Genomic DNA, 115,343 nt, shown 5'->3' on the forward strand with positions numbered 1-115,343 from the left:
CTGCCGCAGGCTGCGATCTTTTGATCTTGTTGTTAAAAAATCAAAGTCAAAAGATCGCAGCCTTCGGCAGCTCCTACAGGGGACGTATTCATCCTCCGTCAGAACTGCCAGTTCAGGCTCAACCCCACGCCGTGGCTCTTCTCGCGGTTGGCCAGTTGTCCGTTGTAATCGAGGTTGACCCGCACGTCCTTGCTCAACGCCAGACTGGCTTGCACGCCCACCAGCGCCGCATCACGCACCAGCGCCGAACTTTCGACCGAATACGGCGTGCTGCCGCTGGCGAAACGCAGAGGCTGTTCGGCGTCGATGTCACTCAAGCTGTGTTGCCAGCCGAGATGGCCACTGACGTCCAGCGCCTGTTGCGTCGACAGATTGAAGCGCTTGACCGCCCGTACACCGAGAGTGCTGAGCACTGCGTCGCGCTGATCGCCCGAGCTTTTCAGCGCCGCCGCGTCGCCCTTTTCGGTAAAGCCTTCAGTGTTCAGATGCACGTAAGCGAGGTTGGCGAACGGCTCGAGCGCGACCGGTTGCAAGTTCAGGCGATAAGCCGCTTCACCGAAGACCTGGGTGGTGGCCGCATCGACCTTGGTTTTCTGTTTGGCGCTGACGTCGCCGTATTGCAGATCGCGTTTCACATCGGCGCGATGCCAGCTGTAGGCCGCGCCGGTGCTCAGGCGCCAGGCGCCGATGTCGTGACCGGCGTAAGCGCCGAGGTGATAGCTGTCGACCTTGGCCGACGAGTGCGTGTCCGAGCCCATGTTCAGCGAGCTGTCGCTGTAACCGGTGACCAGACCGATGCGCGTCTGCTCATCCAGCGCGCCGTCGACACCGGCGAGCAAGCCGCCGATCGAGGTGCTGTAGCGCGAAGTGTCGTTACCGGCGTCGGTCGAACCCCAGGCGCCAAGGGCCTTGATCCAGCCATTGCCTGGCGTGGCGTTGGCATCGTGCAGACGTTCGCCGACCGCGTCGCGCAACTGGCGGCTGTCATTGATCAGCATCGAGCCCAGTGCCGGGTAGATTTCCCCGCTGAGTTGCTGGAACGCCTGTTGCGCCGAAGCTGCAGACGCTGACAGCAGCAAGCTTTCGTACACCGAGTTGCCGGCGCCCAAACCTTCGACTGCAGTCGCCACCGCACGCTGATTCGGGGTCCGCCCGACGCTGGCGAACGAGGTCGCATTGCGCTGGATGTCGAGCTGAATGGCGTTGGCCGCGTAGTCGAGGTTGCCGCCGATAAACAGGTAATCCGGCAGCACCGCGCCGAACTGGCCCTGAATACCACCGGCCGCTTGCAAAATGTCGTACGAATGGCCGAGCAGGCTGCGGGTTTCAGTGGTGCTGAGCAGGGTCGGGCTGTTTTCCAGCGACAGGCTGACCGTGGCACCGCTGACGCTCGCGCTGCCGCCGGCAACGATGCGGTCGCTGCTGGTCGGCGACAGCTCTACCGCGTAGGTCGAGCCTGGCGCGAAGGTCACGTCACCGGCCACGTTCAACGTGCCGATGGAGTTACCCGGAGCCACGCGGCCGCCGCTGTTGGCGTTCAACGAGGCGATCCGACCCGAACCGCCGAGGGTGCCGCTGTCGTTGACGGTCACCGCCGAGGCCAGCGAACCGTTGACGCTGAGCAAGCCGCCATTGACCGTGGTCGGGCCACGGAAGGTGTTGTCACCGGTCAGCAACAAGCGCCCTGCCCCGGACTTGATCAGGCTGCCCTGATAGACCCGCGTCGCCGCTGCGGCATCACGCGCCATACCGACCGCGTAGTCGGTCTGATCCTGCTGACTGGCGCCGGCCGGAATACCGTTTTGCCAGCCTTTGTCCTGCAGGGTCTGCTGCCAGGCGCGGTGTTCGGCGAGGTCTTCGCGCTGGCGCTGAATCAATGCCTTGTCGGAGATGTCATTGCTCCACACATCGCTCTGCCCGGCGGCCAGATTGGCATCAAACGCGCCGAGCAATTGTCCCGGCCCGTGCATCGCCCGATTGAGGTTGGCCACGCCCCAGCCGACCCGCTCGGTCGGCGCATCGGTGACCGAACCGTCGAGTTGCGTGGCGGTGGTCAGCAGCACGTCGAGCGCCTGCTGGTTGTTCATGTACGGATAACGTTCCATCACCAGCGCCAGCGCCCCGGTGGCGTGCGGCGCGGCCATCGAAGTGCCGGACTTGATCGCATAACCGCCGCCCGGAATGGTGCTGTCGATCTTCGCCCCCGGCGTGGTGATGCACCAGTATTTGGCGATGCCGCACTGGTTGTACTTCTGCTGATTGCTTTGGTCCAGCCCGGAGACTGCCAGCCAGTGGCCTTCCAGATCCGGCTGAAAGTACGGCAACGCCGAGCGCACACTGGCGTTCGGGTAGCCGCTGTTGCCGGCACTGAACACGTTGATCACGCCACGGCGCGAGACATCCGCCGCCGCGTCGAGCCAAGTGCCCTGATTCCAGTGCTGAGCGTATGCGGCGTGCAGATCGGCCAAAGTGCGGTAGCTGACATCCGGCGGCTGGCTGCCCCAACTGTTGTTGATCGCACGTACGCCGGCGGCGGCCAGCGCGTCATACGCGGCTTTGAAATAGCGCGGGTCGGGTTTGGGGCCGAAGAGAAAACTGTCGTTGTTGTTGGTATTGCCGACATAGATCTGCGCGTTGTACGCCACGCCGTGCATGCCGGTGCCGTCACGGCTGGCGCCCATGGTGCCGACCACGTGGGTGCCGTGGGAGTCGTTGTTGGGGTTGAGGGTGCCATTGACGCTGAACAGCGAACCGTCGACGTAACTGCCGGACGCCAGCACCGGGTGGTAGCGGTCGCTGGCGAACTCAGGGTGGGTGGCATCGAAGCCGGAGTCGAGGGCGCCGATCTTCACGCCTTTGCCGGTGATACCGGCGGCGTAAGCCTGATCGGCCTGCATCCGCGCCAGGCCCCAGTCGCGCTGGAATTCGGCGCTGCGCCAACTGGCGGGATCGCCGGGCTTGCCGGATTCAAGGTACTGCGCATGGGCTTGCGCGATGGAAACTGCGAGCAACAGGGTGCCGACCGCTGCCGGCTTGATGCGTACGTCCATGTTCACCACTCACTTTTCTTATTGTTTTGCAGGCACTGACAGCCAGATCAAAAGATCGCAGCCTTCGGCAGCTCCTACAGGGATTACTGTTCAGCCAGTTCTTGCTCAATGTAGGAGCTGCCGCAGACTGCGATCTTTTGCTCTGCTTCAAGCGCCTACAGGATTTTCAGTGTTACTGGGTTTTCGGGCCTTGTCCGAACGCCTCATCCACCCGCGCCAGATCCTGTTCGTTCAAGGTCCCCGCGTAGTAATGCAGCTTGGTCCAGGCCATCAAATAGTCATAGCGCGCCTGAGCCAGATCGCGGCGGGTAGTAAACAGTTGCTGTTCTGCGTTCAGCGCATCGAGGTTCGTCCGTTCACCGCCAAGAATGCTTTGCTTGGTCGACACCACCAGCGCTTCAGCCGACGCCAGGGCCTTCTGGTAGGCACGCAACTTGTTGACGCCCGACAGGCAGGCGCTGAACTGGCGGCGCAGTTCGATCAAGGTTTCGCGGGTCTTGCCGTCGAGTTCGTATTCCGCCTGCTCCATGGTACGGCTGGCCTGACGGGTCGAGGCCGACACCCCGCCACCGGCATACAGTGGAACGTTGACTTCAAAGCCGATGGTGTTGGTGTCATAGCGCTGGTTATAGGTGTTGCCGCTGTCCGATTCAGTCTTGCGGATCGACGCATAGGCACTGACTTTCGGCAGGTGCCCGGCGCGGTTTCGCTCGACTTCGTACTTGGCCACTTCTACCGCTTGCCGTTGCGACGCCAGGTTGGGGTTGTTGCTGATCGCCAGCTCATGCCAGGTGTCGTAGTTGGCCGGCATCAACGCAAAGGTCTGGAAGTTCTGATCCAGTGGTGCCAGCTCGCTGATATCCACCGTCTGCACGCCGACCAGCGCGCCCAGTTCACGCAGCGCGGCGTCCTGCTCGTTGCGCGCCTCGATCTCTTCGGCGGTCGCCAGTTCGTAGCGCGACTCGGCTTCCAGAATGTCGGTGCGCGTGCCCTCGCCCTGTTTGAACATGTGTTCGTTCTGCTGGAACTGCTGCTCGTAAGCCTTCTTCTTGGCCTGGGCGATATCGATCTGATCCTGGGCGAACAAGGCCTTGGTGTAGTTGTCCAGCACCCGTACCAGCAGCTCCTGACTCTTGCCGCGAAACGCTTCGTCGGCGAACAGCGACTGCGCCACGCCTTTGCGATACGCCGCGTAGGCTTCGTAGTCGAGCAACGGTTGCTGCAAGGTCAGGGTCGAGCCGTAGCTGTTGTAGTTGCGGTCTTCGGTCAGATTGCCGCGAGCGGTCAGTTGCGTGGCCTTCGAGGTGTTGTGGCCCCGGTTGTAGTTGTAACCCAGTCTCGGCAACAGCCCGGCGCGGCCGATGATGCGGTTTTCCAGGCCCGCGTCGCGCTCCTTGATCGCGCCGAGGAACACCGGATCGTTGCGCAATGCCTGTTCGTAGACCTCGAATGGCCCCATGGCCGCCAGTGCGCTGTTTCCTGCGAGCAGCGCGAACGCCGCCCCCAACATCGAAAGCTTATTCATACAGCCGAACATCCTTATTCTTCGGTCAACGCGGAGCCGGCCCGATCGAGCAGCGGTTTGAACAGGTAGTTGAGCAGTGAACGTTCGCCCGTGCGCACGAACATTTCCGCCGGCATACCGGGCTTGATCACCAGACCGTGGAGTTTTTCCATCGCCTGATCACTGACGCTGCTGCGCAACACGTAGTACGGCACGCCGGTTTTCTCGTCGACCATCTGGTCGGCGGAAATCAGGCTGACCTCACCCGGCACGCGCGGGGTCTTGCTCTGGTTGAACGCGGTGAACAGGATATCGACCGGCAGATGCGTGCCGACCTTGTCGATCAAGTTGATCGGCAAGTGCCCTTCGACTTCCAGGGTGGTGCCTTGCGGGACGATCTCCAGCAGGGTTTCGCCCTGACGCACCACGGCGCCTTCGGTGTGCACGCCAAGGTTGACCGCCACGCCGTCGGCGGTGGCGAGGATCTCGCTGTGCTGCAAGTCGAAACCGGCCGAAGTCAGTTGCTCGGACAGGGTCACGCTTTTGAGCTGCGCGTCGGCCAGTTGCGTGCGCACTTCCTTCTGATATTCCTCGCCATGCTGTTGCAGCTTCAGGCGCGATTCGAGGATGCCCTGCTCTACCCGGCCGCTTTCACCGGTGTTTTCCGCCAGTTGCTGCTGCACTTGCGACAGCTGCCGCTGGTACTCCATCAAGCGGTTGCGCGGGATGTAGCCGTTGTCCGCCAGCGGCTGCAGGTTGCTCAGTTGTTGCTGCAGCGAATCGGCCTGGGCGTTGAGGTCGGTGCGGGCGCGACGCATGCCCGCCAGCTGCGCGGTGGCACCTTCGATGCTGGCGCGCAGACCGGCCTGCTCGCGGTAAAACGCTTCACGGCGGCTGCTGAACAATTGACGCTGGCCTTCAAGGACCAGCGCCAGACGCGGATCCGGATCATTGCTCAACTCTGCCGGAAAGGTCACCTGCTTGAGGTTATCGCGCTCGGCCTGCCAGCGCGCGAGGCTGGCCCACGCCATGCGGTACTGGGCTTGCAGCGACTGCACGTCGGCCGCGACCTGGGTCTGGTCGAGGCGGAACAGTGGCTGGCCCTGTTTCACGCTCTCGCCTTCGCGCACCAGAATCCGGCTGACCACGCCGGCACTCATCGACTGCACGGCTTTGCGCTTGCCCGACACCACCACGGTGCCCTGCACCGGAATGCCTTGATCCAGCGGCGCCAGTGCGGCCCAGGTGAAGAAACTGCCGGCGCCGACGATGGCCAGAATCCAGCCCATGCGCGCGAAGAATTTCGCATCGCGCTCCGGGCGCTCGGTGACGTATGCGTGTTCCATGGAGGCTTCGTTTTCAGTGTTCATGCTGGCGCTGCTCATACACCCGAATTCCTTGTCGTGGGCTGGTACTGCCGGCTCATGCTGAGCCCGCCCGGTGCCTGCGCAGATTTTTCCCGTGATTGTTCCTGAGCGCCGGACAGCGCCTTGAGTACGTCCTGACTGTTGCCGAATGCCTGCAGACGACCGTCGTTGAGCACCAGCAACTTGTCGGCCTGGGCCAGTACCGAAGAGCGGTGTGTGACCAGCACCACGGTCGTGCCCTTGGCTTTGAGCTGGGCGATGGCGCTGGCCAGCGCGGCCTCACCGACGGTGTCGAGATTGGAGTTCGGCTCATCGAGCACCACCAGGCTCGGGTCGCCATACAGGGCGCGCGCCAATGCGACACGCTGCTTCTGTCCGCCGGACAGACCGCTGCCGTCCTCGCCCAACTGTGTGTCATAACCTTGCGGCATCCGCAGAATCATCTCGTGCACGCCAGCCTGTTGCGCGGCAGCCACGACCTTTTCCGGGTTGGCTTCACTGAACCGGGCAATGTTTTCGGCGATGCTGCCGCTGAACAGTTCGATGTCTTGTGGCAGGTAGCCGATATAGGGGCCGAGCTCGTCGCGGTTCCAGCGATGGATGTCGGCACCGTCCAGGCGCACGGTGCCACCCAGGGTCGGCCACACGCCGACCAGCACTCGGGCCAGGGTCGACTTGCCGGACCCGGAAGCACCGAGCACGCCCAGCACTTCGCCCGCGCCAATCGCGAAGTTGACCATGTGCAGGGTCGCCGCGCGCTGCCCCGGAGGGCCGGCACTGACTTGCTCAAAGGCAATCTGGCCTTTTGGCGCGGGCAACGCCATGGCCGCGTCGCTCGGCGGGAACGCCTGCAGCAAGGCATCCAGACGGCGGTAGGCGAGCTTCGCCCCGCTCCACTGTTTCCAGACGGCGATCAACTGATCGATCGGGCTCAGCACCCGGCCCATCAGGATCGAACCGGCGATCATCATCCCGGCCGTCATGTCGCCCTTGATCACCAGCAACGCGCCGAGACCCAGCACCAGCGATTGCAGGCACAGGCGCAGGGTTTTACTGATCGAGCTGATCACCGCACCGGTGTCGCTGGCCTGATTCTGCAGACCGAGGAAGCGTGAATGCACGCCGAACCAGCGCTTGCGCAACGCACCAAGCATACCCATGGCCTGAATGGTTTCTGCGTTGTGCAGGTGACTGGTCGCCAGTTGGCTGGACTTCTGCGAGTAACCGGCAGCTTCGCCCAGCGGCTTCTTGGTCATGTATTCGTTGAGGCACGCCAGCGCGATCAGCAGCAGCGCACCCGCCGTGGCGAGGACTCCGAGCCAGACGTTGAACAGGTAAATCACGAACAGGTAGACCGGGAACCACGGCGCGTCGAAAAACGCGAACAGGGCTGGCCCGGTGACAAATTGGCGAATGTGGGTCAGGTCGCCCAGCGATTGCCCGGCGTTACCCTCGCCCTTGAACAGGTTGCGTTCGAACGCCGCCTGATACACCCGCAGGTTGAAGCGGCGCTCCAGTTGGCTGCCGATGCGGATTACGATGAAACTGCGCACCACTTCCAGCATGCCGATGAAGGCGAAAAAGCCGACCACCATCAAGGACAGCATCGCCAGGGTGGTTTCGTTCTGCGAAGACAGCACGCGGTCGTAGACCTGCAGCATATAAATGGAGGGCACCAGCATCAGCACGTTAATCAGTGCGGTAAAGCACCCGACGCTGATCAGAATGCTTTTATAGTCACCCAAAGCCTTGAATAAGGGAGCGGTGGCTGGGGCCTTCGCCATCTTCATTGATTATTCCTGAATGTAATCCCCGCCATTCTTTGGCGAGACGCGTCTATTAATTATCCGTGCACAGACCGGACGGGTTCTTGCAACTTGCACTTACACTTCAATAACAACTTTCAACAGTTCAACGCCACTCGTTGCATTGAGCTGTTGCTTATAACTGCAACATCAAACCTTATAGTCAACGGTTCAGTCGGTGCCGTTGTTCACGGCTGCGGTGTATGGCGCGTCAGCGTAATCACCAGTCCCGACTTCAAAGTGCTCAGATAAAGCCCATCACGTTGTCGGCTGAAGAACTGGATTCTTGAACCTTCCTTGCCGGTAATCGACAAGCCGTCCGGATCAGGAAACCAGCCGACTGGCGCTTGCTCGAGCCATGCCCCCAGGCATTCGGCGCCCTTGCCCAGTGTCTGGTTGGGTTCCAGATCGATCAGACAGGTGTTCGAGGGTTTATCCTGCAATGCCTGCGCCTCTGGGGCGTCATCGGGTGCAGTCAGAATCGCCTGCCACTGCCCGGCGAACACGGAGGGGTCTTCCAGTCTGAGGCTGCTTGCCATGGTTGCTTCTCCAGAAATCATGATCAGCGCCGCCGAAAGCCACGCCATTCCCTTGTAGGTAAAAACTTTACGGATCATCAGAAAATTCGCTCCGGCACCTAGCCTTGCCCAGCAATCAACACGATGCAAGCAAAGAAAGCGACGCATCAAGCGCCGCTTTCCCGTTTACATCACGCCACGATGTCGCTGGTTGCTGCCTGGCCAACGGTGCTGACCTGGAAGTCCGCCACGCCGTGCCCGGAGAAGTCCACCGACAACAGGCTGTTGCCGCCCGACGAGGTCAGGATCGCGTCGCCGGCCGAACCGGTGAAGCTGCTGACAAAGTGCAGGCCGGACCCGTTGGTGATGGCGCTCAGGTCGATTTTGTCCAGACCGCTGACAAAATCGAGGATCTGATCGATTGCACCTGGCTTGGAGTCGGAGCTGGAGGCAAACACGAAAGTGTCCGAACCCGAACCGCCCCACAGTTTGTCCGCACCACCGGCGCCGTAGATGATGTCGTTGCCGGCACCGCCCTTCAGCTCGTTGGACGCACTGTTACCGATCAGCAGGTCGTTGCCCGAACCGCCAATGGCGTTCTCGATGGTCACGCCCTTGGCGATGGATACGTTACCGATCATGCCGCCCACGTCAGAGAACGAGGCTTCATTGAGGTTGATCTTCTGGTTCTGGGTGAAACCCGAGAAGTCGAAGGTGTCCTTGCCGCCCGCATCCCACACCGAGAACACCAGCTTGTCGCTCGACGACGAGGCGCTGAGGAAATCGCGACCGGCGTTGGAGTTGAAGCCGTAGGTGGTGTCACCGGTACGGGTGGTCAGGTTGGCGCCGTACAGTTTCTGGATTGCTGCAATGTCGTCCATCAGCGGGCCGGAGGCATAGGCTTCCACACCGCCCTTGCTGAAGTTCTGGGCGGTGTTGCTTTCACTCCAGTAACTCATGAGGCTATAACCGCGGGTGTCTTGCCCGTAGGAAGCATCCTTGTAAGTCGGATTGCCTTCGCCGGCGTTGTAGTCGCCAGGGTGAGACAGGCCCAGGGTATGGCCGATTTCGTGCGTCAGGGTCTGACGCCCGTAATTGTTCAGACCCGGGGTTTTGTTGACGTCGTAGCCACTGCCGGTCAGATACCAGGACTGACCGTCATAACCTGGCTCGGTGCCTGGCAGAAACGCAAACGCCGCCGCGCCTTCCTGGCCGCCGCTGTAGTTGCCGAAGGTCATGTGACCGTCGCCACCACGGGAAGCTTCGGTGAACGTCACGTTGGCGACATCCGCCCAGGATTGCATGGCGAGCACGGCCTGGGCCTTCTGCAGGGAGCTGAACTGACTGAAACCGGTGACGCCCAGACCGCTGAAGTTAGCGGTTTTGGCGGTCAGAAAGGTGTAGGTCAGTTCGATCTTGCCGCTGTTGTCGAGGTCGTGCCAGGAAGCACCGTCTCGCAGCAATTGGGTGGCGGCTTGATCCACCGAGAAGGAGGGTTTGCCATTGACCGTGAGGTTGCCGCCACGATCGTATTGATGGCTGAAGCTATTGATCTGATTCCAGGCGGAACTGGTTGCCGCCAGAGACTGCACTGCACCCACAGGCACGAATGTGTCTGCGGTGATATCAATAGCGTTAGCTTTTACTTTCGACATAAACACACTTCCTTGTTTAGCAATGGAACAGTTTTTGTCAGATAGCGACGATCCCTGGCGAGATCGTCCTATCACTCGCCCAATGAAGGCGTAACGAACCTGACACAATTTGAAATCATACGTCTAGCCTTTTTTTGAGATCAAATTGCACTGTTGCGCAAAACTACCGTAAACAAAGCCTGCGGGGTCGAAAGATTGTTTTACCCGGTTTCACCGCCCCCAATTGTCTGACGATTTTCTATTTAAATATTAAATATTGGTAAGTTGTTTTTTGTTAGACGCGTCTCACTTTCCTGCACTCTATTAGTGCAATGCCAGTGTATTGATATCAACTAAATTAACGCGATTTTCTGTAGGAGCTGCCGCAGNGCCTGCGGCAGCTCCTACAGGGTTTGGGGTTGGCTCAGCTACCGGTACGGATTTTGTTCCAGACACGGGTGCGGATCCGGTCGATGTTCAGCGGCATGGCTTCCAGCGCAAACAGCTTGCCCATCATCTCCGGGCTCGGATAGACCTTGGTGTCACTTTTGATGGCCGGGTCGATAAGCCCGTCGGCCTGCTGGTTGCCATTGGCGTAGTGCACGTAATTGCTGATGCCGGCCATCACGTCCGGGCGCAGCAGGTAGTTCATGAACGCGTACCCCGCCTTTTCGTCCGGCGCATCGGCGGGCATGGCGACCATGTCGAACCAGATTGCCGCGCCCTCCTTGGGAATCGCGTAACCAATGTCGATGCCGTTCTTCGCTTCTTTGGCGCGATTTTCCGCTTGCAGGATGTCGCCGGAAAAGCCGACCGCCACGCAGATATCGCCATTGGCCAGGTCGCTGGTGTATTTCGAGGAATGGAAGTAGCTGACATACGGCCGCACTTTCATCAGCAGTGCTTCGGCTTTCTTGTAATCCTCGGGGTTCTTGCTGTGGGGCGGCAAGCCCAGGTAGTTGAGGGCTGCCGGCAGCAATTCCGGGCCGTTATCGAGGATCGCCACGCCGCACTTCTGCAGTTTTTCCATGTATTCGGGCTTGAAGATCAGATCCCAGGAATCCACTGGCGCGTTATCACCCAGCACCGCCTTGACCTTGGCGACGTTGTAGCCGATGCCTGTGCTGCCCCACAGATACGGAAAGCCGTGCTCGTTATCCGGGTCGTTGACCTGCAAGGCCTTGAGCAACACCGGGTTGAGGTTCTTCCAGTTCGGCAACTGACTCTTGTCGAGCTTCTTCAGCGCCCCGCCCTGGATCTGCCGCGCCATGAAGTGGTTAGACGGGAACACCACGTCATACCCGGATTTACCGGTCATCAACTTGCCGTCGAGGGTTTCGTTGCTGTCGTAGACGTCGTAGGTGACGCCAATGCCGGTGTCTTTCTGAAAGTTTTTCGTGGTGTCCGGCGCGATGTAATCGGACCAGTTGTAAATCTTCACCGTTTCGGCGGCATGGCTAATGGAGGCAGCCAGCAGCAGCGGCGCCAGAGCGAGGGTTTTCTGGATCATGAGGTGATTCCTGTGGTGGCTATTTTTGTTGGCAGGCAATCAAAGGATCAAACAATCAGAAAATAAGGACGTAGGTCTTGCGCACCGTCTCCTGGATATCCCAGATACCGAGCGTGTTGGCCGGCAACATCAGTGCGTCGCCACCTTGTATGTGCAGGGTTTCACCGCCGTTGTCCGGGGTGAACGTGCAACGCCCGGAGATGAAATGGCAGAACTCTTGCGCGGTGATCTGCCGGCGCCAGCGCCCCGGGGTGCATTCCCAGACGCCGGTTTCGACGCCGTCGTCGCGCTCGACGCTGGTGGTTGAGGCCATCGCGACCGGCTCGCCGATCGGCACGGCGACCGGGTTGGATTCGTCCAGTTGCAGGCTGGCGGTGTTCTTGAACTGCGTAATGCTCATGGGTGTGACCTGTCTTGTGAAGAAAACGGCGGTTAGTGCATGAAACCTTCCATGAAGCCCGCGACTTGACTGGCGAGCTTGCGCCGCCACGGTGCGGTGGCCGGATTGGCCAGGGTCTGGTCTTCGTGGACAAAACTTTTGATGATCGCGTTGTAACCGAGCCAGCGGCACGGTTCCGGCTCCCAGGCGCGCAGCGCATGGATCCCGCCGTCCGGCAGCACCCACGGCTGATGCGCCAGTTCGGTGTCGCGCTCCAGAATCAGATCGGCCAGGGTGCGGCCGCCGAGATTGCTGGCACCCACGCCCTCCCCGCCATAACCGCCGGACAGCGCGATGCCATTGGCGCGATCGCAGAGCATGTGCGGCTTGAAGTGCCGTGACATGCCGAGGTTGCCGCCCCAGGCGTGGGTGATTTGCACGTTTTTCAGTTGCGGGAACAGCTCGCCGAACAGATAGCGCCGCAGTTCGACTTCATCGCGGGTCAGATCGAAGTTGTGGCGCAACTTGCCGGCGAACTGGTAGCCGCCGCGAGCGCCGAAGATCAGGCGGTTATCGGCACTGCGCTGGCCATAAGTGACCTGACGGCTGAACTCGCTGAAGGCCTGGCCGCGGTTGAGGCCGATTTCATCCCAGGTCGCAGCCGACAGCGGTTCGGTGGCGACAATCAGACTTTGCACCGGCAACTGATAGCGGCCCAGCGGCGGCAGCGTCACCGAATAGCCTTCAACGGCCGGCACGATCCAGCGGCTGCGCACACGGGCCCTGGCCGTGCGCAAACTACCGGACTGCCAGTGCGTGACCGGGCTGTTTTCGTAGATCTTCACACCCATGTTCTGCACGGTACGCGCCAGAACGCGCACCAGCTTCGCCGGGTGAATCGTCGCCACGTGCGGCGCATAGATGCCGCCGTAGGGTTTTGCCACGCGAATCTGTTGCGCCAGTTGTTCGGGGCTCAGCCAGCGGTAATCGTTGTCGGTCAGGCCTTGGGCGTGCAGTTTGTCGAGGTATTCGCGCAGGCTGGCTTCCTGTTCCGGGTAGCGAGCGGCGCAGTACAGCACCCCGCCCTTGCGATAATCGCAGTCGATACCCTCACGTTCGAGGACAATTTCCACTTCATCGGGGATGCTGTGCAGCAGATCAAAAGAGGCGCGACGTTGCTGTGGCGAGAGGCCGGCGAGCAGTCGATCCTCGCCCAGCAGATTGCCCATCAGCCAGCCACCATTGCGCCCGGACGCACCGAAACCGGCGGTTTGCGCCTCGATGATGGCGATATCCAGACCCGGCGCGAGTTTTTTCAGGTAGTACGCAGTCCACAGCCCGGTGTAACCGGCGCCGATGATGGCCACGTCGACATCCAGATCCTGTTCCAGCGCCGGCCGCGCGATCAGCGGCTCGTCGAGTTGATCCATCCACAAACTGATAGTGCGCCACGCCGGCATGCAAGACTCCGCCACTGAAAACCTTCGATGGCGTCGATCCTAGTGCGTGACTTCAATCACTGTCTTGCGCGCGTGCCCGCAAAGAAATTTGTTTGGCGTAGGCCTTCGGCGACTGGCCGGTGTGCTGGCGAAAGCAACTGTAGAACGCCGACAGCGAGTTGAAACCGGCAGCAAATGCCAGTTCATCGATACGCAGCGGTGGCGTGGCGTGATCCAGTGACTTGAGCAAATGCTGCAGGCGCGCCTGGTTGACGTATCGATAGAAGCTCTGCCCCAGCACCTGATTGAGCAGGTAGGAAATCTGATTGCGGCTGTACCCGCACTCCTTCGCCACCCGTTGCAGATCCAGCTCTGGATCGAGGTAAGGCTGTTGCCGTTCGAAATATAGCTGCAAGTCTTCGGCCATGAAACTGATCTGGCGCGGTGACAGGCCCAGTCGACTCACTGCCGGACGCTGGCTGGGAGCGACGGTGCCACTGGTTGGCGTGCGAACCAGCGAGGCATATTCGTTGACCCGCCAGATCAGGCCGTCCTTCACCGTGATCGCTTCACTGGAACGGAACGACACCAGTCCGTCGCCACCGCGCAAGGTCACTTCGTACTGAATGTAGGCAGTGTTGCCATCCACGCGGATCCGGTCGCAATGCTCCAGCGCTTCGTCGGATTCTCGCGGCATGCTGACACGCACGTACTCACGTAACTCATCAAAACCGAGCACCCGGTTCTGAAAGAAATCGTTGTACTGAACCTCCGGGTGGTACAGCGCCATGACGCTGTCCAGGTCGCGATGTTTCCAGCTCAAGTGATAGCGCATGACCGTAGCGGCCGTGGCCGGGGTCTGTTCTGGGCCGTCGTCGACATGCATAAAGGGCTCTGCGCAAAAGCACCGAGCTTGCCCAACTTCATCCTGACGATCAATCAGTAAACCGTACTGGCCTTTTGGCGATGAGTGATGGAGGCGTGACTTACATCAAAAAATGCGCAGCAATCGCAAAATGAACTGAAAAAGCTCACGGAAAATTCACATGCGGATGCTACTTTTAACGTCACTGACCGGTTGAGCCAATGAAGGCTCTTCCCACCTAACATGAGCAAAAGGAATCGCTCGATGAAGAAGGCGGGCAACACATGAATAAAGGTTCCAGTAAAGTCACCTTCCCCAACGCGTGCCAGTTGATGCGCTGGCATTTTCATCCAATGGGTTTTGAAGCGACGATGGATGCGCCGGGCAGCATGATTGCCCGACTGTTCGATCGTGCCAGCGGTGAAACCGTGATCGCCATCGCCGGCATTCCCTGCGCCACGGTGATGAACGCGGCCGATGTCGAACGAATCATCGAAGCCGTGGAAGACGAACTGGAGACTTTCGTTCCTCCAGAGTCTCTCAAGAGTTACGCTTAAGCCTTTGTTTTTTTTATGAAAAAGCCCGCCAATTCCGGCGGGCTTTTTTGTGCGCGGACGTGCATCACGCAGTCTGCGGCTGCTTCCGCTGATCGACGAAGAATGCCTTGTCCTGGGCCACCCGGTCAGACGCTCTCGGCATATTGACTGACTGAGCGTCCTGCGGCTCGACGTACCAATAGCAATGGCTGACCGCCCGGGTGATGCCGACATACGCCAGCCGCAATATCTCGTCCTTTTGCGCCGTGTCATAGGGCTCACTGTCGCCAGCCTTGCCCAGGCCAGCCATGCGATACACCTGGTTTTTGTACGGAGAACTGGTCAGGTGCTGGCAGTCACCCAGCAGAAACACCGCATCGGCCTGCAGTCCCTTGGCACTGTGGTAAGTCAGTTGTTTCAGGCGTCGCGCTTCATACGGCAAGCTCGAATCAACATTAACTACAGACTGAATATGCTGTTCAATCAATGACTTATCACTGCTTTTTCGATACAGCATCAAGATTGAGTCGCCGCGATTGTAGTGTTCGGCCAGGCGCAGCCCCAAAGCCTGATCATCGCGTTCCAGCACGCTCACCGGCTGCAAGGCCTTGGGGGCGCCGCTGGCTTTGGCTTTTTTGCCCGGGATTGCCGGCGCTGCACGGACGATGTGTTCAGCGGCATCGATGATGTGTTGATGACTGCGGTAATTGTCGCTGAGCATCACCCGTGTAGTGCCCGGTGAAGGGAATTCCTTGTTGAATTCCATGAAATAACTCGGTGAACTGCCACGCCAGCCGTAGATCGACTGCCAGTCATCGCCCACACACAGCAACGACGAACGCTGCGCGCCTCGCCCAACATGCATCGCCGGGCCACGACTGCGGATTTCCGCCAGACTGGCACGGATCCAGGAGACGATTTGCGGCGAAACGTCCTGAAACTCGTCGATCATCAAGTGCGACATGGGGCGCAGCAGCTCGTCACTGAGCAGTTTGAGGTTCTCTGGCGAATGTTCGCTGAACAGCGCAAACATCCGGTTATAGGTCATCACCGGCGGTTTCTGATCGAGCAAATGATCTTCCAGGGCACGCCAGAACAGGCTCAGCGCCTCAAAGAAGAACCGGTCCGGATCATCCTTGGCAAAACTCATCCGGCCGACAGCGTCCGGCACGTCCAGCCCGAGGTTTTCGATGAAGCCGGCCGCCGCGACAAAGCAGTCCAGCAGCGGCGCCGAAACCAGCTCACCTTTGACCTTGTAATCGAAGCCTGGACCGGCGCTCGCGTCGCCTGCCAACGTCGACAAGACCCGCTTCGAAGCTTCGTAACTATCCAACCAAATCAATGGCTTACGACAGAAAGCTTGAAACAGGGTGCGCTTGACTGCCCACTCAGCACGCACCCCGAGCCTGGCATTGGGTCGGCAGATCTGCGGGTTTTCCCGAGGATCAAACCCGAGCATCACCCAGGCATCGAGGCTGGGAATGTAGCCATGGCAGTGAAAGGTCGAACCGTTGATCTCGAACGTTTGCCGGCTGGGCTCGATGCCTTTGATCGGCCAGGCACCTGCGCGAAACCACAAGTCTTCGATGGCATCGCACAGCTCTTCATCGCGCTTGGCCGCCAACTCTGTCACCGCCATGCGCTTTTGCACGTCCGGGTGATCGCGTTCCAGCTCCTTGAGCTGCAAACCCGCCTTGGCCAACGGCTGAATGAGCTGACGGAAACGCTCGTCTTCCGTGAACAACCGGTGGTAACAGGCATTGAGCTGGCGGCGCTGAGCGTCGTTGATCCGCAAATCGAATGGATTGCTGTCGACCTCTTCGTCAGCACCCTGAATTCGGTCGCTGAGGTTCTCGAACGCCTGCAAGCGCTCAAATCCCGGCAGACTGCGCACCATCGGCAGAATCCGCGAGTGAAAGGTGCGCACCAGTTCCCGCGCCTGTTTCAGGCTCAGGGCTAAACCCCAGAGCGCAAACAATTCGATCAGTTTGTTGATGAAGTCCTTGCGCGACTCGCGGGTGAAGGTCACCACGGTCATCGAATCAAGTTCAAAGCCCAGGTAGTGAGTGAGCAACAGAAGCCTTAGTACCAGCGTCGTCGACTTGCCCGCTCCGGCACCGGCAATCACCGAGGTCGAAGGCGTATCACTGAAAATCATCTTCCATTGCGCGGCGCTTGGCTGAGCATGTTCGGGCAGCAACCGCGCCACATCGGCCTTCATACGCTTCTTCAGCTCGGCACTGAGGGGCAGGCGCCAGTCGTCGAACAAATGATTGTCCACGTTCGGCGGACGATGTTCGGTGCTGCGACTGTCACGAATCAACAGCACTTGCCGACCTTCCTCCAGGCCTTCGAGTTTGCCCTCCTTGAAGCCGTACTCCACGCCAGCGGTATGGCCACTGCGAAAGCCGTCAGCCTGACCGTGCAACCATGACGCGCGGTGTTGAGCGCGCAAGCGTGTCAGGCCGTGGCCGAAGAAACGCGCGGCCAGACGCTTGAACCATGGCATCTCGGCCAGTGGACGGAGTTCGGGAGGCAGATCGGGAGTGTGTTGCGCCACGCTGAGGGCTCCAGTGTGTGAGGCTGTTGCGGCTATGGTGTCTTTATTTGCCCCTGAGTTCTAGCGAAATGCTTACAGCTCATTGGTTTAGGCGATGAAGTGAAAGTGGGATGAGACCGTTTCGAACCCGCTTCTCATCAACGGATTCGATGAGAATGCCGCACTTTTTACGCTTTTTCTCGATGATTGACTGATGGATGATGCCCGTCATTAACCGACGGTCTCGCTTCGTGGCTCTGGCGTTGCGCCCCATGACGGACCTTTTGAGGAGACGATCATGCTTGAACTCAGACCTTTCAACACGCTGGGCGGCGCTCATCACGGCTGGCTGGATGCCCATCACCACTTTTCGTTCGCCGAATACTACGACCCGCAACGCATGAACTGGGGCAATCTGCGGGTGTGGAATGACGACGTGATCGCCGCCGGCACCGGGTTCCCGTTACACCCGCACCGCGACATGGAAATCATCACCTATGTGCGTGAAGGTGCGATTACTCACCAGGACAACCTTGGTAATAAGGGACGCACTGAAGCCGGCGACGTGCAGGTCATGAGCGCCGGTACCGGCATCGCACACAGCGAATACAACCTGGAAGACAAGGAGACCCGAATCTTTCAGATCTGGATTCTGCCGACGGAAACCGGGGCGCCGCCATCGTGGGGTGCCAAACCGTTCCCCAAAGGTCAGCGCGAAGGCTTTGTCACCCTGGCCAGCGGCAAGGATGGCGATGATCAGAGCTTGCGCATTCGCGCCGATGCGCGATTGGTTGCAGCCAATCTCAAGGCGGGAGAAACCGCTGAGTATCAACTGGATGCAGGACGCCGTGCGTATCTGGTGCCCGCCACCGGCCTGATTGAAGTCAATGGCTTGCGTGCGCAAGCTCGAGATGGCGTTGCCGTCGAGCAGGAGGCGGTACTGACGGTGACGGCACTCGAAGACAGCGAAATCGTTTTGGTGGATCTGGCTTGATCGCCTGATATGCAGGTAAAAAAAGGGGCGACCGTCATGGTCGCCCATTTTTTGCAGCTTTTGTGGCGAGGGGATTCATCCCCGATAGGCCGCAAAGCGGCCGTCTTTTCAATGGAGCGCACTGCTACGCAGTCCATCGGGGATAAATCCCCTCACCACACAAAGAACTCACCTCCCTGAAGATCACTTGGTGCTGATTGCGCCATCCACCAAGGTTTGCGCTTCAGCCACCAGCTGCTTGAGGTGGTCGTCGCCAATGAAGCTTTCAGCGTAGATCTTGTAGATGTCTTCGGTGCCCGAAGGACGCGCGGCGAACCAACCGTTTTCGGTCATCACCTTCAAACCGCCGATGGCCTGATCGTTGCCCGGCGCATGGCTGAGAATGCTCTGAATCTTCTCGCCCGCCAGTTCGGTCGACGTCACTTGCTCCGGCGACAGTTTGCTCAGCAGGGCTTTCTGCTCAGGGTTGGCCTTGGCATCGACGCGCACCGAGAACGGTTCGCCCAGCTCATCGGTCAGGGCGCGATAGGCCTGGCTTGGGTCACGACCGGTACGCGCGGTCATTTCAGCCGCCAGCAGAGCTGGAATCAGGCCGTCCTTGTCGGTACTCCAGACGCCGCCATCCTTGCGCAGGAACGAAGCGCCGGCACTCTCCTCGCCACCAAAACCCAATGAGCCGTCGAACAGGCCATCGGCAAACCATTTGAAGCCGACCGGGACTTCAAACAAGCGCCGACCCAGGCGCTTGGCCACACGATCAATCAGGCCACTGCTGACCACGGTTTTACCCACGGCAGCGTCGGCGCGCCATTGCGGGCGGTTCTGGAACAGGTAATCGATGGATACCGCCAGATAGTTGTTCGGTGCCAGCAGACCACCCGACGGGGTGACGATGCCGTGACGATCGTGATCCGGGTCGCAGGCGAAGGCCACGTCGTAACGCTCCTTGAGACCGATCAAACCTTGCATGGCATGGCTGGACGATGGGTCCATACGTATCTGTCCATCCCAGTCGACCGTCATGAAACGGAACGTCGAATCGACCTGTTTGTTAACAACGTCCAGATCAAGACGATAATGCTCGGCAATTGCCGACCAGTAACGCACCCCTGCTCCACCCAGCGGATCGACACCCAGGCGCAATTTGGCGCTACGAATGGCATCGAAGTCGATCACGTTGATCAGGTCGGCGACGTAGGTGTTGAGGTAGTCATGGCGGTGCGTGGTGCTCGCCTTGAGCGCCTGCTCGTAGCTGATGCGTTTGACACCCACCAGCTTGTTGGCCAGCAGTTCGTTGGCCTTGGCTTCGATCCACTTGGTGATATGGGTGTCGGCCGGGCCGCCATTGGTAGGGTTGTATTTGTAACCACCACTTTGTGGCGGATTGTGCGACGGCGTGATGACGATGCCATCGGCCAGGCCAGAAGTGCGGTCACGGTTGTAGCAGAGAATCGCATGCGAAACCGCCGGCGTCGGCGTGTATTCGTCGCCTTCGGCGATCATCACGGTCACGCCGTTGGCTGCCAGCACTTCCAACGCACTGGCTCCGGCCGGAGTCGACAGTGTGTGAGTGTCGATACCGACAAACAACGGGCCATCAATGCCCTGTGCTTCGCGGTACAGGCAGATGGCCTGACTGATCGCCAGAACGTGCCACTCATTGAAGCTCAGGTCAAAGGAGCTGCCCCGATGCCCGGAAGTACCAAACGCCACACGCTGGGTGGAAATCGAAGCATCCGGTTGGCCGGTGTAATAAGCCGTTACCAGTCGCGGGATGTCGACCAACAATTCTGCTGGTGCCGGTTTGCCCGCAAAAGGACTGATAGTCATGCAAAACCTCAGAAATAGAGTGGTTCAGGAAATACAGCGCAGTTTACTGGCAGTTTGACCGCAGCGCGACGGGATCTATCCGACGGTTTCCAACGTTCATTCCACAGCAGCCAGACGCAATGCATCCCCGAGCATTGCAATCGCCCCGTTCAAGCCGGTTTCCCCGTGATCCAGCACGTTCAGACGCAAATGCCGATGGTGCAAACCCTGCAAACTGAACAGTTCTCCCGGCGCGATCAGAATCTGTTGTCTGAGCAGGCGTTGAAACACGTCGCGCATGTCCACCGCACGCCTTGCCCGCACCCAGACAGTCGCGCCGCCCTGCGGTTCAACGACCTGCAGTGCATCGCCCAAGCGTTCGCGCAGCAAATGGATCATGGGCGTTCGACGCTCCCTGAGCAGCCGGCGAAGGACATGCAGATGCTGATCGATCCGACCGTTTCCATACAGTCGAGCGATAGCCTTCTGGCGGATGGGCGACAGTCGGAACGAACGCATCAGAAAATGTCGCAGTAATTCGCTCTTCCATTGGCGCGACAACACGAACCCGTAAGGTGCTTCGATTCCGATGAATTTTTCGAACGTGGAGAAGACCAGCAGCCGATCAGGATCCAGCAAGTCACGCAGGCAATCGCCGTCCATGACTTCGCCAAGCTCACCATAACAATCGTTTTCCAGAACCCAGGCGCCGTGTTTGACAAGCAGCCCGGCGATGCGGCTGCGGTTGCCTGCAGGAACCTGTGTGCCACGCGGCATACTCAACCCCGAAGAAAGCACCACCAACCTGACATGTTCAGTGTTGAGCAGCGCTTCCAGGCGTTGCGGTTCCAGACCGCCGCAGGCCTGCAGGGGCAACTCGATTACGCGTACCTCTGCTGCCTGCAGCAACCGCAGTATGACCCAGTCGCAGGGCGATTCGACCAGAACCGTTGCGTGTTTGAGCTGTAGAACGGCAACCAGAATTTCCAGCACCCCGCGCAGATCCGCACCGATGTAGACATCCTCGGCGTGCCAGCACTGCTGCGGTGAAGTGGTGTAGCGGGCTGCCACGACCGTGCGTAATTCAAACTCACCGCAAGGTTGATCAAGCGGCGTCGGTTGCCGGGGGTACTGCCGCAGCAGTTCGCGCTCGAGCAATAGCAACGGGCTGTCCAGCGATTGCACGGAGACCGGGTCTTCGGCGCTCAACAGCCGCATTCCCGGGCGCCGCGCATTGACGTAGAGCGTTTCAAGCAGGTCATTGCCAACGGCTGGAGACGACAGATCCGCTAACGCCCGGGCGTAATAACCGGACTTGGCAACTGAATAGACCCGCCCTTCTTTCTCCAGCAACGAATAAGCATATTGAATGGTCGAAATCGACACATTGAGACGCTCTGCCAGCTGACGCAGCGACGGTAGCCTGGCGTTGTCATTACCGGTCGTCTCCGCCATCAATCGCATCAGGTAACGATAAACGGCCTGATAAGCAAAACCGGGCTCTCGTACCCCTTTCATGAGCCCGATACCGGGACGACAGGCGCTCTGAAGGATGAATCACTCACCTCAACGCTCCGCTGACCGGCCACCCACGCCGGTGTCGGCATTACCAGCATCCGCCGCGCCTCCTGCCGACCGGGCAGCACCACGGGCCGGCAGTGGCTCCATGGCGTAGAGATGCCCGATCAGCCTGATCGGCAGCCCGCTGACATCCGTCATCCATTGCAACACTTGCTCGGGGCCGTGCAGCCCTTGCATTGCCCGGTGCAAATCGGGCAATGCCACTAACATGCCGGGATGACAACTGCGCAGAAACCGCTCAAGCCCGGCCCCCCGTTCGATGAACGGCGTGAACAGCAAACACACCCATTGCGCTTCGTTAAGACCGTAGGTCTGGTGCAGAGCTGTTGCCGCCTCTTCACGCAACGCCTCAGTCTGCTGTAACCCTAGCCTCGCGATCATCTGTTCACAAACGGGATCCGGCACCTGCATTTGCTGCATGTTTACCAGCATGCGTTGAACATGTTCCGCAAAACCGCACTCATAACCGCTTCCGTCAATGAACTCGGCCTCAAGACCGCGAAGATGAGCCTCAATCAAAGGATCGGCGTATTCACCTTCGCCCTGATGAAACACCCATTCCTCCGCCTGAAACCCGAGAAACTCGCTAAGCAACGGCCAGCGCTCCTCCAGCTTGCCCACCGCCATGTCGTGAATATCGACGAATGTAGTGCGACGGCATGACTCGAATCCGTCTTCGGGACGCCAGCGCAATGGTTCGGATTCGGCGTAAAGACCGCGATACAGATCCCCTCCCAGGCCGTCGAGAACCGCGAACAAGTCATCGAATGAGACGGCATTGGATGGCAGAGCCTCCAGGCCGGCTTTCTGCACCGCTCGCGCGAGATCATTGATGAATTGCCTCTGGCGCCGCGGCGACTCACTGGCAACCCAGGCGTCAACACCATTGTTCCAGCGGGCAATCTGGCCGCAAAACTCGGCCCGCGCCAGACAAACGTCGTCCCACAATTCAAGCTGCTCGTCCCTCGCCCGGCGGTGCCCCATCATCAGTAGATTGATGCGATTGGCGTCCGCACTCTCCTTGTCGGGTGACTTCTGGTGATTGAACGGCAGTACTTGACGATGATCCACCATCAACATTTCGACCCGGGGGTCATCATAAAGAAACAGCGCAGCAAAGCTGCGGTGCAGATTGTCGAGTGCGGCACCGCCCATGCTGCCGCTGCGCAGGACGGCGACACGCAACTGGAAGGTGGCGGGAGCGCGGCCGGCGATACTCAGCTGAGCGGCGCGCAACAACGCCAGGGTGTAGCAGCTGTCACGAGTACCGGACGGTGTCACCAGAACCTTGTAATCCCCCATGCGTTCCGCTCCGCCGGCGGCGACCATCAGCCGCTGGATCAGCAACTGCAGCGCAGTCCGTTCGGCTCTGGAAAAGAAACTCAGCAAACGTTGCAGTACTTGCTGGTAGACATAGTTCATTGCCTGATCATGGATCGTGCTCATCAGTACTTTACCCGGCGTAAAAAATTCATATCGCACATCAGCGAAGACACTGGTGCGATAAATTCATCAATAAGTAATAGACGATCAAATACTAACACTTATGATTTTGAAGTTATTTGAAACACTTGCACCTGAGAAGTCGACAATAACGCCACCCTAAGTGACGCAAACCCCTGCCAGCGCTGGGTTTTCCCTGATAGAAAAATATCTGAGGAAACTTCTTACAGCGTCCCACGAACATTGAGTACAAGAAAAGCAGAACGATAATAGGAAAGACCCTACACCGATTAAACAGAAACCGGCATATCGCTCGCGAGATGAATTATTCAACACGGGATAGAAAACAGAATGCACAGACATGGCTCATTCCTTGAGATGAAAGTAATCATTCAATTATCAGGGCTTAGAGGGCGATTAAAAGATACAGATCGCGAGCAAAAACCGGTTCAGATGCACAGACAGCCATGCACTGAATCCGGCAACTGTTGTGATGGCAAGGGAGCAACACGCTGGAGTCCGTGGGACCACGGACTCTGATCGGAGGGGGGGGTTACGCGGGTTCGACCTGCAGGGCGACCCGCTCGCGGCATGGGCATTCGTCCATGTAACGATGCGCTTCAACGAACTCGTTGAACGGGAAGACCCGAGTCTTGAGCGGCAGCAATACGCGGTCGGCGGTGAGCTGGTTGATGTCACGCAGGGCCCGCTGCAAGGCGACGTGATCCTGAGTGATACCGAGCTCGGGTTTGCCGGTGAAATTGCCGATGCAGTGCACAAAGAACTGGATGTTCTTCTGAAAGGCCGCACAGGCCGGAAATGGTGTCTGATTACCGCCTTGCAGGCCATACAGAACGAGGCTGCCACGCGGCGCAAGCACATCACCGAGCAACGACATCTGCGGGCCGCCAAGACCGTCAAAGACCACATCGACACCACGGTTGTCGGTGATCTTGTTGATTCGCATCAACAGATCTTCTTCCTCGGTGACGATGACTTTCTCGGCCCCCAGCGACAGCAGGTATTCACGCTCATCTGCGGTTTTCGTCGCGGCAATCACCCGCACCCCCATGGCTTTGCCCAACTGGACAAAGGACGGACCGGCGCAATGGCTGGCGTCAGTGACCAGAGCAAACTGCCCGGGTTTGACCCGCGCCAGATCGGCATAGGCGAAATAGGCGATCAACAGCGGCGTGTAATGCACGCTGGCTTCGATCGGGCTGAGCACATCCGGATAGCGCGTCAGCGCGGTGCGCGGCAATACAATCTGCTCGCCATACACCGGGTAGTCGTTCGGGCTTTCGGCCGGAAAACTGGCCACCTTGTCGCCAACCGACAGGTCGTCGACACCGTCACCGATCGCGGTGACCACGCCGGCCATTTCATGGCCGAGACCGGACGGCAAGCGTGCCTGGGACGAGGCCAGGTTCTGACGCCAGAGAATGTCATACCAGCTGATGCCGATCGCTTCGACACGCACCTGCACTTCGCCAGGACCTGGCTGAGCGGCCGCATGCTCTTCGCATTTGAGCACCTCGGCCGGACCAAACTTGTGAAAACGGATCGTGCGGGACATCGCAAACCTCGTCAAAGTAACCTCTAATGCCCTGAACTCTATCTGGGCTTTTGACCCAAGACTATCAGTGGCTATTAATAGTCGACATGCCTGTCATTGATTCCGCAGTATGAACGGCATTGGCAAAATCGATGAAAAAATGCCGCAACCGGCTCGGTAAAGCTGAATTTAGCGGTGCAGAGTACCAGCCTTTCCCCGTAATATTCATGCCGGCCATTGTTCTCATATGGTCGCTCTCGTCAAGCTTGATGACTCTGCCAGGACTCCAGATGAATCGTAATGACCTGCGTCGTGTCGACCTGAACCTGTTGATCGTGTTCGAAACCCTGATGCACGAACGCAGCGTGACCCGCGCCGCCGAGAAGCTGTTTCTCGGCCAGCCGGCGATCAGTGCGGCGCTCTCGCGCCTGCGCAGCCTGTTCGATGACCCGTTGTTCGTGCGTACCGGACGCAGCATGGAACCGTCCGCTCGCGCCGTGGAAATCTTCGCCCTGCTCTCGCCGGCACTCGACTCGATTTCCACCGCTGTCAGCCGAGCGGCGGACTTCGATCCGGCCACCAGCACCTCGGTATTTCGTATCGGCCTGTCCGACGACGTCGAATTCGCCCTGCTGCCGATGCTGCTCAAGCGCCTTCGCGCCGAAGCACCGGGGATCGTTCTCGTCGTGCGTCGGGTCAACTACATATTGATGCCAAGCCTGCTGGCCTCCGGCGAAATTTCCATCGGTGTCAGCTACACCACCGACCTGCCGGCCAACGCCAAGCGCAAGGTCTTGCGGCGCAGTCAGCCGAAACTGCTGCGCGCCGATACGGTGCCGGGGCCGCTAAGCCTGGACGACTACTGCGCCCGCCCCCATGCGCTGGTGTCGTTCGCCGGCGACCTCAGTGGCTTCATTGATGAAGAGCTGGAGAAACTCGGGCGCAAGCGGCACGTGGTGCTGGCCGTGCCGCAGTTCAACGGCTTGAGCACGTTGCTGGCCGGAACCGACATCGTCGCGACGGTGCCGGATTACACGGCGGATGCGCTGACGGCGGCGGGCGGTGTGCGCGCAGAAGATCCGCCGTTGCCGACGCGCACGTTTGAGCTGCACATGGCCTGGCGTGGATCGCAGGACAACGATCCAGGGGAGCGTTGGTTGCGGTCGCGGATTCAGATGTTCTTTGGCGATCCAGACAGCCTTGAGCTGCCTGCACATTAAGCAGGCAGCCAAAGGCTCAAGTCCTCGGCCGGCTGATGCGATAGATCGACACGCAGTAAGACGACAACGCCAACGCCGCCAGCATCCCGCCGACAAGCCCGACGTAAGCAAAGCCGAACTGGCTGCCGACCCAGCTCCCTACCAGCGCCCCGCCGCCGATGCCGATGTTGTAGATCCCGGAAAACAGCGCCATCGCCACGTCGGTGGCGTCCGGCGCCAGCACCAGGACTTTCGACTGCAGCGCCAGCCCGAAGCCCATGATCGCCATGCCCCAGAACACACTCAGCACGCCGAGGTACGACACATTGCCGCTGAACGGCAACAGCAACGCCAGGCACAAGGCGAGCACCGATACGCAGATGATCAGAAAACGTTGCGGGTTATAGCTGTGCAAATAGCTGAACAGCAGCGAGCCGAAAATGCCGGCGCCGCCGAATAACAACAGCAGGAGCGTCACCACCTCACCGCTCATGTTGGCCACGGTCAGTACGAACGGCTCGATGTAGCTGTAAGCGGTGAACTGTGCAGTCACCACCAGAGCGGTCAGCACATAAACGGCTACCAGCGCAGGTCGCTTCAGCAATATGGGCAGGCTCTTGAGCGAGCCCGAGTTCTGGCTGGGCAGCAACGGCAGCACCTTCGCCAGACAGAACACCAGCGCCGCCGCGAAGCCCGCAATCACGATGAACGTGGTGCGCCAGCCCATGGCCTCCCCCAGCAAGCGACCGAGAGGAATGCCCAGCACCATCGCCAGCGAAGTACCGGTTGCGAGCAAGCCCAGCGCCTGAACCTGCTTGCCCGGCGGAGCCAGGCGCACGGCCAGAGAAGCGGTGATTGACCAGAACAGCGCATGCGATAGCGCCACGCCGATCCGGCTCACCAGCAGCACCCCGAAGCTGGTCGCCAGACCCGACAGAATGTGGCTGGCGATAAACATTGCGAACAGCACGAGCAACAGTTTGCGTCGCTCGACGTTGCGCGTCAGCAGCATGATCGGCAGCGACGTCAGAGACACCACCCACGCATAAATGGTCAGCATCAGACCGACCTGCGCCGTCGACATGTCGAAGCTGCTGCCGATCGAGCTCAACAGCCCGACAGGCACAAACTCGGTGGTATTGAACACAAACGCGGCCAATGCCAGGGCAATGACTGCGTACCAGTTGCCGGTGTTTGTCGCCGTAGAATCACTCATTGAACGTCGTATTACTCGTCGATGATCGCGCGTGAATGCACGCAAGCGATCTGTGCCCATCTGTCGGTGTCTTGGTACCGATTGCCGAATGTTTCGACGTTTAGGGGGACGCATCATCAGAGGGTCAAGCCACACTGATCTGTTCCAATGCGGCAGAAGCATACGAGGTCTTGATCAAACAAGCTGCCTTGTTCACTGGCCCAAGTAAACGTTGCCCCGCATGCAGTCATTCTTCAGGTCGATCTGTTTCTCCGCGATGATAATCCCGTCGCCCACGGCACTGCCCATGCCGTGGGTTTTATCGTTCGCTGCCGGGGTTGAAAGGTAGCTGACGGTCGCAGCGTTGGCCTGATATTGGCATTCAGCTATATCGTGCTGGATACCGCGCATGAAAATGCGGTTCGTGCTGCGCGACGTATCTTGAGCAGCAAGGAGCCGGTGAAGCGTTCGACCATGCCGAAGCGGTAAATGGCCTCGCTGGCTGGCACGGCTCCAGACGCTTGCACAATCCCGATAGCCTTCAGCCCTTGAGTCCCCGCACAGCCACGGCAGCAATGATGGCAAAGTGATAATGACAAATCCGGTAATAACGTTTAACTTACCGCCGCCCCGACCGCTGGAGGATCGGGCATTTGCACTCAGTTAAGGAAAACGATGGCAATGGTCTATTGTCGTGCTTGCGCCAAGGAGCTACACGAAACGGCGCTCACCTGCCCCCAATGCGGGGCGCCCCAACAGGCCTCCGTGCCGCAAACGCAAGCCGAAACACCCTGGCTGGCCATCGTTTCATTGATCCTCGGGATTATCAGCGCACTCAACCTGTTTGATGATTCCGAATGGGACAGGGATGCGATTGTCGGTGTGGGCATCCTCAGCCTTGCGGGCCTCACTTGCGGCATCGTCTGTATCAACCAAAAACACCCAGGAAGAAACCTCGCGATCGCCGGCATCGTTTTGTCTGGCCTTGCCGCGTTCGTTTTGTCCTGTCTATCGATTGAATAATTTTAGGGAAAAAATATGAGCTTGGTTTTCTGCCGTGGTTGCGCCAAGGAAATTAGTAGCCTGGCCGTGGCATGCCCACAGTGCGGTGCACCTCAGGCTGTTCAACCGTCCTATGCAAGCGGCCCCGCCATTACGACGGGCAATCCTTACGTGGAAGCGCTGAAGAATTACGCCGAATTCAAAGGCCGCGCCACCCGCCGCGAGTACTGGATGTTTGTGCTGATCAACATGGGTATCTGCATTGTCATGGGCGTTCTCGACGCCATGCTCAACACCAAGGGCTTGCTCTACAACCTGTACAGCCTGGCGATGTTGCTGCCGAGCATCGCAGTGGGCGCGCGCCGTATGCACGACACTGACCGTAGCGGCTGGTGGTTGCTGCTGCCGATCGTCAACCTGGTGTTCCTGGTGCAAGACAGCCAGCCAGGTCCGAACCGTTTCGGGCCGAACCGCAAAGGCAACAACTGAGTCACTTCGCATCACGTTGAACGAGACGGCCTTCATGGCCGTCTCTTTGTTTGTGAATTCTGTTCCTGAAGCCGCCGCTGGATTTTTACTGGCGGCGCAACACACATTTGTCATCAAACCAATTGATAGCACCCTAACGAAAGGTGCATGCTAGAGGGCTCGAATCGCTCTTATATCATTCCGAATGATAGTTACCTTTGCTTCATTCGATTCGTGCCATCACAGCCCGCCGAGCATCATCCGCCCATCTTCAATACATTGGCGGATGATTCCATGGAACAGTCACTCAAACATTTGCGCTTCCCCTTGGCCATGTTGGCCGTGCTGGTGATGAGCGCTTGCGGCAAGACTCCGGAGACTGCCGCCACTATGCCCGCTGCCAAAGTCAGCGTGGCCAAGGTGCTGGAACAACCGGTCAACGAGTGGGACGAATTCACCGGGCGCCTCGAAGCGCCGGAAACCGTTGAAATTCGTCCGCGGGTCTCCGGCCAGATCGACGAGGTGGCGTTCACCGAAGGTGCGCTGGTCAAGAAAGGCGACCTGCTGTTCCAGATCGATCCGCGTCCTTTCCAGGCAGAAGTTCGCCGTCTCGAAGCTTTGGTAGCCCAGGCGCGCGCCAATGCCACCCGCAGTGAAAACGAAGCCGGTCGCGGCGAACGTCTGCGCGCCAGCAACGCGATCTCCGCTGAACTGGCCGACTCGCGCACCAGCGCTGCACAAGAAGCCCGCGCCGCCGTTGGCGCACTGCAAGCGCAACTGGATCTGGCCAAACTGAACCTGAGTTTCACCCGCGTCACCGCGCCAATCAGCGGCCGCGTCAGTCGCGCCGAAATCACCGCCGGCAACCTGGTGACCGCCGACACCACCGCGCTGACCAGCGTAGTCTCCACCGACAAGGTTTACGCCTACTTCGACGCCGACGAGCGTGTGTTCCTCAAATACACCCAACTCGCCCGCAACGGCCAACGTGGCGCCACCACGCCGGTGTACATGGGCCTGTCCAATGAAGACGGCAACCCGCACCTCGGTCAGATGAACTTCGTCGACAACCAGGTCAATCCGAAAACCGGCACCATCCGTGGTCGCGCGGTGTTCGACAACAGCGACGGCACCTACACCCCGGGACTGTACGCACGGCTGAAACTGGTCGGCAGCGGCACCTACAACGCCATGCTGATCAACGACGAAGCGGTCGGTACCGACCTGGGCAAGAAGTTCGTGCTGGTGATGGATGCGGACAACAAAACCGCTTATCGCGCCGTTGAACTGGGGCCGAAGATCGAAGGCCTGCGCATCGTGCGCACCGGTCTGAACAAGGACGACACGATTATCGTCAAGGGCCTGCAGCGGGTTCGTCCGGGTTCTCCGGTGACGCCTGAAGTGATCCCGATGGCCAGCGAGCAGACCATTGCCGCTCTGGCTCAACAACGTCAAGCGCTGGAAGCCAGCAACCTGCCCAAAGTCGCACCCGCCAAAGGTGCACAGGGTACGGCTGTGAAGCTGGCCGCTACGACCCCACGCGGTTAAGGGACGACAACTCCGATGAATTTTTCCCAATTCTTCATTTCACGGCCGATCTTCGCAGCGGTGCTCTCGCTGTTGATCCTGATCGCCGGTGCGATCTCGCTGTTCCAGCTGCCGATCAGCGAATACCCGGAAGTCGTGCCACCGACCGTGGTGGTACGCGCCAACTTCCCGGGTGCCAACCCCAAAGTCATCGGTGAAACCGTGGCCGCTCCGCTGGAGCAGGCCATCACCGGCGTCGAGAACATGCTGTACATGTCCTCGCAGTCCACCGCTGATGGCAAGATCACCCTGACCATCACCTTCGCCCTGGGCACCGACCTGGATAACGCGCAGGTACAGGTGCAGAACCGGGTGACCCGTACCGAGCCGAAACTTCCCGAGGAAGTGACGCGCATCGGTATCACCGTCGACAAGGCCTCGCCCGACCTGACCATGGTTGTGCACTTGACCTCGCCGGACAAACGCTACGACATGCTCTACCTGTCCAACTACGCGATCCTCAACATCAAGGATGAGCTCGCGCGTCTGGGCGGTGTCGGTGACGTGCAGCTGTTCGGCATGGGCGACTACTCGCTGCGGGTCTGGCTCGATCCGAACAAGACCGCTTCGCGTAACCTGACCGCCACCGACGTGGTGACGGCGATTCGTGAGCAGAACCGTCAGGTTGCTGCCGGTCAGCTCGGTGCGCCCCCTGCGCCGAATGCCCAGAGCTTCCAGCTGTCGGTCAACACCCAGGGCCGTCTGGTGTCCGAGGAAGAGTTCGAGAACATCATCATTCGCTCCGGCGACAACGGTGAGATCACTCGCCTCAAGGACATCGCGCGCGTCGAGCTGGGTTCCAGTCAGTACGCCCTGCGTTCGTTGCTGAATAACCAGCCAGCGGTAGCGATCCCGATCTTCCAGCGTCCAGGCTCCAACGCCATCGATATTTCGAACGAAGTTCGCGGCAAGATGGAAGAGCTAAAGAAAGGCTTCCCGCAAGGCATGGACTACAGCATCGTCTATGACCCGACGATCTTCGTGCGCGGCTCGATCGAGGCGGTGGTTCACACCCTCTTCGAAGCGCTGATCCTCGTGGTGCTGGTAGTGATCCTGTTCCTGCAGACCTGGCGCGCCTCGATCATTCCGTTGGTGGCGGTGCCGGTGTCGTTGATCGGTACGTTTGCGGTCATGCACCTGTTCGGCTTCTCGCTCAACGCCCTGTCGCTGTTCGGCCTGGTGCTGGCGATCGGTATCGTGGTGGACGACGCCATCGTGGTGGTGGAGAACGTCGAGCGCAACATTGAACTGGGGCTCAACCCGTTCGATGCGACCAAAAAGGCCATGGGCGAAGTGACCGGCCCGATCATTGCGACCGCACTGGTGCTGTGTGCAGTGTTCGTTCCGGCGGCATTCATCTCCGGCCTCACCGGGCAGTTCTACAAGCAGTTCGCGCTGACCATTGCGATCTCGACCGTGATCTCGGCGTTCAACTCGCTGACGCTGTCGCCAGCGCTGGCCGCCGTGTTGCTCAAAGGGCATGACGCGCCGAAAGACCGCTTCTCCAGGATTCTCGACAAGATCTTCGGTGGCTGGCTGTTCCGCCCGTTCAACCGTTTCTTTGACAAGGCCAGCCATGGCTATGTAGGCACGGTGCGCCGCGTGATCCGCAGTAGCGGCATCGCTCTGCTGCTGTATGCAGGCCTGATGGTGCTGACGTTCTTCGGTTTCTCCAGCACACCAACCGGTTTCGTACCCGGCCAGGACAAGCAATACTTGGTGGCCTTCGCGCAACTGCCGGACGCCGCGAGCCTGGATCGCACCGAAGACGTGATCAAGCGCATGTCGGACCTGGCATTGAAACAGCCGGGCGTGGAAAGCGCCGTAGCGTTCCCGGGCCTGTCGATCAACGGTTTCACCAACAGCCCGAACGCCGGCATCGTGTTCGTGACCCTGAAACCGTTCGACGAACGTAAAGACCCGAGCATGTCCGCCGGTGCCATCGCCGGGGCCTTGAACGGTCAATACGCGAACATTCAGGAAGCGTACATGGCGATCTTCCCGCCACCGCCGGTACAAGGCCTGGGCACCATTGGTGGTTTCCGCCTGCAAATCGAAGACCGGGGCAACCTGGGCTACGACGAGCTGTACAAGGAAACCATGAACATCATCGCCAAGAGCCACAACGTGCCGGAACTGGCCGGACTGTTCACCAGCTACACCGTGAACGTGCCGCAAGTCGATGCCGCCATCGACCGCGAAAAGGCCAAGACCCACGGCGTGGCCGTCAGCGACATCTTCGACACCCTGCAGATCTACCTGGGTTCGCTGTATGCCAACGACTTCAACCGCTTCGGGCGCACCTATCAGGTCAACGTTCAGGCTGAACAGCAGTTCCGCCTCGAATCCGATCAGATCGGTCAGCTGAAGGTACGCAACAACAAGGGCGAAATGATCCCGCTGGCGACCTTCATCAAGGTCAGCGACACCTCGGGCCCGGATCGCGTGATGCACTACAACGGCTTCATCACCGCTGAAATCAACGGTGCGGCAGCCCCCGGCTACAGCTCCGGCCAGGCCGAAAAAGCCATCGAAAAACTGCTCAAGGATGAACTGCCAAACGGCATGACCTACGAGTGGACCGACCTGACCTACCAGCAGATTCTGTCCGGTAACACTGCGCTGTTCGTGTTCCCGCTCTGCGTATTGCTGGCGTTCCTGGTACTCGCGGCTCAATACGAAAGCTGGAGCCTGCCACTGGCGGTGATCCTGATCGTACCGATGACCCTGCTGTCGGCCATCACCGGGGTGATTGTCTCCGGCGGCGACAACAACATCTTCACCCAGATCGGTTTGATCGTACTGGTGGGACTGGCTTGTAAAAACGCGATTCTGATCGTCGAATTCGCCAAGGACAAACAGCTGGAAGGCCTTGACCCGCTGGCTGCGGTACTGGAAGCCTGCCGTCTGCGTCTGCGGCCGATCCTGATGACTTCGTTCGCGTTCATCATGGGTGTAGTGCCACTGGTGTTCTCCAGCGGTGCCGGTGCCGAGATGCGTCACGCCATGGGTGTGGCCGTGTTCTCCGGGATGCTCGGGGTGACCTTCTTCGGTCTGTTGCTGACGCCCGTGTTCTACGTGTTGATCCGTAACTTTGTCGAACGCGGGGAAGCCCGCAAAGCGGCCAGAGCGCACGCTCTTCAAAAGCCACTGGAGGCGCAATAATGAGTCTGAAAGTCTTCCTGCCGAGTCTTCTGGTGCTGGCGCTGAGCGCCTGCGCCGTCGGCCCCGACTACAAGACCCCAGCCACGGAGGCGGCCAATATCACGGCCGCCACCGATGGCGCCGCCGGGCAAAAGAACTTTGACCGTTCGAAATTCGAAGGCATCTGGTGGCAGCAATTCGACGATCCGACCCTCAACCAGTTGGTGACTCAATCGCTGCAAGGCAACCGCCAACTGCGCGTGGCGTTCGCCCGCTGGAAAGCCGCCCGGGCGATCCGCGACGACGTCAGCAACGATGCGATGCCGACCATCACCAGCCGCGCCAGCAGTGATCTGGCCAAGGGACAAATTCCCGGCCAGACCACCAAGCGGGTCAACAGCGAGCGCTACGATCTGGGCCTGGACATGGCTTGGGAGCTTGACCTGTTCGGCCGGATCCAGCGCAATCTGGAAGCCAGCGACGCCGACCAGCAGGCGGCCGAAGCCGATCTGTATCAACTGCAAGTCACGATGATTGCCGAACTGGTCGACGCCTACGGTCAACTGCGCGGTGCGCAACTGCGCGAGAAAATCGCCGTGGCCAACCTGGAAAACCAGCAGGAGTCGCGCAAGATCACCATCAGCCTGCGTGACGCCGGCGTCGGTGATCAGCTCGACGTCGAGCGTGCCGATGCGCGTCTGGCCTCGGTCGAAGCCAGCGTGCCGCAACTGCAGGCGGAACAGGTACGGCAGAAAAACCGCATCGCCACCCTTTTGGGTGAGCGTCCGGACAAAATGACCGTGGACTTGAGCCCGAAAGACTTGCCGGCAATTGCCAAGGCTTTGCCAATCGGTGATCCGGGTGAGCTGCTGCAACGCCGTCCGGACATCCTCAGCGCCGAACGCAAACTGGCCTCGGCCACCGCGCGGATCGGCGTGGCGAAAGCCGATCTGTTTCCACGGGTCAGCCTCAGCGGGTTCCTGGGCTGGACGGCCGGGCGTGGTTCGCAGATCGGCTCCTCGGCGGCCAACGCCTGGGCACTCGGCCCGAGCATTACTTGGGCAGCGTTCGATCTGGGTAGCGTGCGCGCCCGTTTGCGCGGTGCCGATGCCGATGCCGAAGGCGCACTCGCCACCTACGAGCAGCAAGTGTTGCTGGCGCTGGAAGAATCGGAAAACGCCTTCAGCGATTACGGCAAGCGTCAGCAACGGCTGATCTCGCTGATTCGTCAGAGTGAATCGAGCCGCAAGGCTGCCGACCTGGCTGAAATCCGCTACCGCGAAGGCACCACCGACTTCCTCGTGCTGCTCGACGCCCAGCGTGAACGGCTGAACGCCGAAGACAGTCAGGCCCAGGCCGAGGTTGATCTGTATCGCGGCATCGTCGCGATTTACAAAGCCTTGGGTGGTGGCTGGCAGCCAGAAACCGTCGCCAGCAAGTAAAGGTTTTCAAAGCGCTCCTTTGGTTGGCCGCAACCAACCAATTTTTTGCCCCGCGTATCATTCGGTCGCGGGGCTTTTTTGTGCCCACCCCTGTAGGAGCTGACGCAGACTGCGATCTTTTGATCTTGAACATCAAAGTCAAAAGATCGCAGCCTGCGGCAGCTCCTGCAGGCCAATTCGCAAGCATGGGTTTGACTCATGGCCTTCTCTGACCGAAGCTTGCCCCTCTGCTAAAGAACACCCGTTCACGGAAATCGCATGCCTCAGTCCCGCCGCTACCTGCTCATCAGCCTTGGCCTCGTGCTGATCATCGTCGTTGCCTGGTTATCTCTGCGCTCCACCGCCCCGGTAGTGCCCGAGGCGATCAAGCGCGGCTACAGCGAAGCCCTGACGGCGGCCCGCTCCGGGCAGCCCGGGGCGGCACGGCAGTTGTACCAGCAATTGGGGCGCCCGGATTTGTCGGCCAAGCGCAGCGTCTGGCTGCTGGCCGAACTGCCCAACTATCCAAGCCCACAAGCGCTGAAACTGGCCGATGCGCATCTGCAGAACGAAGCCCCCGAAGTCCGGCTGGCAGCGATTCAAAGTGTGGTCGGGCTGGTGCCTGGCGGGCAACGCAGCCTGCTGCTCGGGCCGATGCTCGACGATGAAGATCAAAACGTGCGTTTTGCCGCAATCAACGCCCTCCTCGGTCTGACGCCGGATGAGCTGGGGCTGTATTTTGCCCCGCTACAGCAAGCCATCGATGGCTGGGAACAAGTGCTCCAGGGCCAACCGGAAAGCGCCGCCACCTATGCGCAGCTGGCGCGCCTGTATCTGCACAACGCCGAGCTCAAACAGGCGCAGCAAGCGCTGGACAACACGCTGCGTCTGGAACCGGGCAACCTGCCGGCGCTGGTGATGCAAATCGATGTGCTCGATCGCCAGGGTCAGAGCGACGCCGCGCGCCAGTTGCTCGCCAAACAACTGCAGGCCCAGCCGGATTCCGCCTATCTGCAACACGCCTTGGGCCTGTGGCTGTTGCACCACGGCCAGCGCGAATTCGCCCTGCTCGGCTTGTCCAAAGCCGTCGAACTGGAACCGGACAACAAGGATTACCGCTACGACCTCGCCACCACCTTGCATGCCGCCGAAGAACTGGAAGCGGCGCAAAAACAATTGCAGGAAGTCGTGCAGCGCCACCCCGCCGACCGTAAGGCTCGTGTGCTGTTGATCAATTACTGGAAGGAAAGCGGACAGTTGCAGAACGTGCAGATTCTGCTGGCGCAACTGGAGCAGATGAACCCCGACGACCCGGCCCTGCAGCAGGGACTTTGAGCCGTTGGCCGCTGATTCAATGACACTTTGCTATCGAAACCTCGGAACCGTCATGAGCGCCAGCGGTCAAGTAATCAGGTAGAGCACAACGGCTGGTACAGCCTGCTGCCTCGATTCCCCTAGTCATGAGAGGGCATTCTTTGTCTACGTCCAACGAGTTGATCAGTGCAAAAGCCGCCACCGGCATCATTGGCCTGGATGACATCCTCGCCGGTGGTCTGTCCCGAGGGCATGTGTTTTTGCTCGAGGGTGAACCCGGTACAGGCAAAACCACCGTCGCGTTGCATTTCCTGTTGGCGGGCGCCCGCGCCGGCGAACGCTGTCTGTACATCACACTGTCGGAAACCGAGCGTGAACTGCGTCAGGGCGCAGCCTCTCACGGCTGGGAACTGAACGAGAACATCGAGATTTTCGAGCTGACACCGCCGGAAAGCCTGCTCAACGCCGAACATCAGCAAAGCCTGCTGTACTCCTCCGACCTTGAGCTCGGTGAAGCCACCAAGCAGATTTTCGAGGTGGTCGAGCGCTTCAAACCGACCCGTGTAGTGCTCGACAGCCTGTCGGAGATCCGCCTGCTGGCGCAAAGCTCGCTGCGTTACCGTCGGCAGATTCTGGCGATCAAACATTACTTCGTGCGTTACGACGCCACGGTCCTGCTGCTAGACGACCTGACCACCGAGTCCCTAGACAAGACCGTGCACAGCGTCGCCCACGGCGTCATCCGCCTCGAAGAGCTGACCCCCAATTACGGTGCCGAGCGCCGCCGCGTACGCATCATCAAGTACCGCGGGCAAAAGTACCGTGGCGGTTACCATGACTTCACCATCATGGGCGACGGGGTCCATGTATTTCCGCGCCTGGTCGCTGCCGAACACCGTGGCGACTATCCACGCCTGCAATTGACCAGCGGCATCAAGGAAATGGACGCCCTGCTCGGTGGTGGCATCGAGACCGGTTCCAGCACATTGATCCTGGGCCCGGCCGGTACCGGCAAATCGCTGATTTCAATGATCTTCGCCGCCGCTGCCGTAGCACGCGGCGAAAAAGCGGCGCTGTTCATCTTTGATGAAGAGCTGGGTCTGCTCTTCGAGCGGATGAAAAATATCGGCATCGACCTCAAGGCCCTGCAAGCGACCGGCAACCTGCTGATCGATCAGGTGGACGCCGCCGAACTGTCCCCCGGCGAGTTCTCGCACCGGGTGCGTCGCTGCGTCGATGAGGGCAACATCAAGACCGTCGTGATCGACAGTATCAACGGCTATCAGGCCGCGATGCCGGAAGAAAACGCGCTGGTGCTGCACATGCACGAGTTGCTGCTGTATCTGAACCGCAAAGGTGCGGCGACATTCATGACGGTTGCCCAGCATGGTCTGGTCGGCGACATGCAGGCGCCGGTCGATATCACTTACCTGGCCGACACGGTGATCCTGCTGCGCTACTTCGAAGCCATCGGCAAAGTCCGCCGAGCCATTTCCATTATCAAGAAACGCACCGGCAACCACGAGTCGACCATCCGTGAATACCGCATTTCGAGCCAGGGCATGACCATTGGCGAACCGCTGGAAGCATTCCAGGGTGTGTTGCGGGGCGTACCGACTTACCTTGGCGCCAGCAATCCGCTGTTGCGGGAAGAAGCCTTGTGACAGCCTCCGTTTCACTGCCGGAACGGGCGCTGATTCTCGCGCCCATGGGCCGCGACAGCCAAGTGGCGCTGATGATCCTCAATGAGGCGGGCTACGGCGGGGTCATCACCCCGGATCTGGGCGGATTGTGCACAGAACTGGAACCTGGCGCCGGGCTCTTGTTGATTGCTACCGAAGCGTTGCGCGGCCCGGAACTGGAAACGCTTCTGCATTTTCTGGAGCAGCAACCGGCCTGGTCGGATTTGCCGATCGTCTTGCTGACGCACCACGGCGGCCCCGAACAAGGCCCCTCCTCACGCCTGAGTGAATTATTGGGCAACGTGACCTTTCTCGAGCGTCCGTTTCATCCGGCGACTCTGGTCAGTCTGGTGTCCACCGCCCTGCGCGGGCGACGACGACAGTACGAAGCCCGTGATCGCCTGATTGATCTGAGTGAAAGTGAACGGCGCCTGCAATCAACCCTTGAAACCCTCGAGCAGCAAGTCGAGGAACGCACCGCGCAACTTCGCCACAACGAGGAAGCCTTGCGCCAGTCGCAGAAAATGGAAGCGGTCGGTCAGCTCACCGGCGGTATTGCTCACGACTTCAACAACATGCTCACCGGGATCATCGGCAGCCTTGAATTACTGCGCCGACGACTGGCTCGCGGGCGCCTTGATGACCTCGACAGCCTGATCGATCTGGGCGTCACCTCAGCCAACCGCGCCGCCGGCCTGACCCACCGTTTGCTGGCATTTTCCCGCCGGCAATCGCTGGACTCCAAAGCCGTGCAGATGAATACCCTGGTGCTGTCGATGGGCGAGTTGCTGCAACGCAGCCTCAACGAAAGCATTCAGCTCGACATGCGCCTGAACGACGATTTGTGGGTCGCTGAAGCCGACCCCAATCAACTGGAAAGCGCCCTGCTCAACCTGGTGCTCAACGCCCGGGATGCGATGCCCGAGGGTGGCAAACTGGTGGTCGAAACCAGCAATCAGGTCCTTGAACAGGCATTCACCGAGGCCTACACCAACCTCGAACCTGGCGAGTACGTCATGCTCAGCGTCACCGACAACGGCAGCGGCATGCCACAGAGCGTGATCAACCGCGCGTTCGATCCATTCTTCACCACCAAGCCCATCGGCCAGGGCACCGGTTTAGGCTTGTCGATGATCTATGGCTTCAGCAAACAGTCCCGTGGTCACGTCTCGATCGACAGCGAAATCGATCAGGGCACCACGGTCAAACTGTACCTGCCGCGCTTCCGCGGCGAGGAACTGGAGCATCCGGTATCCGATGTTCAACAGGCCCCGGAGGCGCTGGACGGCGAGACGGTGTTGATCGTCGAAGACGACCCTGCCGTGCGCGTGCTGGTCAGCGCAGTGCTCAGTGAGTTGGGTTATGCGTTTGTCGAAGCCGGCGATGCCGACGGCGCGGTACCGATCCTCAACTCGACGCAGCGCATTGATCTGTTGATCAGTGACGTCGGCCTGCCGGGCATGAACGGCCGGCAACTGGCGGAAATCGGTCGACAGTACCGGCCGGGGCTGAAGGTGCTGTTCATTACCGGTTATGCCGAGCACGCCGCTGTGCGCGGCGGGTTCCTCGACCCGGGCATGCAGATGATCACCAAGCCGTTCACCTTTGATCTGCTGACCGCCAAGGTCCGCGAGATGATCAAGAACTGACTCCCAAAAACACCTGTAGGAGCTGCCGCAGGNTGATTTAAAAACAAGATCAAAAGATCGCAGCCTGCGGCAGCTCCTACAGGTGCATTTCAGTGTTTTTTGATCAGGCCAGCAGTTCCTGAATCTTTTCCTGCAACACGTCCAGATCGAACGGTTTTTCCAGGATCGGCGCCTTGCTGGTGATCGGGCTGCCGGTCTCGCGGATTTCCTGCGGGTAGCCGCTGATGAAGATTACTTTCAGGTCCGGACGCAGCTTGACTGCCGGCTCGGCGATCTGCACGCCGGAGATCCCGCCCGGCAGGCGGAAGTCAGTGATCAGCATGTCCAGATGCGGTTTGCTCGCGAGAATCTCGAACGCCTGCTCGCCGTTTTCGGCCTGCAACACGCGGTAACCCTGCCCCGACAGATAGTCTGTCAGCACCATCAAGATAACCGGTTCGTCCTCGACGACGAGTACTACATCTTGTGCATCTACGCTCATGGGAAGCCTTTGTTCGGTCAATAGCTGCTGATACGACCGTGCGGTCACTCAGAGGTTGCGTCGGATATGCCGTTTTCCTGGATTGGCAGACAAACGCGAAACAGGGCGCCCTCGTTGATTTGACTCTCGACGACGATGGAACCGCCATGGGCGGCGACGATCTGCTCGGAAATGAACAGACCCAGCCCGAGACCAGCCACTACCGTCTTGGCGGAAACCCGTTCGAACTGTTGAAAAATACGCTTCTGATTCTCTTCACTGATGCCGATGCCCCGGTCCTGAACCTCGACCCGCGCCTCATCACCTTCACGGTACACCCGCACCTGGATCGGGCTGCGACCACCGTAGCGCAGAGCATTGGTCAGCAGGTTGGACACCACCTGCTCGATGCGGAACTCGTCCCAATAACCTTCCACCGGCCCGGACGCAGTGAACGACACTTCGGTCTCGGCGGCCTCTATCTGCTGGGCAAAATTCTGCAGCAGGTTGCTCACCAGTTGCACCAGATCGAAACGCTCCGGACGGATCGACAACTTGCCGGTACGAATCCGCGAGACGTCGAGCATGTCTTCGATCAGGCGGATCAGGCTTTTGATCTGGCGCTCGTCGCGATCGACCATCGCGTGCATCTTGTCGAGGGTGAACGCGGCGGCGTTGTCCCGGGCCAGGTGCATCTTGCGCAATTGGGTTTCGAGTATCAGGCCATTGAGCGGCGTGCGTACTTCGTGAGCGACGATTGACATGAAGTCATCGCGCATACGCACCGCCTGCTCCAGTTCCAACTGAGTGCTCTGCAGCTGTTGCAGCAGCGCTTCCTGCTCGCGGCGGGCCTGCTCCAAGGCTTCGACCTGTTGCTTCATGGCCTTGCTTTGGCGATACAGGTCGACGAACACGTTGACCTTGCTCTTCACCGCGTGAATATCCAGCGGCTTGTGCAGGAAGTCCACCGCCCCGCTCTCGTAGCCCTTGAACGCGTAATTGAGTTCGCGGCCGGCGGCGCTGACGAAAATGATTGGGATGTTTTTGGTTTTCTCGGTGCCGCGCATCAACTCGGCGAGTTCAAAGCCGTTCATGCCCGGCATCTGTACATCGAGGATGGCCATGGCGAACTCGTGTTGCAGCAGCAGCGAAAGTGCTTCGTCCGCCGACAGCGCCTTGTACACCGTGCGGTCCTCGCGCTTGATCAGCGCTTCGAGGGCCAGCAGGTTCTCCGGCAGATCGTCGACGATCAGCAATTTGGCCTGGATATTACTCAGCATGCGATTCGTTCCAGCTCGACAAGCAGACGGCCGATGCCGTGAATGGGTAGGACATGGTCAGGCTGCTGAATCTTCAGCGCAGCCAGAGGCATGGTGGCGACCTGCGCGTCCTGCGGGTCTTGAACAATGGTCAGTCCGCCGCGCCGTTTGACTTGCGCCAGACCGCGAGCACCATCGTGATTGGCACCGGTCAGCAACACGGCAGCCAGGGTTGCGCCGTAAGCATCAGCGGCGGATTCAAACAAGTAGTCAATGGCTGGCCGGGAATGGTGCACGCGGTCTTCAAGACTCAGCGACAGACTGCGATCCTGCTCAACCGACAGGTGGTAACCGGGTGTCGCGAAGTAAACCGTACCGGGAGCGATGTCCTGTTTGTCGGTCGCCTCTTCCACCGGCAGCATCAGCCGTCGGGCGAATACTTCGGCCAACTGGCTGCGGCGCTCTTCCGGCAGGTGCAACACGACGATGATTGGCAGCACATAGCCTTGGCGCAGCGGCGCGAGCAGGGTCAGCAGGGCCTCGACCCCACCAGCCGAAGCGCCGACCACGATGGCCTCGACACGAGGCAAATCCAAGGCGTCGTTCATAATTTGCGGTAGATCCGTTCTTGTTTGACCAGCGGCTCGAACTGATTCGAGTAGCCGGAAAAATCCAGCGTTTCCTTGCTGCCCAGCACCAGAAAGCCACGGTGGCACAGCGATTCATGAAACAGACCGAAGGCACGGTCCTGAAGTTTCTTGTTGAAGTAAATCAGTACGTTGCGGCAGGAAATCAATTGAGTTTCGGAGAACACACTGTCGGTCGCCAGGCTGTGATCGGCAAAGGTCACGTTCTCGCACAGGCTCTTGTCGAAAATCGCGTAGCCGTAGGCGGCGGTGTAGTAATCGGCGAAGGAGCGCTGGCCGCCGGCCTGCTGATAATTGGCGGTGTAGGCGCGCACGTTCTCCATCGAGAAAATCCCCTGCTTGGCCTTGTCCAGCGAGCGCGGGTTGATGTCGGTGGCGTAGATGATCGTACGCTCGAGCAGGCCTTCCTCGCGCAGCAGAATCGCCATCGAATAGACCTCCTCACCGGTGCTGCACCCGGCAATCCAGATCTTCAGCGACGGGTAGGTGCGCAGCAGCGGCACCACTTCCTGGCGGATCGCCAGAAAGTGCGACGGATCGCGAAACATCTCGCTGACCGGGATCGTCAGCAGTTGCAGCAGCTGCATGAACGCGGTCGGATCGTGCAGCACTTTCTCCTGCAGCGCCGAGATCGTCGCACACTCGAACTGGCTCAAGGCGTGCTGCACCCGGCGCTTGATCGAAGCGCCCGAGTAATCACGAAAATCGTAGCTGTACTTGAGGTAGATCGCCTCAATCAACAAGCGTAATTCGATTTCGCTGTTGCGCTCCACGGAGTGACTGCTGTCCACTAAATGCGTTCCATCTTCGGTAACCACACGCGAATCAACGAGAACAGGCGATCCAGGTCGATGGGCTTGGCCAGGTAATCGTTGGCGCCCGCCTGCAGGCAGCGCTCCTGATCGTCTTTCATGGCCTTGGCCGTCACCGCGATGATCGGCAGTTTGCGCCAGCGCGGATCCTTGCGGATTTCAATGGTGGCTTCAAAGCCGTCCATCTCCGGCATCATCACGTCCATCAACACCAGATCGATGTCCTCGACTTCATTCAACTTATCAATCGCTTCGCGACCATTACGGCCGATCACCACGACTGCACCTTTGTGTTCCAGCGCACTGGTCAGGGCGAAGATGTTGCGTACGTCGTCGTCCACCAGCAACACCTTGCGGCCTTCGAAGACCTTGTCGCGGCTGCGGGCGGTCTTGAGCATCTTCTGCCGTTCATGGGACAACTGCGATTCGACTTTGTGCAGAAAGAGTGTCACCTCATCCAGCAGGCGTTCCGGCGAGCGCGCGCCCTTGATGATGATCGAACGCGAATACTTGCGCAGCTCGGCTTCTTCATCGCGGGTCAGATTGCGCCCGGTGTAGACGATCACTGGCGGGAACGAGCAGATGTCCTCGGTGGACATGCGCTTGAGCAGATCGTTGCCGAGCATGTCCGGCAACTTCAGGTCGATCACCATGCAGTCGTAGATCGTGGTACGCAGTTTCTCCAGCGCATCCTGCGCCAGACCGACGGCCGTGATCTCGATGTCATCGTCACCGATCAGGCGGGCAATGCTTTCGCGCTGCAGATCGTCATCTTCGACCAGCAGCACGCGTTTGACTTTCTGGGTCAGCTTGGCTTCGAGACGGGCGAACACGTCCTTGAGCTCTTCACGGGTGGTCGGCTTGACCGCATAACCGATCGCGCCCATGTGCATCGCCGCTTCAACGCGGTCTTCGACCGAGATCACATGCACCGGGATGTGCCGGGTTTCGGCATGTTCTTTCAGGCGTTGCAGCACCGTCAGCCCGGAATGGTCCGGCAGACGCATGTCGAGCAGGATCGCATCCGGTACGAACTCGCGAGCCAGGTCGTAACCTTCGTCGGCGCCGTGAGCCACCAGGCACTGGTAACCCAGTTCGTGGGCCAGATCGTAAAGAATGTGGGCGAAATTCGGCTCGTCTTCCACCACCAGAATGCAGCGGGTGGCGAACGGTGCCTTGCCACGGTCATCGGCAAAGCGCGGGATATGCACCGGGGCCATTGGCGACACTGCAATCGACGGCGGCGCAACCGGGGCCGGGCTCGATACCGGCGGCGCAAAGGACAACGGCGCGGACGGTGTGTCGCCCGGCTCGCTGTATTGCTGTGGCAACACCAGGGTGAACACACTGCCCTGCCCCGACGCGCTGCTGACGCTGATCGAGCCGCCGAGCAAGGCCGCCAGATCCCGCGAAATCGACAGACCAAGGCCAGTGCCACCGTACTTGCGGTTGGTGGTGCCGTCAGCCTGGCGGAACGCTTCGAAGATACTTTCCTGCTGATCCGCGGCGATACCGATCCCCGAGTCGCGCACAATGAAGGCAATGCGCTCGTCTGGCTGGCCGGCGATGGTCAGGCTGACCGCGCCGTGCTCGGTGAACTTCACGGCGTTGGACAGCAGGTTCTTGATCACCTGCTCCAGGCGCTGGCGGTCGGTGTACAGCATGATCGGCGCATCCGGCTGCAACTCGACGCTGAAGGTCAATTGCTTGTCCGCCGCCAATGGCTCGAACACGCTGCGCAGGCCGTCGGCCAGCCGCGCGACACTGGTATTTTCCGGGATCACTTCCAGCTTGCCGGCCTCGACTTTGGAAATGTCGAGAATGTCGTTGATCAGGTTCAGCAAATCGTTGCCGGCGGAATAGATCGACTCGGCGAACTTGACCTGCTCGGCCGTCAGGTTGTCCTGCGGGTTCTCGGCCAGCAGCTTGGCGAGGATCAGCGAACTGTTCAGCGGCGTGCGCAGTTCGTGGGACATGTTGGCGAGGAATTCGGACTTGTACTTGCTCGAGCGCTGTAGCTCCTCGGCGCGCTCTTCAAGCTGCACCTGAGCCTGATTGAGCTCGGTGTTCTTCTGGTCCATGGCGTCGCGCTGCTCGGCCAGGGTTTGCGCCTGTTCGGCCAACTGCTCGTTGGTCTGTTCCAGCTCGACTTGCTGGGTTTCCAGATGCGCCTGGGATTCCTTGAGAATCCGCGACTGTTCTTCCAGTTCTTCGTTGGCGGTTTTCAGCTCTTCCTGCTGCACCTGCAACTCTTCGTTGAGCTGCTGGGTTTCGGCCAGCACTTCCTGCAGACGCTGGCGATAACGCGCCGCTTCGATCGAGGTGCCGATGTTGCCGGCAATCAGTTCCAGCAAATCGATATCGCGGTCGGTGAGCGGACGCAAGAAGCCCAGCTCGATCACGCCGTTGACCCGGTCGTCATCACTGGTCGGCACCACCAGCACACTGCGCGGCAGGCCCGCGCCCAGGCCGGAGCTGACCTTGAAGTAGTCGGCCGGAACCGAATCCAGCCGAATCAGTTGCCCCTGCTGGGCCACCTGGCCGACGATGCCTTCGCCGCTGTAGATCTGCTGATCCTTTTCTTCCTGCTCGCGGGAGAACCCGTAGGACGCCACGCGCTTGAGGCCGCCGTGTTCTTCACGCACGTACAGCGCCGCCACCGCCGTGCCGAGGTATTGCGCGCAGAACTGCAGAATATTGCGCCCCAGCAGGTTCAGCGTCAGTTGCCCCAGCACCTGCTCCGCCAGTTCGGTCTGACCGCTGCGCATCCATGCCTGGCGTTCCAGACGCTCGGCGCTGGCCTGTTGCGCGGCGAGAGTGGCGCTGTAGCTGTCAGACAAACGAACCAGATCACGGCGACCGACATACGCCAGCAAACCGCTGATCCCCGCGATAAACAGCAGGTACAGGGTGATGCTCCAGATTGTGGTGCGGCGCACCTCTTCGTTGCGCGTGGTGCGCAACTGCTGCTCCATGTCGATCACGTCTTCGAATTGCTTGCGGATCTCGTCGGTCAAGCGCTTGCCGCGCCCGGCCTTGACCGCGCCCCGGTAATCACCGCTGGAGCGCTGCAGATCGATCATCGATTGTGCGTAGTTGGCCCACTCGGTCTGCAGCGCCTGCAAACGACGCAGACGATCGGTCTGCACCGGGTTGTCGGCGGTCAGTTCGAGCAAGGTGTTGAGGGCCACGTTGATCCGCGGCTTGGCGGTCTCGTACGGGTCGAGGAAATGCTCATCGCCACTGAGCAGGAAGCCGCGCATGCCGGTTTCCAGATCAACCGTGAGTTTCACCGCTTCGTTGGCGTTATTGATGACGCGATCGGTGTGCTCCACCCACTGGATCACCGACAGCAGATAAGTAATCAGGGATACAAAGAACACGGCGCTGAGCGCACCAACGCCCAGCGGCAATCCGATGTTGCGCGTCAGGAGTTTGCGAAACCGTGTTTCATCAATCGAAGACGGAGTGGGCATGGGGCGGCCTTGTCGAACTGTCGAAACCCGGGAGTTTGCCCCAAAACGGTCGCATGGATCCATTTTTCTGACTGCTTTGGCAGCAATTTCCTACATTTTCCTGCGCTTACCGAGCACCAACCGTTATCCTTGCGCCGCGAAGAGCAGCTAATCTTTTTTCCGTTGAATCGGGAACTTGTGGCCATGCGCCACTTACTCATGCAAGAGCCCGGCATTTTCGACCGGTCGCCATTCCGATTTCCTTTTTTGAGAGCCCCCATATGTCCACCCCAGCGCCCACCATCCTTGTAGTAGAAGACGACGACATCGTACGCATGCTCATCGTCGATGTGTTGGAGGAGCTGGAGTTCAGTGTGCTGGAGGCGGACGACGGTGAGTCTGCGCTGAATATTCTCGGGGATCAGAGCAAGGGTATCGACTTGATGATGACCGACTACGGCCTGCCGGGCATGACAGGCAGTGAACTGGCCGGCAAGGCACGTGAACTCCGCGCCACCCTGCCCGTCCTGTTCGCCAGCGGTTACGCCGAAAACATCGACGTACCTGCCGGCATGCACGTGATCGGCAAACCGTTCTCCATCGATCAATTGCGTGACAAGGTCAAGGGCATCCTGGGCCAGTGATTGGCCTTGATCCGGCAGCGGCTGCAGATGTGGTCTAATTGCGCGCCATTTTTAGCCGCCTGCCTGCAAGGAACACTTGTCAATGACTGCATCTCCCGCCACGAAAGTTCTGGTCATCGGTTACGTCTGGCCCGAACCGCGCTCTTCGGCAGCCAGCGGACACGTGATGCAGATCCTCGATACATTCCTGCAGCAAGGCTGGGACATCACCTTCAGCAGCCCGGCCGGCCCGGGCGAGCACAAGGCTGACCTGACCGCGCTGGGCATCCGCGAAGTGCCGATCGAACTCAACAACAGCAGCTTCGATAGTTTCATCAGTGAACTGGCTCCGGATATCGTGCTGTTCGACCAGTTCATGATGGAAGAGCAGTTCGGCTGGCGCGTCGAAAAGCAATGCCCGAACGCCTTGCGCGTACTGGAGACATCCGACCTGCAGAGCCTGCGCCACGCCCGCCACCATCGGCTCAAGGAACGTTTGAAAGACGACCCGGACAATCAGGACTTCAGCGCACTGTTCGCGCCGGCGCTGCGCGAAGAGTTCGAGTTGATGGCCGATACGGACCTGGCCAAACGGGAAATCGCCGCGTTATATCGCTGCGATCTGAATCTGATGATTTCCGAAGTGGAAATCCAGTTGCTGGTCGAACAGTTTCAAGTCCCTGGCGACCTGCTGCACTGGTGCCCGTTGATGCTCGAACCGCCGCGCGGTTCATTCATTCCCTTTGAGGAGCGGGCGCACTTTCTGAGTATTGGCAACTTCCGTCACGCGCCCAACTGGGACGCCGTGCTGTGGATGAAGACCGCCGTCTGGCCGCTGATCCGCCAGCAATTGCCCGGCGCCCAACTGCATATCTACGGTGCCTATACGCCGCCCAAGGCCACAGCCCTGCACAATGCGGCGCAGGGGTTTCATGTGATGAACTGGGCAGAAGATGCACTGCAAGTGATGGCGCAAGCGCGGGTTTGCCTGGCGCCTTTGCGCTTTGGCGCCGGGATCAAGGGCAAGCTCGTCGATGCGATGCTCTGCGGTACGCCCAATGTCACCACGCCCATCGGTGCCGAAGGCATGTGCGGTGCGCTGTCATGGCCGGGTGAAGTGGCCCTGTCGGCCCAGGCCCTGGCCGATGCCGCGGTCGCCCTGCACGAAGACCAACAGCGCTGGACTGACGCACAGCAGGCCGGCGTCGCGTTATTGAACGCGCGCTATCGGCAGGCTGATCACGGCCCGGCGCTGATCGCTCGCCTGCAACATTGTCGCGATAACTTGTCGGCATTACGGCGCGCCAACTTTACTGGCAGCATGTTGCGTCACCACTTGCACAAAAGTACCCAATACATGGCGCAGTGGATCGAAGCCAAAAACCAGAAAAGTTGATAAGCCAACACTGCAAAAACCCAGTACCAACACTTTGCAAAGAGTGCTGACTTGTACTTTTTCCGACTGCATCAAAGAATAACTTCCGAACTGACCGAATAATGGACTGGTCGAAAAATAAAACTTTGTCTGCAACGGAATGCACCATGAACAACTACCCTTTAAAAAACTGGATGGCGTCCGCACCCGGTATCGACCAACTGACGCTGGGTGAAGTGGTCTGGCCCGGAGCCCATAACGCCGGGCTGGATTACGACTTTTCGTACCCGGCGTATGTGCAGCCGGCGAAAAACTGGTTTGTCTGCCAGGATGGCCCGTTCATTCAGCAACTTAACGAAGGCGTGCGCGCTTTCGACGTGCGTCTGCATGCCGATGAACACTGGCTGGGTATCAAGAAGTTCCATACGTTTCATGGCTTGAAACTGTTCCGGGGGCGTGCCTTGAGCGAACTTGTCAAAAGTCTCAACGTCTTCCTCAGTGATAACCCGAACGAGTTCATCGTGTTGGACATACATGAACTCACGGGCATCAATAATCAACCATTCGATTACAAGGGTTTGCACGAAGTCATCACCACGGAGCTGGGTTCGCGGCTTATTCCCAGAAACAACAGTCATCTGACCATTGAACAACTTAAAAGGATCAGTCCGGTACAGCGAGTGGTGTTGGCAAGCGACTCGCACCCCGACTTCAGGTCGCCCCTGTACTGGCCGAAAATCCGTCATGAGTGGAGCGGTTCAGATATCACCTCTGCCGAGCAACTCAAGCAACACATCACACGAACACTGGCCAATCCGCCGCCGTCCGGCAGCCTCTGGTCGTTATCGGCCACCAGCTATGGCGAACTGGCCGGCGTAAAGCGGATTACCCACGAACTCAATCAATGGTTTGGCCCGAACTCGGGCTGGGCGCCAAAGTGCAGCATTATCAATGCCGATTTCATCGGTGCCACGCGGCTCGCGGAATATTGCCAGCAGATCAACCATGCCAAAGGCCTGGTCAAGGCTCGGGGCTGAGGTGCTGGCACTGTCCGTGACGCGCGTGCATGATGAGCATCCGGACATAACAACAGAACGTATCGGACATGACTCGGGCAACCAGAATCACTGATCCCTCCTACGAGCTGATGGACGATCACAACGGGTTGTCCATCATCTACCGTCAGCATGGTTTTCCTTGCCCGTTAGTGCGTTGGCATTTTCACAAGGAATACGAACTGCACCTGATCGTCGCCAGTTCCGGCAAGGTCTTCATCGGCGACTACATCGGCAACTTTTATCCGCAAACACTGTTCCTCACCGGGCCCAATCTGCCGCACAACTGGATCAGCCAGGTGGCCGAAGACGAAGTGGTGGAAAAGCGCGACATGCTGGTGAACTTCACTGATGAGTTGTTCGACAGTGGGCACCAGGTGTTTGCCGAACTCAAGACTCTGGCGCCGCTGCTGGAGCGCGCGCAATACGGCATCGAGTTTCGCGACAAAGACACGATCCGCCAGGCCATGACGCTGATGCAGCGAATTGCCGATACGCGCGGTATCACTCGTCTGGGGCATTTTTTCATTCTGATGGAGTTGCTGGCGGCGACAGACGACTATCAGTTGCTGTCCGGCGCCACCAACACGCAACTGGCCGACGAGCACAATATCGACCGCACCAACCGCGCCGTCGATTTCATCTTCGACCATTACGCCCGGGAGCTGACGCTGGAAGAAGTCGCCGAGCATCTGGGGATGAAGCCGACCTACTTCAGTCGCGTATTCAAACAGGCCACCGGGCGCAACTTCATCGAGTTCGTCAATCGCCTGCGCATCAGCAAATCCTGCGAACTGCTGGCCGACGGCGACAAGCCAGTGACCGAGGTGTGTTTCGAGTCGGGGTTCAACAATATTTCCAACTTCAATCGGCGCTTCCAGCAACTCAAGGGCATGACGCCTTCACACTATCGACGCCTCGCGGTGCAGCGCCTGACCGAACAGAATCACGCTTGATAGCCACATCAAAAGATCGCAGCCTGCGGCAGCTCCTNATCCCTGTAGGAGCTGCCGCAGGCTGCGATCTTTTTTGCCAGTGCAAAAAAGTATCGGTTCAAGTGCGATGGATGATTTGTCAGTCCGTCGATAGAGGGCTGTAATCAGCACACATTCTTCCTGCACAGGAAGACACAAAAACAATAACTGTCCTTCTGCTTCCCAACGGACGTAGAAAAGGAGTGCACGATGCAACCCACTGCAAAAGCTCTGCTTGCCCTCACTTGCATGACCCTCAGCAGCGTCAGCCTTGGCGCCCAGACCCTGACCATCGCCACCGTCAACAACAGCGACATGATCCGCATGCAAAAACTCTCGAAAACCTTCGAGGCCGAGCATCCGGAGATCAAGCTCAATTGGGTGGTGCTGGAAGAAAACGTGTTGCGCCAACGCCTGACCACCGACATCGCCACCCAGGGCGGGCAGTTCGATGTGTTGACCATTGGCATGTACGAAGCCGCACTCTGGGGCGCCAAAGGCTGGCTGGAACCGATGAAGGACCTGCCGGCCAGTTACGCCCTCGACGACGTGCTCCCGTCTGTGCGCGAAGGACTCTCGGTCAAGGGCTCGCTGTACGCTTTGCCGTTCTACGCCGAAAGCTCGATCACCTATTACCGCACCGACCTGTTCAAGGACGCCGGCCTGACCATGCCCGAGCGTCCGACCTGGGAACAGATCGCCGGTTTCGCCGAAAAACTCACCAACAAGGACAAAGAGCAGTACGGCATCTGCCTGCGCGGCAAGGCCGGCTGGGGCGAGAACATGGCGCTGATCACCACTGTCGCCAACGCTTACGGCGCGCGCTGGTTCGATGAGAAATGGCAGCCGGAATTCAATGGCCCGGAGTGGAAAAACGCGCTGAACTTCTACGTCGACACCATGAAGAAATCCGGCCCGCCGGGCGCTTCCAGCAACGGTTTCAACGAGAACCTCGCGCTGTTCAACAGTGGCAAGTGCGCGATGTGGGTGGATGCGTCTGTCGCCGGTTCGTTCGTCACCGACAAGACCCAGAGCAAGGTCGCCGATCACGTCGGCTTCACCTTCGCCCCGCATCAGGTCACCGACAAGGGCTCGGCATGGTTGTACTCGTGGGCACTGGCGATTCCGACCAGCTCCAAGGCCAAGGACGCCGCCAAGGCCTTCAGTGCCTGGGCGACCTCCAAGGAATACGGCGAGTTGGTCGCCAAGACTGACGGCATCGCCAACGTGCCGCCGGGCACCCGCGCCTCGACCTACAGCGATGCTTACATGAGCGCGGCGCCGTTCGCCAAGGTCACGCTGGAATCGTTGAAAGCGGCAGATCCGAGCAAACCGACGCTGAAACCGGTGCCGTACATCGGCATTCAGCTGGTGACCATTCCTGAATTCCAGGGCGTGGGCACCCAGGTCGGCAAGCTGTTCTCGGCGGCGCTGATCGGCCAGACCACGGTGGATCAAGCCCTGGCCGCCGCACAGCAAACCACCGAACGCGAGATGAAGCGCGCGGGTTATCCCAAGTAACCACTGAACGACTTGCTCCTGCCTCCTGTGGGAGCGAGCCTGCTCGCGAAGGCGTCGTGCCAGCCAATACACATGGCACTGATCCCACGCTTTCGCGAGCAGGCTCGCTCCCACATGGGATCTCCATAGGTCTGTATGACTCGGTTGTGATCACCATGAATACTTCAACTGCCAAAGCCCACCTCGACCTGTCGCAACCCCAGCGCAAAGTCCGCGTACGCAATCCCGGCTGGTTTCTGGTCAGCCCTTCGGTGGCCCTGTTGCTGCTGTGGATGATCGTGCCGTTGGGCATGACCCTCTACTTCTCGATGATTCGTTACAACCTGCTCGATCCGGGGGTGAACGAGTTCGTCGGGCTGGAGAACTTCAGCTATTTCCTCACCGACTCAGGCTTTTTGCCCGGCGCCACCAACACTCTGTTGCTGGTGGGCAGCGTGCTGCTGATCAGCGTGGTGTTCGGCGTGTTGATCAGCGCTTTGCTGGAGGCCAGCGAGTTTCTCGGTCGCGGCATCGTGCGAGTCATGCTGATCTCGCCGTTCTTCATCATGCCCACGGTCGGTGCGCTGATCTGGAAGAACCTGATTTTCCATCCGGTCTCGGGGATTCTCGCCTACGTCTGGCGGCTGTTCGGCGCCGAGCCGGTGGACTGGCTGGCGCACTACCCGCTGCTGTCAATCATCATCATTGTCTCGTGGCAATGGCTGCCCTTCGCGATCCTGATCCTGATGACCGCCATGCAATCTCTCGACCAGGAACAGAAGGAAGCCGCGCGTCTCGATGGCGCCGGTCCCGTCGCGATCTTCTGGCACCTGACCCTGCCGCACCTGGCGCGGCCGATTGCCGTGGTGGTGATGATCGAAACGATCTTCCTGCTGTCGGTGTTCGCCGAGATTTTCACCACCACCAACGGCGGCCCCGGCTACGCCTCGACCAACCTCGCCTACCTGATCTACAACCAGGCGCTGGTGCAGTTCGACGTCGGCATGGCCTCGGCCGGCGGCTTGATTGCCGTGGTCATCGCCAACATCGCCGCGATCATTCTGGTGCGGATGATCGGCAAAAACCTGACTGACAAAGCCTGAGGCCCGCCATGACTCTTCAACAATCCCGCCGGCTGCAAAGCCTGCTGCTCGGCACCCTGGCCTGGGCCATCGCGATCGTGATTTTCTTCCCGATCTTCTGGATGGTGATGACCAGTTTCAAGACCGAAATCGACGCCTTCGCCACGCCGCCGCAGTTCATCTTCACGCCGACGCTGGAGAACTATCTGCACATCAACGAACGCAGCGACTACTTCAGTTTTGCCTGGAACTCGGTGGTGATCTCGTTCAGTGCCACGGCGCTGTGCCTGCTGATCGCGGTGCCGGCTGCCTATTCGATGGCGTTCTACGAAACCCAGCGCACCAAGGGCACGCTGCTGTGGATGCTCTCGACCAAGATGCTGCCGCCGGTGGGTGTGCTGATGCCGATCTACCTGCTGGCCAAGAGTTTCGGCCTGCTTGATACGCGCATCGCGCTGATCGTGATCTACACGCTGATCAACCTGCCGATCGTGGTCTGGATGGTTTACACCTACTTCAAGGACATCCCCAAAGACATCCTCGAAGCCGCCCGCCTCGACGGCGCCACCCTCGCCCAGGAGATGCTCCGCGTGCTGCTGCCGATCGCCAAGGGCGGCCTCGCGTCCACCGTGCTGCTGTCGCTGATCCTGTGCTGGAACGAGGCGTTCTGGTCGCTGAACCTGACCTCGTCGAAAGCCGCGCCACTGACCGCGTTGATCGCCTCGTACTCCAGCCCCGAAGGCTTGTTCTGGGCCAAGTTGTCAGCGGTCTCGACCCTGGCCTGTGCGCCGATCCTGATCTTTGGCTGGATCAGCCAGAAACAACTGGTGCGCGGCCTCTCATTCGGTGCCGTGAAATGAAGATTTAAAAGCAAAAGATCGCAGCCTGCGGCAGCTCCTACAGGGGCACTNTGTAGGAGCTGCCGCAGGCTGCGATCTTTTGATCTTAAAAAAAACAACAATGCGGAGGCCCATCACCATGGCCAACCTGAAAATCAAGAATCTGCAAAAAGGCTTCGAAGGTTTCTCCATCATCAAGGGCATCGACCTTGAGGTGAACGACAAGGAATTCGTGGTCTTCGTCGGCCCGTCCGGCTGCGGCAAATCCACCCTGCTGCGGCTGATCGCCGGGCTGGAAGAAGTCAGCGGCGGCACCATCGAACTCGATGGCCGCGACATCACCGAAGTCAGTCCGGCCAAGCGCGATCTGGCGATGGTGTTCCAGACCTACGCGCTGTACCCGCACATGACCGTGAAAAAGAACATGTCGTTCGCCCTTGATCTGGCCGGCGTGCCAAAAGCCGAAGTCGAGAAAAAGGTCGGCGAAGCGGCGCGCATTCTCGAACTCGGGCCGATGCTCGAGCGCAAGCCGAAACAGCTCTCCGGCGGGCAACGGCAACGGGTCGCCATCGGCCGCGCCATCGTGCGCAATCCGAAAATCTTCCTGTTCGACGAGCCGCTGTCCAACCTCGACGCCGCCCTGCGCGTGCAAATGCGTCTGGAACTGCTGCGCCTGCACAAGGACCTGCAAGCCACGATGATCTACGTGACCCACGACCAGGTCGAAGCCATGACCATGGCTGACAAGGTGGTGGTGCTCAATGGCGGCAAGATCGAGCAGGTCGGCTCGCCGCTGGACCTCTATCACAACCCGGCCAACCTGTTCGTCGCCGGGTTCCTCGGCACGCCGAAAATGGGCTTCCTCAAGGGCAAGATCGCCCGCATTGACAGCCAGAGCTGCGAAGTCTCGCTGGACGCCGGTACACGCATCACCCTGCCGTTCAATGCCGCCAATCTAAGCGTCGGCAGCGCGGTGACCCTGGGCATTCGCCCGGAGCATCTGGAGCTGGCGCAACCGGGCGACTGCACCCTGCAAGTCACCGCCGACGTCAGCGAACGCCTGGGCAGCGACACCTTCTGCCACGTCACCAGCAACGCCGGCGAAGCCCTGACCATGCGTGTGCGCGGTGACTTGGCGAGCCGCTACGGCGAGCAACTGAACCTGCACCTGGACGCCAGCCATTGCCACCTGTTCGACGCCAATGGCGTGGCGCTGACCCGCCCGCTGCGCGCCGCGGCCTGAATTTCGAGACTTGTCCGATGAAACTCAATAAGCAAAATCTGCAGCGCCTCGCCCCCGAGGTGCAACTGCCGGCCTACAGCCTCAGCGACACCCGCCAGGGCATCGCGCACATTGGCGTCGGCGGCTTCCATCGCGCGCATCAGGCGTATTACACCGATGCACTGATGAATACCGGTCAGGCGCTGGACTGGGCAATCTGCGGCGTTGGCCTGCGCACTGAAGACCGCCGTGCCCGCGACGATCTCAAAGAACAGGATTACCTGTTCACCCTGTTCGAACTCGGCGACAGCGACGACACCGAAGTGCGGGTGATCGGTGCGATTCGCGACATGCTCCTGGCCGAGGACGGCGCGCAGGCGCTGATCGACAAACTCGCCGATCCGCAGATCCGCATCGTCTCGCTGACCATCACCGAGGGCGGTTATTGCATCGACGACAGCAACGGCGAGTTCATGGCGCACCTGCCACAGATCCAGCACGATCTGGCAAACCCGGACGCGCCGACCACGGTGTTCGGCTTCCTCTGCGCAGCGCTGCTAAAGCGCCGTAACGCGGGCACACCGGCGTTCACCCTCATGTCCTGCGATAACCTGCCGCATAACGGCGCGGTGACCCGCAAAGCGCTACTCGCTTTTGCCACCCTGCGTGACAAAGGGCTGCGCGACTGGATCGAGCAGAACGTGAGTTTCCCCAACGCCATGGTCGATCGCATCACACCGATGACCAGCACCGCGCACCGCCTGCAACTGGCCGACAAACACGGCGTCGACGATGCCTGGCCAGTGGTCTGCGAGCCGTTCGTGCAATGGGTGCTGGAAGACAAATTCGTCAACGGTCGCCCGGCCTGGGAACAGGTCGGCGTGCAGTTCACCGATGACGTTTCGCCCTACGAAGAGATGAAGATCAAGCTGCTCAACGGCAGCCACCTGGCCCTGACTTACCTGGGTTTTTTGAAGGGCTATCGCTTCGTCCACGAGACCATGAACGACCCGCTGTTCGTACGCTACATGCGCGCCTACATGGACCTTGACGTCACCCCGCAACTGGCGCCGGTGCCGGGCATCGACCTGACCGACTACAAAGACACATTGGTGGCGCGGTTCTCCAATCAGGCGATTGCCGATCAACTGGAACGGGTGTGTTCGGACGGTTCATCGAAGTTTCCCAAGTTCACCATTCCGACGATCAATCGCTTGATTGCCGATGGCCAGGAAACCAGGCGCGCAGCGTTGGTGGTGGCTGCCTGGGCGTTGTATCTGCAGGGCGTGGATGAAAATGGCGACACCTATACGATTCCGGATCCACGGGCGGAATTTTGTCAGGGGCTGGTAGCGGATGATGCGTTGATCACTCAGCGCTTGTTGGCGGTCGAGGAGATTTTCGGCACGGCGATTCCACGTTCGGCGGCATTTGTGGCAGCGTTTGAGTGGTGCTGCAACAGCTTGCGTGAGGTGGGTGTGACGCGCACGTTGGAGCGGGTGCTGGCTGAGTGATGCGGTGAAACCACCGGCGCCATCGCTGGCAAGCCAGCTCCCACAGGATTTTCAATCGTTGATGAATTTTGCGTACACCCTAGAACCTGTGGGAGCTGGCTTGCCAGCGATTGGCTTCACCTTGACTCACCTGACACCCTGAGGGCCTCACTGTGACCACCCGACAACTCTTCCTCGGCATCGACTGCGGCACCCAGGGCACCAAGGCGATCATCCTCGATGCGGCCAGCGGTCAAGTGCTCGGCGAAGGCGCCGCCACGCACACGATGATCAGCGGCGCCAACGGCCGCCGCGAGCAAGACACCCAACAGTGGCTCGACGCCTTCGCCCTCGCCTCCCGCCGCGCCCTGCTCGCAGCCAATGTCGACGGGCAGGCGATCCTCGGCATCGGTGTCTCCGGCCAGCAACACGGCTTGGTGCTGCTCGACGATCAGGGCCAAGTGCTGCGCCCGGCCAAACTGTGGTGCGACACCGAAACCACGGATGAAAACGATCGTCTGCTCCAACACCTCGGCGGTGCACAAGGCGCGCTGGAGCGCCTCGGCGTGGTCATCGCACCGGGCTATACCGTGTCGAAACTGCTGTGGACCAAGGAACAGCACCCGGAGGTGTTCTCGCGTATTGCGCGGATCCTGCTGCCCCACGATTACCTGAATTTCTGGCTCACCGGGCGCGCCTGCAGCGAGTACGGCGACGCTTCCGGCACCGGTTATTTCAACGTGCGCAGCCGCCAGTGGGACTTGCAGTTGCTGCGTGATATTGACCCCACCGGTCGCCTGCAAGCGGCATTGCCGGAGCTGATCGACGCGCATCAGGCGGTGGGCACACTGCTGCCAGCGATTGCCGAACAGTTGGGCCTCAACCCGAACGCAGTGGTCGCCAGCGGCGGTGGCGACAACATGATGGGCGCCATCGGTACCGGCAACATTCAACCCGGGGCGATCACCATGAGCCTCGGTTCCTCCGGCACGGTGTACGCCTACGCCGAGGCGCCGCAGGTCAGCGCGGATGCTTCGGTTGCCACATTCTGCTCGTCCAGCGGCGGCTGGCTGCCGCTGATCTGCACCATGAACCTGACCAACGCCACCGGCGCAATACGCGAGCTGTTCGACCTCGACCTGGAGCAGTTCAATCAGCTCGTGGCCCAGGCGCCCATCGGCGCGGAAGGCGTGAGCATGCTGCCGTTCCTCAACGGCGAACGCGTCCCCGCCCTGCCCCATGCCACCGGCAGCCTGCACGGCTTGACCCTGAACAACCTGACTCAGGCCAACCTGTGTCGCGCCGTGGTCGAGGGCACCACCTTCGGTTTGCGTTATGGACTGGATCTGTTGCGCCACAATGGTTTACAAAGCCGCAGCATTTGCCTGATCGGCGGCGGCTCGAAAAGTGCGGTGTGGCGGCAGATCGTCGCCGACATCATGAACACCCCGGTGATCTGTACCGAACACAGCGAAGCCGCAGCCCTCGGCGCGGCGATTCAGGCAGCGTGGTGCAAGTCATGGTCGAACGGCCACGAAGACACTTTGGCCGACCTGTGCCAGCGCTGCGTGAAGCTCGATCTGCACAGTGAAACCCTGCCGGTTGCCGCCCATGTCGCGGCGTTCCAGCAGGCCTATGAACGCTATCAACAGCATGTCGCAACCCTATAAAGAGCAAACAATCATGTATTTGGTGTGTGGCGAAGCCCTGTTCGATTTTTTCAGCGAAGACGATGCCAGCGGTCTGGCTTCGAAGGTCAATTTCAAGGCGATTGCCGGCGGCTCGCCGTTCAACGTCGCGGTCGGCTTGCGCCGTTTGGGTGTGGATTCGGCGTTGTTTGCCGGGCTGTCCACCGACTATCTCGGTCGACGTTTGCAGCAAGTGCTGCGGGATGAAGGCGTGCGGGCGGACTACTTGGTCGACTTCGCCGCGCCAACCACGCTGGCGATGGTCGCGGTCGGCGCCAATGGCTCGCCGCATTACAGCTTTCGCGGTGAGGGCTGCGCTGATCGCCAGTTGAGCCTCGCCCATCTGCCGCAACTCGGAGATGACGTGCGTGGCCTGCACATCGGCTCGTTCTCGCTGGTGGTGCAACCGATTGCCGACACTTTGCTGACGCTGGTGCAGCGTGAAAGCGGCAAGCGGTTGATCACCCTCGACCCCAACGTGCGCCTCAACCCGGAACCGAACATCGACCTCTGGCGCGAGCGCGTGGCGACCCTGGTGCAACTGGCCGACATGATCAAGGTCAGCGACGAAGACCTGAGCCTGTTGTATCCCGAACAGGACCCACAACGCGTGATCGAAGGCTGGCTGCAGCATCGCTGCCAGTTGGTGTTCCTGACCCGTGGCGGCGAAGGCGCAACGGTGTTCAGCCGCGCCCATGGCTCGTGGTCAGTACCAGCATGCTCGGTGCAAATCGCCGATACCGTCGGCGCCGGCGATACCTTTCAAGCGGCGCTGATCACCTGGCTGACCGAACAAGGTCTGGACTCGGTTGAGGGCGTGCAACAGCTCAGCCGCGAACAGATCGACGCCATGCTCAGGTTTGCCGTACAGGCGGCCGCCCTGACGTGCAGCAAGACCGGTCCGGATTTGCCCTATCGTCACCAGTTGAGCTGAGCGCGTAGACTGTCGGCCTTTTTGCGCGCATGGGGATGACGGTTTGATGTCGGGGCGGACGGCGGGACTTTTGATACTGGCGGGATTACTCAGCGGCTGCGGCACCTCGCCGCCGCGTTCGCCGGAAGACATCTGCGAAATCTTCCGCGAAAAAAGCGACTGGTACGACGCCGCGCAAGTCACGCAAAAGCGCTGGGGCGTGCCGATCCAGGTGCCCTTCGCGATCATGTATCAGGAGTCCGGCTACCGCTACGACGCCAAGACGCCGCGCAAATACCTGTTGTGGGTGATTCCGTGGGGCCGGGTGTCGACGGCCGCCGGCTATGCCCAGGCCAAGGATGAAGTCTGGGCCGATTACCAGAAGAGTACCGGGCGCAATTGGGCTGACCGAGAAGACTTCGACGACGCCATCGACTTCGTCGGCTGGTACATGGACAAGACCACCTCGATCAACGGCGTGTACAAATACGACGCCTATAACCAGTACCTGAACTACCACGAAGGCTGGGGCGGCTTCCGCAACAAGACCTACGCCAGCAAAGCCTGGTTGATGCCGACTGCGCGCAAGGTGCAGGCACGTTCCGATGTGTATGCGCGGCAGTATGCCGGGTGCAAAGAGGATCTGAATCGCGGCTTCTGGAGCCGGTTCTGGCATTGTTTGTAGGCCGCCGCAGTCCCCCTGTAGGAGCTGCCGAAGGCTGCGATCTTTTGATTTTGTTATTCACAATCAAGATCAAAAGATCGCAGCCTGCGGCAGCGCCTACAGGGGGTGGGGTTTACAGGACGGAGAAGTTGTAACTCACAATCAACCGAGTCTCATCCACATCCCGCGCAAATTTCTCATAATTGGTGCGGTAAGTCGCATTGCGCAGGCGCAGGCTGACATCCTTGAACGTGCCCGTCTGGATCACGTACTTCAACTCGCTGTCGCGCTCCCACTCTTTGCCTTCCTGATCGCTGCCCGGGACTTTGATGTGGTCACCGTTCACATAACGGGTCAGGAAACTCAGGCCGTTGATGCCGATGGCCTTGAAGTCATAGTCGTAACGCAACTGCCAGGAGCGCTCCTGCGCCGCCGCGAAGTCGTTGACCTGCACGTAGTTGACCAGATACGGATTGCTGCCATCGAGGTACGGCATCGAGTTGTCGCCGTTCATGCGCTGCCAACCGGCGCTGAAGGTGTGGCCGCTGATGCCGTACGAGAGCATGCCGCTCAACGCGCGGTTGTCGATGGAGCCGGCCTTGGCATCACCGCTGTCGGCGCTTTTCAGCAAACGCACATCGGCCTTCAGCACACCGTCACCCAGCGGCTGGTTAGCCAACATCCCCACAAAGTGCTGGCGATAGATGTCTTCCAGTTCCGCGTAGTGATACTGCGCGGTCAGGCGATCATTGATCTTGTAGTCGATGCCGTACATGTCGAAATGGTCGGCGGTGGTGTTGCAGGCGTAGCGCTTGTTCTTGCAGTGCACGCGGATGTCTTGCGAATCAGTGGAATCCCGTGCGGTGTACTTGTCCAGACGCGCGGCCATGAAGGTCAGATCCTTCACTTCTCTGGAGGTCAGCATCGCACCGTTGAACATCGTGGGCAGCAGGCGGCCGTCGTTGTACTTGAGCAGTGGCAGATCCGGCAGCAGCGCGCCGTACTTCAACACCGTGTCCGAGACCTTGACCTTGGCGGTCAGGCCCATCTTCGCGTACTGCCCCTTCGAGCCGCGCGGGTTCTCGCCGCTGGATGGCAGCAAGCCGCTGTTGCTGCGATCAGGGCTGGAGTCGAGCTGAAACCCGAGCATGCCCAGCGCATCGATACCGAAGCCGACCGTGCCCTCGGTGTAACCCGATTGCAGATTGAGAATAAAGCCTTGCGCCGACTCTTCCCGCTTGGAAGCGCCCTGGTCGCTGGAGGTGTGCCCATCACGGAAATCGCGGTTGAAGTACACCGTGCGCGATTCGATTTTCGCCGTGGTGTCTTCAAGAAAACCGCTGGCCTGAACCTGCGCGGCAAAACCGGCGCACAGCACAGCGGCTCCGAAGCCAAACGACTGGCGCGGGGTGATGAGAGGGAATGGGGGACGCATGAAAAACTCCAACAGTACAGCGTTTGCGCCGGGGCGCAGTCAGCCAGAAAAATAGCTCCCGTCCCGGGTCAAAAACAGCCGGGAAGAAGTGGACACGCAGGGGTGAGTTGCAATGATGGCAGATGGCTTTTACGGGTTGAAGGCGACTTTAGTCTGAAACTGACTGGCGATTCTTCGGCCTGCGATGGGCTCAAATCATGCGCTGACCAATGGCTCACGACTGCGCCCCCCCCGGTTTCATTGGGTTTAAACGCCGTCATAGGGGTTTTCCCTATACCCCGCGGGGCCCCTCTCTACGGCATTTGCGCCTTGAACGAGGCGGTCTAATCCTCCATCATCCGTCACCTGCTTATTCAATGGACGGAATTCAAGGCATGCTGGACGCCAACGCTACCCACATTACCCTTACCCTCGAAGGCGCCTCCGCCGACCTGCAAGTGCTCAGCTTCACCGGTCGCGAAGCCCTCAACGAGCCTTTCCGTTTCGACCTCGAACTGGTCAGCGCCCGCCCCGACCTCAAACTCGAAGAGCTGCTGCACAAGCCGGGCGTCCTGACCTTCGGCGCCACCGGCGAAGGCAAGATTCATGGCCTGGTGTATCGCATCGAACAAGGCGATTCCGGCAAGACCCTGACCCGCTACAGCATCAGCCTGGTACCGCAACTGGCCTATCTGCGGCACAACCATGACCAGCAGATTTTCCAGAACCTCACGGTGCCGAAGATCATCGCCCAGGTGCTGGAAGATCGCGGCATTCTGGCCGACGCCTACAGCTTCCAGCTCAACGCCGAGTACCCGCAGCGCGACTACTGCGTGCAGTACGACGAGTCCGACCTGCATTTCATCCAGCGCCTGTGCGAAGAGGAAGGCATTCACTTCCACTTCCAGCACAGCAGCAGCGGGCACAAACTGGTGTTCGGCGATGATCAGACGGTGTTCCGCAAACTCAAGGCCGTGAGCTACCAGCAAGACTCCGGCATGAGCGCCGACAAACCGGTGATCAAGCGCTTCAACCTGCGCCTGGAAACCCGCACCACCCGTGTCAGCCGCCGCGACTACGACTTCGAAAAACCGAAGATCCTGCCCGAAGGTGCAGTCAAATCCGAGTTCGCCCCGGACCTTGAGGACTACGATTACCCCGGTCGTTTCACCACCCGCGAGCGCGGCAAATTCCTCTCGACCCGCGCCCTCGAACGTCATCGCAGCGACTACAAACTCGCCGAAGGCAAAGGTGACGAACCGACCCTGACCAGCGGCCACTTCCTGACCTTGGCCGAACACCCGCGCGCTGAATGGAACGACCTGTGGCTGCTGCTGGAAGTCTTCCACGAAGGCAAACAACCGCAGGTGCTCGGTGAAAACGTCACCAGCGACGTCACCGACAACAAAAGCGATTTCCACCAGGGCTACCGCAACAGCTTCCTCGCCACCCCGTGGGACGCGCACTACCGCCCTGCCCTCGAACACCCGAAACCCAAAGTCCTCGGCAGCCAGACCGCGGTCGTCACCGGCCCGGCCGGCGAAGAAATCCACTGCGACCAGTACGGCCGCATCAAGGTCCAGTTCCACTGGGACCGCGACGGCCAGTCCGACGACAAAACCACCTGCTGGCTACGCGTCGCCAGCGGCTGGGCCGGCGCGGCCTACGGCGGCATCGCCATCCCGCGCATCGGCATGGAAGTCCTCGTCACCTTCCTCGAAGGCGACCCCGACCAGCCACTCGTCACCGGCTGCCTGTACCACAAGGAAAACGTCGTCCCCTACGACCTGCCGACGAACAAGACACGCAGCACCTTCAAAACCCTCAGCTCCCCGGGCGGCAAAGGCTACAACGAGTTTCGGATTGAAGACAAAAAGGGTGTCGAGCAAATCTACATCCATGCCCAGCGCGATTGGGACGAGAACATCGAGCACGACCAGAAGATTCGTGTGGGGAATGAGCGGCATGACACGGTTGAGGCCAACACCTACAGCGAATTCAAAGTCGAAGAGCACCGCATCACCCATTTGAATCGCGTCAGTGAAATGCGCGCAGATGATCACCTGACCGTCGCAGTCACCCAGCACCTCAAGGTAGGCACAGCACAATTCGTCGAAGCCGGCAGCGAAATTCATTACTACGCCGGCCAGAAAGTCGTCGTCGAAGGCGCAATGGAACTGACCGCCAAAGCCGGTGGCAGCTTCGTCAAGGTTGACGCCGGTGGCGTGACCATCAGCGGCGCCGAGGTGAAGGTCAATACCGGCGGTGCACCGGGTGTAGGTACGCCGGCCGCGCCGTTGCTGCCGGGGCCGATGAAGGTGGCGGATGCGGATAAGGCGGGCAAAGCACCACTACCCGCTCGTCTCAATGAATCAGGCATCACACCGTTGTGCGGCAAACAGAGTAACGGCGCTTGCAGCCGTAAGGATTGCACATGCATGTAAAAGCGCTGAGCGCTCTGCTGGCAGAGCCTCGTTACAACTTCTCGGATCTGCCCGCTGCAAGCGAATCGCTGTGCTTCATCATCGATCAGGGCCTCCAGCCGCAAGCCTTGAGTCGGCTCTATCGAGTCGGTGAGCCCGTTGTTTCCCAAGGGCTGTTCTTCGGTACCGACTTCGCCGAAATTCCCGAGGGTCCCTTGTGGTTGATCACCCCCAGAGGTAGCAAACTGGCCGCTGAAGCGACAAAACTTTGTGAGGAACACTTTTCGGGAATTGCGATCTCAACACCTGACCCGGAAAAGGCCCTGGCTCACGCACGCTGGCTCCTCAGAGTCAACGACGGTTCTGGAGGGCAAAGTTTGTTGAGCTTCCACAAACCGAGCCTGTGGGCAGCATTGGCTTACACCGCCAATAAAACCTTTGATCAGTTACTGGGTTGCTGGAACGCCGTTTACTCCCCCGCGCCAAAGAACTTCGGCGAGCAGCGTGCTCCATGGTTAGCCTGGGTAGCCAACAAAGAATCGACATGGCCAGGTGACAAAGCGCCATTCAACCTTCCGGAGGCAGCCGCGCAAGTTCAAGCGCGTCTCGGCTGGGTGTATTGGGTAGATGAGGAATACACAGCTTTTGAAGAGCCGAGTGATGATCGTCTGAACGATATCGCCGACAACCTCGACCTCCTGCTCAAGAGCAACATCTATGAAGGTGATCACCTGCTCAAGCTTGGTCATGCCGTGAACGGCCCGCTATTTGAAGCGCAGCCCGAGATCATGGCGATCCTGCAATCAAAGGACGAGTCGTTTATCAAAGTAGATCGGCTCCTGGAATCAGCCGCCGTCGCCCAACGTTAACGGCGACGCGACAACAGAACGGAATCACCATGGAAATCACGAATCACGCCGTCATGCCCGGCGAAACCCTGAGCCAGATTGCCTCGCGCTACAACAGCACCGTGGCGCAACTTCGCCAACTCAACCCCTTCATCACCAATCCGAACAACGTCAAAGTCGGATGGAATCTGAGCGTCCCTAAAAGCGCGCAAGCCGCCTCAGCCACACCCGCTGCTTCGACGCCCGCTGCGCCTAAAGCGCCTGCCGAGACGGCTCCGAATGCTGCAACACAGTGTTCCGCCGAGGATCTGGTTGAGCTGGATCCGGTCAAGGACTCTCCCGATGGTTCCTCAAAGACCTTCAAGCCTCACGCCCCACCCTGCTCCAAGACTTTTGCGAGCGCCATTTATGCGACAGAGGAACAAGAGTTCTGGCTACTCCCTGAGCGGGCAAAGTCCGCCATCAAAGAGTCGATGTTTGCGCTGGAAAAAATGATCGCACCGAACAAGGCGCGTGATGCACGCCTCAACGGGCTGCAGGAGTCAGGTCTACTTGAATACTTCCTCGAACCAAAGTTGAGCAATTTCCTCACGGGCGCTCAGCGCACGCGTATGGAAGAGTTCGAGGCGATGGGAGATGAGATCGAAATCGATCCCGCAACCGCTAAGAAGAGACAAAACGAAGCCAATCGAAACAAGCCGGTAGCCGCACCTGCTCAAGCTCCGCAGGAAGACACTGCACAATCGCGCATTGACCGTTTGAATGCGGACATAGCTACCCAGCAAAGTATTCGCAAAGAGTTTGTAGATTTCCACAAACGGCGGACTGAGTGGCTTGAGCTGAAAAAGGAAGCGATAAAAGCGGCGAAGCTTCAGGGCTACTCCTACGAAAGTGGATCGCTGTACTCCAAGGAGGCAATTGAAGCCCGCGCGCGCGTGCAAGCATATCTTGAAGCGCGAAAAAAAATACTCAGCAATAAAGACTTCAAACAAGTACCCCTTGAAGACGTTGCAAAGGCGCTAGCTGAGCAGAAAAAAAGTTACGAAAGCATATGCAGCGGTATGAGCGACTGTACAGCGGACATGTCTGGGTATGTCTACACGCTGATCAAAAACGCCGACGCACTGAATTACCATGCTTACACCGAGTCCATTATCAAAGTTTCGGAGTACGGTATCGCACTTCCGGAGTTCGCGCTTATCAGTGACGGCCTTCCATCGGGCATCGCGCAATTCAAGTTGTATCTGGACACAGAGAAGAAGCAGGCAGAAGTCACGGCTCAGCTTCAGGAAAAATACAAACGCTGGATCGAAGCGACCGGTCAAAATGCCCAAGCGCCAGCGGGCTTGGTTGACGTAGAGCGAGCCGAGTGGGATCGGCTGCAAAAAATCAAGGACGACCTTCAGGCAACAGCCCAAAGTAATGTCAATGCAACCAAGCCTGGGCGTCATCTCATCTGGGAGCCAGAAGAGTTCCAGCCTAAACCAGTCGACCGCATGGTTAAACCCGGGTTTCCTCTTCGTGAGGTCAGCCTTTCGGACGCCAAGGGTACGCCTTTGGGCTGGTTCAGCATGACAAACCTGAAAGATGCTAAAAAAATCCTGAAGGAGGATGGAAAAAGTTTAGGCGGCTCGTTAAAAAAGGTCATGAAAAGCCCACCGACCGACGCGACAGAAGATTCTGATAAAAACAGTGAAACCAGCTCATTCCGCGAATGGCTCCTTGCGCAGGGCGCAGTCAAGTTCAGCGACCAAGTAGGTGACTGTTTTGATGAAAAGGGTTGGTTTAAAGCCAACGATTTCTACGCTTATTTGAAAAAACAGGGCTACACCGTCACTGAACTGGAGAACAGTGCAGCATTGACCAGTTGGGGCAAGCACCTTCAGCAGTTGGTCTTCCGGAAAAGCGTTCGCGGAAAAATCCGACTCTTCGATAACAGCCCTCAGGCGCAATTCGTTCGCTGCCTGACTCCTCCCCAGCCAAGCATTCACGGCGAAGTAAAGCTGGAAGGCCCCAAAATGTCCGCGGCCGAAGGCTTTCAGATGTCGGCCAACGTAGGTCTGAGCCTGGACCTGGCACGCGGCGAAGTACAGTTGATGAAAATCGACATGCCTGCCAAAGCGAGCGCTAAAGATATAACGCTGGATTATTCTTTGGACGGCGTGCCGCAGAAAATGAGCTTCGGCCGGTTCTCCTTCCACTTTGGCGTGAAAGCTTGGGGGTACGCCGGGGCATCGCTGCTACTGGCGGGCACCGTCGAGTTGAGCCCCATCCTCGGCAACGTCAAATACGGCGCCTCCCTCAGCCCGGTCAAACGCGCACAGCGTGAAGACGCATCAGCCAAAGAAGAACGTGCAGATCACGATGCGGCCAAGAAAGCCAAGGCCGACAGCGGCGACAACAGCCCTACTCCCGATCTTGAACACAAGTCCAAATCCGGCACCGTTGCCAGCACCAAAAGCACAGACCAAGTGCTGACCGGGCGTGCCGCCAATGTCCAGATCGAAAACGGAGCGAAAGCGACTTTCAATGTTTTCGGAGGCTTGCAAGCGGCCATCGAACTCACCGGCGCACTGAACTGGGCACCACCTAAAGAGCTGGTCGCACTGCGCACCGCTCCAACAATGGGTATCGGCAGCGATAAAGACGCGAAAAAAGCCAATCCATGGCTAACCCTTGCCAAGCTGAGTGGGTCTGTGGGGGTTGCGCTGGGCGCAGGATTCCAGGGAACGGCGCAGATTTCTGTGGATAAGGGCCGCTTTATTCTCAATCTGAAGGCTGCGGTAGTGCTGGGCCCAGGTGCTAACGGCAGCTTTAAGTTTGAGATTGGTTATGAGGCGGTGGTTGATATCATCAACCTGTATCGAAAAGAACTTCACAAGGCAAAAGGTAGAAAAATTGAGTGGATGGAACCCGAAGCAGGGAAATATGCATCAGCTCTAAACGTTTTAGGAGCGGCCGGGCTTAATGTGGAAATGGCTTATCTCATGGGTTGGGATGTGGTCATGAGCTTGTATGAGACGATGACAAGTAGCGGAAAAGGGGGGCCGATTGCTCATGCGATCGTTGAATACCAAAACCCCGACGAGTTAAAAAAATGGGTCATAGAAGCGACACCAGAAGCATTAGGCCCGATTTTAATGACACTAATGTCTAACCCTGAAGAGTTCACCATAGCGTCAACAAAGCAAGGTACCATCGGCACTTCGAAAGAAGGTAATAAAAAATACACTAGACAACAATCGTATTTGGCCCAGCAAACAGCAATTGAAATAATAATAACTTACATAACCACAAACGCTAAAAACAACGGAAGCCTCTTAGAAGCTCAAAAGCAATTTGAACTCGCCTGCGCATGCATGAATAAATTCGGAGTGCAACCTGTTGATATCGGTCAAAAATACTGCGAAAACCGCTATCTCCTGGATAATTTCATGAGCGAGCCAGTGCTTAATTTAATTGACGCGCTAGGGAACACAATGAGAGCTCGTTACAAGAAAAATGCCTCACTATTAGGTGAGCCGTTTGATGGCTCTTGTAAAATTGTTATGCACGAAAACAGCTACATACCAAAATCGTCAGTAAGATACTCAGCTCCAGCGAGCAAACTAAATTGAAAATTATAAAATTATTCAACATCTCTCTCTGTATTTTCTTCATATTGCTCTGCAATACTGCGAATGCCGCTCTCACCCAGCAGCAAGAAGAAGCCAAAAAAAAAGGTATTGAACTTTATAATCAATACAAAGCTATCTCCGCAATTGACTTTTTAAAAATCGCAGCCGATGGTGGTGACGACGAAGCACTTTACTACCTAGGGGAAGCATTAAGAAAAAACAACCGTTACTTGACTAAAGAAGCACAAAAAGCTTATGAGGATTCTGCAAAAAAAGGCAATATTTATTCGATGATTCGGCTTGGAGAAGCGGACGAAGATTTGTGCGCAACCATGAAGAATTGTTCTCCTACAGAGCATTCGCCCGAAGAGTGGACGAACAAAGCTAGAGAGCTTGCAACTGAACAGGCATCCAAAGGAAATACTGAGTCAATGTACCTGTTATGGGAAATAACAGGTAACGATGACTGGTTAGAGAAATCTGCTGAAGGCGGGTTCGCTTTGGCGCAATTTCGTTTAGCCACTAAGTACCAAGAAGGGGGTGGCACATTCCTGCTGCCATCAAGAAGATCTGAAGCAATCGAAAAATGGATGAAGGCGTCTGCAGAAAATGGCTATCCTCCAGGCATGATGGGATTCGCAGCAGCCAGTATTGAAAAAAATGATTTATCGTCTTTCAGATTTTGGAATGAAAAAGCTGCAACTTTAAGCTATGTATCCGGAGTTTTCGGCTATGCATCCTACATTGGTGGGATTGAACCAACATACGGCTTCCAATCAGACCCAGTAAAATCATATGCTCTATTATCGAACCTGCTAGAACTTGACGGTGGCGGCAACGTAATAAACAACGTTAACGATACGCTACCAGAAGTTGAAAAAAACATGTCCAAAGAACAGATAGCAGAAGCAAAAAAACTCGCTAAAACGTGGAAGTCCACGCACCCGCCGCTCTCATTTTATCCGGACAAATTAGGATATTAATGCCCAGTGAAGCTAATCAACTACTTCATAACCGCAATAGTTTGTATAGCCGCCACTCCTGTTTCTGCGTTGGAGCCGGCACACGAAGTTTCTCCGGGTATTATCCTATACAATCAATTTAAGCTTGATGCAGCCTTCCCCATATTAGAAAAAGAAGCACAATCTGGAAACATCGAATCGCAATACTACGTAGGAGAAGCATCAAGAAAGCGCAACCGACATATGACGCCCGAAGCACAGCAATGGTATGAAAAAGCTGCGAATAATGGATCTATATTTGCGATGATTCAATTAGGTCGCCAAAACAACGATCTTTGCAAAAAAATGAACAACTGCCCCCCTAGCGAAAAATCAAGCGCCGAATGGTTGAGCCAGGCAAAAGATCAAGCTATGAAGGGAGCAAGCAAAGGCGATCCTGAGTCTTTGTATTTGATGTATGAAATAACTTTTGATCGTACTTGGTTAGAAAAATCGGCTAGCTCAGGCTACGCGCTCGCACAGTATTGGATGGCCGTCGGTGATCGGCAAGGTGAGGGATTTTTCCTTCTTCCCGGGAAGCGGGAAGCATCAGTAAGCCGGTGGTTGAAAGCGGCTTCTGAGGGAGGGAATCCAAAAGCAATGATGGATTACATTGAGATCCTTTATAAAAACAACGATCTCGAGGGCGTCCGTCATTGGCTTCAAGTAGCGGCTGAAACAGGGGATCAAAAAGCAATCAGCAGCTATGGCTCTTACCTTGCTCATGCGCCTGATCAGGTTGGTTACCCTTTGGATTTGGTTAAGGGCTATGCACTGATTAGCCTGCTCAAAGAGCTGGATGGGGGTGGTGCCATTCAGGATTTCGTTCAGGATACTCTTGAAGAGATTGGGGCAAAGATGACTTCCGAACAGATTGAAAGCTCAAAAGCAGTCGCTAAAAAATGGAAAGACAGTCACCCGCCCCTCTCCTTTTTCCCCGAAAAGCTGGGACGTTAAAAACAATTATTTCTGCAAAAGAAATGCCGTAAATAACGGAAAGAGTGAGTTGTATGAACTCTACTTCAACCTCACTCATTCCCTTCTTGCTACAACATCAAACCGGCGCCTTCCAATCCAGCATCTGCTGCTGTGCCACCTGCAGCAAATCATTGCCATCCTGCGCAAGCAGGTACAGTGCATGGGTAATGTGTGGAATGTCCTGAACATCGCCATGGCGGAAGCACAAGCAGTGCAGGGTTTCGAGCAGGTCGCTGCAGGCGCGGATGCGCTAGACGGCGGCTTCGAGGATGTCTTGGGGGTTGGCTTGAGTGTCGATGACCATTGGCGCGCTGTCGGTAACGCTGCTGTTTAGAGGGTGATAACGATTGGGTAACGGATTTAATATCGGCATCAGAGTTATCTCTTGCTGGGTAAGGTAACCCGCCGACACCGTGACCAAACGATGGGAGGCGGACTGTATGCAAGTTTGGTCAACTGAATACCCAATCAGCTCGCCCGAAGGCGTCCTGCACACAGCCGCCACAGCGATGCACTACGAAGACATAGATGTCCGCGGTGCGAATGATGGCACACATGTGTGAGTATTTTCAGGTGACCAAACCCGAGCCGCTGATTTTGCAGCGACGCCAAACCATACCCGCCCCGCTCCCGCCGCCGAAAGCAGACAAGGCATCACCCCTTGTAGGAATCGGCACCGCATCCCCGAGAAATCCTCCCTCTGCCAGACAGCCGGCGTTCAGCCAGGTTAACCATCGCTTAACGCCGCAGTCCAAGACTGTACTGAACCGCACACCTCAGCCGCTGGCTGACGCCGAGTGCGGCAGGTTCGGCCGTATGGCGCCGAACGCTTATTCCGTCGCACGGGAGTCCGATTCATGAACATTCGCACGCTATTGCTCACCTCCGCCCTAGCCTGCAGCGCATTCGCCGGGCTGGCTCAGGCCAATGACACCAACGCTGCTACCCAGCCCGTTCCCTATCAGTACGGCATGCCGTTGCATGTGAACAAAGTGATTTCCCTGACCGAGCCACAGACTCAGCAGTGCAAGGTCATCACCGCTGACATGAAGTACATCGACAATGCAGGCAAGCCGGCGGAAATCACCTACCGGAAAATGTCTGACGCCTGCAACTTCCAGAACTGACAGAAGGCTCTGATTTGCGGCTTCGCGGTAGGCGATGAAGGCTTCGCGGGTTATGCTCGGGGTCCCTTCTTACTGCCGCAAGGACTCGCCATGCAGTTGTCGTTTCGCACATTGTCGATCATCACCGCTTCGTTGTGTTTTGTACTGGCGCTGGTCTGGGGCTTTTTCCCGGAGGTATTGCTGGCGATCTGGAGCATTGAGTATTCGAGCGCTGTCGGGTTTGTCGCGCGGCGCAGTGCGGTGCTGTTTGCGGCGTTGGGGGTGATGTTTTATCTGGTGCGCAGCGCGCCGCCGTCGCTGGGTCGCAATGCCCTGAGCAACGGGTTTATCGTCGGTTGTTTTGGTCTGGCGGTGCTGGGGTTTGGCGAATGGCTGAACGGCCATGCCGGCCCCGGGATTCTGCTCGCGGTGCTGGTCGAGTTCGCGCTGGGCCTCGGCTTTGTGCAGGCCCGGCGCGTGACGGTCGAACTGGGTGAAACGGTGAGTTAAACGGCTCTGGAGCGAGGACTGTAATGCTGTGGCGTGGTTTGTTGCGCCAGATCCGAGCGCAGGCCGGCAATCAGTTCGTTGATCTCGCGACAGCCATTGAGGTGGCTGGCGTCGATACCGCTGACGTGCAGATCAACCTGGTCAGTCTGGTGGTCGCCGAAGACCTTGACGGTCATCGACAGGTCGGGCGACAGCGTGCACTGGCAGCGTTTCGGCAGAAAACTGCTTTCAATGATATTGCGTAGTTCCAAGGCAGACAGAAACATGGTGAACCTCTCCTTATTGATGAAACTGCCAATCAACTCTTCACGTTGACCGCTTTTGCTGCCCCTGCACGGGTGTGTCCCCGCTGATTCCCTGGTGCGGCAAACGGTTGTACTGCGAAATGCCCATTGGAGTGTAGGCGCCCGAAGCCGGTGCGCTGCACCAAAGCGACGCATAAAACGTGCCTTTCATCGGGTCATTTCGACCCTCATGAAATCAAGCACTTGGCGCGGTGGCCAGCAGTTAGCCAGTTGCAAAATGCAAGATCGGGCCTTCTGCGCACTGCAATTTGCAAGTCGACGCCGGTTTGCATTCATCGCTGATGACAGTGAGAATGCCCGACATCCACCCTACACCCGCCAGGAGGCTTTCATGGGTTCTTTACGCGCTCGCGCGACAATCGGTCTGCTCATTGCCGGCCTGTCCACCCTCGCCCACGCGGCCAAACTCGAAGACGTCGCGCCGTATCCCAAGGCGGAAAATGGCTTCACCCGCCAAGTCATCTATCTGCCCAAACAGGATCAGGAAGAGAACTTCCAGGTTGAAGTCCTTGCCGGCAAGACCCTGGAAGTCGACTGCAATCGCCAACGTCTGGGTGGTGTTCTGGACGAGAAAAATCTCGAAGGTTGGGGCTACCCGTTCTACCGGCTGGAAAAAGTCATCGGGCCGATGAGTACGCTGATGGCTTGTCCGCCCGGCAGCCAGAAAAAGCGCGCCTTTGTCCCGGTCGTCGGTGATGGCTTCATGCTGCGTTACAACAGCAAGCTGCCGCTGGTGATTTACGCGCCCAAGGACGTCGAAGTGCGTTACCGCATCTGGTCGGCTTCGGACAAGGTCGGTACCGCCATCGCGGAATGACCTGAAACAGGGAGCGCCACACTTGATTACTTGCCATGTGCGATACGTGATCGATCCGTACCAACTGACTGAGTTCGAAGCCTATGCCAAGGCCTGGCTGGGCATCGTCGAGCGCTTGGGCGGCACCCATCATGGCTATTTCCTGCCCTCCGAGGGCGCGAGCAACATCGCCTATTGCCTGTTCAGCTTTCCTTCGCTGGCCGATTACGAAAGCTACCGGCACATCGCGCTGACCGACCCGGAAAGCACGGCGCTGGTGGAATCACTGGTGCAGAAGAAATTCATCGTCAGTTACGAGCGCAGTTTCCTGCGCCCATTGCTGCCCTGAGTGTAATCACGCCGGGACGCCGCACATCGCGGCGCGCTCGGCGACGTGGCGCAGGCTGTCGAAGTTGATGTTGGCGCCGGAGTCGATCGCGACGAAAGTCTGCTCGCGAACACCGCTGCGCGCCACGTATTGTTTGATGCCGGCCACCGCCAATGACCCGGAAGGCTCGGTGATCGAGCGGGTATCGTCGTAGATATTCTTGATCGCCGCGCACAGCTCGTCATTGCTGACGGTAACCACCTCGTCCACGCAAAACCGGCACACCTCAAATCCATAAGCGCCGATCTGCGCCACGGCCACGCCATCGGCGAACGTACCGACACTGGGCAGCACCACCCGCGCATCCGCGTGCAGCGCCGCCTTAAGGCAGGCCGAGTGCTCCGATTCGACACCGATGATCCGTACCTCCGGCCGCAGGTATTTGACGTACGCCGCGATGCCGGCGATCAGGCCACCACCGCCCACCGGGACGAAGATCGCATCCAGCGGTCCCTGATGCTGACGGAGGATTTCCATGGCCACCGTGCCCTGGCCGGCGATCACCTCCGGGTCGTCAAACGGCGAGACGAAGGTGCGCCCGGTTTGCTCGGCCAGTTGCAGCGCATGGGCCAGGGCAAACGGAAAACTCTCGCCGTGCAGCAGCGCCTCGGCACCCCGACTTCGCACCCCAAGCACCTTGAGTTCGGGGGTGGTCGAGGGCATGACGATGGTCGCCGCGACCCCCAGTTCACGCGCCGCCAGCGCCACGCCCTGCGCATGGTTGCCCGCCGAAGCGGTGATCACCCCGCGTGCTTTCTGCGCATCGCTCAATTGCACCAGTTTGTTGTAGGCGCCACGGATCTTGAAGGAGAACGTTGGCTGCAGGTCCTCGCGCTTGAGCAGAACCCGATTGCCCAACGCCTCGGACAGCGCTGGCGCCGCTTGCAACGGCGTACGCACGGCAATGTCGTAGACCGGCGCGGCGAGGATCTTTTTCACGTACTGCTCAAGCAGGGTTTGCTGGTCAGGGCTGTATTTCATCGTCATCTCCGGGCGCTCTGTGTAGGAGCTGCCGAAGGCTGCGATCTTTTGACTTTGTTATTCTCAAATCAAAAGCAAGATCAAAAGATCGCAGCCTTCGGCAGCTCCTACAGGGAGCCTTCGTTGGTAAAACCCCGGAGACAGAAAATGAAAACCCGCCTCTAGGGCGGGTTGGGTGCTGCAGTCGTGAGCTAGCCCGCCAAATGAGGAATGGCGGTAATAATGCTTGGCTGGCAGCGCAATACGGTGGAAGTCATGGGCCTGAAGTTAGCCCGGCGGCGGCCGGCGAGTCAACGGCTTATTTAACGCTGGCGCTATAGGCTGGCGTCGGCCAAGTCACCACCGATCACTTGGCCAACCGCCGCAACCCAAACAACATCCCCCCTGCCCCCAGCAACATCACCAGCAGAAACACCGGGTAGGAAATCCACCACGGCGTGCCCGCCGTCATCATGCTGAATTCCGACATCCCGCCAATGCTCGCAATCAGGTTCAACGGCAGAAACACCACGTTGATCAACGTCAGTTTGCGCAGCAGGTTGTTCATGCTGTTGTTCATCAGATTGCCGCGCGCATCGATCAGCCCCGAGAACACCGTGGAGTAGATCTCCGCCTGCTTGTAGCACTGGTTATTCTCGATGATCAGGTCGTCGATCAGTCCGATCGCCTCGCTGCCGAAATGCTGTTTTTCCGCATGATTGCGCAGCCGCGTCAACACCGCGCCGTTGCTGTGCAAGGCATTGATGTAATAGATCAGGCTTTCGCTGAGGTTGAACATCTGCACGAGATGCTGGTTCTGCATCGAGGCGTTGAACTTCTGTTGCAGCTCGCGGGCGACCAGTTTGATCACCTTCAGATGGCCAAGGTAATGGTGGATGTTGTTGAACAGCAGATCGAGCAACACATCCAGCGGCGCATTGAGCGGCTGGCGCGTACCGATGCCGTGCAGCGGCGTGTCGTCGGTGGCGATCACCAGTAATTGACCGGGCGCAAACAGCAGGCCACAAGACGACACTTCAAACGCCAGGCTGCCACCGCCGGAATAGTTTTCCGGGCGCTTCCAGATCAGAAACAAATGATCAGGGTGAAACTCGATTCGCGACACTTCGTCCGGGTCCAGCGCCGAGGCCAACGCGTGTTCGTCGACCTTGTAGTGGCTGTGGAGCAAATCGCGCTCGGCCGCATCGGGGTTGCTGAACAGCATCACCTCGGCGTCCAGCCGCTCGACCCGCTGCAACGCGCCATGAGTCAGTGCGAAACTGCTGATCATCGGCGCTTCACCAGGCCTGGCCGCGACGTTTGAGTTCCAATCGTCGCACAAACTCCTCCAGCACCAGTGAATACAGATCGTCCTGCAAATAGGCATCCTCGATACCGGCGTCGAGGTTCGGGTTGTCGTTGACCTCGATCACCACCACTTTGTCGCCGGCCTGTTTCAAGTCCACGCCGTAGAGGCCATCGCCGATCAGATTGGCGGTCTTCACTGCCAGTTCCACCACCGCTCGCGGCGCCTCGTGCACGGCCAGGGTGCGACACTCGCCGTTGACGTCCTGGCCCTTGGCTTTGTGGTTGTAGATTTGCCAGTGGCCCTTGGACATGAAGTACTGGCAGGCGAAGATCGGCTTGCGGTTGAGCACGCCGATGCGCCAGTCGTACTCGGTGTAGAAAAACTCCTGAGCCAGCAACAACACCGAGTGTTCGAACAGTTCGGCAGTAGCCTCCAGCAGCGCCTGCTGACTTTCGACTTTGATCACTCCGCGAGAAAAACAGCCGTCGGGGATCTTCAACACCAGCGGAAAACCGAGGCGTTCACCGACCCGTTCGAAATCTTCCGGTCGCTCCTTGTAGAGAATTTCCGTGGCGGGCATGCCCAATTGATGGCTGTTGAGCAGGTCGGTCAGGTAGACCTTGTTGGTGCAGCGCAGGATCGACGTCGGGTCGTCCATCACCACCAGGCCTTCGCTTTCAGCCTTCTTGGCAAAGCGGTAGGTATGGTTGTCGACGCTGGTGGTCTCGCGAATCAACAAGCCGTCGTACTCAGCGATCCGCGCATAGTCCTTGCGCTCGATCAGCTCGACGTCGATGCCCATACGCTTGCCGACCCGGACGAAATTCTCCAGTGCCTTGGCGTTGGATGGCGGCAAGGCCTCCTGCGGATCGTGCAGGATCGCCAGGTCGTAACGCGCCACTTGCGGCGAGCGTGGTGCTCGCCAGACTTTACGGCTGAAGCCGTCCAGCGCATTGGCGAACTGATCTTCTTGGTCATCACGCAGCTTGTGCAGGGCACCGGACTTAATGCCTTCGATGTGCCAACCGTTAGTTCGCCGAAACTCAACTAACAGAATCGGGCACGGAAACACTTCAAACAATTGTCGAGCCAGATCCTGTAGTGGCTCGATATGCGTTTTTCCGAAGTAAAGCGTCAGGGTGAAACCTTCGGTATCGCTGTACAGATGATGAGTGAGGGCTTTTTCCAGAGTTTTATCGAGATCGTCCAGTGCCAGACCGTAAAGCGATTTTTTCGTCAGTTCGCTGATGGTGCGCACCGATGGAATCACCTTGTGGCCGCGGGCTTCTGCCAGCAGTGAGCAGTAGTAACCGTGCCCCAGGTACTTGTAGCTGCGGCACAGATTGATCACCTGCACCCGCTTGCCCGGCTCGTTGTCACGGGTTTGCTCGAGGTATTCCTGAGCGGTGACGATGTCCTCGCTGGGGAAGTACGAGGCCCAATCTTCCTTGCGTTCGACGATGATCAACACTTGACTGGAAGTTCTGATGGCTGGATTTAAAAAAGTTGCCGCCGGCAAACTTTGCTCGGATACTTCGCGCCAATGACCCTGTACCGCTGACATAGAGATTGATCCGTTGGAGAACAAGACCATTTCTATTAAGCACGAAGTTTTTCGAAAGTCCCGTTTCGTTACGCAACTTTTACGGTGGTCATATGAGTGCTGTTTTTCGTTTGGCGGTAGTTGAAGATTTGCCAGCGCTGCTCTCTCTGGAAATGCAATGTTTCACCAGCGACCGGCTCACCAGTCGCAGCTTTCAATGGATGATCACCCGCGCCCATGCGCAACTGCTGGTCGCCGAACTTGACGGTCGATTGCTCGGCTACGCCCTGGTGCTGTTTCATCGCGGCACATCACTGGCGCGCCTGTATTCCATCGCCATTGCCGGCGAAGCTCGCGGTACTGGGCTGGGAAAACAACTGCTGCAACGTATCGAGGCCTGTGCCGTCGAGCATGACTGCGCGTACCTGCGTCTTGAGGTGCGCATCGACAACCCCGGCGCCATCGCGCTTTACGAGCGCAACGGCTATCGGCGCTTTGCGTTGATTCACGATTACTACGAAGACCATGCCGATGCGCTGCGCCTGGAAAAGCGCATTGTTCAGCACCGTGATTCGCGCAATATCAAGGTGCCCTATTACCCGCAAACCACCGATTTCACTTGTGGCCCGGCCTGTCTATTGATGGCCATGGGCGCATTGCAGTCGGCGCGCTCACTGGAGCGACGTGAAGAATTGCAGATCTGGCGTGAGGCAACCACGGTGTTCATGACGTCCGGCCATGGTGGCTGCAGTCCTCAGGGTTTGGCACTGGCCGCTTGGCGTCGAGGTTTCCAAGTGCGTTTGCAGCTCAGCATGGCCGGGCCATTGTTTCTCGATGGTGTGCGCGATGAGCATAAAAAAGACGTCATGCGCCTGGTGCATGAGGAGTTCAGCGCACAAATGCACGAGACCGATATCGAGCGCAAAATTGGCAACCATCTGGATTTACCGCGCCTGCTGCAGGCTGGCGGACAGCCTCTGGTGCTGATCAGCAGCTATCGCCTGACCCGTTCCAAGTCCCCGCATTGGGTGGTGGTCACCGATTGCGATGAAGACTTTGTGTATCTGCACGATCCGGATGTCGACCACAGCCAGCATCGTCAACCGATGGACTGCCAGCATGTACCGGTCAGCCATGGTGAGTTTGAGAAGATGAGTCGGTTTGGGCGTGGGAAATTGCGCGCGGCGGTGGTTTTGTATGCCCGCGCTACGCCAACTATCGTCAGGCCCTAGAGGTTTTTTTGTGGCGAGGGAGCTTGCTCCCGCATTAGTGCGTAGTGCTCATAAGAGCTTNGGAGCAAGCTCCCTCGCCACAGGACATCAGTGAAAATTAGAAGTGAAGTTATTTCAGGCCGACCTTGTACAGCGCACCGTCCTGCTCATCCGTCAGCACGTACAGATAGCCATCCGGCCCCTGCCGCACATCACGAATCCGCTGTTTAAGTTCGCCCAATAGCCGCTCCTCGTGCACCACCTTGTCCCCATCGAACTGCAAGCGGATCAGCTCCTGACTGACCAGCGCGCCGATGAACAAATTCTGCTGCCACGGCTTGAAGCGATCAGCGTCATAGAACGCCATGCCGGAAACACCCGGTGATTTCTCCCAGACATGGTGTGGGTCAACCGCACCTTCGACACTTTTGCCCTTGGCTTCGGGTATTGGTTGCAGGGAATAGTTGATGCCGTGGGTCGCCAGCGGCCAGCCGTAGTTTTTGCCGCGCTCGATGATGTTCACCTCATCGCCGCCACGGGGACCATGTTCGTTCTCCCAGAGAGTGCCGTTCCACGGATTGAGCGCCGCGCCCTGCGGGTTGCGGTGGCCGTAGGACCAGATTTCCGGACGTACGCCGGACTGCCCCACGAACGGGTTGTCATCCGGCACCTTGCCATCGGGAAAAATCCGCACGACCTTGCCCTGCAGTTTGTCGAGATCCTGCGCGGTCGGCCGATCATTGTTTTCGCCGAGGGTGATGAACAGATAGCCATCGCGGTCGAACACCAGACGTGAACCGAAATGGTTACCGGTCGAGAGCTTCGGCTCCTGACGGAAAACCACCTTGAAATCGCTGATCGTCTTCAAATCGTCCGACAGCCGGCCTCGCCCCACCGCCGTCCCGGCCTTATCCCCGGCGCCACCGCCCTCGGCGTAGGACAGGTAGACCAGTCGATCCTGTTTGAAGTCCGGCGACAGCACCACGTCGAGCAAACCGCCCTGGCCCTTTGCCCAAACCTTGGGCACGCCGCTGACGGGCTCGGAACGCTTGCCATCAGCGGTAATCACCCGCAGGTTGCCCGGCCGCTCGGTCACCAGCATGCCCTGACGATCCGGCAGAAACGCCAGCGCCCACGGATGCTCCAGGCCTTGAGTAATCGTGGCGACTTCAAGGGCGCCCTGCTCGCTCTGCAGCGCTTTGGGGGGCGCGGCGAAAGCTGGCGCGCTGATCAACGCGCCGGCGCACAGCGTGGCTAGAAAGGTTTTACGCAACATGCACGATTCCTTTTGTTCGTTTCGAAGGCTGACAGGCGCTCAGGCCTGATGTTCAACGGTTGCTGTCTCCATCACGCGGCGGTGGGTTGGGAATGAATTTGGGTGGTGTACTCGGTACCGAGCGTTGCTGCTGACCATTGCCGATGCCGCCATTGCCAACGGTGGGCGTACTGGGCACCGGCACTGTATTCGGCCCGCGAATCACCGGCGTACTGGGCTGGGTGCCCTGCATGCTGTTGGGATTGGCCCGGCGAATCGGGCTGTTGTAGGGATTGTTGCTGTTGCCGGTGGGACTTTGTGCCAGCAACAGCGGCGCGGACGGTGCCGTGAACTCGGCATGCGCAAGACCTGCCCCAAGGAGCAGAACGATCATTCCGGGCAATATTCGGTTCATGGGACGGCCTCTCGATGCACAGGTGATAGAGCCTTCGAGTCCACGCTACGCCCCGGGTTCGGATTTGTTAACCCATCGCCCTTAAACAAGATGTAACACGGCTTGACCGACAGCACTGCTGTCTCCGGCAAACGCTGGAAACTTTCGCCGCCGGCTGCAGGTCACCTGAACATCATTCGCGGAGGACTCACCATGGCTCGGGCAATCTGGAAAGGCGCAATCAGTTTCGGACTGGTGCATATCCCCGTTGCGCTGGTGTCGGCAACGTCTTCGCACGGCGTCGACTTTGACTGGCTCGACAGCCGCAGCATGGATCCGGTGGGTTATAAACGGGTAAACAAAGTCACCGGCAAGGAAGTCACCAAAGAGCACATCGTCAAAGGTGTGGCCTATGAGAAGGGCCGCTATGTGGTGCTCAGCGAGGAAGAAATCCGCTCGGCGCACCCGGTGTCCACGCAGACCATCGACATTTTCTCCTTCGTCGATGCCGAGCAGATTCCACTGCAGAACATCGACACGCCTTATTACCTGGCCCCAGACAAACGCGGCGGCAAGGTCTACGCCCTGCTGCGCGAAACATTGAGCAAAACCAACAAGGTCGCACTTGCCCGCGTCGTTCTGCACACTCGCCAATATCTGGCGGCGCTGATGCCGCTGGAATCGGCGCTGGTGCTGGTGAAACTGCGCTGGCCGCAGGAGGTGCGCGGCCTCGACGAACTGGAACTGGGCAGCGAGGTGACCAAGCCGCAACTGGCCAAGGGCGAGTTGGACATGGCTAAACGTCTGGTGCAGGACATGAGCGGCGACTGGAACCCGGAGGACTACAAGGACGAGTTTGAGGACAAGATCATGGCCTTGGTCGAGAAAAAGGCCCACGAAGGCAAGATCGAGGATGTCGAAACCGTGGGTGGCGAAGAGGAGCGCAAGTCTGCGGATGTGATCGACTTGACCGAGCTGCTTAAACGCAGTCTGGGTGGGAAAGCGCCGGCCAAGTCCAAGGCTAAACCGGAGAAACCCACGAAGTCCACGCCGGCAAGGAAAACCAAAAAAGCCTCTGGGGAATGAATATTCAACGCCTGTCAGGTAACTGACAGGTTGCTTTTGAGACAGTCATCGCCAGCAGGGTGGCTCCCACGGTTTGCAATGCATTCCCCTGTGGAAACCAGTCTGTGGCAATGACAAACAGGCGCGACACAACAGTCAGATCAGAATGAAGATCGCCAGCAAACCGCCAAAGATCGCCCATTTTTCCATGTAGTAACGCGCGCGATTGCGCTTTTTAAGCTCTTTACCACGCAGTCGCACTTTGTAGATCCTGGTAAACAGACGGTTGATCCCACCGGTACGGTCGCCCGCATCGTTAGGCGCGCCTGCCGCCGACATCACGGTGCGACTGAACCATCTGTTGAACGCTGCCGCCCAGCGATATTTCATCGGACGCTCGATGTCGCAGAACAGGATGATGCGGTTTTTGTCGGTGGTATTTTCGGCGTAATGGATGTAAGTCTCATCGAACATCACCGCTTCACCGTCGCGCCAGTGGTAGCTATCACCGTCGACGTTGATGTAGCAACCCGCGTCGTTCGGCGTATCCAGGCCCAAGTGGTAGCGATAGGAACCCGCATACGGGTCACGGTGACGAACCAGTTTCGAACCCGGTGGCAGTTCGGCAAACATCGCGGCCTTGATCGAACCGATGCTCTGCACCAGTTCTGTGGTGCGCGGGCACAGTTTCATCGCCGACGGATGACTCTCGCCGTACCACTTGAGGTAGAAACGCTTCCAGCCACTTTTGAAGAACGAGTTGAAACCCACATCGTCGTACTGATTCGAGCGTTTGATCTCACCGGCACGCAGCAGGTCTTGCCCTTCCTGGCGAATTTCTTCCCAATGCGCCTGCAACGGGCTCAGGTCCGGAAACTCGGACGGATCGAGATAGGGCTTGTTTGGTTTCTTTGAAAACAGGTACAGAAAGCAGTTGATCGGCGCCAGAAACGTCGAGTGGTCGCTCAACTGACGGCCCAGTTTGTGACGCACACGACCACGAAGGTGAACGTATGCAATGGAAATGACATAAATAGCGGCAATGATGAGTTTCACGGAAATCGTCACACGTCAAAAGTGAACAAACTGCGCGCCTGCCGGCCAAAGGCCCAGGGTCTGATGCAGTGGCATGAATACAAATACTGTCCCGGTGGCACTTCCTTGAGCCCATGCCGTGAGCGGCTATTGGGTAATCGGATGGCATTTTAGCCATACTTTGTAACCAATGGTGAACCTGATCTGTGAAAAACTGTCGGCTGAATCTGCCAAACGGCAGACGCGACAGTACGCTCGTGCAGGCGCATGAGTGCTGACGCAGAGCAAAACAGCGGTTATTCCGGGAAGCGCCGCAGCGTTTGCGCTGAGCTTTGACGTGTACGTTTCAGCCGCTGCGTACCAAGCCAGATGTAATCCGCACCGGACTTGAAAATGGTTCGCGGGCCATGAGAAATGAGTTTGAAAGGGTGAAGCGAAACCCGCCAGGTTTGGAGCTCAACCGAGCATGACACCTGGCGGGTTGCGAGTAAGGGCTTATTTATCGGTGGAAAGGCTCGCCTTGCTCAATCCCTTGGTATTGTGATCGCCTGGCGTCGTGGCGGAGATCGCCGTGGCTTTCGACAACCCCTTGGTGTCCTTGGAATGCGCTACACCTGAAGTCGCCAGGCCGTGCCCGCGGTCGGTATTGTGGTCGCGTCCAATATGTTGACCACTGACGCCATGATCCCGTACGGCCCTGCCATCATGATCCGTTTCCTGGCCTTCAGCGCGGCCATTGCTGGAGACGCTGCCTGAGTGCCCGGCACTGTCGCCGCTATGGCCAGCGCTGCCGGCACCGCCGCCGTGACTGCCTCCACCGCCAGCGCCACCGGCGCCACCACCATGACCGCCACCACCACCACCACCACCACCACCACCACCACCACCACCATCTTTGGCGTGGGCAGAGGCAATGATGGACAGTTGAGCAGGCAGTAATGGCGCAGCCGCAAACATCATTACGCAGGACATGACGGCAACCAGATTTTTCTTTTTAAAACGCATGACGGCATCCACAGGGGTTGGTTTTACTGTCATGTGAGATGCATTCAATTAGATCTGGTTCACCCACAAGCGACCAGCGGAAGCCAATCGCCTTATATATAAAGTGGGTGAGAATGTATTGCTTTTACTTTAGGTGAACGGACTCAAAAAATCAGATTCATTGACCTGCGATCAGACTAATCGAAAGCGCCATTCAGCACTTCGTAGATAAGCCCGCTCGCAATGGCCACCAGAATCAAGTCGGTGCCCACCTGCTGCCACTCATATCCGTCGTAATGAGGCAGTCGCCCCGCCAGACGTCCATCCAGTTTTTTGGCGATGCCCGGCGGCAGCGGTTTGCCGCGCGCCAGATTCTTTTGAATACCGGGAGGCAGCGCCGGACCTGGGCTCCAGTAGTCTCTGTAGCCGTTGAGCACGGTCAGCACACCGCTTCGATCGACTACTGGTGCATGGTCCCAGTTGCCCGAACTGGATCCTTTGTTTTTGCCCCCTTGATTGCCATGGCCCTGACTGTTCTGCGGGCCGCCCTTGCCGTTCCCTTTGCCGTTGCCATTGCCATTTCCGGGATCGGCCAATGCCGTTACAGAACTCACCGCCAAGGCCAGACAAGTAACAGACGCAACCAGTAAGCGTTTTTTAAACATGACCGTCCTCTCATCGGAAATTCCTTGATGAAATGTAGACGACATCAGGCGTTTTAGTTCCTCCCATGATTGTTGGAAGCCCGCATCGACACTCGTGAATTCGATAGACCACGGCGTGAACGCGCATTTCACGCTCCCCGATGCAGGCAGTCTGCCGGTTCGTCAGCCTCCGCCATACAACTGCCGCATGACTTATGCGACAATGCGCGCAATGTCTGGCATGAATCCCGCCTTTAATGCCCAACAGCCTGGACGCCGTGTCCAGTTGCTGCTCTCACCCCTCGCCTGCTGGCTACCGCCAACACTGACCGGGTAGGGAAGAAAACGCTCCAAAATGCCCCAGAAATGGCCCAAGCGCCAAATGTGCGGCTCGCAACCCATTGATAGGTAAAGCAATTGATCTCCACAGCTAACATCACGATGCAGTTCGGCGCCAAGCCGCTCTTCGAAAACGTTTCGGTCAAATTCAACGGCGGCAACCGCTACGGTCTGATCGGCGCCAACGGTTGCGGCAAGTCGACCTTCATGAAAATCCTCGGTGGCGATCTCGAGCCGTCCGGCGGTCAGGTCATGCTCGAGCCGAACGTTCGCCTGGGTAAATTGCGTCAGGATCAGTTTGCCTACGAAGAATTCACCGTGATCGACACCGTGATCATGGGTCACGAAGAGTTGTGGAAGGTCAAAGCCGAACGCGATCGTATCTACTCGCTGCCGGAAATGAGCGAAGAAGACGGCATGGCCGTGGCCGAGCTGGAAACCGAGTTCGCCGAGATGGACGGCTACACCGCCGAATCCCGTGCCGGTGAACTGCTGCTGGGTCTGGGTATTCCACTGGAACAGCATTTCGGCCCGATGTCTGAAGTGGCGCCAGGCTGGAAGCTGCGGGTCTTGCTGGCTCAGGCACTGTTCTCCGATCCGGAAGTGCTGTTGCTCGACGAACCGACCAACCACCTGGACATCAACACCATTCGCTGGCTGGAATCGATTCTCACCGTGCGTAACAGCACCATGATCATCATTTCCCACGACCGTCACTTCCTTAACAGCGTGTGCACGCACATGGCTGACCTGGACTACGGCGAACTGCGTCTGTTCCCGGGCAACTATGACGAGTACATGACGGCCGCGACCCAGTCCCGCGAGCAACTGCTGTCGGACAACGCCAAGAAGAAAGCGCAGATTGCCGAACTTCAGACGTTCGTCAGCCGCTTCTCGGCCAACGCCTCGAAAGCCAAACAGGCCACTTCCCGCGCCAAGCAGATCGACAAGATCCAGCTGGCCGAGGTCAAGCCTTCGAGCCGTGTCAGCCCGTTCATCCGTTTCGAACAGACTAAAAAGCTGCACCGCCAGGCCGTGACCATCGAGCAGATGTCCAAAGGCTTCGACGGCAAGACCCTGTTCAAGAACTTCAGCTTCACCGTAGAAGCCGGCGAGCGCGTGGCGATCATCGGCCCGAACGGTATTGGCAAGACCACGCTGTTGCGCACCCTGATGGGCGAGCTGACGCCCGACGCCGGTTCTGTGAAATGGACCGAGAGCGCGGAGCTGGGCTACTACGCTCAGGATCACGCCCACGACTTCGAAGACGATGTCAGCCTGTTCGACTGGATGGGTCAGTGGACGCAGGGCGAGCAAGTGATTCGTGGCACCCTGGGTCGCATGCTGTTCTCCAACGACGAGATTCTCAAGTCGGTCAAGGTCATCTCCGGCGGTGAGCAAGGTCGTATGCTGTTCGGCAAGTTGATCCTGCAAAAGCCGAACGTGCTGGTGATGGACGAACCGACCAACCACCTGGACATGGAATCGATCGAGGCGCTGAACCTGGCGCTGGAAAACTACCCGGGTACGCTGATCTTCGTCAGCCACGACCGTGAGTTCGTATCGTCTCTGGCCACGCGCATCATCGAGCTGAGCCCGAACGGCGTGACTGACTTCAGCGGCACTTACGATGACTACCTGCGTAGTCAGGGTGTGGTGTTCTAAAGATAGCTGCGAGCTTCCCGCTCCAAGCTTCAAGCGAAAGCCCTGTCGGTGTGACAGGGCTTTTTGCATTTCAAGGGATCGTGATTTTGTGCTGCGAAGCCCTTCGCGAGCAGGCTCGCTCCCACGGTAATCGCGTTCCAAATGTGGGAGCGAGCCAGCTCGCGAAGAACCCCTCAAAAACACCACCGGCTCCAAGTAAATTAGTTAGCCTGCTTCCTTTTATTTCAGCACCCAGCCATGATGCCGACTCTCCCACCGCCGCCCGCGAACGAGTCCACATGCCTGCGCAGCAACAGCCTTTGCAAAGCTCCCTGGCGATCACCCTGCAGATCGTCTCCATCGTTTTCTATACCTTTATCGCCTTCCTGTGCATCGGCCTGCCGATTGCAGTGTTACCCGGCTATGTCCACGAGCAACTCGGGTTCAGCGCGATCGTTGCCGGACTGGTCATCGGCTCGCAATATCTGGCGACTTTGCTCAGTCGACCGATGGCCGGGCGCATGTCGGACACGCTGGGTACCAAACGGGCAATTGTCTATGGCTTGTCGGGGATTGTGCTCAGCGGGCTGCTGACGCTGATTTCGACGCTGCTGCAGGATTTCCCGGTGCCGAGCCTGATTATCCTGATCATCGGTCGGCTGCTGCTCGGCGTTGCACAGGGTTTGATCGGCGTCGGCACCATCAGCTGGTGCATGGGCCAGGTCGGCGTGGAGCACACGGCAAGGTCGATCGGCTGGAACGGCATTGCCTCCTACGGCGCGATTGCGATTGGCGCGCCGCTGGGCGTGGTGATGGTTGCCGACTACGGCTTTACCAGCCTGGGCATTGCCCTTTCGGTACTGGCGGCGGCCGCTCTGGTGATCATCCGTAATAAACCCTCGGTACCGGTGGTGCGCGGCGAACGGCTGCCTTTTTGGGCGGTATTCGGGCGCATCGCACCGTATGGGGCCAGTTTGAGTCTGGCGTCGATCGGTTACGGCACGCTGACCACCTTCATCACCCTTTATTACCTCAACCGTGGCTGGAGCGGCGCCGCGTATTGCCTGACGGTATTCGGCGTGTGCTTCATCCTGTCGCGGTTGCTGTTCATTTCGGCGATCAGCCGTTTTGGCGGGTTCAATTCGGCCATCGCCTGCATGAGCATCGAAACCGTCGGCCTGGTGCTGCTGTGGCTGGCACCGTCGACCGCGTTCGCCTTGATTGGCGCGGGGCTGGCCGGGTTTGGCCTGTCGCTGGTGTATCCGGCGCTGGGGGTCGAGGCGATCAAGCAGGTGCCCAGTTCCAGCCGTGGCTCGGGGCTGGGGGCTTATGCGGTGTTCTTTGATCTGGCACTGGCGATTGCCGGGCCGTTGATGGGCGCGGTGGCGTTGAACCTGGGATATGCGTGGATTTTCTTCAGTGCGGCGCTGTTGTCGGTGCTCGGGTTGGGGTTGACCTTGTTGCTCAAGCGCCGGGCGTTGAGCTGAAAAACGAAATCAAAAGATCGTCCGATCGCGGCCCGAGCCTTCGGCAGCGCCTACAAAAATCTACTGTAGGAGCTGCCGAAGGCTGCGATCTTTTGATCTTTGATCTTTATTGATCCGCGGTCTGCATCCCCGCCCGGCTCGGCCTGCCCAGCGTGCGCGAGAAAAACTGTCCGGCTTCGGAAATCAGGTTGCGGTGGATGTCTTCGCGATCCACGCCGTCAGCGTCGGTGCACAGCGCCGGCATGGCGCGGATCTGCTCTTCGTTGCACGGCGCCATGAACACAAAGTGCCCTGCCCCGGCCAGCAATTTGAAGTCCGGCGCGGTCGGCAGTTTGCGCGCCAGCGCCGCGGCGTTTTTGTCGAAGGCCACCAGTTTGTCGCCATCGCCGCTGTACAGCAGCACCGGCACATGCACGTCCGCGAGGGTGTGACGACCAAATTTGAGGCTCAGCGGCGCCATCAGCAACAGCGCATGCACGCGCGGATCAGCCACCGGTTGCAAGTCATCACGATCGACGATCAGTTCGCCCTGAGTGTTGCAGGCGTCACGGTCGTCCGGGCGCTCCTGACAGTACCGGCGCAGGCGATCCAGATCCGGCTGCGCGCCAGAGAGAATCAACGCGGTTTCGCCACCGGCCGAATAGCCGATCACCCCGACCTGATCGGCGTTGACGAATGGTGAGAGCATCGGGTCGCCGAGGGTGGCGGTGATCGCTTCGGAAATCTGGATTGGCCGCCCATACAGATTGCTCAGGGTACCGAGGCGGCTATGGTCTTTGGAGTTGTCGCCGGGATGAATCACCGCGACCACCACAAAGCCCTTGCGTGCCAGCGAGGTGGCAAGGTCATGCAGCGCCAGCGGCGTGCCAGTGTTGCCGTGGGACAGCATCAACATCGGGAAGCGGCCGATGGCAACCTTGGTGTCGGCGCCCGCCTCGACGGTGTAACCCTCAAGCAGGCTGCTGTGTTCGCGGTCGCTGGAGGGATAGAAGGCGATGGCGCGCATCGGTTGCAGATCCAGCGGATCGAGAAACGTCATCTCGTGGTAACCGACACTCCAGACAGGGTGTCGCCCGGGCGCGGCATGCACTGAACCGAGGCTGCCAAGCAGGCAAATCAGTAACGTTGCACAAAGACGCATCATCGGATGGCCCACCCTGTGTTACTCAATCGAAAGATCCTTTGTGTTCCGACACGCCCGTAACCCTGAGGTTCGGTGATCCGGCGTGGCGTTGCACTCAGACGTTGATCGTTTGACTGCATAACCCGGGCCAGATTATGCAACAGTCTGAAACAAAAAACTCCGCACCTGGCCCTTGCAGAACCAGAATACAGAGTTTTTTGAGGCGCTACCTGAACGGCAGCTGGTCTTTACGCAATGCTTACGCAGCGGCGAACAGTTGCTCGGCGATCTTCGCCTGAGCGGCGCTCATTGCGTTGTTGCGCACTTCATCACCGTAGGCCAGACCTTCGGCACGGACGATTTCGATGTCGGTGATGCCGAGGAAACCGAGAACCAGCTTCAAATATTCTTCGTGGGCGATGCCGCTCGCCTGACCGGCATGGATGCCACCGGCGGTGGAGACGATCACCACTTTCTTGCCACCGCACAGGCCTTCCGGACCCGCTTCGGTGTAACGGAACGTCTGGCCGGCAACGGCGACGCGGTCGATCCAGGCCTTGAGCTGGGTCGGCACGGTGAAGTTGTACATCGGCGCGGCGATGACGATGGCGTCGGCAGCGATGAATTCAGCCAGGGTCGAAGCGCTCAATTCGGCTTCGTGCTGTTGCGCGGCGTCGCGCAGTTCAGCGGTGGTACCGGCAGCCACCAGGGTGGTCGACGAGAAGTGGCTGATGGCGTCGGCGGCCAGGTCGCGGTAGGTGACCACGGCGGTTGGCTCGGCGGCTTGCCAGGCTTTGACGACTTGGCTGCTCAGCTGACGGGAAGCGGAGTTGTCGCCCAGAATGCTCGAATCGATGTGCAGCAGTTTCATGTGGAATCTCCTGGAAAGAATCGCCGGCGGCGACGGAATGGAGACAATCCTACGGAAGAAACCAATAGCTGATTAGCCGCCGACAATGCGATAGTTCGTCCCACTGATAGAACGGTGGGCTTTTCATGCAGGACCTCAACGATCTGTACTATTTCGCCAAGGTGGTCGAGGCCGGTGGCTTTGCGGCAGCCGGCCGCTTACTGGGCATTCCCAAGTCGCGGTTGTCGCGGCGCATTGCCGAGCTCGAAGAACGCCTGGGCGCACGCCTGCTTCAGCGCACCACGCGCCAGTTGAATCTGACCGCTGTCGGCGAACGCTATCTGCGCCACTGTCAGGCGATGTTGCTGGAAGCGGAGATGGCCGACGAAGCCGTTGCCAGCATGTCCAGTGAACCGCGCGGGCGCTTGCGGGTATCGTGTCCGACCGGGCTGGCGCGAGAAATGTTGCCATGGGTAATCAGCGAATTTCTGGGCAAATTCCCCCAGGTGCAACTGGAGGTGGTGCTGCTCAATCGCCGCGTGGATCTGGTCGCCGAGGGCTTCGACGTGGCGCTGCGCGTACGTGAACTCGGCGATGAGGATCCATTGCTGGTCACCCGCCGTCTGCGGCAGGCGCAAATGGTGGTGGTGGCCAGCCCGGCCTTTGTCGAAGGCAAGACCATTGCCCACCCGCAGGATCTGAAAAACCTGCCGGTACTTGGCGCGCTGGAAGCCGACCGCATGGTCCACGTGCGTTTGCTTGATCAGCAAGGCAATAGCGTCGAGCTGAATATGGAAGCGCGCCTGGGCATCGATGACTTTATCGTGCGCAAAGCCTGCGTACTCGCCGGTCAGGGCTTTACCCTGTTGCCGATGATGTATTGCGAAGCCGATCTTGAAAGCGGCGCGCTGGTGCAACTGTTGCCCGAGTGGTCGTTGCCCGGCGGCTGGTTGCAGGCGGTGTATCCGCACCGGCGCGGGGTGATGCCGGCGGTGCGGGCGTGGATCGACCATCTGGTCGAATCGTTCAATGCGTGCGGGGAGCGGCTGTTATGAGCAAGGGAAAGATGAACGAAGCGGATGTCGCCGCCTTTTGCCTGGCCTTGCCGGGCGCGCGGGAGGATTACAAATGGGGCGGCGTGCGGGTGTTCTCGATTGCCGGCAACAAGATGTTTGCCTTGCAGGGGCTGCGCGGGGATTCACTGGCATTCAAGGTCGACAAGGATCTGTTTCTCGGCCATTGCGACCGCCCGGGTATTCACCCGGCGCCTTATCTGGCGCGGGCACAGTGGATCATCATGCACCCGCCCTACCCGCTGGGCGCCGAGGAACTGCAGGGATTGCTGACGCGTTCGCATCAGTTGGTGGTGGGCAAATTGCCCAAAAAAACTCAAATCGGATTACTGCTCTGAACCCGATCCCTGTAGGAGTTGTCGAAGGCTCGGGCCGCGTTCGGACGATCTTTTGACTTTGATCTTTGAAAAAGCAAGATCAAAAGATCGCAGCCTGCGGCAGCTCCTACAGGGGGATTTGCGGTGATTCAGAAGAGTGACAGCAGGTTCGAACCCAGAAACAACTGGTCGATCCAGAACACCTGATGCAGCGCCACAATCACCCAGAACAGAATCTGGAACGACACCTTGCGCGTCTTGTGCCGGAACACCTGCTGGGCAATCAGCGCACCGGGCCAGCCGCCGGCCAGTTCCAGCGCATGCAGGATGTTCTCCGGCGTGCGCCAGGCATCGGCGCGGGCCTTGCGCTTGTCTGCCCAGTACATGAAAAACGCCAGCAAACTGACAACCCCATAAGCGGTCAACGGTACCAACGAGATGCCGCGCAGCCACATCGACAGCGAGCCGAACAGCGGCAGCGCGCAGACAATCAGCAGCACCGCCAGTTTCAGTTTCAGATGCTGAATGCCGCCGCCGGACGGGCGTCCATCCGGGCGGCGTGCGCGGGAATCACTCATGGTTTGGCCGCCGACCAGTCCACCCAGCCGAACTGCCAGGTCGCCAGAATCACCAGACCGAAAACGATCCGGTACCAGGCGAACGCCGCGTAGCTGTGGCTGGCGATAAACTTGAGCAGACCGCGCACGGCAATCATGGCGAAGATAAACGCCGTGATGAAGCCGATGGCGAATACCGGAAAATCCGCCGGCACGAACAGGTGGCGATACTTGTAACCGGAGTACACCGCCGCACCGACCATGGTCGGCATCGCCAGGAAGAACGAGAACTCGGTCGCGGTCTTGCGCGACAGTCCAAACAGCAGACCACCGATAATCGTCGAACCGGAACGCGAGGTGCCGGGAATCATCGCCAGGCACTGGGCGAACCCGACCTTCAGCGCATCTTTCCAAGTGATCTCGTCCACGCTTTCGGCGTGCACTTCATGCTGGCGGCGCTCTGCCCACAACATGATCACGCCGCCCACCACCAGTGCGGTCGCGACGGTGATCGGGTTGAACAGGTACTGGTGAATCAGGTCGGCAAAAATCACCCCCAACACCACCGCCGGCAGAAATGCGATCAGCAGGTTGGCAGTAAAACGTCGCGCGCTCGGCTGGGTCGGCAAGCCAATCACCACATCGAGAATCTTGCGACGAAACTCCCAGACCACCGCGAGGATCGCGCCGAGCTGAATAATGATGTTGAACGCCATGGCCCGTTCGCCGCCGAAGTCGAGCAAGTCGGCAACAATGATCTGGTGTCCGGTACTGGAAATGGGCAAAAACTCCGTCAGCCCCTCTACAACTCCAAGAATCAGTGCCTGCAAGGCGATCCAAAGATCCATCAGTCCCCCAAAGAGCGATGCACGCTGGCATGCCCCGATAATATTTTTACGTTCACTGCGATCAGCGTAGCTGTTTATTGCTGTACCGATTCCGCGCGCACAGCATCCACACGAAACGGTCAAAATTCCGTGAAATATCAACTTGGATTCAGGTTTTCGCGCGCGGGGCCGAAATCCTAACAGACAAGCCTTAATAGTGCTGCGGCGTTATACGACTTGGGTCGCGTATGCCCGACCACTCAAACGTGGTTGGATGCTGGCGTTGATTTATTACAAGAAAAAGAAATCGGAGTGGCAGCGTTATGAACAGCTTGCGCAGTGTGTCGATCAGCCGACGCTTGTGGCTCATTTTGATTGTGGCCGTGGTCATGTTGTTGACCTTGGGTGTGTTGATGCTCAAGCAGATCCACGATGACCTCTACCACGCCAAGGCGCAGAAAACCCAGCACGTGGTGCAGACCGCGAGCGGCTTGCTGAGCTACTACCACGACCTGGAAACCGCCGGCACCCTCACCCGCGACGCCGCACAGAAGCAGGCACTGACCGCCATTCGCGGACTGCGCTACGACCAGAGCGACTACTTCTGGATCAACGACCTCACCCCCGTGATGGTCATGCACCCGACCAACCCCAAACTCGAAGGCCAGAACCTCTCGGCGATCCGCGATCCGGACGGTTTTGCGGTATTCAACGAGATGGTCGCGATCGCCAAAAGCAAAGGCGCGGGCATGGTCGATTACCGCTGGCCGAAGCCCGGCGCCAGCGAACCGGTCGCGAAAACGTCCTATGTAAAACTGTTCGAGCCGTGGGGCTGGATCCTTGGTTCCGGCGTTTACGTCGATGATGTGCAGAGCGAGTTTCGCGGTCAGTTGATCAAGGCCTCGGTAATCGGCCTGGCGATTGCGCTGATCATGGCCCTGCTGGTGATCTTGATTGCCCGCAGCATCGTGCGTCCGTTGCAGGAAACCGTGAACGCCATGGCCAACATCGCCAGCGGCGAAAGTGACCTGACGCGCAGCCTCGATACCCACGGCCAAGACGAAGTCACACAACTGGCGCATCACTTCAACGCCTTCACCGCCAAGTTGCGACGGGTCATCGGTGACCTGCAGATCTCGGCCAGCGCCCTGGGCCAATCGTCCAGCGAACTGGGCAACGATGCGACCCAGGCCCAGCAGCGCAGCCAGCAGCAATCGCAGCAGATGGAACTGGTGGCGACCGCGATCAACGAAGTCACCTACGGCGTGCAGGATGTGGCGAAGAATGCCGAGCATGCTGCCGCTGAAATGCGCGATGCCGAAGCCCAGGCGCAGCAGGGCCAGATCAACATCGACGGCAGCCTGCAACAGATCGACAGACTGTCCGGCACCATTGACCAAGCGGTCGAAGTGATCCGCACCCTCGCCGCCGAAAGCACGCAGATCGGCAGTGTGCTGGAGGTGATCCGCTCGATTGCCGAGCAGACCAACTTGCTGGCCCTCAACGCGGCCATCGAAGCGGCCCGTGCCGGTGAACAGGGCCGGGGCTTTGCGGTGGTGGCTGATGAAGTACGGTTGCTGGCGCAGCGCACGCAAAAGTCGACGGCGGAAATCCAGAGCATGATCGAACGCCTGCAGAATCATTCCGAAGCGGCGGTGAAAGTCATTGGCGACAGCAGCAAGGCCTCGCAACTGACCATCGAACAGGCCGGCCTCGCCGGTGCCAGCCTTAACGCGATCGGCCAGGCCCTGCGCAATCTCAATGGCCTGAACGCCTCGATTGCCAGCGCCACGCTGCAACAGGCGCATGTGGTCGAGGACATCAACCAGAACGTCACACAGGCGGCCGGCCTGTCTCACAGCACTGCGCTGGCGGCGGAGCAGTCGAGTGCGGCGAGCGTCAAGCTTGGGCAGTTGAGTGAACAGCTGAACCAGTTGCTGCGCCAGTTCCGCGTCTGACCCCTCAACCTTGTGGGAGCGAGCCTGCTCGCGAAGGCGTAATGTCAGTCAACANCGCTTTCGCGAGCAGGCTCGCTCCCACAGGTTTTTGGGTACAATCCGCTCCCTCCTCAACTCCCTCAAGGAACCCCCATGTCCGGGCTTGAACTGTTTGCCGCCGCCCTCGGTGTGATTGCCGTGTGGCTGACGGTCAAACAGAATCCATGGTGCTGGCCGATCGGCCTGGTCATGGTGTTGCTGTACAGCTGGATTTTCTATGAGGTGAAGCTGTACTCGGACATGTTGCTGCAAGTGATCTACGCCGCGCTGCAAGTCTACGGCTGGTGGCAATGGACCCGCGCCGGGACAATGCATGACGGACGCGACGTCACGCGTCTGGATCGGCGCTCGATCCTGTTCGGCCTGAGTGTCGGCGCACTGGGCAGCCTGCTGCTGGGCGCGGCCATGGCGCACTGGACCGACGCCGCACAACCGTGGCTTGATGCCGCACTGACCGCGTTCAGCCTCGTCGCGCAATTGTGGATGGCGCAGAAACGCCTGCAATGCTGGGCGCTGTGGTTCGTGCTGGATGTGATTTTCGTCGGCCTGTTTCTTTACAAGGGCCTGTACCTCACCGCCGCGCTGTATGCCCTGTTCACCCTGATTGCGGTGCAAGGCTGGCGAGAATGGCGCGCCGATCCGGCGTTGCAGCGATGAAGGTGGTTGTCCTCACCGGCCCGGAGTCCACCGGCAAGAGCTGGCTGGCCGCTGGCCTTCAGGAGCGCTTCGGCGGCCTGCGGGTGGACGAATACGTGCGCTGGTTCATCGAGCAAAACCCTCGTGATACCTGCCTGGACGACATCCCCGCTATCGCTCGCGGGCAGTTGCAGTGGGAAGATCAGGCGCGGACGCAGCAACCGCAGTTGCTGATTCTCGACACCCATTTGCTGAGCAACATCCTGTGGAGCCGTACCCTGTTTGGTGACTGCCCGGCATGGCTGGAGCCCCAGCTGCTGGCGCGGCATTACGACTTGCACCTGCTGTTGTCGCCAGAGCAGATCGACTGGACCGACGACGGCCAACGTTGCCAGCCCCAACTGAGCGAACGCCTGGCGTTCTTTCAGGCCACCCGCGACTGGCTGGAACAGCACAAGCAGCCGTTGCAGATCATTCAGGGCGATTGGGATCAACGCCGCGTTCAGGCCTTTGAAGCCGTCGCCCGGTTATTGGCTGATGGATCCATCGAATAGCTCCATTCAGGACGAAAGTGTCCATTCCTGAAACACCTCCCTGCGCGCAAAGCGGCCAGTTCAATGGCCTTCATCATTTTGTCAGGACATCTGTTTCGCCAGTGAAACAGTCCCCGGCAAACCCTTGTCCCAGAGCTTTGCGCCGCCATGCAACCCGTGGGCGTCTGCACGACTGTTTCAGCGTTGAAACAGCTTTTGTATCAACCCTGCGCGGCCCATCGCCAACCCGTTGAAAATCAACAACAACTCAAAAGCGGCACAGCTTTCGCTCTCTCCTTCCCAACGCTGACAAGAGCCAGCCCACTGAAGAAGGAATTGCCGCCGTGGGGAATTTCAATAAAGGCCTGACCTGCCTTCTGCTGATTGGATCAGCCGCCAGCACTTTCATCAGTTTCAACGTTCAGGCCGAAGGCAATGGCGTGATCGTTCTCAACCGCGATGTCCAGCCCATTCCAATCGGACGCAGCGGTGGCAAAGACCCCTATCCCACCACGGTCAATGCCAACCCTTCCGATCGAATCCATCAAGCGATGACCAGCACCGAACTCAGTGACGGTGAGTTCGCCAGTGTCGCCAGTGGCGCTTCGATCCGCAGCAACATGATCACGCCGAACTCGGACATGCCCGGCATGAATGTGCTCACGAGCCCCAACGGCCTGCCAGGCATGAGTGCCGGTCATGGTGGCGGCGGTGGCGGCACGATCTCCAACACGATCAATCGCTCATTGAGTACCGGTCTGGCACCGCTGACCCGCATGGCTGGAGGTCAATGAGATGAATCGTTCCCTGCTGCTGCTTGCTCTCTTCGGCTGTGCCAGCGCCATGGCCGCCGAGCCCGGGTCAGTCAACAACGCCGACATTCAGGACACCGGTGTGCAGTACCGCGGCAACTTCAACGTCAACCAGGCCGCTGGCGACCAGATGCAACAGACCAATACCAAAGCGATCGCCATCGGCACCAACGCCAGCGCCACAACCATCGTCAGGCAAAAGCTGGATACCCCAGCCAACCCGTCGATGAACGCCAGCGCCACCATTGGCGGCACCTCTTTCAGTAATGGCAACGGGATCCTGGGCGTGAACCAGGGGGCCGGAGCCAACAACCAGATGGCCAACGTGACGCACGTCAGCATCAGTGCTGCCCCGCAGAGCGTTGACGACAGCGCCCTGTCGCAACAGAACGTGGCGCTTTTACCGAGCTCAGGAGCAACTGGTACCTCACCCGGCAGTCGCCAGGTCACGACAAGTGATCAGGCCTTCACCGGCAGCCGAGGGGTAATCCAGGTGAACCAGAGTGCCGGGGTGGGGAACCGTATGGCTAACACCCTGAGCATCCGGGTCGCTGACTGACCCAAACAACAAAAGCAGTGCAATTAGAAAGTACCAACACTTAACCAACTAATAAGCACGATGGAGAAACACCATGAAAACTACAATGGCTCTCAAACCACTGGTTTTCGCACTTGCAGCAGTAATGGCAATGGCGGCTCAAGCAGGCGGTAATGATCATGGTAACAATGGTGGTCACGGTCACAACCCTCCTCCACCAAAAGGCCCTACCCTGGAAGAACTGCTGCAAATCGGCGCAGGTGCCGGTGCTGCAGTACTTGACGTGCAGAACAACGCCGACAACACCGTCCTGAACCAGGGCACTCAAAACAACGCTGGCATCAGCGGCTCGCTCAACGGCGCCAACGGTAACGTCGGCGCAAACAACGTGGCCGGTGACGGCAACCAGCAAGACAACGCCGCTGCACTGGCAACTGCCGACGAAAGCTTCATCTTCGGCTCTGCGGTGTCCGCTTCCAGCGCCACTCAAGTCAACAGCAACAACACCGTTGGCAACTACTCCACCACTAACAACGCCGGCATGAACAACGTCGGCAACAGTGGCTCGGGTAACATCGGCGTGAACAACGCTGCCGGCAACTTCAACCAACAGAAAAACAACCTGGCAATCGCTGTGTCCGGTGGCCGTGTAGCGCAAGCCGCTGCCGCTGCCAACCAAAGCACTACCGGTCTGCAAGTCGGCAACAACGGCACTCAGACCTTCAAGAAAGATACCCTCACTGGCACTGTCGCCGCCGTCGGCGTATTCGGCGCCGTGGGCGAAGCTACCATCAAGGGTGACAGCCACGGCGGTGGCGGTTACGGCAATGACGACAGAGGCCATGGCGGCAATGGCGGTAGCAAAGATCAAAAAGCTACCTTCGAAGCTGTCGGTGCCTTCGGCCTGGCGGGTGTGACCACTCAACAAGTGCTGACCCCAGACGGCTGGAAAAACCCTGTCACCAACACTGCCAGCATGACCAACGTAGGCAACAACTGGTCGGGCAACGGTGGCTTCAACAACGCCTCCGGTGTGGGCAACCAACAAAGCAACTCGCTGTCCATCGCTGCAGGTTGCAAAGCCTGCATGTAATCGCGATCGAAACGAAAGCCCCGGAAACGGGGCTTTTCCTCAGTCCGCAAAGGCGTATCGATCATGCGTAAGACTGCCTTTATCGCCCTGCTTTGCCTGTCCGGCCTGACCCAGGCTGCCCAGATGCCCGTCGCTGCCCTGCCCGGCGGCGTACTCGTCTACAAAAACGTGCAAAGTATCCGTGAGCGCAAGTTTGCCGACATTGTCGAACAGAAAACCGATTTCAGCTGCGGCGCCGCCGCACTGGCCACGGTATTGCGCCAGGCCTATTGGCTCGACGTCGATGAGGAGCACATCATCAAAGGCATGCTGGTCAACGCCGACCAGGACCTTGTTCGCACTCAGGGTTTTTCCATGCTGGACATGAAGCGCTACGTAGAAAGCATCGGCATGCGCGCCAGGGGTTACAAGATTCCACCGGAGAAGCTCGACGCAGTCACAATCCCGGTGGTGGTACTGTTGGAAATTCGCGGCTACAAGCATTTCGTGGTACTGCAGCGTTCGGACAAGGATTGGGTTTACATCGGAGATCCCGTCTTAGGCCACAAACGCTACACCCATGATGACTTTGTCAAAGGTTGGAACGGCATCGTCTTCGCCATCGTCGGCCCCGGTTATGACAAAACCAATGCATTGCGCTCACCACCGACTCCGCTGACGGCCAAGAACAAGCTGGATAACTTCAACCCTGTCAAAGATGCTGAATTGATGGACTTCGGGTTCATACAGAGCGACTTCTTTTAATCGCCGATTATAAAGAATGGGGCTGGATGTCCCGGGAGCAGCAGATGAAAACCTCATACTGGCTGGCCGCCGCCTGCCTGGCAGCGAGCGCGTCAGGCTATGCCAATGCAGGGTTCAAACCTATCGAAATCCAGGATCAGGAGCTGTCACAGCTTCGGGGTCGTTACGTCATGCCGGGGCGGATCATCAGCTTCGGCATTGTCATGAGCAGTACCTGGCGCAACGCCAGCGGTGATCTGATCGGCGCTGCGACGTCGATGCAAATCCAGGCCGCCACGATCAAACCGGAATTTTATGTCTCGACCATCAAGGAACAGGGCAACGGCAGCACCCCGACGCCGGGTACTGGCAATGTCATTGGTGGTGCGGCACTCAACAGCAGCCAGGGCGTGACCCAAAGCGTGCGCGCCGCCGGCGACGGCAACACCGCCAACAACAATGTGGCGATCAACGTAAAAGAGGCCAACACCCCTCCTCCACTGGCCCCCGCACAAGGTCAGGCCCTGATCGCCGGGCAAACCATCGGTGCCAGCAATGCCGCTGGCAACGTCGCCGTTTCGGCCAGCAGCAGTGGCGTGCAAATGGCGATCCAGGCCTCGGGAAATCAGGGCACCGCCCTGCAACAAATCGCCCAGGGTGGCCTGCTGCAGAACACGCGCCTGCTGGGCAGCGCCAACGTGGTCAACAACATGACCCAACTCAATGTTGTACTTAACAATAACGGCATCAGCCCCGGCGCACTGGACTGCAACCTGACTCAACTCAGGGCACTACGCAATATCGGATATTGAACTACGCTGAGTCTCGATCATTGGGCTTAAAGGGACGGCTTATTCATGTATCGATCAGTATCACTGCGTGCCGCTGTATGTCTGAGTACTCTTCTACCTGCGGCGATGCTGCAAGCAGCACCCGACGCAGATGTGGAGACCCTGAAACAGGAACTTCTGGAGCTGAAGCAACGATACGAAGTACAACAAAAGGCCCTGGCGGTGCTCGAACAACGGGTCCGTCAGGTTGAAGATCAACCGGCAGCGCCGCAACCCAAACGGCTGGCCAAGTCGCCGTCTGACATGAAAGGCAATCCAAAAGTCGCTACCAGCACCGGCGCGCCCGGGACTGGGGCGGCAGCAGCGTCGGGGGGCGCAGCAGGGGGCAGTGGCGCGTCTTACGGCCAGTCGCTGGCCGACGATTCGCAACCGGCACAGAGTGTGTCAAACCTCTACGACGAGGCCAGCGGCTTCTTCGGTGGTGGCAAATTCAGCTTTGAAACCGGTGTGACCTACTCGCGTTACGACACCCGGCAGCTGATCCTCAACGGCTTCCTCGCACTGGACTCGATCTTTCTGGGCAACATCAACCTAGACCGGATCAAGGCCGACACCTGGACGCTGGACCTGACCGGCCGCTACAACTTCGACAACCGCTGGCAGTTCGACGTCAACGTACCGGTGGTCTACCGCGAGTCGACCTACCAGTCCGGCGGCGGCAACGGTGGTGCATCGAACGTCACGACGGAACAGGATGTTTCGCGTGATCCAACCATCGGCGACGTCAACTTCGGTATCGCCTACAAGTTCCTCGACGAGTCGGTCAACACCCCGGACGCCGTGGTCACCCTGCGCGTCAAGGCGCCAACCGGCAAGGATCCGTTCGGGATCAAATTGCGCCAGACCGATGCCAACTCCAACCTGTTCGTGCCTGATACCTTGCCCACCGGTAACGGCGTCTGGTCGATCACCCCCGGGGTTTCGCTGGTCAAGACGTTCGACCCGGCGGTGTTGTTCGGCAGCCTGTCCTACACCCACAACCTGGAGGAGTCGTTCGACGACATCAGTGCCACCGTCAATCAGAAAACGCCAGGCAAGGTCAGCATTGGCGACAGCTTCCAGATCGGCGCCGGTATCGCGTTTGCACTCAACGAAAAGATGAGTATGTCGTTTTCGATGTCTGATCTGGTGCAACGCCGCAGTAAACTCAAACCCGATGGCGGGGATTGGCAATCGGTGGTGTCCAGTGACGCCAACGCGGGTTACTTCAACGTCGGCATGACCATTGCCGCCACGGACAACCTGACCATCGTACCCAACCTGTCGATCGGCATGACCCCGGATGCCCCGGACTTCTCCTTCAGCCTGAAATTCCCGTACTACTTCTAACGTAAAAGATCGCAGCCTGCGGCAGCTCCTACAGGGATTACAACTGTAGGAGTTGTCGCAGGCTGCGATCTTTTGATCTTTGGTTTCTAGCGAATCTGATGCTTGTGCAGCAGGCGATAAAACGTTGGCCGGGAGACCCCAAGCACTTTCGCTGCGACGCTGAGGTTGTCGCTGTGCCGGTTCAATACATCGCACAAGGCCTGGCGTTCGGCCCGGGTCTTGTAGTCTTCAAGCGTGCCCATCGGCGTGGCGATTGAGTGCTGACTGATCAACCCCAAGTCCCGGGCTTCAATTTGCCGCCCCTCCGCCAGCACCAGGCCCCGTCGCACGCGATTGGCCAGCTCGCGCACGTTACCCGGCCAGTCGTGCTTGCCCATGGCGATCAACGCATCCTCGCTGAAGCTGCGTGGACGGCGGCCGGTTTCATGACTGTAGAAATGAGAAAAGTGGTTGGCCAGCATCGACAGATCACCGTGTCGCTCGCGTAATGGCGCGGTCACCACTTGCAGCACATTGAGACGGTAATACAGGTCTTCGCGAAAGCGTTTTTTCTCGATGGCGGCTTCCAGGTCGACGTGGGTGGCCGCGAGGACGCGCACATCCACCGGAATCGGCTGGCTGCCACCGACACGCTCAATGTGTTTCTCCTGCAGGAAACGCAGGAGGTTGGCCTGCAACTCCAGCGGCAAATCACCGATTTCATCAAGAAACAGCGTGCCACCGTTGGCCGCTTCAATGCGCCCGACCTTGCGCTGATGGGCACCGGTAAAGGCACCTTTTTCGTGGCCAAACAGTTCGGACTGAATCAAGTGCTCGGGAATCGCCCCGCAGTTGATCGCCACAAACGGCTTGCTGTGGCGCTGGGACTGGCGGTGCAGCGTGCGCGCGACCAGTTCTTTGCCGGTACCGCTTTCACCGCGGATCAGTACCGGGGACTCGGTCGGCGCCAGTTTGCTCAACAGTTTTCGCAGCTCGCGGATCGGCTTGCTGTCGCCGAGCAACTCGTGTTCCGGCTGATCGACATGAATCGTGCCTTGTCCACGCAAACGCGCCATGCCAAACGCGCGCCCAAGGGTCACCTGGACCCGCGAGACATCGAACGGCAATGTATGGAAATCGAAGAACCATTCGCAGACGAAGTCGCCAACGTTTTGCAACCGCAGGACCTCCTGATTCAACACCGCGATCCACTCGGTGCCGCTGCGGCTGATCAGTTCCTTGACGGCTTCCGGGCGCTCGAGGTGAAAAGGTTGCAATCTGAGCAGGCCGACGTCGCATGGCCGATCGGCGGCATTTTCCAGGGTACAGCTGTCGACATCCCAGCCGACCGCGCGCAATCCGGGTAACAGGCGGTGGCAGTCGTCACAGGGGTCGACTACCAATAAACGTCGTAACGCTGGCGCTTCGATCATGACTGTTCCTTGGCGCCAAATTTAAGGAAATTATTGTAAAAACAGTCATTTGGCAGACCCGACTGTAACATTAGCAAGAAATTGACAGGGGCTTGTATCGATTGCTTATAGGTGTACAAGCTAATGAGTTATAAGAAGCCGGGTTATTAGTTAGCTATCGAGTTGCTCTCTTTCGCCAAGCTTTCAAAAACTGTCGAAATCTTGAGCATAAGCAATAAAGTTGAAATTTCTCCGTTTCGTGTGTGACCTGCTTCGGGGTTGCGTGCATCAGTACAAGTAACCAGCCGAACGGTAAGCCCAACCGACGGCACATCACTTGATTGGGCACGACAGAGAGAAGACCCCATGACCGCCCCGCTCCGTATCAACGAAGCTCTTTTGATTGCCAACCACGCATTTAAACCTTTCCAGTGCGTGGCCTGGGCCCCACAAGACGGCAACGGCGAACTGAACCTGACCGTCATCGACCGTACCAATTCGCATATCGGCCGCAAGCAGATTCCAAGCAGCGCTTACTCCGATCCGGCGCAACTGGAACAACTGCTGCAGCAGGCACGCGCCGAACTCAGCGAAGAAGGTTACCTGTTGCAATCGTGGTCGATGCCGCACTGATCAGAAGGTAATGCGGACGACTTCCAGTCGTCCGCCCCGCTCTTTTTATTGATCTGTTGCTGTTTATCTCCAGTACTTTTGTACAACTTTCCTTAAAGCGTCAGGCGACACTGCTTGGCAGGCTTTCATTTGGTACAAAAAGACACTGTTCTGGCACAGTGCGACCCTCCACCTGTTAGTTATGTCAGTTGTACTTCGGCGTATTCAGGGATTGAATGTTTCGCTCATGCAGTTACCCACCCGAATCGGGCCTGGTCAACTTGCAAGGAGAAGCATGCATGTCCCCCGAGAACGCCATTGCGCTCCCGCCGCCAAAGACTAACGCCGGGCAACTCGACAGAGATTTTGCCCACTTCGGCATTGCTCAAGTGTATTTCGCCGGCAGCGTGTCGAGCATGACTCAAGGCCTGGCTCTGGATCCACAAGGCCGGGTGTTGGTGGCTGCCAAGATTGGCACTGCCGATGGCAGCCGTTTTGGGCTGGCGCGAATGCTTCCCGACGGTTCTGCCGATCTCGGCTTCGGCGCTCAAGGCAGTGTGATCGGCGAATTCGCCCCCGGATTCGAAGCCATGGGCGCAAAGGTGCAAGTGTTGCCAGACGGACGCATTCTGCTGGCCGGTCTGCATTATGAAAACGCTCACCGTACCCTGCCCGCCTTCGCCCGATTCACGGCTGACGGCTTGTCTGACCCATCGTTTGGCGACAATGGTCGACAAGTCGTGCGCCTGCCGGGTGACCTGTCCGTCGGCTCTCGGGATAGCTGGCTTCCGCCCGGCGTGCCGGGGGCCGAAGCATGCGACTTCGCGGTGCAGGACGACGGGCACATTCTGTTGATCGCCAATCACCACTTCGAATTGGCCGACCATGCCGGCATGCTGATTCGTCTGACTCCAAACGGCACCCTCGATCCCGGCTTCAATGGCCGTGGATTCGTGATGATCCGTCACCTGCTGCTCAACACCTGGCTCAACAGCCTGCTGCTGCAAGAGGATGGGCGCATCATCGTTGCCGGCGCCATCGACTTTCCTCAGGAAGGTCTGGTGGCACGTTATCTACCTGACGGACGTCTGGATGAGCGCTTCGCGGTGGACGGTTTCCTCGCCTTCAAGGCCCACGGACAAAGCGCGATGGTCAGTCAGGTGCTGCATTCGATGGAACACCTGCACTGCTTTGGCAGCAGCCGCGACCCGATCCGCTGCATGGCGCTGAGCCTGCACCCCAACGGTCGCCCGGAGTTGCGCAACAATGCCGGCCACCCGCATCTGCTGGAGATCGGCCCCAGTGGCTGCCAGTGGAGCGCGGCGCAGTGCATGACCGATGGCCGCATCATCGCGGTGGGCGCGACGATTGGCGGTATCGAGGCCGATTTCATCGTCGCGCGCTATCTGGCCGACGGCCAACTCGACCGCGAGTTCGGTAACGGCCACGGCTGGTTGCGCACGCGACTGGGACGCAGCCTGGATATCGCCAACTCACTGGCGGTGCAGGCCGACGGACACATCCTGGTCGGCGGCTATTCTCTGGACGGCAACTACCGGGCCATGGTTGCCCGCTATCTGAATCAATAACCCCCCGAGACTTGAACTTGCCAGTCACTTGCGGCACTTTGCGCGCTTCTTAATACAAGGAGCAACCGATGTCCGGTTCACTGGCCCAGGCCTTCGCGCATAATTTCCTCGGGCATTCGCCCCGCTGGTACAAGGCGTGCATCGTCGGGTTCCTGATCCTCAATGCCGTGGTGCTATTTACCGTCGGCCCGGTCGCCGCTGGCTGGCTGCTGGTGATCGAATTCATTTTCACTCTGGCCATGGCCCTCAAGTGCTATCCGTTGATGCCCGGCGGCTTGTTGTTGATTGAAGCCCTGCTGCTGAAGATGACCACGCCGCAGGCGCTATACGATGAGTTGGTGCACAACTTCCCGGTGATCCTGCTGCTGATGTTCATGGTCGCAGGCATTTACTTCATGAAGGATCTGCTGCTGTTTCTGTTCTCGCGGCTGCTGCTGGGCGTACGCTCCAAGGCGATTCTGGCGCTGATGTTCTGCTTCCTTTCGGCGTTTCTGTCGGCGTTTCTCGATGCCCTGACCGTGACGGCGGTGATCATCAGCGCCGCCGTCGGCTTCTATTCGGTTTACCACCGTGTGGCCTCGGGCAACGATCCGCGTCAGGACAGTGGATTCAGCGACGACCGACACTTGCCGGTGCTGCACCATGACGACCTGGAACAGTTTCGGGCGTTTCTGCGCAGCCTGCTGATGCATGGCGCTGTGGGCACCGCACTTGGCGGCGTCTGCACCTTGGTGGGCGAATCGCAGAACCTGTTGATCGGCCATGAGATGGGGTGGCACTTCGCGGCGTTCTTCCAGAAAGTCGCACCGGTCTCGTTGCCGGTGCTGGTGGCGGGGCTGGCAACCTGCGTACTGCTGGAAAAACTGCGCTGGTTTGGCTACGGCACCCTGTTGCCGGACAACGTGCGTACTGTACTGGCTAACTACGCCGCCGAAGATGACGCCGAACGCACTCCGCGTCAGCGTGCCGCGCTGCTGGTACAAGGCACTGCTGCGTTGATTCTGATTGGCTGCCTGGCGTTTCACGTTGCCGAAGTCGGCTTGATCGGCCTGATGGTGATCGTGTTGATCACCGCGTTTACCGGCATCACCGACGAACACCGCCTGGGTAACGCATTCAAGGACGCCATGCCGTTCACCGCGTTGCTGGTGGTGTTCTTCGCCGTGGTCGCGGTGATTCATGATCAACAGCTGTTTGCCCCGTTGATCCGATGGGTGCTGGCACTGCCGGCGGATCAACAGCCGGGCATGCTGTTCATTGCCAACGGTCTGCTCTCGGCGATCAGCGATAACGTGTTCGTCGCCACGATCTACATCACCGAAGTGAAACAGGCCTTCCTGTCCGGGCACATGAGCCGCGAGCATTTCGAGACGCTGGCCATTGCGATCAACACCGGCACCAACCTGCCGAGCGTGGCGACGCCAAACGGTCAGGCTGCATTCCTGTTCCTGCTGACCTCGGCGATTGCCCCGCTGGTGCGACTCTCGTACGGGCGCATGGTGTGGATGGCGCTGCCCTACACCGTGGTGATGGGCCTGCTGGGTTGGTATGCCGTCAGCTACTGGCTCTGACAACAACCTCATGCAGGAGCTGCCGCAGGCTGCGATCTGTTGATCTTGCTGCATAAAAAAAACAAGATCAAAAGATCGCAGCCAGCGGCAGCTCCTGCAAGTGTTACGGGAGGATGTACTTCTCGATCGCCAGGGCTACGCCATCTTCGGTGTTTGGCGCGGTCACCACGTCAGCCTGCCGCTTGACCGCCTCCTCTGCCTGCCCCATGGCTATCGCCAATCCTGCGCAATGGAACATCGCCGGGTCGTTACCGCCATCGCCAATCGCCGCCGTCTGCTCCAGCGGGATGCCCAGATGCGCAGCAATCGTCGACAGCGCGGTGCCCTTGTTGGCCTCCAGCGCCGTCACGTCCAGATAAACCGGCTGCGAACGCGACACCTGAGCCATGCCGTTGACCTTGGGCAGCAGGCGCGCCTCAAGTTCAACCAGCAAATCCGTGTTGTTGCTGGTCGCGACGATCTTGTCGATGCGCTCCAGAAACGGCTCGAAACTCTCGACCACCACCGGCGGATAACCGAGGCCGTGCTGTTCGCGCGGCACCATCGGCCCGTGCGGATCCTTGAGCAGCCAGTCGCCACCGCTGAACACCCAGATTTCCACTTCCGGCTGATCGGCGAACAACGCCAAAGCAATCAACGCCGTCGGCACCGGCAGGTAATGCGCCACCAGCACGCTGCCGTCCGGATTGACGATGGTGCCGCCATTGAAAGCGGCGGTTGGCAGATCGACCCCCAAGGCTTCGATCTGCTGCAGCATGGCCTTGGGCGGGCGCCCGGTGGCCAGGCTGAACAACACGCCCGCCTCGCGCAGCGAACGCACCGCATCGATGGTGCGCTGACTCAGGCTGTGATCGGGCAGCAACAGCGTGCCGTCCATGTCACTCAATAAAAAACGGATCGACTCACTCATCCCAGACCATGCCAGACGCGACCATCGCGAGTCAGCAGATCGTTGGCGGCTTGTGGACCGTCTTCCCCGGCGGCGTAAGTCTGCACGCTCGCATCCTGTTGCCAGGCCTCAAGGAACGGTTGCACCGCGCGCCAGCCGTTCTCGATATTGTCGGCGCGCTGGAACAGCGTCTGGTCGCCGGTCAGGCAGTCGTAGATCAGCGTTTCGTAACCGGTGGACGGCTGCATTTCGAAGAAATCCTTGTAAGCGAACCCCAGCTCGATGTTGGCCATGTTCAACGCCGGTCCCGGCCGTTTTGCCAACAGGTCGAACCACATGCCTTCGTTGGGCTGGATCTGGATACGCAGATACGTCGGCTGCAGTTCATCGACTTCGGTGTCGCGGAACTGCGCATACGGCGCCGGTTTGAAGCAGATGACGATTTCGGTGTCGCGCACGCTCATGCGCTTGCCGGTGCGCAGGTAGAACGGCACGCCAACCCAGCGCCAGTTATCGATCATGACTTTCAGCGCGACATAGGTTTCGGTGTTGCTGTCAGGCGACACGTTGGCTTCCTGGCGATAGCCATTCAACGCTTTGCCATCGACTTCACCGGCGCTGTACTGACCCCGTACCGAATTGGCCCGCGCCTCTTCGACGCTCCACGGGCGGATCGCGCCGACCACTTTGGCCTTTTCACCGCGCACAGCGTCGGCGCCAAACGCGGCCGGCGGCTCCATGGCAACCATCGCCAGCAACTGGAACAGATGATTGGGCACCATGTCGCGCAGCGCACCGGTGTGCTCGTAAAAACTGCCACGGGTTTCGACGCCGACGGTTTCTGCCGCGGTGATTTGCACGTGGTCGATGTAATGGTTGTTCCAGAAGGCCTCGAACAGGCTGTTGGAGAACCGGCTGACCAGAATGTTCTGCACGGTTTCCTTGCCCAGATAATGGTCGATCCGATAGATCTGTTTCTCGGACATGACCTTGAGCAGGCAGGCGTTCAAGGCTTCGGCAGTATGCAGATCGGAACCAAACGGTTTCTCGATCACCACCCTTCTGAACGCTTCGGGGGTTTCTTCGAGCAGTTTGGCGGCGCCGAGACGGCGCACCACTTCACTGAAAAAACGTGGCGCGGTGGCCAGGTAGAACACCGCGTTGCCCGTGCCGCTGTCGGCGATTTTTGCCGCCAGCGCGGAATAGGTGCTGTCGTCCAGGAAATCGCCCTGGACGTAGCTGATACCTTTGGCGAGCTTGGCCCACAAGGCCGGATCAAGCATCTGATCGCCCTTGCCGACCTTCGCCGCCACTTCGGTACGAATGAAGTCTTCGAGTTTTTGCGCGAAGGCCTCATCGGTAATGGCGTTGTGATCAACGCCGACGATCCGCAGATTTTCGTCAAGCAAGCCGTCGCGACTGAGGTTGTACAGCGCCGGCATCAGCAAGCGCTTGACCAGGTCGCCGTGGGCACCGAACAGAAACAGCGTGGTCGGTGGTGCGGGTTCTGCCTTGGATTTTCTGCGGATCGTATGGGTCATTTCTTCGGTGTCTCCACGTGGCCGCCGAAGCCGAAGCGCTGGGCCGAGAGAATCTTGTCGCCAAACGTGCCCTGACCGCGCGAGCGGTAGCGCGAGAACAGCGAGTTGGACAGCACCGGTACCGGCACCGCTTGTTCCATGGCCGCTTCGATGGTCCATTGACCTTCGCCGCTGTCCGCCACCGAACCGGAGAACCCGTCGAGCTTCGGATCGCTGGCCAGCGCGTCGGCGGTCAGGTCGAGCAGCCAGGAGGAAACGACGCTGCCACGACGCCAGACTTCAGCGATGTCGGCCACGTTCAGGTCGAAACGCTGATCTTCCGGCAGGCGTTCGCTGGATTTGGTCTTGAGGATGTCGAAGCCCTCGGCAAACGCGGCCATCATGCCGTACTCGATGCCGTTGTGAATCATCTTCACGAAGTGCCCGGCACCGGCGGGACCGGCGTGGATGTAGCCGTGTTCGGCGCGGTGATCCTCGGACTTGCGGTCCTTGGTGCGCGGAATCTCGCCCATGCCCGGCGCCAGAGCGGCGAACAGCGGATCCAGACGGTTCACGGTCTCTGCATCACCGCCGATCATCATGCAGTAACCGCGCTCCAGGCCCCAGACGCCGCCGGAGGTGCCAACGTCGATGTAGTGCAGGCCTTTTTCGGCGAGGGTCTTGGCCCGGCGAATGTCATCCTTATAGTTGGTGTTGCCGCCATCGATGATGGTGTCGCCGGCTTCCAGCAAATCGCTCAGGGTGTTGATGGTGTCTTCGGTCGGCGCACCCGCCGGCAGCATGACCCACACGGCACGTGGCTTGGCCAGGCCGGCGACCAGCGCAGGCAGATCGGCAACGCCCGTGGCGCCCTCGGCGGCCAGGGTGTCGACAAAGGCGGTATTGCGGTCGTAAACAACGGTGGTGTGACCGTTGAGCATCAGACGCCGCGCAATATTGCCGCCCATGCGGCCCAGTCCAATAATCCCGAGTTGCATGTGCTGATGCTCCTTACTACAAATAAATGTGTGTCATTGGTTATAGCCCAACGCGACTAATGGAGGTTAGTCCAGAGCGTCGGGCCGAAGTTTCCGGGCATTGTGCCCGATCCAGACTGATAACGCCCCGAATCATGCCGAAGACACACCGACCATGAAAAATAAAAAAGTTCCATTCATGGGCAAAAGAAATCAAAATTGGCGCCGATAGCAGATCAGTAGCCCGGCACCGGGACAATCTGCAGTTGAGACACGCCATTTGCGAGGTGAGCAATGGGCACAGTACACACAGCAATGCCGCCACAAACCCTGTATGTCACGATCCGTCGCGATGAATTGCGCCAGTTGAAGGACGAGCGCGACCAATTGAAGCAGGAGCTGGCGCAACTGCGCTCGCTGACCCAGGGCGCTCAGCCCAAACCTCTGCCGGTTGTCCAGCGTCAACCGCACGCCTGACCTGCCCCGCCCGCTTCGGGAACGGCGCCCGTCGTTCCCGTCATGATCCGCTCCTGCCAACAATCAGCAACTAACGAAGTTTTCACATTACGTTCGTGATACTCGCGCCCATTCTGGCCGTGCGTTTGCGCGCGGCTTCCGTTCGTCGGTTTGATGTAGTGTTCCGGCGGTGGTTAGTGACGATGAGCTGGAGTGCTGAATGGCATTGTTCAAACGCAGCAAAACGACTGCGACAGGTTTCGACTGGGCCGGGGTTCTCTGGCTCTTTGCTTTTTTCTGGTACTTCTCGGGCATCACCCAACTGTTGATCCAACTGACCGGGACCTCCGGTTTCAGCGGTTTCCGTCAGGCCTTCGTGATGAGTGCGCTGTGGCTCGCCCCGATGCTGGCGTTCCCCAAACGCACCAAACTGCTGGCTGCGCTGATCGGTATTGTCCTGTGGGCCTGCTCCATGGCCAGCCTGGGCTACTTCTTCATCTATCAGCAGGAATTCTCGCAAAGCGTCATTTTCATCATGTTCGAGTCGAACGTGTCGGAAGCCGGCGAGTACATGACCCAGTACTTTGCCTGGTGGATGATCCCGGCGTTCCTCGCGCATACCGCTTTCGCCTATTTCCTGTGGACCCGCCTGCGCCCGGTGTACATGCCCCGAGGCCGTGCGTTCGTGGCTGCGATCGCGATCGTCTTCGCCGTAGTCGGCTACCCGCTGATCAAGCAGACCCAGCGTACCGGCAGTTTCGCCGGCGGCTTCGAGAAGTTCGAAGACCGCATCGAGCCAGCGGTGCCTTGGCAAATGGCCGTGGCTTACCACCGATACCTCGACACTCTGGCCGGCATGCAGGACATGCTGCACAGTGCAAGCAAGGTTCCGCCGCTGCATAACCTCAAGGCTGCCGACGCGGATAAACCGTCGACGCTGGTACTGGTGATCGGCGAATCGACCAACCGCCAGCGCATGAGCCTGTATGGCTATGGCCGCAAGACCACGCCGGAACTGGACAAGCTCAAGGATCAGCTCGCGGTGTTCGACAACGTCATCACCCCGCGCCCGTACACCATTGAGGCGTTGCAGCAGGTGCTGACCTTCGCCGACGAAGAGAATCCGGACTTGTACCTGTCCACGCCGTCACTGGTCAGCATGATGAAGCAGGCCGGCTATAAGACCTTCTGGATCACCAACCAGCAGACCATGACCAAGCGCAACACCATGCTCACGACCTTCTCCGAACAGGCCGACGAGCAGGTGTACCTGAACAACAACCGCAACCAGAACGCCGCGCAGTACGACGGTGACGTGATTGAGCCGTTCAACAAGGCGCTGAGCGACCCGGCGCAGCGCAAGTTGATCGTCGTGCATCTGCTCGGCACGCACATGAGCTATCAGTACCGCTATCCGCCGACCTTCGACAAGTTCCAGGACCGTACCGGCGTGCCGGCCGGTGTGCGTGACGATCAGGTGCCGACCTACAACAGCTACGACAACGCCGTGCTGTACAACGATTTCGTGGTATCGAGCCTGATCAAGGACTACGCCAAGTCCGATCCGAATGGTTTCCTGCTGTATCTCTCCGACCACGGTGAAGATGTGTTTGACTCGGTCGGCCACAACACCCTCGGCCGTAACGAGAACAAACCGACCGCGCCGATGTACACCATTCCGTTCATGGCCTGGGCATCGCCGAAATGGCGCGAGAACCATGACTGGAACTTTGCCGCCGACCTGAGCCGGCCGTACAGCAGCTCGCATCTGATCCACACCTGGGCGGACATGGCCGGTCTGAGTTTCGATGAACTGGACCGCAGCAAGAGCCTGGTCAGCGACAGCTTCAAACAGCGTCCGCTGATGATTGGCAACCCGTATGAACGCGAGCAGCGCGCCCTGATCGACTTCAGCCTGATGAAGCCGAAAAAGGTCGAGCCCACCGCAGCGAATGTCGTGCAGCAGTAACCGCCTGGAAGGCGCCGGTTACGAGAGATCGCAATCGGAGTAACGCATAAAGAAAAAGCTCCGTATCGCAAGATACGGAGCTTTTTTCGTTCTGGGCGGTCAGGTTGCCTGCTTTTACGGGGCTCTGCTGTGCCGCCTGCGGGAAATCGGAGCGGCCAGCATGTTCGCACGCCCCCTCCCCCTTGAAAAAGCAGCCAGCGCGCCCACAGGGCGTCAGCCAATCGCGCCGCCAGGTCCAAGGTTTTTTCCAGCACAAAAGCAAACGCCCCGAACAAGTCGGGGCGTTTGTGGGTGCATTCGCTTGGGTGCTTTCACACCCTTCGCGTTGCAGATCCGGCGCGATCAGTAAGCCTTGCCGGTCTTGTAGAAGTTCTCGAAGCAGAAGTTGGTCGCTTCGATGTAGCCTTCAGCGCCACCGCAGTCAAAACGCTTGCCCTTGAACTTGTAGGCCATGACGCAGCCATTCTGGGCTTGCTTCATCAGGGCGTCGGTGATCTGGATTTCACCGCCCTTGCCTGGCTCGGTCTGCTCGATCAGGTCGAAGATGTCCGGCGTCAGGATGTAACGACCGATGATCGCCAGGTTCGACGGCGCATCTTCCGGCTTTGGCTTCTCGACCATGCTGTGGACGCGGTAGATGTCGTCGCGGATCATCTCGCCGGCGATCACGCCGTACTTGCTGGTTTCCTGCGGGTCAACTTCCTGAATGGCGATGATCGAGCAGCGGAACTGCTTGTACAGCTTGACCATCTGGGTCAGTACGCCGTCGCCTTCGAGGTTGACGCACAGGTCGTCCGCCAGTACCACAGCGAAGGGTTCGTCACCGATCAGCGGGCGACCGGTGAGGATCGCATGGCCCAGACCTTTCATTTCGGTCTGACGGGTGTAGGAGAACGAGCACTCGTCCAGCAGCTTGCGGATGCCGACCAGGTATTTCTCTTTGTCGGTGCCCTTGATCTGGTTTTCCAGCTCGTAGCTGATGTCGAAGTGGTCTTCCAGAGCGCGCTTGCCACGACCAGTCACGATCGAGATTTCAGTCAGGCCAGCGTCCAGAGCTTCTTCAACGCCGTACTGGATCAGTGGCTTGTTTACCACCGGCAGCATTTCTTTGGGCATGGCTTTAGTCGCTGGCAGGAAGCGAGTACCGTAACCGGCTGCTGGGAACAAGCATTTCTTGATCATATAAGTCCTTGAAAGGGCTGTGTGTACGAGTTTCGGCGCAGTCTAATCAGGCGGCGTGCACCTTACAATGCCCCGCACTGGCTAACCGATGCCAACATAGAGAAATATTCTCGCCGATAGTTCCGTTGGCGACTTCGACCCGCGAAAACAGAGTAGCTCAAACACGCAGATGCGCCGCATCACTCTACGCTCATCATCCCCCAATGTGAGGATTTGTCGGTATCATGGCGCCTTTGAACCAGCGAACGAGACAGATAGATGGCCGCGGTAAAAATCATCAACGGGTATGTGATCGACAAGAAAGACGGCAAGTGGAACCTGACCACAACCAATGGCGAACACATCGCCGGGCCTTTCGACAGCGAGCAGCTGGCGACTGATGTGGCGTCGGTGTTCACTGACACCCCTGCGTCGTCCAAACGCCGTGGCAAAGATCAGGACTGACCGGTTGCGACACGCGCCGAGCCCTGCCCTTGCGCAGGGCTTTTTTGTGGCCGCTCGCAAACCCGATGAAAACAAGTGGCCAATCGCTATAACCTTTTCACTCCGGCGCTGTCAGAGCGTTTAGCCCTCCCTCGCTGAAGACGACACACTTATGAACATGAACAGATTGCTGCCGCTGATCGCGGTATTGGCCCTGGGTGGCTGTGCCACCTCGCAAACCACCTACCTGAACAACGGCGAACAGGGTTTGAGTATCGACTGCTCCGGGGAAGCCAACTCCTGGGCCACCTGCTACGAAAAAGCCGATGCCTCCTGCGCGGGCACCGGTTATCGCATTGTCGGTACCGACGGCACGCCTGCACCCAAGGACAGCGACAAGACCTTGGGAGTCGATGTCGGCAACTACAAGAATCGCAGCGTGGTGGTGGTCTGCAAATAGACCTACATGTGGATCTCGGCGAATTTGATCCCGAGCCCGCGCACGATCTCAATCAGGTCATCGAGCCGGGCGAAGGATTCGACTTCGTCGTTATCGTCGACCAGAAAATAGCTGCGACCGGCGCTCTTCTTGAAAAACACGATCCACTCACCCGAGTTCGCCGGATTCTGAATCACATGCGTGGCAGAGATAAGGCCCTCTGCATGCCGTTCCCGTACTTGCTCTCGCTTCATGCGCGACTCCAGAAATGAAAATGCCGCCACAGCATGACTGTGGCGGCATTGGTGCTGATGGCCGTTATTCTATCAGCCGGAAATGCAGGCATTGGCGGCGTTTTGCACGTCGCGAGGACGAATCGGCACATTGGACATGCGCTCATGCAACTTGATGCTGCTGCCGCCGGAACGATCGTCGATATCAAACACCGCTGCCGCGCCAGTGGAAAATTTCCCGGGAACAATCACCCGCACGCCATCCTTGTGCGGCTGCATCTGCAGTGCGCCGCGACTGTTAGCCAGCTTGTCCGCCAGGCACTGCGCATACTCATGGGGTTTCTTGCCGGAAATCACGCTCATGGTGGGCAAGGTTTCATTGATTTCGGAAACACTCGCGCAACCACCCATGACCAACATCAACGGCAGACACACCACACCCCACTTCATACAAATACCTCCCATAAAGACCCTCGGACAGCAGTAATGCCATTTTTCTCCGAGGCTTACTCCATTAAACCCGCAGCGAATCGCGAATAACCGTTTTTAATTGTCAAAGCAGCGCTCGACGGCGGGATAATAACCCGTTCGGGCTGATAAACTGCGCCAATCGCACATGCTATCGTTTTGATTTAGTAGAAAAAGCCCTTCTGGAGGCGCCCATGAAATTCATTCACCAGCGCGAGCACCTCAACGAAGACGACATTGTCGTCATCCAATGCTCGCAAACCTGCAACATCCGTTTGATGAACGACGCCAACTTCCGCGCGTTCAAGAACGGCGGCCGCCACACCTACCACGGCGGCGCTTTCGACACGTTTCCTGCGCGCATCACCGCGCCGAGCACTGGTTTCTGGAACATCACCATCGACACCGTCAGCCGGCGCGCCATCAGCGTCACGCGCAAACCGACCCTGACCCACTCGATCAAGATCATCCGCCGCTCCAGTTCCAAACTGAGCTGAGTCGCCCCAACGCAAAGGTAAGCATGACCGTGGCCCAAACGACCAAATACGTCATCAAATACAAGCTCAACGGTGAACGCCGCTTCGAGTTCGCGCAACTGCAAAACGGCACCGTGGAAGAAGCCAAGGCTGCACTGGATGCCATCCACGGCCAGACTGAGGATGTGATCAGCGATATCGCCGTCAGCAAAGCCCTGTAACCAATCAACCCGGATTCGACCGCAAGCGACGGAGTGTTCTGCCGCCGGGATTTGCCCAGACTGACAGCCTCGACCAAAGGGTTCAGGAGTCAGAATGTCAATGTCCCCGTCTCGGCTGGATGCGCTCGATTGGGCGTGCCTCGAACAGCATCTGGATCAATATGGCTATGCCATCGTCCGCTCGCTGCTGTCGGCGCAAACCTGCGAGCGCTTGAGCGCCCTGTATTCGCAGACCGAACCGTTTCGTTCGCAGGTCATCATGGCCCGCCACGGTTTCGGTCGCGGGGAATACAAGTACTTCAGCTATCCCCTGCCGACAACCGTCGAACGTCTGCGCACTGCGCTTTACCCGCGTCTGGTGCCGCTGGCTAACCGCTGGTACGAGCGCATGAATCTGCCCGTGCGCTTTCCCGCGACCCATGCCGGGTTCGTGCAGCGCTGTCACGATGCCGGCCAACTGCGGCCCACACCCTTGCTGTTGCAATACGGCCCGCAGGACTACAACTGCCTGCATCAGGATCTGTACGGAGAACTGGTTTTCCCACTGCAAGTGGCGATTCTTCTGTCGGAGCCCGGACAGGATTTTACCGGTGGTGAGTTCGTCCTGACCGAGCAGCGTCCACGCCTGCAGTCGCGACCACACGTCGTGGATCTGCAAAAGGGTGACGCCGTTATATTCGCGGTCAACCAGCGCCCGGTCAGCGGCACACGCGGCGATTATCGGGTGACCATGCGTCATGGCGTCAGTCGCCTGCACAGCGGAAACCGGCATACTCTGGGCATCATCTTCCACGACGCAATATGAGCAGCATGCAACCGAGCCACTTCGACCTGTTCGCCGACCACGAACCCGAGCAACAACCCCGCGCCGAGCGAATCGGCGAACAATCGTGGGTGTTGCGCGGTTTCGCCCTGCCGATGATCGATCAACTGTTGCCGGCGCTGGACGGCGTTCTCACCGCAGCGCCATTGCGTCACATGATGACCCCGGGCGGTTTCAGCATGTCGGTGGGCACCAGCAGCTGCGGAGCGCTGGGCTGGATCACCGATCGCAGCGGTTATCGCTACAGCACCGTGGATCCGCTGAGCGGCAGACCATGGCCGGCAATGCCCCAAGTGTTGTTCGAACTGGCACAGAGAGCGGCGCAGCGCGCAGGATTTG

General features: G+C 58.9%; 100 protein-coding genes and 2 pseudogenes (1 of these 102 running past the window's edge). 58 read left to right on the top strand and 44 right to left on the bottom strand.

Annotated features, from left to right (window positions below; genetic code table 11):
• Positions 1-98: 98 nt before the first annotated feature.
• The 10 genes from eprS to ACTJKS_RS17285 all read right to left on the bottom strand — a co-directional run bounded on the left by eprS (position 99) and on the right by ACTJKS_RS17285 (position 14,092).
• Positions 99-3,050 (bottom strand): autotransporter serine peptidase EprS, encoded by a 2,952-nt coding sequence (eprS, locus tag ACTJKS_RS17240; RefSeq protein WP_262947818.1) that lies wholly within the window; start codon positions 3,048-3,050, stop codon positions 99-101.
• A 172-nt stretch (positions 3,051-3,222) separates the two neighbouring features.
• Complete coding sequence (locus ACTJKS_RS17245) at positions 3,223-4,587, bottom strand: TolC family outer membrane protein (RefSeq protein WP_047597221.1); 1,365 nt, start codon at positions 4,585-4,587, stop codon at positions 3,223-3,225.
• A 2-nt stretch (positions 4,588-4,589) separates the two neighbouring features.
• On the bottom strand, positions 4,590-5,939 hold the full coding sequence (locus ACTJKS_RS17250; protein ID WP_041064170.1) for an HlyD family type I secretion periplasmic adaptor subunit: 1,350 nt from the start codon (positions 5,937-5,939) through the stop codon (positions 4,590-4,592).
• On the bottom strand, positions 5,936-7,711 hold the full coding sequence (locus ACTJKS_RS17255) for a type I secretion system permease/ATPase (protein ID WP_262947819.1): 1,776 nt from the start codon (positions 7,709-7,711) through the stop codon (positions 5,936-5,938). The genes ACTJKS_RS17250 and ACTJKS_RS17255 overlap by 4 nt, the downstream gene beginning before the upstream one ends.
• A gap of 203 nt (positions 7,712-7,914) precedes the next feature.
• Entirely contained in the window at positions 7,915-8,343 is a 429-nt protein-coding gene (locus ACTJKS_RS17260; RefSeq protein WP_198758677.1) for an AprI/Inh family metalloprotease inhibitor, read from the bottom strand.
• Between the two features lie 92 nt (positions 8,344-8,435).
• The gene (locus ACTJKS_RS17265) at positions 8,436-9,899 is read right to left on the bottom strand and encodes a serralysin family metalloprotease (RefSeq protein WP_041064176.1); all 1,464 of its coding nucleotides are present in this window, start codon (positions 9,897-9,899) and stop codon (positions 8,436-8,438) included.
• A 403-nt stretch (positions 9,900-10,302) separates the two neighbouring features.
• Positions 10,303-11,388 carry a polyamine ABC transporter substrate-binding protein gene (locus ACTJKS_RS17270; RefSeq protein ID WP_041064182.1) on the bottom strand — a complete coding sequence of 362 codons (1,086 nt, stop codon included), beginning with the start codon at positions 11,386-11,388 and terminating at the stop codon, positions 10,303-10,305.
• Positions 11,389-11,443: 55 nt separating this feature from the next.
• On the bottom strand, positions 11,444-11,788 hold the full coding sequence (locus tag ACTJKS_RS17275; RefSeq protein ID WP_145598187.1) for a cupin domain-containing protein: 345 nt from the start codon (positions 11,786-11,788) through the stop codon (positions 11,444-11,446).
• Positions 11,789-11,820: 32 nt separating this feature from the next.
• Positions 11,821-13,227: an NAD(P)/FAD-dependent oxidoreductase gene (locus tag ACTJKS_RS17280; protein WP_262947820.1), complete on the bottom strand. Its 1,407-nt coding sequence runs from the start codon at positions 13,225-13,227 to the stop codon at positions 11,821-11,823.
• Between the two features lie 52 nt (positions 13,228-13,279).
• Positions 13,280-14,092: a helix-turn-helix domain-containing protein gene (locus ACTJKS_RS17285; protein ID WP_440828903.1), complete on the bottom strand. Its 813-nt coding sequence runs from the start codon at positions 14,090-14,092 to the stop codon at positions 13,280-13,282.
• A gap of 263 nt (positions 14,093-14,355) precedes the next feature.
• Here ACTJKS_RS17285 and ACTJKS_RS17290 point away from each other — a divergent pair, with 263 nt between their 5' ends.
• On the top strand, positions 14,356-14,628 hold the full coding sequence (locus ACTJKS_RS17290; RefSeq protein ID WP_262947822.1) for a DUF1652 domain-containing protein: 273 nt from the start codon (positions 14,356-14,358) through the stop codon (positions 14,626-14,628).
• 64 nt (positions 14,629-14,692) lie between these two features.
• On the opposite strand, the gene ACTJKS_RS17295 is transcribed toward ACTJKS_RS17290, so the two are convergent.
• Positions 14,693-17,167, bottom strand: coding sequence for a UvrD-helicase domain-containing protein (locus tag ACTJKS_RS17295; RefSeq protein WP_108182770.1), 2,475 nt, complete (start codon positions 17,165-17,167; stop codon positions 14,693-14,695).
• Positions 17,168-17,444: 277 nt separating this feature from the next.
• On the opposite strand from ACTJKS_RS17295, the gene ACTJKS_RS17300 reads away from it, so the two are divergent.
• Positions 17,445-18,140, top strand: a complete 696-nt coding sequence (locus ACTJKS_RS17300) for a pirin family protein (protein ID WP_041064200.1) — start codon at positions 17,445-17,447, stop codon at positions 18,138-18,140.
• Between the two features lie 183 nt (positions 18,141-18,323).
• Here ACTJKS_RS17300 and pgm read toward each other — a convergent pair whose 3' ends face one another.
• The 4 genes from pgm to ACTJKS_RS17320 form a co-directional block, all read right to left on the bottom strand.
• Entirely contained in the window at positions 18,324-19,970 is a 1,647-nt protein-coding gene (gene pgm, locus ACTJKS_RS17305) for a phosphoglucomutase (alpha-D-glucose-1,6-bisphosphate-dependent) (protein ID WP_440828904.1), read from the bottom strand.
• A 96-nt stretch (positions 19,971-20,066) separates the two neighbouring features.
• Positions 20,067-21,467 (bottom strand): GntR family transcriptional regulator, encoded by a 1,401-nt coding sequence (locus ACTJKS_RS17310; RefSeq protein WP_108182772.1) that lies wholly within the window; start codon positions 21,465-21,467, stop codon positions 20,067-20,069.
• Between the two features lie 48 nt (positions 21,468-21,515).
• Positions 21,516-22,976 carry a hypothetical protein gene (locus ACTJKS_RS17315; RefSeq protein ID WP_262947823.1) on the bottom strand — a complete coding sequence of 487 codons (1,461 nt, stop codon included), beginning with the start codon at positions 22,974-22,976 and terminating at the stop codon, positions 21,516-21,518.
• Between the two features lie 550 nt (positions 22,977-23,526).
• Positions 23,527-24,549: a zinc-dependent alcohol dehydrogenase family protein gene (locus ACTJKS_RS17320; protein ID WP_041064212.1), complete on the bottom strand. Its 1,023-nt coding sequence runs from the start codon at positions 24,547-24,549 to the stop codon at positions 23,527-23,529.
• Between the two features lie 269 nt (positions 24,550-24,818).
• Here ACTJKS_RS17320 and ACTJKS_RS17325 point away from each other — a divergent pair, with 269 nt between their 5' ends.
• On the top strand, positions 24,819-25,748 hold the full coding sequence (locus ACTJKS_RS17325) for a LysR family transcriptional regulator (protein WP_095669104.1): 930 nt from the start codon (positions 24,819-24,821) through the stop codon (positions 25,746-25,748).
• Positions 25,749-25,764: 16 nt separating this feature from the next.
• Here ACTJKS_RS17325 and ACTJKS_RS17330 read toward each other — a convergent pair whose 3' ends face one another.
• Positions 25,765-26,943, bottom strand: coding sequence for a sugar transporter (locus ACTJKS_RS17330; RefSeq protein WP_145598196.1), 1,179 nt, complete (start codon positions 26,941-26,943; stop codon positions 25,765-25,767).
• A 192-nt stretch (positions 26,944-27,135) separates the two neighbouring features.
• Positions 27,136-27,333 (bottom strand): hypothetical protein, encoded by a 198-nt coding sequence (locus tag ACTJKS_RS17335; protein WP_262947877.1) that lies wholly within the window; start codon positions 27,331-27,333, stop codon positions 27,136-27,138.
• Positions 27,334-27,597: 264 nt separating this feature from the next.
• Between ACTJKS_RS17335 and ACTJKS_RS17340 the strand changes: the two genes are divergently transcribed.
• From ACTJKS_RS17340 to ACTJKS_RS17375, 8 genes are all read left to right on the top strand, one after another.
• Positions 27,598-27,945 carry a DUF4190 domain-containing protein gene (locus ACTJKS_RS17340; RefSeq protein WP_041064263.1) on the top strand — a complete coding sequence of 116 codons (348 nt, stop codon included), beginning with the start codon at positions 27,598-27,600 and terminating at the stop codon, positions 27,943-27,945.
• 15 nt (positions 27,946-27,960) lie between these two features.
• A complete protein-coding gene (locus ACTJKS_RS17345; protein WP_041064266.1) occupies positions 27,961-28,413 on the top strand; it encodes a DUF805 domain-containing protein in 453 nt (150 codons plus the stop codon).
• A gap of 273 nt (positions 28,414-28,686) precedes the next feature.
• Entirely contained in the window at positions 28,687-29,940 is a 1,254-nt protein-coding gene (gene mexE, locus ACTJKS_RS17350) for a multidrug efflux RND transporter periplasmic adaptor subunit MexE (protein WP_041064269.1), read from the top strand.
• 15 nt (positions 29,941-29,955) lie between these two features.
• Positions 29,956-33,144, top strand: coding sequence for an efflux RND transporter permease subunit (locus ACTJKS_RS17355; RefSeq protein WP_041064272.1), 3,189 nt, complete (start codon positions 29,956-29,958; stop codon positions 33,142-33,144).
• On the top strand, positions 33,144-34,565 hold the full coding sequence (locus ACTJKS_RS17360; protein ID WP_041064275.1) for an efflux transporter outer membrane subunit: 1,422 nt from the start codon (positions 33,144-33,146) through the stop codon (positions 34,563-34,565). The genes ACTJKS_RS17355 and ACTJKS_RS17360 overlap by 1 nt, the downstream gene beginning before the upstream one ends.
• A 258-nt stretch (positions 34,566-34,823) precedes the next feature.
• On the top strand, positions 34,824-35,879 hold the full coding sequence (locus ACTJKS_RS17365) for a tetratricopeptide repeat protein (protein ID WP_222014424.1): 1,056 nt from the start codon (positions 34,824-34,826) through the stop codon (positions 35,877-35,879).
• 140 nt (positions 35,880-36,019) lie between these two features.
• Positions 36,020-37,522 (top strand): ATPase domain-containing protein, encoded by a 1,503-nt coding sequence (locus ACTJKS_RS17370; RefSeq protein WP_041064281.1) that lies wholly within the window; start codon positions 36,020-36,022, stop codon positions 37,520-37,522.
• Positions 37,519-39,189 (top strand): ATP-binding protein, encoded by a 1,671-nt coding sequence (locus ACTJKS_RS17375; RefSeq protein ID WP_262947879.1) that lies wholly within the window; start codon positions 37,519-37,521, stop codon positions 39,187-39,189. The genes ACTJKS_RS17370 and ACTJKS_RS17375 overlap by 4 nt, the downstream gene beginning before the upstream one ends.
• 103 nt (positions 39,190-39,292) lie before the next feature.
• Here ACTJKS_RS17375 and ACTJKS_RS17380 read toward each other — a convergent pair whose 3' ends face one another.
• Genes ACTJKS_RS17380 through ACTJKS_RS17400 form a run of 5 tightly spaced genes read right to left on the bottom strand, consistent with a single transcriptional unit; the run spans position 39,293 to position 45,843 of the window.
• Complete coding sequence (locus ACTJKS_RS17380; RefSeq protein ID WP_016774860.1) at positions 39,293-39,670, bottom strand: response regulator; 378 nt, start codon at positions 39,668-39,670, stop codon at positions 39,293-39,295.
• Positions 39,671-39,714: 44 nt separating this feature from the next.
• Complete coding sequence (locus ACTJKS_RS17385; protein ID WP_041064291.1) at positions 39,715-40,929, bottom strand: hybrid sensor histidine kinase/response regulator; 1,215 nt, start codon at positions 40,927-40,929, stop codon at positions 39,715-39,717.
• The gene (locus ACTJKS_RS17390; protein WP_047294607.1) at positions 40,923-41,516 is read right to left on the bottom strand and encodes a chemotaxis protein CheB; all 594 of its coding nucleotides are present in this window, start codon (positions 41,514-41,516) and stop codon (positions 40,923-40,925) included. Before ACTJKS_RS17390 ends, ACTJKS_RS17385 begins: the two co-directional genes overlap by 7 nt.
• Positions 41,513-42,346 carry a CheR family methyltransferase gene (locus ACTJKS_RS17395; RefSeq protein ID WP_041064296.1) on the bottom strand — a complete coding sequence of 278 codons (834 nt, stop codon included), beginning with the start codon at positions 42,344-42,346 and terminating at the stop codon, positions 41,513-41,515. The genes ACTJKS_RS17390 and ACTJKS_RS17395 overlap by 4 nt, the downstream gene beginning before the upstream one ends.
• A complete protein-coding gene (locus ACTJKS_RS17400; RefSeq protein ID WP_262947884.1) occupies positions 42,346-45,843 on the bottom strand; it encodes a response regulator in 3,498 nt (1,165 codons plus the stop codon). Before ACTJKS_RS17400 ends, ACTJKS_RS17395 begins: the two co-directional genes overlap by 1 nt.
• Positions 45,844-46,103: 260 nt before the next feature.
• On the opposite strand from ACTJKS_RS17400, the gene ACTJKS_RS17405 reads away from it, so the two are divergent.
• The 12 genes from ACTJKS_RS17405 (at position 46,104) to ACTJKS_RS17460 (ending at position 59,271) form a co-directional block, all read left to right on the top strand.
• Complete coding sequence (locus ACTJKS_RS17405; protein ID WP_041064307.1) at positions 46,104-46,466, top strand: response regulator; 363 nt, start codon at positions 46,104-46,106, stop codon at positions 46,464-46,466.
• Between the two features lie 82 nt (positions 46,467-46,548).
• Positions 46,549-47,841 (top strand): glycosyltransferase, encoded by a 1,293-nt coding sequence (locus tag ACTJKS_RS17410; RefSeq protein ID WP_108182780.1) that lies wholly within the window; start codon positions 46,549-46,551, stop codon positions 47,839-47,841.
• 101 nt (positions 47,842-47,942) lie between these two features.
• Entirely contained in the window at positions 47,943-48,857 is a 915-nt protein-coding gene (locus ACTJKS_RS17415; RefSeq protein ID WP_262947887.1) for a phospholipase, read from the top strand.
• Between the two features lie 68 nt (positions 48,858-48,925).
• Positions 48,926-49,831: an AraC family transcriptional regulator gene (locus ACTJKS_RS17420; protein ID WP_041064319.1), complete on the top strand. Its 906-nt coding sequence runs from the start codon at positions 48,926-48,928 to the stop codon at positions 49,829-49,831.
• 228 nt (positions 49,832-50,059) lie between these two features.
• Positions 50,060-51,370 (top strand): ABC transporter substrate-binding protein, encoded by a 1,311-nt coding sequence (locus tag ACTJKS_RS17425; RefSeq protein ID WP_108182782.1) that lies wholly within the window; start codon positions 50,060-50,062, stop codon positions 51,368-51,370.
• 155 nt (positions 51,371-51,525) lie between these two features.
• Positions 51,526-52,452, top strand: coding sequence for a carbohydrate ABC transporter permease (locus ACTJKS_RS17430; protein WP_108184398.1), 927 nt, complete (start codon positions 51,526-51,528; stop codon positions 52,450-52,452).
• 8 nt (positions 52,453-52,460) lie between these two features.
• Positions 52,461-53,291, top strand: a complete 831-nt coding sequence (locus ACTJKS_RS17435) for a carbohydrate ABC transporter permease (protein ID WP_047294621.1) — start codon at positions 52,461-52,463, stop codon at positions 53,289-53,291.
• A gap of 118 nt (positions 53,292-53,409) precedes the next feature.
• Positions 53,410-54,513 carry an ABC transporter ATP-binding protein gene (locus tag ACTJKS_RS17440; RefSeq protein ID WP_108182783.1) on the top strand — a complete coding sequence of 368 codons (1,104 nt, stop codon included), beginning with the start codon at positions 53,410-53,412 and terminating at the stop codon, positions 54,511-54,513.
• A gap of 17 nt (positions 54,514-54,530) precedes the next feature.
• The gene (locus tag ACTJKS_RS17445) at positions 54,531-56,006 is read left to right on the top strand and encodes a mannitol dehydrogenase family protein (protein WP_108182784.1); all 1,476 of its coding nucleotides are present in this window, start codon (positions 54,531-54,533) and stop codon (positions 56,004-56,006) included.
• A gap of 152 nt (positions 56,007-56,158) precedes the next feature.
• Positions 56,159-57,655: a xylulokinase gene (xylB, locus tag ACTJKS_RS17450; RefSeq protein WP_108182785.1), complete on the top strand. Its 1,497-nt coding sequence runs from the start codon at positions 56,159-56,161 to the stop codon at positions 57,653-57,655.
• 13 nt (positions 57,656-57,668) lie between these two features.
• The gene (locus ACTJKS_RS17455; protein WP_262947888.1) at positions 57,669-58,607 is read left to right on the top strand and encodes a carbohydrate kinase family protein; all 939 of its coding nucleotides are present in this window, start codon (positions 57,669-57,671) and stop codon (positions 58,605-58,607) included.
• Between the two features lie 46 nt (positions 58,608-58,653).
• On the top strand, positions 58,654-59,271 hold the full coding sequence (locus tag ACTJKS_RS17460; protein WP_411157851.1) for a transglycosylase SLT domain-containing protein: 618 nt from the start codon (positions 58,654-58,656) through the stop codon (positions 59,269-59,271).
• Positions 59,272-59,383: 112 nt separating this feature from the next.
• Here the strand turns inward: ACTJKS_RS17460 and ACTJKS_RS17465 are convergent, their stop codons facing one another.
• On the bottom strand, positions 59,384-60,685 hold the full coding sequence (locus tag ACTJKS_RS17465) for an OprD family porin (RefSeq protein WP_108182788.1): 1,302 nt from the start codon (positions 60,683-60,685) through the stop codon (positions 59,384-59,386).
• A 374-nt stretch (positions 60,686-61,059) separates the two neighbouring features.
• Between ACTJKS_RS17465 and ACTJKS_RS17470 the strand changes: the two genes are divergently transcribed.
• The 5 genes from ACTJKS_RS17470 to ACTJKS_RS17490 are packed head-to-tail and all read left to right on the top strand — an operon-like array spanning position 61,060 to position 69,510.
• Positions 61,060-63,108 (top strand): type VI secretion system Vgr family protein, encoded by a 2,049-nt coding sequence (locus tag ACTJKS_RS17470; protein ID WP_198758647.1) that lies wholly within the window; start codon positions 61,060-61,062, stop codon positions 63,106-63,108.
• The gene (locus tag ACTJKS_RS17475; protein ID WP_198758646.1) at positions 63,099-63,956 is read left to right on the top strand and encodes a DUF4123 domain-containing protein; all 858 of its coding nucleotides are present in this window, start codon (positions 63,099-63,101) and stop codon (positions 63,954-63,956) included. Before ACTJKS_RS17470 ends, ACTJKS_RS17475 begins: the two co-directional genes overlap by 10 nt.
• Before the next feature lie 29 nt (positions 63,957-63,985).
• A complete protein-coding gene (locus ACTJKS_RS17480) occupies positions 63,986-67,552 on the top strand; it encodes a LysM peptidoglycan-binding domain-containing protein (RefSeq protein WP_198758645.1) in 3,567 nt (1,188 codons plus the stop codon).
• The gene (locus ACTJKS_RS17485; RefSeq protein WP_232966809.1) at positions 67,549-68,535 is read left to right on the top strand and encodes a tetratricopeptide repeat protein; all 987 of its coding nucleotides are present in this window, start codon (positions 67,549-67,551) and stop codon (positions 68,533-68,535) included. The genes ACTJKS_RS17480 and ACTJKS_RS17485 overlap by 4 nt, the downstream gene beginning before the upstream one ends.
• Positions 68,536-68,541: 6 nt before the next feature.
• Positions 68,542-69,510 carry a tetratricopeptide repeat protein gene (locus ACTJKS_RS17490; protein ID WP_262947890.1) on the top strand — a complete coding sequence of 323 codons (969 nt, stop codon included), beginning with the start codon at positions 68,542-68,544 and terminating at the stop codon, positions 69,508-69,510.
• A gap of 97 nt (positions 69,511-69,607) precedes the next feature.
• Here the strand turns inward: ACTJKS_RS17490 and ACTJKS_RS17495 are convergent.
• Positions 69,608-69,904, bottom strand: a pseudogene (locus ACTJKS_RS17495) (hypothetical protein).
• Between the two features lie 484 nt (positions 69,905-70,388).
• Between ACTJKS_RS17495 and ACTJKS_RS17500 the strand changes: the two are divergent.
• Positions 70,389-70,658: a DUF2790 domain-containing protein gene (locus ACTJKS_RS17500; protein ID WP_047294637.1), complete on the top strand. Its 270-nt coding sequence runs from the start codon at positions 70,389-70,391 to the stop codon at positions 70,656-70,658.
• A 90-nt stretch (positions 70,659-70,748) separates the two neighbouring features.
• Positions 70,749-71,147 (top strand): hypothetical protein, encoded by a 399-nt coding sequence (locus tag ACTJKS_RS17505; protein WP_262947891.1) that lies wholly within the window; start codon positions 70,749-70,751, stop codon positions 71,145-71,147.
• Here the strand turns inward: ACTJKS_RS17505 and ACTJKS_RS17510 are convergent.
• On the bottom strand, positions 71,144-71,413 hold the full coding sequence (locus tag ACTJKS_RS17510) for a DUF1652 domain-containing protein (RefSeq protein WP_198758642.1): 270 nt from the start codon (positions 71,411-71,413) through the stop codon (positions 71,144-71,146). The genes ACTJKS_RS17505 and ACTJKS_RS17510 overlap by 4 nt on opposite strands.
• Positions 71,414-71,783: 370 nt before the next feature.
• Here ACTJKS_RS17510 and eco point away from each other — a divergent pair, with 370 nt between their 5' ends.
• Entirely contained in the window at positions 71,784-72,269 is a 486-nt protein-coding gene (gene eco, locus ACTJKS_RS17515; RefSeq protein WP_041064378.1) for a serine protease inhibitor ecotin, read from the top strand.
• A gap of 22 nt (positions 72,270-72,291) precedes the next feature.
• The gene (locus ACTJKS_RS17520) at positions 72,292-72,597 is read left to right on the top strand and encodes an NIPSNAP family protein (RefSeq protein WP_003225174.1); all 306 of its coding nucleotides are present in this window, start codon (positions 72,292-72,294) and stop codon (positions 72,595-72,597) included.
• A 24-nt stretch (positions 72,598-72,621) separates the two neighbouring features.
• Here the strand turns inward: ACTJKS_RS17520 and ilvA are convergent.
• From ilvA to ACTJKS_RS17535, 3 genes and pseudogenes are all read right to left on the bottom strand, one after another.
• A pseudogene (ilvA, locus tag ACTJKS_RS17525) lies at positions 72,622-73,623 on the bottom strand (threonine ammonia-lyase, biosynthetic); the annotation flags it as partial.
• Between the two features lie 340 nt (positions 73,624-73,963).
• Complete coding sequence (locus ACTJKS_RS17530; protein ID WP_041064381.1) at positions 73,964-74,887, bottom strand: magnesium transporter CorA family protein; 924 nt, start codon at positions 74,885-74,887, stop codon at positions 73,964-73,966.
• 7 nt (positions 74,888-74,894) lie between these two features.
• Entirely contained in the window at positions 74,895-76,469 is a 1,575-nt protein-coding gene (locus ACTJKS_RS17535) for a RimK family protein (protein WP_047294647.1), read from the bottom strand.
• Positions 76,470-76,561: 92 nt separating this feature from the next.
• On the opposite strand from ACTJKS_RS17535, the gene ACTJKS_RS17540 reads away from it, so the two are divergent.
• The gene (locus ACTJKS_RS17540) at positions 76,562-77,680 is read left to right on the top strand and encodes a GNAT family N-acetyltransferase/peptidase C39 family protein (protein WP_262947893.1); all 1,119 of its coding nucleotides are present in this window, start codon (positions 76,562-76,564) and stop codon (positions 77,678-77,680) included.
• A gap of 109 nt (positions 77,681-77,789) precedes the next feature.
• Here the strand turns inward: ACTJKS_RS17540 and ACTJKS_RS17545 are convergent, their stop codons facing one another.
• Both ACTJKS_RS17545 and ACTJKS_RS17550 read right to left on the bottom strand, forming a co-directional pair.
• Entirely contained in the window at positions 77,790-78,935 is a 1,146-nt protein-coding gene (locus tag ACTJKS_RS17545) for a PQQ-dependent sugar dehydrogenase (protein ID WP_262947894.1), read from the bottom strand.
• Between the two features lie 52 nt (positions 78,936-78,987).
• On the bottom strand, positions 78,988-79,329 hold the full coding sequence (locus ACTJKS_RS17550) for a hypothetical protein (RefSeq protein WP_262947895.1): 342 nt from the start codon (positions 79,327-79,329) through the stop codon (positions 78,988-78,990).
• A 192-nt stretch (positions 79,330-79,521) separates the two neighbouring features.
• Between ACTJKS_RS17550 and ku the strand changes: the two genes are divergently transcribed.
• Entirely contained in the window at positions 79,522-80,394 is an 873-nt protein-coding gene (gene ku / locus ACTJKS_RS17555) for a non-homologous end joining protein Ku (protein WP_262947897.1), read from the top strand.
• Between the two features lie 135 nt (positions 80,395-80,529).
• On the opposite strand, the gene lpxO is transcribed toward ku, so the two are convergent.
• From lpxO to ACTJKS_RS17570, 3 genes are all read right to left on the bottom strand, one after another.
• Positions 80,530-81,429: a lipid A hydroxylase LpxO gene (gene lpxO / locus ACTJKS_RS17560; RefSeq protein WP_198758638.1), complete on the bottom strand. Its 900-nt coding sequence runs from the start codon at positions 81,427-81,429 to the stop codon at positions 80,530-80,532.
• Positions 81,430-81,903: 474 nt separating this feature from the next.
• Positions 81,904-82,413, bottom strand: coding sequence for a hypothetical protein (locus ACTJKS_RS17565; RefSeq protein WP_440828905.1), 510 nt, complete (start codon positions 82,411-82,413; stop codon positions 81,904-81,906).
• A gap of 176 nt (positions 82,414-82,589) precedes the next feature.
• Positions 82,590-83,057: an anti-virulence regulator CigR family protein gene (locus ACTJKS_RS17570; protein ID WP_262947900.1), complete on the bottom strand. Its 468-nt coding sequence runs from the start codon at positions 83,055-83,057 to the stop codon at positions 82,590-82,592.
• 396 nt (positions 83,058-83,453) lie between these two features.
• On the opposite strand from ACTJKS_RS17570, the gene ACTJKS_RS17575 reads away from it, so the two are divergent.
• Together ACTJKS_RS17575 and ACTJKS_RS17580 are read left to right on the top strand one after the other, a co-directional pair.
• Positions 83,454-85,040 (top strand): ABC-F family ATPase, encoded by a 1,587-nt coding sequence (locus tag ACTJKS_RS17575; RefSeq protein ID WP_041064399.1) that lies wholly within the window; start codon positions 83,454-83,456, stop codon positions 85,038-85,040.
• A gap of 278 nt (positions 85,041-85,318) precedes the next feature.
• Positions 85,319-86,506, top strand: a complete 1,188-nt coding sequence (locus ACTJKS_RS17580) for an MFS transporter (RefSeq protein WP_262947901.1) — start codon at positions 85,319-85,321, stop codon at positions 86,504-86,506.
• A gap of 106 nt (positions 86,507-86,612) precedes the next feature.
• Here the strand turns inward: ACTJKS_RS17580 and ACTJKS_RS17585 are convergent, their stop codons facing one another.
• Both ACTJKS_RS17585 and ACTJKS_RS17590 read right to left on the bottom strand, forming a co-directional pair.
• Positions 86,613-87,650 (bottom strand): alpha/beta hydrolase family protein, encoded by a 1,038-nt coding sequence (locus ACTJKS_RS17585; protein ID WP_041064406.1) that lies wholly within the window; start codon positions 87,648-87,650, stop codon positions 86,613-86,615.
• Between the two features lie 238 nt (positions 87,651-87,888).
• Positions 87,889-88,500: an FMN-dependent NADH-azoreductase gene (locus ACTJKS_RS17590; RefSeq protein WP_262947902.1), complete on the bottom strand. Its 612-nt coding sequence runs from the start codon at positions 88,498-88,500 to the stop codon at positions 87,889-87,891.
• Positions 88,501-88,625: 125 nt separating this feature from the next.
• On the opposite strand from ACTJKS_RS17590, the gene ACTJKS_RS17595 reads away from it, so the two are divergent.
• Both ACTJKS_RS17595 and ACTJKS_RS17600 read left to right on the top strand, forming a co-directional pair.
• Complete coding sequence (locus ACTJKS_RS17595) at positions 88,626-89,534, top strand: LysR substrate-binding domain-containing protein (RefSeq protein WP_047294719.1); 909 nt, start codon at positions 88,626-88,628, stop codon at positions 89,532-89,534.
• Complete coding sequence (locus tag ACTJKS_RS17600) at positions 89,531-89,890, top strand: MmcQ/YjbR family DNA-binding protein (protein ID WP_041064415.1); 360 nt, start codon at positions 89,531-89,533, stop codon at positions 89,888-89,890. Before ACTJKS_RS17595 ends, ACTJKS_RS17600 begins: the two co-directional genes overlap by 4 nt.
• Positions 89,891-90,018: 128 nt before the next feature.
• Here ACTJKS_RS17600 and ACTJKS_RS17605 read toward each other — a convergent pair whose 3' ends face one another.
• Together ACTJKS_RS17605 and ACTJKS_RS17610 are read right to left on the bottom strand one after the other, a co-directional pair.
• Positions 90,019-90,447, bottom strand: a complete 429-nt coding sequence (locus tag ACTJKS_RS17605) for a DUF1294 domain-containing protein (RefSeq protein ID WP_262947903.1) — start codon at positions 90,445-90,447, stop codon at positions 90,019-90,021.
• Positions 90,444-91,274: an undecaprenyl-diphosphate phosphatase gene (locus ACTJKS_RS17610; RefSeq protein WP_041064421.1), complete on the bottom strand. Its 831-nt coding sequence runs from the start codon at positions 91,272-91,274 to the stop codon at positions 90,444-90,446. Before ACTJKS_RS17610 ends, ACTJKS_RS17605 begins: the two co-directional genes overlap by 4 nt.
• Positions 91,275-91,576: 302 nt before the next feature.
• Between ACTJKS_RS17610 and ACTJKS_RS17615 the strand changes: the two genes are divergently transcribed.
• From ACTJKS_RS17615 to ACTJKS_RS17655, 9 genes are all read left to right on the top strand, one after another.
• Positions 91,577-93,211: a methyl-accepting chemotaxis protein gene (locus ACTJKS_RS17615; RefSeq protein ID WP_222014472.1), complete on the top strand. Its 1,635-nt coding sequence runs from the start codon at positions 91,577-91,579 to the stop codon at positions 93,209-93,211.
• A 132-nt stretch (positions 93,212-93,343) separates the two neighbouring features.
• Positions 93,344-93,907 carry a nicotinamide riboside transporter PnuC gene (pnuC, locus tag ACTJKS_RS17620; protein WP_262947904.1) on the top strand — a complete coding sequence of 188 codons (564 nt, stop codon included), beginning with the start codon at positions 93,344-93,346 and terminating at the stop codon, positions 93,905-93,907.
• Positions 93,904-94,440 (top strand): AAA family ATPase, encoded by a 537-nt coding sequence (locus ACTJKS_RS17625; protein WP_198759476.1) that lies wholly within the window; start codon positions 93,904-93,906, stop codon positions 94,438-94,440. Before pnuC ends, ACTJKS_RS17625 begins: the two co-directional genes overlap by 4 nt.
• Positions 94,441-94,763: 323 nt before the next feature.
• Complete coding sequence (locus tag ACTJKS_RS17630; protein ID WP_262947905.1) at positions 94,764-95,213, top strand: hypothetical protein; 450 nt, start codon at positions 94,764-94,766, stop codon at positions 95,211-95,213.
• A gap of 1 nt (position 95,214) precedes the next feature.
• Positions 95,215-95,790 (top strand): adhesin, encoded by a 576-nt coding sequence (locus ACTJKS_RS17635; protein WP_262947906.1) that lies wholly within the window; start codon positions 95,215-95,217, stop codon positions 95,788-95,790.
• A gap of 73 nt (positions 95,791-95,863) precedes the next feature.
• Positions 95,864-96,862 (top strand): heme utilization protein, encoded by a 999-nt coding sequence (locus ACTJKS_RS17640; RefSeq protein ID WP_108182807.1) that lies wholly within the window; start codon positions 95,864-95,866, stop codon positions 96,860-96,862.
• Positions 96,863-96,925: 63 nt separating this feature from the next.
• The gene (locus tag ACTJKS_RS17645; RefSeq protein ID WP_041064439.1) at positions 96,926-97,606 is read left to right on the top strand and encodes a C39 family peptidase; all 681 of its coding nucleotides are present in this window, start codon (positions 96,926-96,928) and stop codon (positions 97,604-97,606) included.
• 44 nt (positions 97,607-97,650) lie between these two features.
• Positions 97,651-98,397, top strand: coding sequence for a hypothetical protein (locus ACTJKS_RS17650; RefSeq protein WP_041064441.1), 747 nt, complete (start codon positions 97,651-97,653; stop codon positions 98,395-98,397).
• Between the two features lie 45 nt (positions 98,398-98,442).
• Entirely contained in the window at positions 98,443-99,765 is a 1,323-nt protein-coding gene (locus ACTJKS_RS17655; protein ID WP_108182808.1) for a hypothetical protein, read from the top strand.
• A gap of 86 nt (positions 99,766-99,851) precedes the next feature.
• On the opposite strand, the gene ACTJKS_RS17660 is transcribed toward ACTJKS_RS17655, so the two are convergent.
• Entirely contained in the window at positions 99,852-101,177 is a 1,326-nt protein-coding gene (locus ACTJKS_RS17660; RefSeq protein WP_041064445.1) for a sigma-54 dependent transcriptional regulator, read from the bottom strand.
• Between the two features lie 345 nt (positions 101,178-101,522).
• Between ACTJKS_RS17660 and ACTJKS_RS17665 the strand changes: the two genes are divergently transcribed.
• The 3 genes from ACTJKS_RS17665 (at position 101,523) to nhaB (ending at position 104,928) form a co-directional block, all read left to right on the top strand.
• The gene (locus tag ACTJKS_RS17665; protein ID WP_041064446.1) at positions 101,523-101,789 is read left to right on the top strand and encodes a hypothetical protein; all 267 of its coding nucleotides are present in this window, start codon (positions 101,523-101,525) and stop codon (positions 101,787-101,789) included.
• A gap of 278 nt (positions 101,790-102,067) precedes the next feature.
• A complete protein-coding gene (locus tag ACTJKS_RS17670; protein ID WP_108182809.1) occupies positions 102,068-103,357 on the top strand; it encodes a hypothetical protein in 1,290 nt (429 codons plus the stop codon).
• A 68-nt stretch (positions 103,358-103,425) separates the two neighbouring features.
• A complete protein-coding gene (gene nhaB, locus ACTJKS_RS17675) occupies positions 103,426-104,928 on the top strand; it encodes a sodium/proton antiporter NhaB (RefSeq protein WP_440828906.1) in 1,503 nt (500 codons plus the stop codon).
• A gap of 103 nt (positions 104,929-105,031) precedes the next feature.
• On the opposite strand, the gene ACTJKS_RS17680 is transcribed toward nhaB, so the two are convergent.
• From ACTJKS_RS17680 to gnd, 3 genes are read right to left on the bottom strand one after another with little or no spacing between them, the layout of a single operon-like run.
• Positions 105,032-105,838 carry an HAD family hydrolase gene (locus ACTJKS_RS17680; protein ID WP_108182811.1) on the bottom strand — a complete coding sequence of 269 codons (807 nt, stop codon included), beginning with the start codon at positions 105,836-105,838 and terminating at the stop codon, positions 105,032-105,034.
• Positions 105,835-107,358, bottom strand: coding sequence for a glucose-6-phosphate dehydrogenase (zwf, locus tag ACTJKS_RS17685; RefSeq protein ID WP_262947908.1), 1,524 nt, complete (start codon positions 107,356-107,358; stop codon positions 105,835-105,837). The genes ACTJKS_RS17680 and zwf overlap by 4 nt, the downstream gene beginning before the upstream one ends.
• Entirely contained in the window at positions 107,355-108,359 is a 1,005-nt protein-coding gene (gene gnd / locus ACTJKS_RS17690; RefSeq protein ID WP_305809626.1) for a phosphogluconate dehydrogenase (NAD(+)-dependent, decarboxylating), read from the bottom strand. The genes zwf and gnd overlap by 4 nt, the downstream gene beginning before the upstream one ends.
• Positions 108,360-108,608: 249 nt before the next feature.
• Between gnd and ACTJKS_RS17695 the strand changes: the two genes are divergently transcribed.
• Both ACTJKS_RS17695 and ACTJKS_RS17700 read left to right on the top strand, forming a co-directional pair.
• Entirely contained in the window at positions 108,609-108,791 is a 183-nt protein-coding gene (locus tag ACTJKS_RS17695) for a DUF6026 family protein (protein ID WP_041064455.1), read from the top strand.
• Between the two features lie 199 nt (positions 108,792-108,990).
• Positions 108,991-110,739, top strand: coding sequence for a phosphoethanolamine transferase CptA (locus ACTJKS_RS17700; protein ID WP_086791409.1), 1,749 nt, complete (start codon positions 108,991-108,993; stop codon positions 110,737-110,739).
• A 342-nt stretch (positions 110,740-111,081) separates the two neighbouring features.
• Here the strand turns inward: ACTJKS_RS17700 and galU are convergent, their stop codons facing one another.
• The gene (galU, locus tag ACTJKS_RS17705) at positions 111,082-111,921 is read right to left on the bottom strand and encodes a UTP--glucose-1-phosphate uridylyltransferase GalU (protein ID WP_007912230.1); all 840 of its coding nucleotides are present in this window, start codon (positions 111,919-111,921) and stop codon (positions 111,082-111,084) included.
• A 258-nt stretch (positions 111,922-112,179) separates the two neighbouring features.
• Here galU and ACTJKS_RS17710 point away from each other — a divergent pair, with 258 nt between their 5' ends.
• Together ACTJKS_RS17710 and ACTJKS_RS17715 are read left to right on the top strand one after the other, a co-directional pair.
• On the top strand, positions 112,180-112,365 hold the full coding sequence (locus ACTJKS_RS17710; RefSeq protein ID WP_007964653.1) for a hypothetical protein: 186 nt from the start codon (positions 112,180-112,182) through the stop codon (positions 112,363-112,365).
• Between the two features lie 151 nt (positions 112,366-112,516).
• The gene (locus ACTJKS_RS17715; protein ID WP_084234123.1) at positions 112,517-112,804 is read left to right on the top strand and encodes a hypothetical protein; all 288 of its coding nucleotides are present in this window, start codon (positions 112,517-112,519) and stop codon (positions 112,802-112,804) included.
• A 2-nt stretch (positions 112,805-112,806) separates the two neighbouring features.
• On the opposite strand, the gene ACTJKS_RS17720 is transcribed toward ACTJKS_RS17715, so the two are convergent.
• Together ACTJKS_RS17720 and ACTJKS_RS17725 are read right to left on the bottom strand one after the other, a co-directional pair.
• A complete protein-coding gene (locus tag ACTJKS_RS17720) occupies positions 112,807-113,037 on the bottom strand; it encodes a hypothetical protein (RefSeq protein WP_027612691.1) in 231 nt (76 codons plus the stop codon).
• 72 nt (positions 113,038-113,109) lie between these two features.
• Complete coding sequence (locus ACTJKS_RS17725) at positions 113,110-113,466, bottom strand: hypothetical protein (protein ID WP_003225393.1); 357 nt, start codon at positions 113,464-113,466, stop codon at positions 113,110-113,112.
• A 212-nt stretch (positions 113,467-113,678) separates the two neighbouring features.
• Here ACTJKS_RS17725 and ACTJKS_RS17730 point away from each other — a divergent pair, with 212 nt between their 5' ends.
• From ACTJKS_RS17730 to alkB, 4 genes are all read left to right on the top strand, one after another.
• Entirely contained in the window at positions 113,679-113,981 is a 303-nt protein-coding gene (locus ACTJKS_RS17730; protein WP_041064472.1) for a DUF1883 domain-containing protein, read from the top strand.
• A gap of 23 nt (positions 113,982-114,004) precedes the next feature.
• Complete coding sequence (locus ACTJKS_RS17735; protein ID WP_162531605.1) at positions 114,005-114,181, top strand: hypothetical protein; 177 nt, start codon at positions 114,005-114,007, stop codon at positions 114,179-114,181.
• A gap of 94 nt (positions 114,182-114,275) precedes the next feature.
• On the top strand, positions 114,276-114,986 hold the full coding sequence (locus tag ACTJKS_RS17740) for a 2OG-Fe(II) oxygenase (protein WP_108182812.1): 711 nt from the start codon (positions 114,276-114,278) through the stop codon (positions 114,984-114,986).
• Positions 114,987-114,991: 5 nt separating this feature from the next.
• On the top strand, positions 114,992-115,343 hold the 5' portion of the coding sequence (alkB, locus tag ACTJKS_RS17745; RefSeq protein ID WP_108184402.1) for a DNA oxidative demethylase AlkB. 314 nt of this gene lie beyond the right edge of the window; only the first 352 of its 666 coding nucleotides appear in the window; it begins with the start codon at positions 114,992-114,994; its stop codon lies off the right edge, out of view.

It is taken from the genome of Pseudomonas sp. 22189 (assembly GCF_052045635.1).
GTDB classification, from domain to species: domain Bacteria; phylum Pseudomonadota; class Gammaproteobacteria; order Pseudomonadales; family Pseudomonadaceae; genus Aquipseudomonas; species Aquipseudomonas parakoreensis.

Coding starts and splice junctions, on each gene's coding strand:
- ACTJKS_RS17510 (WP_198758642.1), bottom strand. CDS start 71,413: ATGTTTCTGTCTGCCTTGGAACTACGCAATATCATTGAAAGCAGTTTT.
- ACTJKS_RS17400 (WP_262947884.1), bottom strand. CDS start 45,843: ATGCCCACTCCGTCTTCGATTGATGAAACACGGTTTCGCAAACTCCTG.
- ACTJKS_RS17315 (WP_262947823.1), bottom strand. CDS start 22,976: ATGAGCACGATCCATGATCAGGCAATGAACTATGTCTACCAGCAAGTA.
- ACTJKS_RS17255 (WP_262947819.1), bottom strand. CDS start 7,711: ATGAAGATGGCGAAGGCCCCAGCCACCGCTCCCTTATTCAAGGCTTTG.
- ACTJKS_RS17475 (WP_198758646.1), top strand. CDS start 63,099: ATGCATGTAAAAGCGCTGAGCGCTCTGCTGGCAGAGCCTCGTTACAAC.
- ACTJKS_RS17590 (WP_262947902.1), bottom strand. CDS start 88,500: ATGAAACTGCTGCACATCGATTCGAGCATTCTGGGCGACAACTCCGCT.
- ACTJKS_RS17355 (WP_041064272.1), top strand. CDS start 29,956: ATGAATTTTTCCCAATTCTTCATTTCACGGCCGATCTTCGCAGCGGTG.
- eprS (WP_262947818.1), bottom strand. CDS start 3,050: ATGGACGTACGCATCAAGCCGGCAGCGGTCGGCACCCTGTTGCTCGCA.
- ACTJKS_RS17585 (WP_041064406.1), bottom strand. CDS start 87,650: ATGATGCGTCTTTGTGCAACGTTACTGATTTGCCTGCTTGGCAGCCTC.
- ACTJKS_RS17425 (WP_108182782.1), top strand. CDS start 50,060: ATGCAACCCACTGCAAAAGCTCTGCTTGCCCTCACTTGCATGACCCTC.
- ACTJKS_RS17260 (WP_198758677.1), bottom strand. CDS start 8,343: ATGATCCGTAAAGTTTTTACCTACAAGGGAATGGCGTGGCTTTCGGCG.
- ACTJKS_RS17680 (WP_108182811.1), bottom strand. CDS start 105,838: ATGAGTGAGTCGATCCGTTTTTTATTGAGTGACATGGACGGCACGCTG.
- ACTJKS_RS17445 (WP_108182784.1), top strand. CDS start 54,531: ATGAAACTCAATAAGCAAAATCTGCAGCGCCTCGCCCCCGAGGTGCAA.
- ACTJKS_RS17345 (WP_041064266.1), top strand. CDS start 27,961: ATGAGCTTGGTTTTCTGCCGTGGTTGCGCCAAGGAAATTAGTAGCCTG.
- zwf (WP_262947908.1), bottom strand. CDS start 107,358: ATGACCCATACGATCCGCAGAAAATCCAAGGCAGAACCCGCACCACCG.
- ACTJKS_RS17635 (WP_262947906.1), top strand. CDS start 95,215: ATGAATCGTTCCCTGCTGCTGCTTGCTCTCTTCGGCTGTGCCAGCGCC.
- ACTJKS_RS17710 (WP_007964653.1), top strand. CDS start 112,180: ATGGCCGCGGTAAAAATCATCAACGGGTATGTGATCGACAAGAAAGAC.
- ACTJKS_RS17470 (WP_198758647.1), top strand. CDS start 61,060: ATGCTGGACGCCAACGCTACCCACATTACCCTTACCCTCGAAGGCGCC.
- ACTJKS_RS17695 (WP_041064455.1), top strand. CDS start 108,609: ATGGGCACAGTACACACAGCAATGCCGCCACAAACCCTGTATGTCACG.
- ACTJKS_RS17385 (WP_041064291.1), bottom strand. CDS start 40,929: ATGCTGAGTAATATCCAGGCCAAATTGCTGATCGTCGACGATCTGCCG.
- ACTJKS_RS17465 (WP_108182788.1), bottom strand. CDS start 60,685: ATGCGTCCCCCATTCCCTCTCATCACCCCGCGCCAGTCGTTTGGCTTC.
- ACTJKS_RS17300 (WP_041064200.1), top strand. CDS start 17,445: ATGCTTGAACTCAGACCTTTCAACACGCTGGGCGGCGCTCATCACGGC.
- ACTJKS_RS17420 (WP_041064319.1), top strand. CDS start 48,926: ATGACTCGGGCAACCAGAATCACTGATCCCTCCTACGAGCTGATGGAC.
- ACTJKS_RS17550 (WP_262947895.1), bottom strand. CDS start 79,329: ATGAACCGAATATTGCCCGGAATGATCGTTCTGCTCCTTGGGGCAGGT.
- ACTJKS_RS17460 (WP_411157851.1), top strand. CDS start 58,654: ATGTCGGGGCGGACGGCGGGACTTTTGATACTGGCGGGATTACTCAGC.
- ACTJKS_RS17615 (WP_222014472.1), top strand. CDS start 91,577: ATGAACAGCTTGCGCAGTGTGTCGATCAGCCGACGCTTGTGGCTCATT.
- ACTJKS_RS17280 (WP_262947820.1), bottom strand. CDS start 13,227: ATGCCGGCGTGGCGCACTATCAGTTTGTGGATGGATCAACTCGACGAG.
- ACTJKS_RS17325 (WP_095669104.1), top strand. CDS start 24,819: ATGAATCGTAATGACCTGCGTCGTGTCGACCTGAACCTGTTGATCGTG.
- mexE (WP_041064269.1), top strand. CDS start 28,687: ATGGAACAGTCACTCAAACATTTGCGCTTCCCCTTGGCCATGTTGGCC.
- ACTJKS_RS17285 (WP_440828903.1), bottom strand. CDS start 14,092: ATGCATGTCGACGACGGCCCAGAACAGACCCCGGCCACGGCCGCTACG.
- ACTJKS_RS17715 (WP_084234123.1), top strand. CDS start 112,517: ATGAACATGAACAGATTGCTGCCGCTGATCGCGGTATTGGCCCTGGGT.
- ACTJKS_RS17735 (WP_162531605.1), top strand. CDS start 114,005: ATGACCGTGGCCCAAACGACCAAATACGTCATCAAATACAAGCTCAAC.
- ACTJKS_RS17310 (WP_108182772.1), bottom strand. CDS start 21,467: ATGAAAGGGGTACGAGAGCCCGGTTTTGCTTATCAGGCCGTTTATCGT.
- ACTJKS_RS17610 (WP_041064421.1), bottom strand. CDS start 91,274: ATGGATCTTTGGATCGCCTTGCAGGCACTGATTCTTGGAGTTGTAGAG.
- ACTJKS_RS17600 (WP_041064415.1), top strand. CDS start 89,531: ATGAGCAAGGGAAAGATGAACGAAGCGGATGTCGCCGCCTTTTGCCTG.
- nhaB (WP_440828906.1), top strand. CDS start 103,426: ATGTCCGGTTCACTGGCCCAGGCCTTCGCGCATAATTTCCTCGGGCAT.
- ACTJKS_RS17250 (WP_041064170.1), bottom strand. CDS start 5,939: ATGAGCAGCGCCAGCATGAACACTGAAAACGAAGCCTCCATGGAACAC.
- ACTJKS_RS17245 (WP_047597221.1), bottom strand. CDS start 4,587: ATGTTCGGCTGTATGAATAAGCTTTCGATGTTGGGGGCGGCGTTCGCG.
- ACTJKS_RS17650 (WP_041064441.1), top strand. CDS start 97,651: ATGAAAACCTCATACTGGCTGGCCGCCGCCTGCCTGGCAGCGAGCGCG.
- ACTJKS_RS17640 (WP_108182807.1), top strand. CDS start 95,864: ATGAAAACTACAATGGCTCTCAAACCACTGGTTTTCGCACTTGCAGCA.
- ACTJKS_RS17670 (WP_108182809.1), top strand. CDS start 102,068: ATGTCCCCCGAGAACGCCATTGCGCTCCCGCCGCCAAAGACTAACGCC.
- ACTJKS_RS17645 (WP_041064439.1), top strand. CDS start 96,926: ATGCGTAAGACTGCCTTTATCGCCCTGCTTTGCCTGTCCGGCCTGACC.
- ACTJKS_RS17730 (WP_041064472.1), top strand. CDS start 113,679: ATGAAATTCATTCACCAGCGCGAGCACCTCAACGAAGACGACATTGTC.
- ACTJKS_RS17440 (WP_108182783.1), top strand. CDS start 53,410: ATGGCCAACCTGAAAATCAAGAATCTGCAAAAAGGCTTCGAAGGTTTC.
- ACTJKS_RS17270 (WP_041064182.1), bottom strand. CDS start 11,388: ATGATCCAGAAAACCCTCGCTCTGGCGCCGCTGCTGCTGGCTGCCTCC.
- ACTJKS_RS17580 (WP_262947901.1), top strand. CDS start 85,319: ATGCCTGCGCAGCAACAGCCTTTGCAAAGCTCCCTGGCGATCACCCTG.
- ACTJKS_RS17530 (WP_041064381.1), bottom strand. CDS start 74,887: ATGATCAGCAGTTTCGCACTGACTCATGGCGCGTTGCAGCGGGTCGAG.
- ACTJKS_RS17410 (WP_108182780.1), top strand. CDS start 46,549: ATGACTGCATCTCCCGCCACGAAAGTTCTGGTCATCGGTTACGTCTGG.
- ACTJKS_RS17660 (WP_041064445.1), bottom strand. CDS start 101,177: ATGATCGAAGCGCCAGCGTTACGACGTTTATTGGTAGTCGACCCCTGT.
- ACTJKS_RS17265 (WP_041064176.1), bottom strand. CDS start 9,899: ATGTCGAAAGTAAAAGCTAACGCTATTGATATCACCGCAGACACATTC.
- ACTJKS_RS17290 (WP_262947822.1), top strand. CDS start 14,356: ATGAATAAAGGTTCCAGTAAAGTCACCTTCCCCAACGCGTGCCAGTTG.
- ACTJKS_RS17540 (WP_262947893.1), top strand. CDS start 76,562: ATGAGTGCTGTTTTTCGTTTGGCGGTAGTTGAAGATTTGCCAGCGCTG.
- ACTJKS_RS17595 (WP_047294719.1), top strand. CDS start 88,626: ATGCAGGACCTCAACGATCTGTACTATTTCGCCAAGGTGGTCGAGGCC.
- ACTJKS_RS17725 (WP_003225393.1), bottom strand. CDS start 113,466: ATGAAGTGGGGTGTGGTGTGTCTGCCGTTGATGTTGGTCATGGGTGGT.
- ACTJKS_RS17480 (WP_198758645.1), top strand. CDS start 63,986: ATGGAAATCACGAATCACGCCGTCATGCCCGGCGAAACCCTGAGCCAG.
- ACTJKS_RS17340 (WP_041064263.1), top strand. CDS start 27,598: ATGGCAATGGTCTATTGTCGTGCTTGCGCCAAGGAGCTACACGAAACG.
- ACTJKS_RS17275 (WP_145598187.1), bottom strand. CDS start 11,788: ATGAGCATTACGCAGTTCAAGAACACCGCCAGCCTGCAACTGGACGAA.
- ACTJKS_RS17505 (WP_262947891.1), top strand. CDS start 70,749: ATGCAGTTGTCGTTTCGCACATTGTCGATCATCACCGCTTCGTTGTGT.
- ACTJKS_RS17570 (WP_262947900.1), bottom strand. CDS start 83,057: ATGTTTAAAAAACGCTTACTGGTTGCGTCTGTTACTTGTCTGGCCTTG.
- ACTJKS_RS17625 (WP_198759476.1), top strand. CDS start 93,904: ATGAAGGTGGTTGTCCTCACCGGCCCGGAGTCCACCGGCAAGAGCTGG.
- ACTJKS_RS17360 (WP_041064275.1), top strand. CDS start 33,144: ATGAGTCTGAAAGTCTTCCTGCCGAGTCTTCTGGTGCTGGCGCTGAGC.
- galU (WP_007912230.1), bottom strand. CDS start 111,921: ATGATCAAGAAATGCTTGTTCCCAGCAGCCGGTTACGGTACTCGCTTC.
- ACTJKS_RS17500 (WP_047294637.1), top strand. CDS start 70,389: ATGAACATTCGCACGCTATTGCTCACCTCCGCCCTAGCCTGCAGCGCA.
- ACTJKS_RS17605 (WP_262947903.1), bottom strand. CDS start 90,447: ATGAGTGATTCCCGCGCACGCCGCCCGGATGGACGCCCGTCCGGCGGC.
- ACTJKS_RS17335 (WP_262947877.1), bottom strand. CDS start 27,333: ATGCGCGGTATCCAGCACGATATAGCTGAATGCCAATATCAGGCCAAC.
- ACTJKS_RS17535 (WP_047294647.1), bottom strand. CDS start 76,469: ATGTCAGCGGTACAGGGTCATTGGCGCGAAGTATCCGAGCAAAGTTTG.
- ACTJKS_RS17430 (WP_108184398.1), top strand. CDS start 51,526: ATGAATACTTCAACTGCCAAAGCCCACCTCGACCTGTCGCAACCCCAG.
- ACTJKS_RS17330 (WP_145598196.1), bottom strand. CDS start 26,943: ATGAGTGATTCTACGGCGACAAACACCGGCAACTGGTACGCAGTCATT.
- ACTJKS_RS17565 (WP_440828905.1), bottom strand. CDS start 82,413: ATGCGTTTTAAAAAGAAAAATCTGGTTGCCGTCATGTCCTGCGTAATG.
- ACTJKS_RS17655 (WP_108182808.1), top strand. CDS start 98,443: ATGTATCGATCAGTATCACTGCGTGCCGCTGTATGTCTGAGTACTCTT.
- ACTJKS_RS17700 (WP_086791409.1), top strand. CDS start 108,991: ATGGCATTGTTCAAACGCAGCAAAACGACTGCGACAGGTTTCGACTGG.
- ACTJKS_RS17740 (WP_108182812.1), top strand. CDS start 114,276: ATGTCAATGTCCCCGTCTCGGCTGGATGCGCTCGATTGGGCGTGCCTC.
- ACTJKS_RS17435 (WP_047294621.1), top strand. CDS start 52,461: ATGACTCTTCAACAATCCCGCCGGCTGCAAAGCCTGCTGCTCGGCACC.
- ACTJKS_RS17380 (WP_016774860.1), bottom strand. CDS start 39,670: ATGAGCGTAGATGCACAAGATGTAGTACTCGTCGTCGAGGACGAACCG.
- ACTJKS_RS17665 (WP_041064446.1), top strand. CDS start 101,523: ATGACCGCCCCGCTCCGTATCAACGAAGCTCTTTTGATTGCCAACCAC.
- pgm (WP_440828904.1), bottom strand. CDS start 19,970: ATGACTATCAGTCCTTTTGCGGGCAAACCGGCACCAGCAGAATTGTTG.
- pnuC (WP_262947904.1), top strand. CDS start 93,344: ATGTCCGGGCTTGAACTGTTTGCCGCCGCCCTCGGTGTGATTGCCGTG.
- ACTJKS_RS17365 (WP_222014424.1), top strand. CDS start 34,824: ATGCCTCAGTCCCGCCGCTACCTGCTCATCAGCCTTGGCCTCGTGCTG.
- ACTJKS_RS17415 (WP_262947887.1), top strand. CDS start 47,943: ATGGACTGGTCGAAAAATAAAACTTTGTCTGCAACGGAATGCACCATG.
- ACTJKS_RS17405 (WP_041064307.1), top strand. CDS start 46,104: ATGTCCACCCCAGCGCCCACCATCCTTGTAGTAGAAGACGACGACATC.
- eco (WP_041064378.1), top strand. CDS start 71,784: ATGGGTTCTTTACGCGCTCGCGCGACAATCGGTCTGCTCATTGCCGGC.
- ACTJKS_RS17390 (WP_047294607.1), bottom strand. CDS start 41,516: ATGAACGACGCCTTGGATTTGCCTCGTGTCGAGGCCATCGTGGTCGGC.
- ACTJKS_RS17545 (WP_262947894.1), bottom strand. CDS start 78,935: ATGTTGCGTAAAACCTTTCTAGCCACGCTGTGCGCCGGCGCGTTGATC.
- ACTJKS_RS17320 (WP_041064212.1), bottom strand. CDS start 24,549: ATGTCCCGCACGATCCGTTTTCACAAGTTTGGTCCGGCCGAGGTGCTC.
- ku (WP_262947897.1), top strand. CDS start 79,522: ATGGCTCGGGCAATCTGGAAAGGCGCAATCAGTTTCGGACTGGTGCAT.
- ACTJKS_RS17720 (WP_027612691.1), bottom strand. CDS start 113,037: ATGAAGCGAGAGCAAGTACGGGAACGGCATGCAGAGGGCCTTATCTCT.
- ACTJKS_RS17455 (WP_262947888.1), top strand. CDS start 57,669: ATGTATTTGGTGTGTGGCGAAGCCCTGTTCGATTTTTTCAGCGAAGAC.